Genomic DNA, 112,777 nt, shown 5'->3' on the forward strand with positions numbered 1-112,777 from the left:
CCGCACCGGCCACGTCGGCGGTCCTCGCGCAGGGCACGACCGCGACGTCGTCGAGCACCCGCTCGGCCGGCTCGGTCGACGTCGTCGACACGTCGTCGCTCGGCGCGGCCTCGTCCGCGACGGCGGCTGCGAGCTCTCGGGCGACGACCGACAGCACGGCGGGCACGTCCACCAGCACGGGGACCACCTCGACCACCGACACCGGCACCGCCGCGACCGTCTCGGACTACGCGGCCGCGTCCAAGTCGCAGGCGGCGGCGAGCGCGAAGGTCTCGTCGCAGCTGTCCAGCCCGCAGGCGACCGCCGTGGCCGACACGCGCGCCCGCAGCGGCAACACGGCCAACACCGTCATCCCGCCGACGGCCGCCACGAGCCTCCTCGCGGGCGGCACCGGCGCCTCGTCATCGACCGACACCTCCACCCCCGCGTCGCAGGATCCGAGTGCCGACTCGACCGCCATGCCGGTCGGCGACGTGACGACGAACGGCCGCACCTGGGTGCAGAGCTACGCGCAGGACTTCAACACCCCCGCCGCCCTCGGCTCGTTCTCGAAGGTCTACCCGTCGATGGCGACGTACTCGGGCTTCAAGGACACCTCGGGCCAGGGCCTCTACGCCCCCGACAAGGTGCTCAGCGTCTCGAACGGCAACCTCGACTTCTACCTGCACTCCGAGAACGGCCAGCCCCTCGTCGCCACCGTGATGCCCGACGACTACGCGCCGCACGTGACCGGGCGCGTCTCGATCCGGTTCAAGGCCGACGAGACCGCCGGCTACAAGTTCGTGGGCATGTTCTGGCCGAGCGACGACGACTGGAACGAGGGCGAGATCGACTGGCCCGAGTCGGACCTCGGCCAGATCCCGCGCCCAGCGTCGGCCATGCCCGGCACCTACTCGAACGGCAACATGAAGTTCATGCCGGCCACCGAGATGTTCGCCGACAGCAACACCACCGGGTACCACACGGCGACGACCGAGTGGGACAAGAACGCGGTCCGCTTCTACTGGGACGGCCAGTTGGTCTCCACCGTGACGAATGCGGTGCCGACCACGGCGATGCGCGTCACCCTCCAGGCCGAGACCTGGATCGGCGAGGGTGCGGTTCCGGCGAACGCCTCCGGTCACCTCGACATCGACTGGATCAGCATCTGGAACTGAGCCGACTCCTCGCCCGCTGACGACCACGCGCCCGCCCCGATCCTCCGGGGCGGGCGCGCGGTCGTTCAGGCGACGAGGTCGCGCCGGGTTCGCAGGAGCGCCCGGGGTCGACGGCTGACGAGCCACGATCCCGCGGCGATCAGCAGCGGCATCCCGACCGCCGTCAGCCCGAGCTGGAGCCAGGGCGGCGTGAACGGCAGGTAGCCGTGGGTGATCCCCGGCCCCCGCAGGCCCAGAGCGAATGCCGGCACGAGCCCGAGGACCACGCCGATCACCGATCCCACGCCGACGACTACGACGCCCTGCCAGAAGCCGAAGGAGCGCTGGACGCGGGGCGCCGCTCCGACGACGGCGAGCACGTGGCTGTCGCGACGTCCGTCGGCTCGGGCCAGCGCCAGGGCGACGGCAGCGGCGCCCAGGGCGATGACGGTCGTGAGGCCGAGCAGGGCCCACGACCAGGTCGCGGCGTACAGCGAGGGCCCGGTCTCGAAGGCGACGTAGCCGTTGCCGATCGCGACCGTCAGGTCGGCCGCCACGGCGTCCTGCTCGGCGGTCGTGGGCGAGTGCGCCATCGTGGTGAACACCTGCGACGGCACGACGTGCATGCCGAGGCGATCCGCGGTGGCGCGTGTCACGAAGACGCCGTACTGCTCGGGATGGGCGGGCTCCTGGACGACGGCAGGCACGGTGTGAGAGGCCACCCGGGGCCCGGCTTCACCCGGGTTCGCGCCGGGCTTCACGGCGTCGAACGTCACGGTGCCGCCGGAGACGTACTGCGGGTAGAGCGAGACCGCTCCCCCGGCCTCGAGCGTGGCGAGGGACTCCGACGACACCTTCGCGCCCAGGATCGCGGCGAGGTCGTCGGGCGTGCCGACCGTGATGTGGTCCGACACCCCGATGCTGCCGAAGTACGAGGGGGCCGACGCCCCGAGTTTCGGCACCCGCACCGTCGTGTAGGTCGGCAGCGCCTTCCCGAGCACGCCGAGATCCGGGCTCGAGCTCAGGATGCGTGCGTGCGAGCCCGGCAGGTCGTGGTCGAGCACGCGGACGACCGACTGCCCGCCGACGAGGGTCGTCGTGCCGTCCGACTGACTCTCGTACAGGCTGACCACGCCGGTGTTCATCGGCGACTGCCAGTCGTGGTTCCGGACCCCGAGCTCCTGCCCTCCGGCGAGGAGGCACATGGCGAACGCCGACACGAACACGCAGCTCATGATCGCGGCGAGCGCCGGCACGCTGCGGCCCGGGTTGCGTGCCGCGTCGCGCGCGGCCAGCCGGGCGCCGGTCCCCCACCGGCTCAGGATCGACGACGCGCCGCGGAGAAGGAGCGGCGCGATGAGCACCATGCCGATCTGCATGACCACGGGACCCGTCGCCAGGAGCACGATGCCGCCGACGACCACCTGGCGCGGCGGATCGATCGTCTGGTTCGCGCCGATCGTGACGAGACCGCCCAGGAGGGCCACGATCGAGCCGCCCGCCACGACGAAGACTCCGACCATGGGGCGCCGGATCGACACCCTCGGTGGCCGGCGGGCCCCACGGAGCGCCGCCACGGTGTCGACCTTCGACGCGGCGCGCGCCGGGGCCGACGCGGCGGCCAGGCCGGCCACGATCGCTCCGGCGATGATCGCGGCCACGACGGGCACGTCGACCCGGAACTCGGGGTACTGGACCTGCGAGCCGCCGGCGATCCGCGGTTCGGCGACGAAGGCCGCCGCGATGCCGCCGAGCGCTCCGGCGACTCCGCCCACGAGCCCCAGGATCGCGCCCTCGACGGCCATGACGCCGAAAAGCAGCCGACGCGTCGCCCCGACACTGGCCAGGATCGCGAACGACCGCTGACGGTGGCGCGCTCCGACCGCGAAGGCGGCGCCGGCCAGGAGGCAGACCTCGAACATCGCGAAGACGCCGAGGAGCGCCACGAGCAGGACGTCGAGCCAGGGGCTCGAGACCGCCCCCGACGTCAGGTGCGGGCTCGTCGGCGGATGCAGGAGCACGTCGCGCGACAGGACGGTCATGCCCTGACGGTTCAGCGCACGGACCTCCGACCACGGGACGACGCGGTCGGGGACGTAGTAGATGCGGGCCTGCACGGCGTCGAGCCGGTCGGCGTTCGAGGCATCCTGCGACCCGGCGCCCGGGAACGCGCCGAGCGCGCCGTAGACGACGTCGTCGGTGGATCGATCGGTCACGCCGCGGAGGGTCCCGACGACGCGGTACGTCGCGCGGGTCGGCTGCACCCGGACGACCGTGCCGCCGAGCCTGACGCCGAGTCGGGTCAGGGCGTGGGGGCTGACCAGGATCTCGTCAGCGGAGCGCGGGGCGCGACCGGACTGGAGGTCGTACGAGCCACGGAAGGACGGGCCCCACACGGCGCCCTCGACCGCGGCGATCGAGCCGACGCCGGTCGCGGTGCTGAGGATCGCGGTCGTCTGCTCCGTGGGGATGATCCGCGTGCCCTGCGGGAGCACCGCCTGGGGCGACAGGTAGTCATCGGCCTGCATGGTGCTCGAGTTGTCGGTGCCGCTCGAGTAGGTGAACGGGTCGTTCGGGGCCTGCTCGAGATGCGGATCGGGCGGGCTCACCACGCGGATCGCGGCCTGGTTCTGCCCGAGCTGGAATCGCGCGGTGTCGGCCGGCGTCGTGAGGTGGCTGGCCTCGACCGTGTCGATGCCCGTGACACCGACGATCGGCAGCGCTATCAGCCCCGCGATCAGGAGGCTGCGGCCGATCGACTGCAGAGCCATGCGGCGGGCGAGCCGGACGGCGAGCGACACGGCGCCCCGCGATGTTCCCCCGACGGCACTCACCGCTGGGCCCCCTCCCAGAGCGACGACAGGGGCGCGGAGGCCGCCTGGTCGACGACCCGTCCGTCGCGGAGGAACACGATGCGGTCGGCCCACGCCGCGTGGCGGGCGTCGTGCGTGACCAGGATCCCGCCGGCTCCGGCGTCGATCCGGTTGCGGAGCATGCGCAGCACGATCTCGCCCGTGGCGGAGTCGAGGGCCCCGGTCGGCTCGTCGGCCAGGATCAGCGATCGCCCGCCGACCACGGCCCTGGCGATGGCCACGCGCTGCTGCTGGCCGCCGGACAGGTCGGCCGGGTAGCGGTCGGCGCGGTCGGACAGCTCGACCGCAGCGAGCGCATCGAGTGCCGGACGGCGAGCTCTCCTGGACGCGAGCCCGTCGAGCTCCAGCGGGAGCGAGACGTTCTCGAGCGCCGTGAGCGACGGGATCAGGTTGAAGTCCTGGAAGACGAAGCCGAGGCTCTTGCGCCGGAGCGACGCCAGGTCGCGGGCGGAGAGCTGGCTCAGCCAGCGCCCCTCGACGACGACCTCACCGCTGGTCGGGGCAGCGAGGCCGCCGGCGACGGTGAGGAGGGTCGACTTGCCCGATCCTGACGCCCCCATGACGGCGACCAGCTCGCCTCGCGAGACGGTGAGATCGACGCCGGAGAGCGCGGTCACCGCGGTCTCGCCGCGGCCGTACTGCATCGACACCCCGTCGAGCACCAGGAGCTCCGAGCCGGTCACGAGCGTGCCTCCGGCCCTGCGCCGCGCGCCGCCCGGGCGCGACGAACGGGTGCCTCGCCGAGCGGCAGGGCTGCGCCGAGGCCGCGCTCGGCCGCGCGGACGAGCGTGGTCTCGGAGTGGTCGAGCCAGCGGATCTCGGCCTCGGCCTGGAACAGGAGCGAGTCGACGACCAGCTGCCAGGCGAGGTCGTCCGCCGAGGTCGCGGGGCCGGTCGCGTTCTTGGAGCGCGTCAGCTCCTGAAGAACCTTGAACGTCGCGGCGCGCTGAGTCTGGATCAGCGCGACGATGTCGACGCCGGGCAGCGTCACCGCGATCGCCAGCTTCATCGCCAGCTCGTCGCGGGGCGCGGCCGTGGTGCGCGGAACCGGGCTGCCGAGCCACGCGGCGACCTCGTCGTGGCCCTTCGCGGTGATGCGGTAGTAGATGTGCTCGCCCTCGCCCGAGGAGGCATCGTCGCGCTCCACCAGGCCGTCGCGCTCGAGGCGGTCGAGCGTCGTGTAGATCTGGCCGATGTTGAGGGGCCAGGTCGCGCCCGTGCGGCCCTCGAACTCGGCCCGCAGCTGGTACCCGTAGCACGGGCCCTGATCGAGGATGGCGAGAAAACTCTGACGGATGGACACCGGGACCCCCTTTGTCGGCGACGATGCCTACTCAGTATTGCATACTCGGTACTGCCCCATTGAGCCGAAATTTTTTCATGCGAACGCATGGGTGAACAGAGGGTTCTGCCAGGCAAATAGGCGGACTTCTCCAGGATCGGTCTGCATACTCGCCACTTCGCCTTCCCGGCCCCGGGCTCCGCCCGCCGAGAAGTGCGGGAGGCCTCCCATGCCTCCGCAGTTCCGCCACCGACCCGGTGCTCGCCTTCCGCGCGACCGACTCGAGCCCTGCTCGAACCGCGCTGAGGCACGGCCTGGCGCGTCGCTCCACCGCAGGGAGCCCCGCGCGAGGCTCGGCGTTGCCCTGACCTCGCCGAAGCCCCGGAAGTCGGTCGACCAAAGGACAGGTTTGCCGTTCCGCGCGTTCTCCCGTAACAGCCCCACGACCACCAGCACCACCGCCGAGCCCCTCACCACGGCCACCGGCACCCAGACGGTCACCACCGCCACCGGCACCCGCCGCGCGATCAGCGCACAGCGAGCCGCCGAGACCCGCCGCCGTCGCACCCGCCGCCTCCGCATCGCCGGCATCGCAGGAGCCGGCGTCGTCGCCGCGGCCTGCGGCACCGGCTTCGCGTTCGTCGGTACGTCCGGGGCCTCGAACGCCTTCGGGCTCCCGTCCGCGACCCCCTCCGCCGCCCCCACGCAGATGAGCGTCACCCACTCCGGCGACGGCACCGTCTCGGTGCACGCCGGCAGCGCCGTCACGCGCCAGGTGGCCGACTCCGCCGCGCAGACGGCGCTCGCCACCGGTCACCTCGTCGCCGAGAACGCCGAGGGCAAGACGAACGCCGCCGAGCTCACGCAGTCGATGGCGCAGCTCGCCGACTACCGCACCCTCGCCCCCGACACCGTGATCCAGCGTGTCAACGCGACCCAGAGCGCGGCGCAGGCCGTCGGCGCCCGCACCACGGTCGCGACCGCCCGCATCGAGGCGATCAAGACCGCCAACGAGAAGAAGGCGCAGATCGAGGCCCAGAAGGACGCCGACGCCGCAAGGCAGGCGGCGGCGAACACGCCCGCCGCGGCGCAGGCCACCGCGCAGAAGCTCATGGCGTCGCAGTACGGCTGGGGCAGCGACCAGTTCTCGTGCCTCGTGAACCTCTGGAACAAGGAGTCGGGCTGGAACTACAAGGCCTACAACGCCTCCGGCGCCACCGGGATCCCGCAGGCCCTCCCCGGCTCCAAGATGTCCAGCGTCGCGAGCGACTGGGCGACCAACGCCACCACGCAGATCATCTGGGGCCTCGGCTACATCCAGGGCTCGTACGGCACGCCGTGCGCCGCGTGGGCGCACTCCGAGGCGAACAACTGGTACTGAGCGCCTGACCGGCCGCCGCGAGGAGTGGCGATTCACGCGAGGAGTGGCTCCTAGTCGCCACTCCTCACGTGATCGGCCACTCCTCCGTCGGGGCTACGCGAAGACGGCGAGCGCCCCGGGCACGACCTCGATCTCGAGGGGAAGCGGCCCGAGGCGCTCGCCGTCGCCGTAGGCGATGACGCCGGGCGCCGAGACGCGCACCCGGCGGGCGCGGGAGAGCCGCACGCGCGGGTCGTCGCCGTGCGTGCCCTTCGCGACCCGCGGGAAGAGCCGGAGGAACGTCCGCCTCGACAACCGGTCGACCACGAGCACGTCGAGCTCGCCGTCGTCGACAATCGCGTCCGGCAGCAGGGCGATGCCGCCGCCCACCGAGCGCGCGTTGCCGACGGAGACGAGCGTGCCGGCCACGGTCTGCCCGACCCCGTCGATCTCGATCTCGTAGTCGACCTGACGCAGCCGCACGAGCTCGAGCACCAGGGCGACGTCGTACCGGAGGCGGCCGCGAGGTCGGCGCAGCGCGTTCGCCCGCTCGTTGACGAACGCGTCGAACCCCGCCGACACCGTCCCGGCCACCCAGGTCGTGCGCCCGTCGACTTGGGTCACGCGCAGGGCGTCGACGGCGCGAGCAGGAGCAGCGATCCGCTCCACGAGCATCCGTATCGCCGCGGCCGGATCGTCATGCGGGATCCCCAGCGCTCGCGCCATGTCGTTGCCGGTGCCGGAGGGCACGATGCCCAGCGGGACGCCGGTCCCGGCGACGAGGGCCGTGCCCAGGCTCACCATGCCGTCGCCGCCGACCACGATGAGGGCGTCGGCGTGCTCCTGCGCCCCGATGGCGAGCGAGTCGGAAGCGGCGGCGAGGAGGTCGGCGTGCGACGAGCGCACGAGCGGGATCACCTCGTGGCCCGCGGTCTCGAGGGCGGAGACGACGGCGGGCCCGACGGGGCGACCGCGGCCGAACGACGCGGTGGGGTTGATCGCCACCACGAGGCGGAGCGGCTTCGTCGTCGTCATGCAGCGATCATGGCAGACGGCGGGCGAGCGATCGCGACGGCGACGCCGACCGCGTCAGCCGCCGTGGAACTGCGGGATGATCAGCCAGATGCCGAAGAGGGCGCCGGCTGCGCTCACGGCGAAGCAGACCACGGCGCACACCCGCGCCCAGGTGGGGCTTCCCTCGACGGCGAGGAGCCGGAGTCCGCCGGCGAACAGGACGACGACGACCGCTGCCGCGATGACCGAGACCAGGGCGACGATGACGAACGCGAGCCAGTCGATCACCGGGCGCTCCCGTCTCCGCTCGCGCCAACGGGTGCGTCGTCGGCCAGACCGAACAGCGAGGACTCGTCGCTCAGCCGGCGGCGGGCCGCGAGGAGCTCGTCGCTGCGCTTCTTCGCGAGAGCGCGGCGCTCTTTGCGGGTGAGCACCGAGTTCATGGCGACGTCGACCTCCAGGGCGTTGGACTGCTCGGCGGGCTTGCGGCGCGAGAGCACGAAGATGCCGACGATCACCGCGGCTCCGAGCACGGCGTCCACGATGAGCCCGGCGAGCCCCCGCCGGCCGATGAGCTCGCAGACGGCGCCGACGAGGCCCGAGGCGGGCAGGGTGATGAACCAGGCGATGACGATCTTGCCTGCGGTGCCCCACTGGATCCTGCCGCCGCGCCGACCGAGACCCGCGCCGATGATCGACCCCGACGACACCTGCGTCGTCGACAGGGCGAAGCCGAGATGGCTGGAGGCGAGCACGGTGGCCGCGGTCGACGCCTCGGCCGAGAAGCCCTGCGTCACCTTGACGTCCGTGAGGCCGCCGCCGAGGGTCTGGATGATCCGCCAGCCGCCGGTGTACGTGCCGAGAGCGATCGCGAGGGCGCAGACGAGAATCACCCAGATGGGCGGCTCGGCGCCCTGGCCGAGGAAGCCGCCGGCGATGAGCGTCAGCGTGATGACGCCCATGGTCTTCTGAGCGTCGTTCGTGCCGTGGGCGAGCGCGACCATCGACGAGGTGAACATCTGGCCGACGCGGAAACCGCCCCGCTGGTTGCGACCCACGGGGCGCCTCGTGATCCAGTAGGCGAGACGGGTCGCCGTGAACGCCGCGAGGCCGGCCACGAGCGGAGCCAGGACGGCGGGCAGCACGACCTTCGACAGCACGACGCCGAAGTCGACGGAGTCGAGCCCCGCGCCGACGAGCGCCGCCCCGATGAGGCCGCCGAACAGCGCGTGCGACGAGGAAGAGGGCAGACCGCGGAGCCAGGTGACCATGTTCCAGATGACGGCGCCGACGAGGCCGGCGAAGATCATCGACGGCGTGATGTCGACGCCGCCCGGCCCCTCGCGGATGATGCCGCCGGAGATCGTCTTGGCGACCTCGGTGGAGAGGAACGCGCCGATCAGGTTGAGGATCGCCGCGACGGTCACAGCTACGCGCGGCCGCAGGGCACCCGTCGCGATCGGCGTCGCCATGGCGTTCGCGGTGTCGTGGAAGCCGTTCGTGAAGTCGAAGAAGACGGCCAGCACGATGACCAGGATGACGATGACTGTGATATCCACCGGCGGCCACTCTTCCAGCCCGGGTGAACGCGAGTCAACCCACGGGTGACGGTCGGGTGAACGCCTCCGGGTGAGGGCTGCTCAGAGATGGGGCACGAACGCCTGCCAGACACGGCGCCGCTCGCCCCGGGGGTCGAACTCGACGCGGTCGACGGTGTCGATGATGAGGGTGCGGCGGCGGTGCGGATCGTAGGAGGGCCAGTCGTTCACGGCCCCGGTGCGCACGAACTCGAGCCAGCGCCGCCGCATCCTGCGACCGGCCCGGAGGAAGGCGCGACGACCGCCCAGGAGGCTCATGGTGCGGCCGAAAGCTGAATCCATGCGGTCGAAGAGCGCGTAGAGGTCGAGGCCGTGGAAGGCGTCGACGCCGGCGACCCGGAGGATCCGCGGCGCGACGTCGAACCGGTAGAAGTAGACCTTCGCGAAGCGGCAGTGCCGCTCGGCGACCTTGATCGACGGGTACCAGAACGAGAAGTCGCCGCCGAAGTCGAGGGCCGCGGGGCGGTGCGGCAGCCCGGGGTACTGCGCCTGGATCGCCTTGCGCGCTTTCTTCTTCGTGTTGGCGAAGATCGACCGGATGCGCAGGGGCGTCGTCGCCAGGATGTCGCGGCGCCCCGTGAACACCGACCCCTCGCGGTCGTTCGTGCCGATGATGAGCGGCACCGGAGCCGCACGGCCGGCCTTGAAGGCGTCGAGCGGACGCTCGGGCAGGAGGTCGCCGTCGATGACCGGCGACAGGAAGATCGAGCCGGGCTGGTCGTCGGGCGCCCGGTGGAAGAGTCGCTCGGTGGCCGTCACGATCGCACGGGTGGGCGCCGCGTGCAGGAGTGCTGCGCCGTCTTCGAGCGACGTCGACTCGAGGTCGTCGTCGCGGACGACGCGGCTGAGGATCTCGAGGAAGTCGGCGGCCCACCGCTCGGTGACGTCGGGCGGGTAGATCGCGTTCGCCGGCGACGACTGAGCGATGGCGCCGGAGAACAGGCCTCGTGCGCGCGGCACCGTCATGAGCGTGGTGACCGCGTTGGCTCCTGAGCTCTCGCCGCAGATCGTGACGCGCTCGGGGTCGCCGCCGAATGCCGAGATGTTGTCGTGGACCCACTCGAGGGCTGCGACCTGGTCGCGGAGGCCCAGGTTCGACTCGATCGGGTGCTCGGGCGTCGACCAGGCCGAGAAGTCGACGTAGCCGAAGGCGCCGAGGCGGTAGTTGAAGCTCACGTAGACGATGCCGCCCTCGCGCACGAGCGACTCGCCCTGGTGCGGGAACTCGCGCGCGCTGCCCACGGCGTAGGCGCCGCCGTGGATGTAGACCATCACCGGGAGGGCTTCGCCTGCTCCTGCGCCCTGCGGTGCGATGACGTTGATCGTGAGGCAGTCCTCGCTCTGCGGCGTGGCCTGGTCGATGCCCACGAAACGCGAGCGGTCCTGCGGGGCCGCAGCGCCGAAGTGGGCGGCGCTGCGGACGCCCTGCCAGGGCTCGGGGGGCGCAGGAGCACGGAATCGCCGCTCGCCGACGGGTGCGAGCGCGAACGGCATGCCGCGCCACGAGAGCACCCCGCGCTCGAGCACCCCCTCGACGTCGCCCGAGGTGGTCCGTCTGATCAGTCCCGCCATGTCGTCTGCATGCTAGAGCGCGCGTGTGAACGCGACCCTCAGGATCGGCGGCGGGCTAGCGTCGTGTCATGAGCCGGAGGGGTGGTTGGGTGCTGCCGAACCCCGCGCTCGCCCGTGCCGTCGGGCGATACCGCCGGTGGACGTGCATCGGCGCCTGCTCCTTCGTTCTGATTCTCGGCGCGACAGAGATCGCGCGACGCGCGGACGCACGGTTCGGGCGGAGCGGCATACCCGACGCCGTGACGTTGATCGTGTGCGTGGCGTACTCGTACGCGGTGCCGCTGTGGCTGTACTTGGGGCACAGGATCCGGGCCTCGATCGCGAACGAGGCGTCCCGCGCGAATCGGAAGGCCAGGTCGGTGCCCCTCTGGAGCACTCGACGGCTCCGGCGCTGGCTGGGCGAGGAGTGACGCGTCACTCCTCGCCCTCGCCCAGCCCGACTCCGGGCGACTTCGCGCATCCCAGGCGAACGCGTCGACCCGGGATGCCGGAAATAGCCCGGAGACCGGTTCGACCAGGCACCCAGGAGCCTCCTGGGCGTCTGCTGGCAGAATGGGAGCCCACGACCCGCACCCGGACGGACTCCGCCCATGGAACTGCTCGAACTCCTCCTCCTGCTGGCCGGTTCGCTCGCCGTCACGGCGTTCGCCCGCTGGCGAGGCCTCCCTGCGCCCCTGCTCGTCGTCGCGGTCGCCCTCGGGGTCTCGTTCATCCCGGGCGTGCCGCCGATCGAGATCGACTCCGAGGTGATCCTCACGGTGATCCTGCCGCCGCTGCTGTACTCGGCGTCGCTCGACGTGTCGTTCCAGAACTTCCGGCAGAGCCTGGTCCAGATCCGCCGCCTCGGCATCTTCCTCGTGATCGTCACGGCGCTCGTCGTCGGCTGGGTGGCGTACAACCTGATCCCCGACATGACCCTGCCCGCCGCGATCCTCGTGGGCGCGGTCGTCGCGCCGCCCGACGCCGTGTCGGCCGCCGCGATCGGCCGGAAGCTCGGCCTGCCGCGCAAGGTCATGGCGGTGATCTCGGGCGAGAGCCTCATCAACGACGCCGCGTCGCTGACGCTGGTGAAGGTGTTCCTGCTGATCATCGGCGGCGCCACGCTCTCGATCGGCCAGGACCTGTCGATCTTCGCGCTCGCGATCGGCGTCGGCGTGGGCGTCGGGCTGGTGCTCGGCGTCGTGGCGCACTTCCTGCGCATGCGAGTGAAGGACCCCGTCGTCGAGACGGTGATCGGCCTGATCCTGCCGTTCCTCGCCTACATCACCGCCGAGCAGCTCGAGGGCTCGGGCGTGCTCGCCGTCGTGGCCGCCGGCCTCTACGTCGGCTACAACTCCCCCAAGGCCGGCTACGCCGCCCGCCTGCAGGAGCGACCGATCTGGGCGGCCGCCGACGTCACCCTCGAGGGTTTCGTCTTCGCGCTCATCGGCCTGCAGCTGAAGACGGTCGTCGGCGACGTCGCCGACTCGACGCGCGACCTCTGGCAGAGCGTCGGCGTGGCGTTCGTCGTGCTCGCCGTGGTGATCCTCGTGCGGCCGATCTTCGTCTTCGTGACCTACTACTGGTCCAGGTTCTGGAAGCGCTTCGTCTTCACCAGGCTGCGCCGGTTCCGCAAGGCACGAGTCCGACGCATGATCTGGGGCCGCGGCGACCCGAAGCTGAGCTGGCAGCAGCTGACCGTCGTGTCGTGGACCGGTATGCGCGGCGTGGTCACGCTCGCCGCCGCGGTGTCGATCCCCGAGGCCGTCGACGGGCACGATGTTCCTGCGCGCGACACCATGTTCCTCATCGCGTTCGTGGTGACCGTCGGCACGCTCCTGCTCCAGGGCCTCACCCTGCCGTCGGTGATCCGCGGCCTGAAGGTGCAGGATCTGAAACAGGCCGAGCGCGACGTCCAGGCGGAGCTCCGACTCGTCTCCGACAGCACGCAGGAGGCCGTCAGCTACCTCGACAAGCGCCGCGACGCGTGGGCCGACGAGTGGGGCGCCGAGCCCATCGACCGCGGCATCACGCTCTTGAAGGACCGCCTGCAGAGACAGGATCAGGCGTTCCGCCAGGGCCTCCGCGAGGACACCGACCAGGCCGCCGAGATCGAGGCCGAGCAGGCGGGCGTCGACGCCGAGTCGGTGGAGATGCCGACGCTCGACCGGGGCTCCGAGCTGCGCTCGGTGCCGCACGTCGCCGAGCCCGAGCCGGTGCCGGATCCGACGCTGGTGCGCCCGGGCCGCAACAACGCCCGCGCCCTGGCGAGCATCCGCCGCGAGCTCCTGCAGAAGCGTCGCGAGGTGGTCCTCCGCGAGCGCGACGCCGGCAACCTCGACGAGGAGGTCATGCGGCGCGTCCTGCTCGGCCTCGACGCCGAGGAGCTGGCGATGGACACGTCGGCGGTGGCGCGCACGAGGTCGTGACCTCGGCGGCCGCCGGGGCCGCCCCCGCTGCCGGAGCACCCCGCGCTCCGGCGTAGAATCCTGGCGTGTCCCGCCTCGCCCTGCATCGCCTGTTCATCGTCGTCTGCGCACTGTTCGTGATCGCCGCCGTGGTCCTCTACGTCCTGTCGATCGCGCTGGCCTCGCACGGCGGCGACACGGCCCGCCACTTCGACGAGTACGCGATCTTCGCCTTCATGGGCGCCGTGCTCTTCGGCATCATCGACTTCTTCGTGCGCCCCGTGATGCGGGCCACCCCTGACGGCTCTCGCGACGTCGAGAACCCGCTCAACGGCTGACCGGAGGTCGCCCGCCGGGCGCGACCACGGGCTCCTGCGCCGAAGCCCTACCCGCGCAGAAACGCCGAACCGCCTCGATCAGGGTCATCGAGGCGGTTCGGCGTGTGGTCTGAGTGCTACTCGCCCCAGCGGGCGGTGCCGCGGACGGCGAGGGCGTCGCGCTCGGCGCGCGAGCCGGGAGCGTTGTCGATGATCGAGTTCGCGGCGCGGACGTTGCGCGCGAGGAGCTTCATGCCCTGGCGGACGAGCATGGCGGCGACGCCGGCGATGCCGATCCAGAGGAGGATGCGGCCTTCGGCGCCGAGGAGCGAGCCGGCGACGACGGCGGTCCAGACGGCCGGCCAGACGAGGGCGGCGACCCAGCCGACGTGGTTGGCCGAGGCGGTCGGGGTACGGTAGGCGTCCACCGAAGTGCGGACCTGGGCCGCGAGACGGCTGTCGATCGTGGTCATCATGCTCCCTAAGCATTTCACCGTTGTCACCCGACGGGTGACGATACGACGAATGTACCGATCGGTGCACATCTTCTGCGCCCCCCTCTCGTGGTGCCACCCGTTGGGGGGTGATCCCCGAGCTGGCGCGGATCGGGCATCAGAGGGCAAGCTCCTGCTTCACGGTCGCGAGATCGTCGGCGAACGTGAACTCGCGCGAGACGTGTCCCCCGATCAGAACACCGGGGAGCCACCTGCGGGCGTCGTCCCACATCTCGCCGTACGGCACGGCGTCGAGATCGAACCAGACCGGGTCGAGCTCGTCGCTGGGGGACGGCTCGCCCGACCATCCCGTGACGACGAAGACCGTCGAGCGCTGGCTCCACGAGGGCCGGTCGGGGAACAGGTAGCAGAGGTCGCCGCGGTGCTCGAGCGCCGTCTCGGCGACCGACACCCCGGCCTCCTCCGCGATCTCCCGGACCGCCGCCTGCGGGCCCGTCTCGCCCGGCTCGAGCTTGCCGCCGAGGCCGACGAAGCGCCCCTCGCCGAGACCGCGCTTCTTGCGCCCGAGCAGCACCTGCACGACGCCGTCGTGCTCGCGCAGCAGGTACGACACGCAGACGCGCCGAAGCGGCTCGTGCCCCGAGAGGGCTTCGGAGTCGTGCGGCCAGGGCACGTCGGAGACCATTCCCCCATCGTGCCAGGCGTAGCATCGCGTCGATGGAGAACAGCCCCCGACGCGAGTTCCGCGGCGCCGGCCGCAGCCTCGAGGTGCTGCGCGCCGAGGCCTCCGACGAGTTGCGCACGCTCATCGAGCTGCGCTGCCGCGCGGGCGAGGATCCGTGGGACGTCATCCCCGAGCTCCCCACCGTCGACGAGCAGGTGGTCGTCACCCTGCGGGCCGATCACTACGGGCACGCGGGATCCGGTGCGTCGACGGGTCTCGGTCTCGACGACGAACTCGAGTTCCTCCGCGGCATCGCCCTCTGGCACCCCGAGCTCTCTCGGGCCGTGTGGTCGCTGATGGGCCGCCTCGAGGACGTCGGCGGTCGCGCCTAGCCTTTCGGCATGGACCTCTGGCAGACCCTCATCACCACCGCCGTCGGGGCGTTCCTCGGGTCGGGCGCGGCCTTCGGCGCGAACCTGCTCGCCGGCCGCATAGGCGAGCGCCGACGCGAGGCGGCGGCCCTCGACGAGCTCGTCCACGAGATCCACTTCCGGCGGGTGTTGCGGCGCATCGAGCCCCGCCTCAGCCCGAACGCCTCGGCGATCGACCCCGACTACGACAAGGCGAGGCACTCGGCGTCGACCCTGCGGGGCGACATCAGGCGCGCGAGGCGCTCTCTCGTGTCGGGCTCTGCCGCTGCTCCTGTGCTCGACACGATGACCCTCGCGTGCAACACCTTCCTCGACGAGAGCGAGGCCGTGCCCGAGCGGTACCAGCTGCAGCTGATGCAGCTGCAGTGGCGGCTCGCCCAGGCCGTGCACGCGGTCGCGTCGACGTCGTCGCGCGTGAGCGACCTCGAACCGGGCGATGCCGGGCTGGTGCCGACGACTGCGGGGCGCGCGATGCCCACCGAGATCGGCGACGCCGCGCTGTAGACGCGCTCACTGTCGGCGGCCTGGGGCGCAGGAGCAGGCGACACCCTCCCGGGGCCGTGTCAGCGCCCTTCACTAGGCTTGCGCCATGGCACTCCCCGACGTCCCGCACGCTCCGATCGCCCCGAAGAAGCCCGTCGTCCGCTCGCATCACGGCCGCGACTTCGTCGACGACTACGAGTGGCTGCGCGAGAAGGAGAGCCCCGAGGTCGTCGCCCACCTCGAGGCCGAGAACGCGTACACCGAGCTCACCGTGCGGCACCTCGAGCCGCTGCGGGAGCGCGTCTTCGAGGAGATCAAGGGGCGGGTCCAGGAGACCGACCTCGGCGTGCCGACCCGCGAGGGCGGCTACTGGTACTACTCGCGCACGGCCGAGGGCAGGCAGTACGGCATCCAGTGCCGCCTCCCGATCCAGGGCCCCGACGACTGGACCCCGCCGACCATCGAGGCGGGCGTGGCCGCGGCCGGCGAAGAGGTGATCTTCGACGGCAACGTCGAGGCGGACGGCCACGACTTCTTCTCGCTGGGCTCGTTCGACGTCTCCGCCGACGGTTCGCTGCTCGCCTACGCCGTCGACGTGGAGGGCGACGAGCGGTACACGCTGAAGGTGCGCGACCTCTCCACGGGCGACGACCTCCCCGACGAGATCGCCGAGACGGCTCCGGGTGCGACGTTCGACGCCTCCGGCCGGTACCTCTTCTATCCCACGGTCGACGAGTCGTGGCGCCCCGACACCATCTGGCGGCACGAGGTGGGCCAGGCTCCTGCGGCCGGTGGCGGGCGAGCGGACGTCAAGGTCTTCGAGGAGCCCGACGACCGCTACTGGATCGGCGTGGGCCTCACCCGCAGCCGCCAGTACCTCGTCATCGAGGCCGGCTCGAAGATCACGAGCGAGGCGTGGCTGCTCGACTCGGCCGACGCCACCGGCGACTTCCGCGTCGTCTGGCCGCGCGAGGAGGGCGTCGAGTACGACATCGACCACGCCATCGTCGACGGCAGCGACCGGCTGCTCATCACACACAACCGCGGGGCGGTGAACTTCGAGCTCGTCGACGTGCCGGCCGACGACCCGGTGTCGACGACCGACCGGCGCGTCGTCATCGCGCACAGCGACCAGCGACGGCTCGAGTCGGTCGAGGCGTTCGCCGGCCACCTGCTCGTCGACTTCCGCGAGGCCGGGCTGTCGCGCATCGGCGTGATCGCTCTGCCCGGCGGCGGCCACGGGTTCGGGCCGCTCAGGACGCTGGAGTTCGACGAGGAGCTCTTCACGGCCGGCTGGTCGTCCAACCCCGAGTTCACGCAGGCCACGGCGCGCTTCGGCTACACCTCGTTCGTCACCCCGTCGACCGTCTTCGACCTCGACGTCGCGACCGGCGAGCGAACCGTCCTCAAGCAGCAGGTCGTGCTCGGCGACTACGACCCCGCCGCCTACGCCGAGAGCCGCGAGTGGGCCGAGGCCTCGGACGGCACACGGGTGCCGGTGTCGCTGGTCTGGCGTCGCGACGCCGTCGAGCCCGGGCGCCCTGCCCCCCTGCACCTCTACGGCTACGGCTCGTACGAGCACAGCATCGACCCGTCGTTCAGCGTCGCTCGCCTCAGCCTCCTCGACCGCGGCGTCGTCTTCGCCGTGGCGCACGTGCGCGGCGGCGGCGAGATGGGCCGCACCTGGTACGAGAACGGCAAGACGCTCATGAAGCGCAACACGTTCACCGACTTCGTGGCCGTCGCCGACCACCTGATCCGCGAGGGCCGGACCACGCCGCAGCGTCTCGTCGCCGAGGGCGGCAGCGCCGGCGGCCTGCTCATGGGCGCGATCGCGAACCTCGCCCCCGACCGCTTCGCCGGCGTCCTGGCCGCCGTGCCGTTCGTCGACGCGCTCACGAGCATCCTCGACCCCGACCTGCCGCTCACCGTGATCGAGTGGGACGAGTGGGGCGACCCCCTGCACGACCCCGAGGTCTACGACTACATGGCCTCGTACTCTCCCTACGAGAACGTCCCCGACGACGCCTCCGCCTACCCGCGGATCCTCGCCGTCACCAGCTTCAACGACACCCGCGTGCTCTACGTCGAGCCGGCGAAGTGGGTCGCGAGGCTGCGCGAGGCGGGGGCGCCGGTCAGCCTCAAGATCGAGATGCAGGCGGGGCACGGCGGCGTCTCGGGCCGCTACGAGTCGTGGCGCGAGCGGGCGTTCGAGATCGCCTGGATCCTCGACGTGCTCGGGCTCGCGGGCTCGGGAAGCGACCCCGTCTCCGGTATTGACACCGCGGCGGCGGTCGAGCCGGGCGCAGGAGCCGAGGCGTAGTCATGGCCGATTACGTGGCGCTCCTCCGCGGCATCAACGTCGGGCAGGCGAAACGGGTGCCCATGGCCGTGCTGCGGGAGACCTACGGGAAGCTCGGGCTGCGCGACGTCGCGACCCTCCTCAACAGCGGGAACGCCGTCTTCGCCGCCGACGCAGAACCGGATCCCGCGGCCCTGCGCGCGGCGGTGCTCGAGGCGACCGGCGTCGACTCCGAGACGATCGTCGTGTCGGCGGAGCGCTTCCGCGAGATCGCCGCGGCGAACCCTCTGGGTGCCGACGACCGCACGCCGACCCGGGTGATCGTGGCGTTCGCGGCCACTCCGCTCTCACCCGAAGAGGTGGAAGTCCCCGCGGTACTCGACGACGAGCCCGAAGAGATGGTCGTCACGCCCGGCGCGATCTACCAGTGGATCCCCGACGGCGTCCTGTCGACGAAGGTGCCGCTGTCGTTCTGGCGCACGCTCGGCACGACCGTCACGGCGCGGAACCAGCAGACCGTCGCGAAGATCGTGGCAGTGCTCGACAAGCGCGCCGGCTGACGGCGGCGGCCCGTCGCAGCCCGGTCACAGTCCCTCCGCGCCCGTCACAGCCCCTTCGCGGCCCGGCGAAGGCCGGCCAAAGCCGACCGGCGATCCGCGTCGGCGAGGGTGACGATCACACCGTAGGCGAAGGTGTCCTCGCCGGCACGGCGGGCCGCGTCGGCCGACTGCTCCACCCAGGTCGCGAGCGCGTCGGCGTCGAGGGCGTCGCCGAGGAGGTCCTGGAGACCGTGCGTGGTGCGCCGGGCGGCCTTCGTGCCCTTCACCCCGGCGGACTTCGCGGCTTCGAGGGCGTACCGGAGGCGGCGGGCGGCCTTGCGGGCCGAGTGGACGGTCTCGCGGCGGACTCCCCCGGCTCCTGACACCGCGGTCGTCGCCGCCCGAACGCGCCGGTGCGCCCGCTTCGCCTCGAGCGCGAGCGAGTCGGCGATGAACTCGTCGCTGTCGTCGAGGGCGCGGTCGCCCTCCGGCTCGGTCACGGGCAGGGCCTCGAGGCGGTCGAGGAGCTCGAAGTAGGCGGGGTCGTCGAGGGCGCGCTCGAGGTCGATCGCGGCCTCGCGCGAGGTCTCGCGGAGGGCCGCGCGCATGCGGGCCAGCGACTCGTGCGGCAATCGGCCGTCGGGCGCGGCGTCGGCGTAGTGCTCCAGGAGCTCCGCGCGCACCTCGAGATCGCGGGCGACACTCGCCGCGCGGCCGGCCGTGCGGAGGGCGTCGGCGAGCCAGGCGGCCTCGTCGTCGGGCAGGACGCCGCGGTACACGGTGAGGATGCTCCGGATCCTGCGCACGGTGGTGCGGAATCGGTGGACGGCATCCGCCTCGCCCGAGCGCACCAGCGGATCGACCGTCACGAGGTCGCCGACGAGCGGGGCGATCGCGTCGTACACGAACTCGGCGGCGCTGCCGAGCTCGAGCTCGACGGGTTCGAGGGCGACCGGCGCGGGCACGTCGACGCCGGCGAAGACGGCCGAGAGCCCGCGGGCGAGCTTCGACTTCGACGACGACACCCGTGCACCCGCCGCGACGAGGGTCTCGCCGACGGTGTCGAGCAGAGCCTCCCCGTCGGCGCGGTCGACGCCGGGCGCCAGCTCGACCTCCCACTCGCGCCAGGTCGAGGCGGGCGCAGGATCCGACACGGCCGGGTCGGACGCCGTCACCTCGTCGTCCGCGACCTCGCCGAGCACGGCCCCGTCGGCGTCGACCAGCCGGGTCACGGTGCGGGTGGTGGCCAGCGTGAGCACCGGGTGCACGGGACGCCCGCGCAGCACCGACTCGACGACCCGCCGGAGCTCGGCCGGCAGCGCCTCGTCGGGGTCGGCGCCGAGCGGCGAGTGGACCTCGCGGCGGGCTCCGGCCGACGCGGGCAGCTTCACGTGCCAGCCCTCGTCTGCGCCGCCCTCGCGGCGACGCAGGGTGATGCGGTTGCCCAGCAAGACGTGGTCGGCCGTGTCGAGGTACGTCGCGCGGAGCTCCACCGGCTCCTGCGTCTCGGCCCGCTGGATCGGACCCGTGCCCGCCAGGTCGGGCACCCTCACCGCCTCGTCGACGTCGTACTTGCGCTCGATCTCGAGGGAGGTGGTGGGGCTCATCGGTCCATTGTGTCGGTCGCGCGGACCGAGCGCGCACGCGGGCCGCCGCGCACAGGACAACCGGGGGCAACCATCAGGCGACGGGGTACGCGACGGGCGTAGTCTGCGACGCATGAGCACTGTCGCCCCCTCTCTCGCCGGCTGGATGGCGCGTCAGCGCTGGTATGCGAGCAAGGGGCGAACGCCGAGGATCTCGGTGATCGGCAGCATGGAGAGCTCGTTCGACGACGGCATCGTCATGACCCTCCTCGTACTCGACGAGGGCCCGACCGTGCCGGTTCTCTACCAGGTGCCGCTCGTGGCGCGCATGTCGCCTCTCCCGGGCGGCGACGCGGCGTTCATCGGCTCCAGCGACGGCCTCTACCTCTATGACGGGCCCCACGACCCGGTGTACGCCGCGGGCCTGCTCAACACTCTCGCCTCAGAGCGGCACGTCGACGGCTCCGACGTCACGGCCGACGGTCACCGCGTCGGCGACGCCGGCCGCTATGTGCGCTCGAAGGTGCTCGAGGGCGAGCAGTCGAACACGTCGATCGTCTACCAGGTGCAGGCCGCCGACGACACGCCCGCGCAGGTCGTCGCCAAGGTGTTCCGCGTGCTCCACCACGGCGACAACCCCGACGTCACCTCGCAGGCCGCCCTCACGGCCGGCGGCTCCACGCGCGTGCCCGAGGCGTTCGGCTACCTCACCGCGTCGTGGCCAGACCCGGGCCGCGAGGAGGGGCGCGCACACGGCCACCTCGCCTTCGCGCAGGAGTTCCTGGCCGGGTCGACCGACGCCTGGCGCGTCGCCCTCAACGCGGCCCGGCACGGAACCGACTTCACCGAGGCCGCCCGCGACCTCGGCCTCGCCGTCGCCGCCGTGCACGCCACCCTGGCGTCGCAGCTCGGCACCGTGGCGGCCACCCCCGACGCGATCGAGGGCGCGCTGGCCAGCATGCGACGCCGTATCGCCACGGCCGCCCGCGAGGTGCCCGAGGTCGAGCCGTTCGCCGAGGGCGCCCTCGCCGTCTACGAGGCGGCAGCTCAGGCCGACTGGCCCGCCCTGCAGCGGATCCACGGCGATCTCCACCTCGGCCAGGCGCTCCAGACGCCGGCGCGCGGGTGGATCCTCCTCGACTTCGAGGGCGAGCCCCTTCGCCCCATGCCCGAGCGGTCGCGCCCCGACGTCACCCTGCGCGACGTCGCCGGCATGCTCCGCTCGTTCGACTACGTCGCCGGCTCGCTCGCGCAGGAGCGCCCACGCATCGACGCCGCCGCCTGGGCGCACGCCGCGCGGCGAGCCTTCGTCGACGGCTACATCGAGGGCTCGGGCGTCGACGTCCGCGCGCAGCGCGCGCTGCTCGACGCGTTCGAGATCGACAAGGCCGTCTACGAGGCGATCTACGAGTCGCGGAACCGGCCCGGCTGGGTCGGGATCCCGGTGGCGGCGGTCGAGCGGCTGGTGTCGCGTGGGGCAGGAGCCCGGACCGCCTGACCGACCACCTGCTCCTGCGCCCCGCTACGGCCGGGGGACGTTGCGGAGGTTCGACCGCGCCATCGCGACCGCCTCGCCCGCGCCGCCGTTCATGACCACCTTCGACATCGCGAGCGCGAAGCCCTTCACCTGCGTCGCCGTGATCGTCGGCGGCAGCGACAGCGCACGCGGGTCGGTCGCGATGTCGAGCAACGCCGGTCCGTCGTGCTCGAGCACCGCCTCCATCGCCGATTCCAGATCGGCGGGGTCGTCGACGTGCACCGCGTGGATCCCGAGCGCCCGGGCGACGGCGGCGTAGTCGGTCGCTGGCACGTCGACGCCGAAGTCGGGGAACCCCGCCACCAGCATCTCGACCTTCACCAGCCCGAGGGTCGAGTTGTTGAAGACGACGATCTTCACCGGGATCCGGTACGCCGCCACGGTCACGAGCTCGCCGAGTAGCATCGACAGCCCGCCGTCACCCGACATCGACACGATCTGCCGCCCCGGGTACGCGTACGCCGCGCCCATCGCCTGTGGCAGGGCGTTCGCCATCGACCCGTGCAGGAACGACCCGATGATCCGCCTGCGCCCGTTCGGCGTGATGTATCGCGCGCTCCACACGTTCGACATGCCGGTGTCGGCGGTGAACACGGCGTCGTCGGCGGCGAGACGGTCGAGCAGCGATGCCGCGTACTCCGGGTGGATCGGCACGATCTTCGCGGCGTCCTTCGTGTACGACCCGACGACTCCGGTCATGAGCTTCTCGTGCTTCTTCAGCAGGCCGTCGAGGAAGCGAGAGCTCTTCTTCGGGGTGATCAGCGGCAGGAGCCGGTCGAGCGTCGCCCCCACATCGCCGTGCACCCCGATCTGCACGTCCGCCCGCCGCCCGATGTTCGCCGCATTCGAGTCGATCTGGGCGATGACGACCTTCGGCGAGTCCGGAAGGAACTGCTCGTACGGGAAGTCCGTGCCGATCATGAGCATGAGGTCGGCGTCGTGGATGCCGGCGTGAGCGGCGCCGTAGCCGAGGAGGCCCGTCATGCCCACGTCGAACGGGTTGTCGTACTGGATGACGTCCTTGCCGCGCATGGAGTGGCCGATCGGGGCTTTCAGGGCGTCGGCCAGGGCGATCACGCGGTCGTGGTGTCCCGCTGCTCCTGCGCCCACGAACAGCGCCACGGTCTTGGCCTTGTCGAGCGCCGCGGCGAGGGTGCGCACGGCCTCGTCGTCGGGCTCGAGCCTGCCCGGTTTCACGTCGACGAACGCCGGCACGTGGCCGGACGCCTCGAACTCGGCGATGTCGCCGGGCAGCGTGATGACGCTCACGCCGCCGCCCGCGAGGGAGTGGCGGATCGCGCTCGCGACGACCCGCGGTGCCTGCTCGGCGGTCGAGATCATCTCGCAGTAGCCGGAGCACTCGGTGAACAGGCGGTCGGGGTGGGTCTCCTGGAAGTACGACAGGCCGATCTGCGAGGCCGGGATGTGGCTGGCGATCGCGAGGACCGGCGCACCCGACCGGTGCGCGTCGAAGAGGCCGTTGATGAGGTGGAGGTTGCCGGGGCCGCAGGATCCCGCGCACACCGCCAGCTCGCCGGTGAGCTGCGCGTCGGCGGAGGCCATGAACGCGGCGGCCTCCTCGTGCCGCACGTGGATCCAGTCGATGCCGCCCTTGGCAGAACCGCCCGTGCGACGGACGGCGTCGACCACGGGGTTCAGGCTGTCGCCGACGATGCCGTAGATGCGTTTCACCCCGGCGGCGAGGAGCTGGGCGATGAGCTGGTCGGCGATGGTCTGGGCCACTGCGGTGCCTTTCTTACGGGTCGCTTCGTGCGGGTGCTCTCTAGCCAACTCCCCGCGTCGTCGGCGTACCCTTGGTGACATGACCACGACTGCTTCCGCGACTTCGTACATTCCCGAGGCCGGGACCATCACGATGTTCTCGACCGGCTGGTGCGGCTACTGCGCCCGCCTCAAGCAGCAGCTCACGAAAGACGGCATCGACTTCACCGAGGTCAACATCGAAGAGGTCCCCGGCACCGCCGAGATCGTCGAGAGCGTCAACGGCGGCAACCAGACCGTGCCGACCGTCATCTACCCCGACGGCTCGACCGCGACGAACCCGTCGCTCGCCGACGTGAAGGCCGCGCTCGCGCGCTAGCCTTTCGCGAGCCGGGCGCGCGAGCCTTTCGCGGGCCCAGCGCGCTAGCGGTAGTCGTCCGGGTGGTCGGTGCCCAGCGTCTTCACCGGCACGCGCTTCTTGCGCCCGTCCGCCTCGAGGTGCTCGGGCACGTCGGGCGCGGTCTCGATGGCGGCCGAGGTGCGACCGAGCATGGCCAGCAGGCCGAAGAACTGCACGAAGGCGTTGACGGCGCTCAGCATCAGCACGAGCGGCACGAAGTTCGGCAGCAGCGCGATGATCGCGGCGACGTACGACAGCGGGAACGCCAGCCAGGCGATCTGGGGCAGCAGGATCCGAGGCATCGCCGCCTGCAGGCTCTCCGCCCGCCGAGCGGCGGCGAGGCGCTCGGGGATTGACACCTCGGGCTCGCGGCCGGCACGCCACGCCTCGGTGATCCGCTTCTCGGCTCCGTCGCCCAGCAGGACGCCGCCCCGCCGGAACGGCGGCGGGCCGGTCTTCGCCGCCGAGTCGCCCTTCGGCGGCCGCCACCGGTAGCCGAACACCATCGGGAGAATCGCCGCGGCCGCCCAGCCCAGCGCGAAGGCCATCGCCACGGCGCCCGGATCGCTCTCGCCCCCGAGGCGCAGAAGGACGTGGGCGACCGCGGAGCCGACCACGCCGATCGCCGACGCACCGCCGAGCAGCAGGGCGCGACGGCGGGGCGTGTAGACCTCGTCGAGGCCGGGGCGGGCGAGCCGCCAGCCCCCACTCACATCCTGAGCCCAAGTCATGTCTTCGACGGTACGCCCGCCTCTCCCCCACATTCGTGCGCGTGCGCATGTCGTCCACAGGAAGCCTCATCGGCCCGGCGCCCTACGGCCGCGCCTCGTGCAGGGTCGCAGGATGCGAGAGCCGTCCGTCGAGCCCCACCCGTCCCTCCTGGTCCGCTCGTCCCTCGACGACACGCTCGTGCGTCGGGCGTGCCTTCGCGGCGACCTGATCCGTCTCGTCGCGGGCCGATACGTTCGCCGCGAGCACTGGGAGGCGTTCGACGCGGCCGCGCGCCACGTCATGTTCGTGCTCGCAGCGGTCTCGTGCCTGCGCGTGCCCGTCGTCGTGTCGCACGCCTCGGCCGCGGCGTTCTGGGGCCTGCCGCGTCTCGGGGCCTGGCCCGCGCGGGCGCACGTGATCGATCCGTCCGTGCAGACGGGATCGACGGGGCGCTTCGTCAGCCGACACGCCGGCCGGCTCGACGAGACCGAGGTGGCCGAGCGCTTCGGCGTGATGGTCACGGGCCCGGCTCGCACCGCGGCCGATGTGGCCCTGAGCGAACCTCGCCGGCAGGCCGTGGTGGCTCTGGATCACTCGTTGCGCGACGGTGTCACGACACGCGACGAGATCGCCGCGTGCCTCGAACGCCGATCGAACGGGCACGGTGTGAAGAAGGGGCTCACCGCCCTCGACTTCGCCGACCCTCTCGCGAATCGCCCCGGCGAGTCGCTGAGCCGTGTCGTCATGGCCGAGTCGCACCTGGCTCGGCCGACGCTTCAGCGCACCTTCGTGAACCCGCACGGTCGAGACGCCGACGTGGACTTCTTCTGGGAGAGCCGGGGCATCGTGGGCGAGTTCGACGGTGAGACCAAGTACCGCGACTCCGAGCGCTGGTCGGGGCTGCCTGCCGAGGAAGTCGTCATCCGCGAGAAACAGCGTGAGGACTGGCTGCGCAGCCTGCCAGAGGTGCGAGGCTTCGTGCGGTGGACCTGGCGCGACGCATACGCGCGCGGACGCCTCGCGAGAATCCTCCTCGACGTCGGCGTACCGCTCGAGTCCGGGCGACTTCACGCATCCCGGGCGAACTAGTCGCGCCGGGGTGCGTAAAGACGCCCGGAGTCGGGCAGGGCGGGGGGCGGGGGGCTAGCGGCGGCGCTGCGGAGCGGCCCGCCGCGCGGCGGGCGACGCCTCGAGCGCGTCGGTGAGCAGCGCGATGAGCGCCCCGAGCTGCACGTCGGCCGACGACGACACCTCTTCGTCGGACCCGTCGAGGGCGCGGGCGGCGAGCCCGGCCTTCGAGTCGATGAGCTCGGCGATCTTCGTGTCGATGGTCTGCGCGGCGATGACGCGCCACGCCGTGACGGGCTCCTCCTGGCCGATGCGGTGCACGCGGTCGATCGCCTGCGTCTGCTCGGCGTCGGTCCACGACAACTCGGCGAGCACGACGTTCGACGCAACCTGGAGGTTCAGGCCGACGCCGGCCGCGGTCAGCGAGCAGACGATGACCTCGACCGAGGGGTCGTTCACGAACGCGTCGATGTTCTTCTGGCGCGAGGTGGGCGTCTGGTCGCCGCGGATCGACGAGTACGAGATGCCTCGCTTCTCGAAGACCTCCTGCGCCGTGTCCATGACGTCGATGTGCTTCGCGAAGAAGACGACCTTGCCGACGTTGCGGGCGAGCTGAGCGGTGTAGTCCGCCGCGAGGCCGGCCTTCGCCTGGCCGATGCGGCGCACCATCGAGAAGACGTTCTCGCCGGTCGACGAGGTGTCGCCGTCCTCGAGCTCCCACTTCGCGACCTGACGCACGAGGTCGTGGTCGATGCCCTCGACCCGGACGCCCGAGGTGCGGGTGGCCAGCGCCTGCTGGTAGCGCGCCACCAGCTTGCGAGACAGGTCGCGCTCGGCCTCGCGGATGGAGCGGCCGACCTCGTCGTCCAGCTCGACCGGGAGGTCGGCGATGCGGCGGGCGGGGATGTCGGCCGCGACGTCGACCTTGCGGCGACGGACGATGCCGAGGTCGATGACGGAGGCTCGGGCCGACGCGAAGAAGCCGGGCTCGGCGGGCGTGAGGCCGGTCTCCTCCAGCGACTCCATGAGCTCGGGGCCCGGCTTCTTGTCGTCGATCCACCCGAGGAACTGCCAGATCGCCCGGAAGTCCTCGATGTCGTTGATGAGCGGGGTTCCGGTGAGCGCCATGAGCAGCGGGTGCGCGGTGCGGGAGCGGATCCTGGCCGACAGCTGCAGCACGTTGCGGGAGCGCTGCGACTCCTTGTTCTTGATGAAGTGGGCCTCGTCGACGACCATGCCGCGGAAGCCGAGGTCGCCGAGCCAGCCGACGTGGCGGTCGAGCACCTCGTAGTTCACGATGACGATGTCGGCGAAGCCGTCGATGTTGTCGCCGTCGCCGTGGATCACGGTGGCGGTGCGCGACGGGGTCCAGAGGCCGACCTCGCGCGCCCAGTTCGTCTTGACGACGTTGGGCACGACGACGAGCAGGGGGTACGCGTTCGCGGCCTGCGCGGCGAGCAGCGACTGCGCCGTCTTGCCGAGGCCGGGCTCGTCGGCGAGGAGGAACGTGCGGTGGCCCTGGCGCGCCGACTCGACGACCTGCGCCTGGTGGCGCATGAGCTCGACGCCGCCGGGGGCGATCAGCGTCGTCGGCTCGGGGAGGTCCATGCAGGCCGAGGCGCCGCCGGCGCCGTACTCGAACGACTTGAAGAGCGGCCCGAAGAGCTCCCAGTTGGCGAGGCGCCTTGGGTGCACCTCGTGCTTCTCGGCGAGCGAGAAGTCGGGGGCGAGGAACGGGTTGGCGAGCTGCCGCGAGATGACCGACTGCGGCACCACCTGGCGCTCGGTGGCCGCCGGGGCGACCGGGGCCTCGGTGGTGATGATGAGGTCGTCGGGCGCGAGGGCCGCGCCGCTGGCGATGAGCATGTCGCGCTTGAGCGACTTCGCGGCGTCCGACACCACGGCCTCCTCGGCGAGGAGGGCGATGAGCGACGTGTCGCGCGCGGCGGCCTTGGCGAGGATCGTCGCGACGCCGTCGAGGCGCTTGAGCTGCTCGGCCCGGTCGGCGTCGCTGACGGCCTTGTCGGCCTTCACGCGGGCGCGCTCCTCGCGCATGAGCAGCGCGACCACCTGGAACTTGGTGCGCACCGACGGCTTCACGGCTCCGCGCTGCGCGGCGGCCTCGACCTCGCGCACCGCCTTCGCGAGCACCGGGATGATGCCGTCGTTGTCGAGATCGCGGACGCGGCGGTGACCGCCGGAACGGGTGGCGGTTCGAGTACCGCCGGACTGGCGCTGGCCTGGTCGAGCCAAGGCTCCTCCTCAACATGGCCCCACCGCCGGGGAAGGGCGGTGCGGGCGGAGAGTCTTCACCCGGGCGTGGGCTGGGCCACGAGCCGGGCAGGGTGATTCCGATCTGGGGGACGTCGCCTGCGGCGCCCCCGATGCGACGGAACGGGGTGTTCGAGAAGACCCCGCCGGCCCGTGCGTCAGATTCACAGGGCCGCTTGTCGCCGGCGCCGACCCGAGTCGGGTGGTGGCGCCGCCGTCAGTTTACGCCTGTCCAGCGGTGCGCCGCCACCACACGCCGTTCGGCGTGCCTCAGGGGCGCAGGATCCGAAGGCCGCGCGTCGACGGCCCCTCGACCACGCGACCCTGCGCGTCGAATCGCGAGCCGTGCAGCGGGCAGTCCCACGTGCGCTCCTGGTCGTTCCACGTGACCACGCCGCCGAGGTGCGGGCAGACGCCGCTCACCGTGCAGGTCTCGCCGTCGACGGTCGAGCGAGCGACCGGGCGGAGCCCCTCGAGACCGACGGATCCTGCACCCTCGTCGGGCACCTCGCCCGGCAGCAGCGGGTTCGCGAACGCCTTCGCCCAGCCCTTCGCGAACCACCAGACGGTCGCCGCGTTCGCGCCGACGCCGGCCGCGATGGCCGGCGGGAGGGTGACGCGGTGGTGGATCACGCTCATCCAGTCGGCGGCGTCGCCGGTGACGTCGGCGACGAGCATCCGGGCGGCGTACACGGCGTCGGGCAGGCCGCCTCCGTCGAAGCCGGTGGCGAGGTAGACGCGACCGTGGCCGCGCGGCAGGGCGCCGACGAACGGCACCCCGTGCGGCGTGGAGTGGCTCTGCCCGCTCCAGGCCCGGCGAGGCGTCGCGCCGGTCCAGTGCGCTCCGGCCCAGCGCGCGAGCTCGTCGACCAGGGCCGCCTCGGACGGCGCACGGCCGGTCGGGTGCGACGATCCGGCCACCAGGAGCTCGCCCCGACTCGCCCTCACCCCTCGCCCGCGCGCCTCCACCGGCTCGTACAGCGCGTCCGGGAGCTCCGACGCGTCCACGCCCGTGAGCGTCAGCACGGAGGAGCGCCGTGCGGAGACCTTGCCGAAGTACAGCCCGCGGTCGAGGATCGGCGATCCTGTGCACACGTGCACGCGCTCGGAGCGGACGTCGCCGAGCGCCGTCGACGTGATCACGGGGGCGCTCGCGTGCACACCGGTCACGGCGGCGTTCTCGACGACGACTCCGCCGAGCGCTCGGAGGTCGGCGGTGAGCGCCTGCACGAGGTCCATCGGGTCGACGAGGCCCTGGTCGCGCAGTCGCACCGCGCCGATCGTCGCGAAGGGGAGGTCGACGTCGGCGGTCTTGACGAGGTCGAGGCCGGCGCGCCGGCCGACGAGGTACTCGCCGTCGACGCGGGCGAGACCTGCGCGCGTCGTCGCGTACGACACGGCGTCGCGCCGCTCGACGTCGACGCCGGCGCCCTCGGCGTAGTCGAACAGCCACTCGACGCCCTCGCGGACGCCCTCGGCGTAGGCGTCGACGACACGTTGGTAGGTGCGCGCGCGGATAGTCTGCAGCTGGGCTCCGTGCAGGCGGCTGATCGCCACGCGCGGCGACCCGACGGCCGTTCCGCCGACGCGGCCCGCCTCCAGGACGGCGACCGTGTGGCCGCGCCGGGCGAAGAGCAGGGCGGTGACGAGGCCGGTGACGCCGCCGCCGACGATGACGTCGTCGTAGGTCGCGAGGGGTTCGAACTCGTCGGTCGGGATCTCTCGGGAGGCCGAGGTGGAGGCGCTGCGCCAGGGGCTCATGCCGTCAGACGGTAGGCGCGGCTCCTGAGCCCGGGCCGGGTGACTGGCGCACGCGCGGCCAGAGCGTGCCCTCGGTGGCCTCGACGAGCTGGATCGCCTTGGCGCGGCCGATCTCGGTGCCGAGGGTCGCCTGCCCGCCGGCGTGGGCGAGCAGCTGGGAGGCGATCGTCGGCGGCAGGCGGTCGGCGATGGCCGGGAAGCGGTCCATCCACGCCCCCACCACGTCGTCGGCGATGCGCTCGCACGCGCGGGCGGCCGCGTTCTCGCCGTTGCCGCGGTGCCACTGCGCCGTGACGACGAGGTGCGCCACGAGGGCCCCGGCGTCGCGGGCGGGGTGCCCCCAGCCGGCGGTGTCGATGTCGAGGAGGCCCGTGATCCGCGTCGGGTCCTCGGGGTCGACGAAGAGCTGCTCGAGGTGCAGGTCTCCGTGCACCACCTGGCGCTCGTCGCTCCCCCACGTCGCACGCCTGGCCTCGATCTCGTCGTAGAGGCGGTTCACGCGGTCGGCCAGGTCGGGCAGGGAGGAGGCGAGGCTCCTGCGATGCCAGCCGGCGTTGTCGAGAGCGTCGGCCTGCGCCGGCTGGTCGAGGTGCACCCGCGCGACGGCCTCGCCGAGACGCGCGAGGCACGGCACGAAGCCGGGGCGGTCGGCGATGTCGATGACGCGCCCGCCGGCGGGGACCCCGTGGACGCGCTCGAGCACGAGCAGTCCGTCGGGCCGCACCGCGAGCACCGCGGGCACCGGCAGACCCTCGGCCGTGAACGCGGCGTGCTGCGCGGCGATCGGCTCGGCGCGCGTGGGCCGCACGACCTTGAGGAAGAGCGTGCGCTCGCGGGTGTCGACACGGATGACAGCACGCTTGCCGGGGCGGTAGGCGGCCACCGTGAGCTGCGGCTCGCTCACGTCGATGCCGACGTCGCGCAGCAGCGTCACGACGCGCTCAGGGTAGGTCACGGCGGCGAGCGCGGGGAGCGCAGGATCCGCGGGATACGCCCACACCCGCACCTGCGCCCCGCTGGCCGAGTCGGTGACGACGGTGGCGCCCGTGCCGCGGGAGGCCGCGACGGACGCCGGATCGGTGTCGATGTAGGTGAGCACCGTCGCGGCCAGCCCGGCGCGGTCGACCGTGTCGACCTCGTAGCCGTAGAGGTAGCCGCCGCCGGAGGGCTCCACCGAGTGCGGGCGGAACGCGACGACCGTCACCCCGCCGTCCGCGAAGGCGGCGGGCAGAACGTTCGCTGCGTCAGGCCACACACCAGCAGTCAATCGTGTCTCCGATGAATATTCATGATTTCGGACGGCGACGCGCCGAATCCGCCAGGCGGCGACGTGCGCTCTACCCTCGATTCGTGGCCGCCCCTCCTGTCCGATTGCTCACCTCCCTCGTCACACGACTCCGCCAGCCGACGCGACTGCCGTGGCTGCAGATCGGCAAGTCGGTGCTGGCCGTCGCGCTCGCCTGGGTGATCGCGGCGCTCCTGCTGGGCCAGCCCGAGCCGACCTTCGCCGCCATCGCCGCCCTGCTGGTCATGCAGCCGAGCATCAACCAGTCGTTCGGGCGCGGTCTCGAGCGGAGCGTCGGCGTGGTCATGGGCGTCGGGCTCGCCTACCTCGTCGTGGCCGTCCTCGGCCATCAGCACACCTGGGTCGTGCTGGTCGCGATCGTCGTGGCGATGCTGTTCGCGTGGCTGGTGAAGCTGACCCCGACCTCCGCCACGCAGGTGCCGATCTCGGCGATGCTCGTGCTGGTCACCGGCCTCGTCACACCGGGCTATGCTGTCGACAGGATCGTCGAGACGGTCATCGGCGCGATCGTCGCCCTCGCCGTCAACACCCTCGTGGCGCCGCCGGTGCTGCTGGGGCCGGCGCACCTGGCGCTCGGCCGCCTCGCCCGCGACCTGGCGACGGCGATGGACGACCTGGCCGGGGCGCTCGAGGAGCCCGTTCCGTCCGCCGAGCTCGACGCGATGCTGGTTCGGGCCCGCGAGCTGCGGTCGGTCCGGCAGCCGGCGGCCGAGGCCCGGGTGCGGGCAGGAGCCGAGAGCCTCACCCTCAACCCCCGCGCCACCCGCCAGCGCAGGGTGCTCGAGGCCGACCGCGCGCTGCTGGCGACGCTCACGAACCTGTCGCACCGGATGCTCGCGATGACGCGGTCGGTCCGCGACAACTACGAGCCCGAGCTCACCGAGGACGTCGTGGTCGACGGGATCGCCGAAGAGCTGCGCCGGGCCTCCCACGACGTGCGGCTGCTCGTCCGCGAGCGGGAGGAACGGGCGTCGACCGGGGTCGGCACGGGCACCACGAGCGGCGGCGTCTCGACGGCGACCGCGGATCTGCCGGCGCTGACGGCACCGCTGTCGGTGGTGCGGCCCGATCCTGCGCGCTGGGTGCTCATCGGGTCGCTGCTGGAAGACCTGCGCAGGATCCGCGAGGAGATCGTCGGCGACGACCCCGCCCCGCGCTGACCGCCCTCGGCCCTAGTCGCGCACCGCCGCGAGGATCATCGCCCGGCCGACCGGATGCCCGAGCGGCCGGAAGTGCCCGTCGAGCGGCACCCGCACGTTCGTCGCCCCCTCGAGCACGCTGCCGTCGGGCACGTGGCCGTCGAAGTCGGCGAAGACCGACGTGATGCGCGAGTTGACCTCGACCTCCGAGATGAGCCGGCTGAGGAACGGGTCGTCGGGCCGGAAGGCGCGGAAACCGGGCGTGGGCATGAACCGCGCCATCCGCGAGCCCGAGAAGGGGCTGTTCACGGCGACCATCCGGCGGATCCTGCCGCCGGTGTCCGTGTCGAGCATCATCGTCTTGCCGACGAGACCGCCCTTCGAGTGCGCGAGGATCACCACGTCGTGCAGGTCGTGTGCGTCGAGCACCGCCTGGGCCAGCTGAGCGGTCCACAGGAACGGCCGACGGTTGTGCGCCATGCCGGGCACGACGACGATCGGGTGCCCCTCGGCGTTCAGCGTGTCGCCGAACCAGCGGAGCGTGCGCCACGTCTCGTACACACCGGGCAGCAGCAGGATCGGCGACAGCTCGCCGTGCCGATACGCCTCGGGCACCGACCCGCCGAGCATGGTCCGCGCGTGCACCCGCAGCGCGTACGAGTAGTCGCCGGGCAGGAATCGGGCGTAGTGCAGGATCCCACCGCGTCGCATGCCCTCAGCCTAGGCCGGGCGGCTGTGCGCGCCGGCCGAGGGCCGGTGTGCGGTCAGGCTGCGATCGTCGAGAGGACGGCGTCGAGCCCCGACTCGAGGAGGCGCTCCCAGAACGCCTCCGCGTAGCCGGCGGCCCACTGCGGCGGCCGCTCGGCCGCGGCGTCGATCACCTGCATCGCCCAGGCCGCGTGGCCCTCGCGGGCCGCGAGACTCGCGGCGTCGGCGATGGCGACGAGGATGTCGTCGTACATCCGCACGCGGTGCTCGTAGCTGAGCCCCTCGACGTCGTCGCTCGCGTGGAACGCGGTCGTGAGCGCGCACTCGAGCCGCTTGATCGCACGGGGAAGGTCGCTCCCCCAGGTGGTCGCACGCGATTCGGCGCGTGCTGAAGTCTCGGTCGAGACCATTCGGGTCATGGTCCGCCCCCCTCAAGGCCAGTTGACAGGATCCTACACGGCAGGGGTACACCGCACGAGCCCCTTTCTACCGACACGGCGTACCGTCCACCGCATGGCAGACGACTACGACTACCTCATCGTCGGCGGCGGCATGGTCGCCGACGCCGCGGCCCGCGGAATCCGAGAGCGCGACGCGTCGGGGAGCATCCTGATCCTCAGCGACGACGTCGACGAGCCCTACACGAGACCCGCCCTCTCGAAGAAGCTCTGGACGGATCCCGACTTCGCATGGGCGGACAACGACCTGCACACGGCCGCCGAGACCGGAGCGGAGATCCGCTTGTCCACGCACGTCGACCGCATCGACCGGGCGGCGCGCACGATCACGACGGGAACCGGCGAGACGGTCGGCTACGGTCGGCTCCTGCTGGCCACCGGTGGCCGCCCGAAGACGCTGGATCTGCCCGACGACGATGGCGTGATCTACTTCCGCACCGCCTCCGACTACCGGCACCTGCGCGACCTCGCAGGATCCGGGCGGCACGTCGCCGTCGTCGGCGGCGGGTACATCGGCTCGGAGATCGCGGCGGCGCTGGCGCAGAACGACACCCGGGTCACCATCGTGTTCCCCGACGACGACCTCGGCGGCTCGACCTTCCCGGCGGACGTCGACGAGCGCTTCGAGTCGCGATTCCGCGACCACGGCGTGAGCTTCCTGGCCGGGCGACGCCTGGCTTCCGCCGCCGCCTCGGGCGACGGCTTCACGCTCACCCTCGACGACGGCTCGACGCTCGACGCCGACGGGGTCGTCATCGGGCTCGGCATCGAGCCCAACACCGATCTCGCCTCCGGTGCGGGGCTGCAGGTCGACGACGGCATCGTCGTCGACGCCCGGCTCGCGACCAGCGACCCGTTCGTCTACGCCGCAGGAGACGCGGCCAACTACCCCGACCCGATCCTCGGCCGCCGGCGGGTCGAGCACGTCGACAACGCGCAAGAGCAAGGAGCCGTGGTCGGGCGCATCATGGCCGGCTCCGACGAGAAGTACACGCACACGCCGATGTACTACTCGGACGTCTTCGACCTCGGCTACGAGGCCGTCGGGCGCCTGGACTCCTCGCTCGAGACCGTCGAGGACTGGAAGGACGACGACTCGGTCGTGGTCTACTACCTCGACGACGGCGTGCCTGTCGGCGTTCTGCTCTGGAACGTGTGGGACTCGACCGACAAGGCGCGGCAGGTGCTCGCCGAGGGCTCGGCGCTCACCGCGGACAACCTCGTGGGGATGATCTGACCGTGGTGGCCAAGGCGACGAAGGCCGAACGCGAGAATCCTTCGCTCAAGGACCCCGACCTCTACGCCGAGCTCCGCGCGGAGGGAAACTCCGAGTCGAAGTCGGCGCGGATCTCGAACGCGGCAGCCGCGCGCGGTCGCACGAGCGTCGGCGCCAAGGGCGGCGAATCGGGTTCCTATGAGGACTGGACCGTGCCCGAGCTGAAGAAGCGGGCGAAGGAGATCGGCCTGACCGGCTACTCGCGGAAGACGAAGGCCCAGCTCGTCGAGGCGCTGCGCGACAGCTAGCCGGCCTTCTTCTTGCGGGCGGCGGGCTTCTTGGGCGCGGACTTGCTCGCGGCGGGCTTCTTCGCCGCGGACTTCTTCGCGGCGGGTTTCTTCGCCGGTGTCTTCTTCGCCGCGGGCTTCGCGGCGGCGGGCATCCTGGCGGCGCGGTTCCGCTCGACCGAGGCGCGCAGGGCGTCCATGAGGTCGATGACCTCGCCGCCCTTCTCCTCGCCGTCGTCCTCCTCCGACTCGCCGAACGTCGCCGCCGTGTCGAGCGCCTCGCCCTCCTTGAGCTTCGCGTCGATGAGCTGCTGGAGCTCTTTCTGGTAGTCGTCGCTGAAGTCGGCCGGCTCGAAGTCGTCCGAGAGGCTGTCGACGAGGCTCGCCGACATGTCGAGCTCCTTGTCGGTCACGCGCGTCGACTTCGACAGCGCCGGGAAGTCGGCCTTCCGCACCTCGTCGTCCCAGAGCAGCGACTGAAGCATGAGCACCTTCCCCCGCACGCGCAGGGCGCCGAGACGGGTCTTCTGCCGCAGCGAGAAGTGCACGATCGCCGTCCGATCGGTCTCCTCGAGAGTGCGCCGTAGCAGCACGTACGCCTTCGGCGACGACCCGTCCGGCTCGAGGAAGTACGAGCGGTCGAGCATGATCGGGTCGATCTGCTCGCTCGGCACGAATTCGAGCACGTCGATCTCGCGGCTGCGCTCCTCGGGCAGCGACGACAGGTCGTCCTCGGTCAGCACGACGGTCTGCTCGCCGTCGTCGTACGCGCGGTCGATGTGCTCGTAGTCGACGACCTTGCCGCACACCTCGCAGCGGCGCTGGTAGCGGATCCGCCCGCCGTCCTTGTCGTGCACCTGGTGCAGCGCGATGTCGTGGTCCTCCGTCGCCGAGTACACCTTCACCGGCACATTGACCAGGCCGAAGGTGATGGCGCCCTTCCAGATGGATCGCATGGGGGCATTCTTCTCCCGCCCGGCTCGCCGGGGTACAACGCGGCGTGCCGGATCCTGCGCCCGGGGGTTGCCTTGGACCATGGCGACGAAGGGCAGGGGCGAGCGGGTGACCGTCGGCGGGCACACGCTGCAGCTGACGAACCTCGATAAGGTGCTGTACCCCGAGACCGGCACGACGAAGGGCGACGTGATCGGCTACTACGCCGCGGTCGCGGAGTGGATGCTGCCGCACGTCGAGGATCGGCCGGCCACCCGCAAGCGGTGGGTGAACGGAGTCGCGGGCGAGGCGTTCTTCGAGAAGAACCTGCCCGACTCGGCGCCGACGTGGGTGGCGCGGCGTGAGATCGAGCACTCCGACCACACCAACGTCTACCCGCTCGTGAACGACGAGGCGACGCTCGCCTGGCTCGGACAGGTGGCCGCGCTCGAGATCCACGTGCCACAGTGGCGCTTCGGCCCGCGCGGCGCGCAGCGCAACCCCGACCGGCTCGTGCTCGACCTCGACCCGGGCGAGGGGGTGGGCCTCGCCGAATGCGTCGAGGTGGCGCAGGAGCTGCGGAAGGTCGTCGAGGGCATGGGCCTTGCGCTCGTCCCGGTCACCTCGGGCAGCAAGGGCCTGCACCTCTACGCCGCGCTCGACGGCAAGCAGACCACCGACCAGGTGTCGGAGATCGCGCACGAGCTGGCGCGGGCCATGGAGGCCGACCACCCCGACCTCGTGCTGTCGAGCATGGGCAAGCACGACCGGCGCGGCAAGGTGTTCCTCGACTGGTCGCAGAACAACGGGTCGAAGACGACGGTCGCGCCGTACTCGTTGCGCGGGCGATCGCACCCGACGGTGGCGGCGCCCCGGACCTGGCGCGAGCTCGCGTCGAAATCCCTGCGGCAGCTGGAGTACACCGAGGTGCTCGCCCGGCTGAAGCGGCGCGGCGACCCGCTCGAGGGCCTCTCGTCGGGGACGCCCGTGCCGCCCGGCGAGCTGGACCGGGACCGCCTCGCGACCTACCGCTCGAAGCGCGACGCCTCGAAGACCTCCGAGCCCGTGCCCGCTTCGGCGCCGGCTTCGAGCGACGGTCGGTCGTTCGTGATCCAGGAGCACCACGCCCGCAGGCTCCACTGGGACTTCCGGCTCGAGCACGACGGCGTGCTCGTGTCGTGGGCGCTGCCCAAGGGCGAGCCGCAGGATCCCGCGCACAACCGGCTCGCCGTGCAGACGGAGGACCACCCGCTCGAGTACGGCACCTTCGAGGGCACGATCGCGAAGGGCGAGTACGGCGCCGGCACGGTGACGATCTGGGACTCGGGCGAGTACGACCTCGAGAAGTGGCGCGACGGCGAGGAGGTCATCGCCGTGCTCCACGGCGAGCAGCGAGGCACGCGGCGCGTCGCGCTGATCCACACCGGGCGGGGCGACGACACGAAGACGTGGCTGATCCACCGGATGAAGGACGACGCGGGCGACTCCGACGAGGAGTCGTCGTCGGCCGGCTCGACCTCCCGCGGCTCGACCTCCCACGGCTCGTCGCGGTCGCGGCCGACCCGCCCGCCCGAGCCGGTGCACCCCATGCTCGCCACGGCCGGCACCGAGGCCGACCTCGCCGCGCTCGACGCCGACGACTGGGCGTTCGAGCTGAAGTGGGACGGCGTCCGGGCGGTCGTCACCGTCGATCACGGCGAAGTGCGACTGACCAGCCGCAACGACCACGACATGACCGCGTCGTACCCCGAGCTCGGAGTGCTGGCCGATCGGCTGGCAGACGCCGGCGTCGGCAGCGCGGTGCTCGACGGCGAGATCGTGGCCGTCGATGCGAAGGGGCGGCCGGACTTCCAGATCCTGCAGTCGCGCATGAAGCTCACGAAGGCGCGTGATGTGGCGAGGGCGCAGGATCGCGCACCCGTGCGGCTCCTGCTCTTCGACCTGCTCGAGCTCGACGGCCGGTCGCTGCGCGCAGAGCCCTACGACGATCGACGGGCGGCGCTCGAGAAGGCCGTGTCCCTCGATGCGAAGGACCACACGATCGACGTGCCGCCGGCCTTCGAGGGCTCGTTCGACGAGGCCATGACCTTCTCGCGGAAGCTGGGGCTCGAGGGCGTCGTCGCGAAGCGCCGCGACAGCACGTACTCGGCGGGGCGCCGCAGCCGCGCCTGGGTGAAGGCGAAGCACCACGCGACCCAGGAGGTCGTGATCGGCGGCTGGCGACCCGGGGCTGGGCGTCGAGCTGGCGGGGTCGGCTCGCTGCTCATGGGCATCCCAGAGGGCGACGGGCTGCGCTACGTCGGGCGCGTCGGCACCGGCTTCAGCGACCGCGACCTCGACGACCTCCTGGCCGCCTTCGAGCGCGAGAGCCGGAAGACGTCGCCGTTCGTCGACGTGCCCGCGGCCGACTCGCGCGACGCGCACTGGATCACGCCGCGTCGCGTCGGCGAGGTGTCGTTCGCCGAGTGGACGACGACCGGGCGGCTCCGACAGCCGTCGTGGCGCGGGTGGCGGCCCGACAAAGACGCGGCGAGCGTGGTCGCGGAATCCTGAGACGGCGCCCGGCACTCGCAGCCGGGCGACCCGCTGCTGAGCGGCGAGAGCCGGAGTGGTCTCATCCCGGAGCACCCCGACCCCCGCCTCACCCCAGTCTGGAAAGCCCGGGCCTCCCCGTCCAGTCGATTCGGGGGCTATTTTGCGTTACCGAATTGTGATATTGACCTCCTTTTGGGGGACCGACAGACAGGTATGGTCAGGAGTCCGGGGAGCATTCATCCACCCGACCTCATGACGAACTCGACCCGAGAAGCTTGTAATGAGGGTCTCCCCGGTGTGACGAGGCCTGCAAAGCCTCGGATCAGGCTCCACCCTTGAGTAACCATGACCCGAAACATGTCTGCTCGCCTCGCACCGACAGGATCCTGCGGTGAACGCACCCCTGCGGCGGCGCCTCGCGCTGGCCGCGATCGCACTCGGCCTCGTCGCGGGCGGCTCGCTCGTCTCGGCGAGCGCCGCCCAGGCCGTGACATATCACACGAAGACCGTCGTCTGGTTCGTCCCGGCGGGCTTCGCCCACCGCTTCGATCAGCCGCAGATCCTCGTGCCGAGCGGCGACCCCGTCGGCTGCGGTGACTTCCAGGTCGACGTCTACCGGTACACGACCCCGGGCGAGATCGCGTTCGTGAACGCGCTCGTCGCGACCGGCGTGCTCCACGGCGCGTCGGAGGACAGCCCGGTGTACCTCAGCAACACCGACGTGGTGAGCACCGCGACGTGCGCGCCCACGCCGGTCGCGCATCCTGCGGTGACCCCGCAGCTGCCCTCGACGGCCTGCGTGCCGCCGTCCGCCGGCGCCGAGACCCGCACGGCGTCGTTCACGCTGAACAACACGGCCTCGACGGAGACGGTGACGTTCACGGTGAACGGCACCCCGTACAGCGTGGCCGCCGGCGTCACCCGCACCGTGGCGGGGCTCCCCGTCGCGGCCACGGGCACGACGTTCACGATCACGGCCGCAGGATCGACGTGGAGCTTCCCGGTGGCTCACGTGGTGACGTGCGCCGTGAGCACGCCCGTCAGCCCGCCGAAGGCCGTCACCCCACCCGCGACGGTCGTCACGACACACGCCACGACGCCCGCCGTGCGGACCGTCACACCGGCGACGTCGGCCGCCCCGCCGCGTGCCACCGTGGCACGAGTGGCTCCCGCGGCGACCACCGTCACGCCGGCCGCCGCGCCGGCAACCGCCGCGACAACCACTGCCACCACGGCCCTGGCCTACACCGGCTCCGCCCACACCGGCGGCGAGCTGGCGATCGCGGGTCTCGCGCTCGCGACCGGCCTCGGCCTCCTGCTGCTGGCGCGCCGACGGCGCGCGCCGGCCACCGGCTCCGGCGCCGTGCCCTCGGCGACCGGAGGAGTCGCCGCGAGAGGCATCGGGTCCGTCGCGGCGGCGAGCGGCGCGGCCGGCGCGGGCGTCGGGCTCGCGTCGGCCTCGTCCGGAATGGGCGGGGGGCGTCTACGGTTCGAGCAACGGGACGCTGTGCGACGTGTCGCGATCCTGCGCCCCCACTCGACAGACCGGAGCACCGCATGGACGACAGGGGAAGACGCATCGTCCTGGTGGTGGCGATCCTCGCGTCGTTCGTCGCGTTCCTCGACGGGTCGATCGTCACCGTAGCCCTGCCCGCCATCACGCGGGAGCTCGGCGGCGGGGTGACCCTGCAGCAGTGGGTGGTCGACGGCTACCTCCTGACGCTCGGAGCGCTCATGCTCGTCGCCGGATCGCTGTCGGACACCTTCGGCCGCGTGCTCATCCTGCGAGTCGGCCTCATCGGCTTCGCCGCGACCAGCCTGATCTGCGCCGTGGCCCCGAGCGCCGGCATCCTCATCGCCGGCCGCGCCCTACAGGGCGTGGCCGGCGCTCTTCTCGTCCCGTCGAGCCTCGCGATCATCACGGCGACGTTCACCGGCGCCGCGATGTCGAAGGCCATCGGCACCTGGACGGCGTGGACCGGCGTGGCCTTTCTCATCGGTCCGCTCGCGGGCGGCGGACTCGTCGACACGATCGGCTGGCGCTGGGTCTTCGGGATCGTGGTCGTGCCGGTCGTGGTCACGATCCTGCTCATGACCAGGCTTCCCCGGTCGGAAGCGCGAGCGGCGGGCGATGCCCACGTCGACGTCGTGGGCGCCGTCCTGGCCGCCCTGGGACTCGCGGGCCCGGTGTTCGGCCTCATCGAGGGACAGCGGATCGGGTTCGGCGACCCGTTCATCGTCGCCTCGATCGCGCTCGGCGTGGCCTGCCTGGTCGGGTTCGTCCTGTGGGAGCGGCGAGCGGCGCACCCGATGATGCCGCTGCGGCTCTTCTCGGTGCGCGCGTTCGCGGTCGGCAACCTCGCCACGGTGGGCATCTACGCGACGGTGAGCCTCGGCTCGCTGCTGCTGCCGCTCGTGGTCCAGGAGATCGCGCACCTGCCCGCCACCGTCTCCGCGCTCGTCACTCTGCCCACGACGATCATCTCGCTGCTGCTCTCCCGGACCGTCGGGGGGCTCGCCGGGCGCTTCGGTCCGCGCCCGTTCATGACGATCGGGCCGCTCGTCACGGCGTCGGGCTTCCTCTGGATGCTCACGACCCGCGACCCCCTCGACATCTGGTGGCAGATCCTGCCCGGCGTGGTGCTGTTCGGCCTCGGGATGACGATCACGGTCACGCCGCTCACCTCGACGGTGCTCGCGGAGATCGCGCCGTCCGAGGCGGGCATCGCCTCGGCCGTGAACAACGCGGTCTCGCGCGTCGCCGGGCTCGTCGCTGTCGCGTTCGTCGGCGTCATCACCGGCGGTGCGCTCACGGTCGCGGGCTTCCACCGCGTGCTCGTCGTGATCGGGGTCCTGCTCGTGGTGTCGGCGATCGTGTCGCTCGTCGGGCTGCGCGGCGTCGGCGGGACGCGCGCGGCTCCGGCGACGCAAATCAGCTCGCCAGAGTCCGCCCGTCGTCCGTGATGGTCCAGAACGGGTTGTGCGCGATCTCCCACGCGTGACCCTCGGTGTCGAGGAAGACGCCGTTGTAGCCGCCCCAGAACGTCGCGCCGCCCTGCCTCGTGACGGTGCCGCCCGCCGCCTCGGCGTCCCGGAGCAGGGCGTCCACGGCCTCGGGTGATCCGACGTTCTGCGCCAGGGTGATGCCGCCCCATCCGCCGGCGTCGTCGATCACGGTGTCGGCGGCGAGCTCGTCGCGACCCCAGAGGCCGAGCACCATTCCGCCGGCCTGGTAGAAGATCGTGCCCTCGACCTCGTCGCCCACGGGAGTCCAGCCCAGGGACTCGTAGAAGCGCTGCGCGCGGTGCAGGTCGCGGACGCCGAGAGTGACGAGACTGATGCGCTGATCCATGCGACGACGCTACCTCTCTGCGGCGTCGGGCGGCCGGGTGGCGGAGCCGTCGGGCGGCCGGGTGCCGGGACCGTCAGGCGGTCGGGTGGCGGGACCGACGGGCGGTCGGGTGGCGCGACCGTCGGCCGGTCGGGTGGCGCGACCGTCGGACGGCCGACGCGCCGCACCGCTATCCGGCGGGGCGTCGGGTGGCCGACGGACGGCGATGATCTCCGGCTCCAGGCGGTCCGCCACCGTGAGCAGCTCGACGAGGGCGGCGCGTGCGGGCGAGTCCGCGTCCGTGCGGCCGGGTGTGCCGCGCGGCGCCTCCCCGCCCGACTCGCGATCCCGCCCGCCGAGGGCTCGCCGCAGCTCTCCGACCCGGCGCATCGAGAGCCCCACGAGCTTCGCCGCCGCGGTGTCCAGTGCGCCCGCATCCGCCGCGTCGACGACGACCGAGATCGGCTCGCGCAGGTCGCCGATCAGGCCGATCAGGGTCGCAGGATGCGAGACGCCGTCGGCCGATCGCCGCACCCGGCGGTGAGCCCGGAGCGCGGGAGCCACCTGCTCGAGGCGAGCCACGGCTCCTGCGAAGTTGGCCTCGACCTGTGCGAGGGGTATCTCTGCGGCTCTCTCGTCGCGGCGACCCTCGGCTTCCGTGGCGGGCGCGGTCGCCTGGCCCACCGACGTCTCGCGCACGGACGTCTCGCGCACGGCTGCGAGCACGGCGGAGAGGGCCGCGAGCGCCTCTGCCGTTCGCATCCGGACGACGTCGACCGTCTTGACAGGCAGGAGGAAGCCTGCCGACAGCGACGCGATCAGCCCGCCCGCGACGATCGCGACGAGGCGGAGCAGGAGCACCTCGGCCTCTCCCCCGGCGCTCAGCGACTCACCACCGGACGTCCCCGCGAAGTCGTAGAGCAGCGCCAGTGCGGCAGTCACTCCTGCCGCCCACCAGGCATAGCCCAGCGGCCTCAGCCACAGCGCGAGCAGCACGACGGCGGCGATGGCGACGAGCAGGGCGGGATCGCCGCGATGCCCGACTCGCGCGACGACGGAGCCGACGACCGTGCCGCCGAGCGCGCCCGCGACCCGGAGGACGCCCTTGTAGAAGACGTCGGCCCGGCCGCGATTCCCGCTCGACACGATGAAGGCGGTGAGCACGAGCCAGGGCCAGTGGACCCCGAAGACGAGATGGCCGATGATGAAGGCGGCAGTGAGCGACGCCGCCATCTGAACGGCCATCCGCGTCGACGCAGGAAGCCGGCGCGGCGCCCCCGGTCGCCGATCGCGGGCCTGTGGACGCGGCGGCGGCGTCGGCGAAGGACGCAGCGGAGCGAGGAGCCCTGTCGCCTGACCGGCCCACGCGAGGACTCCCCCGACGATCACCACGAGAGCCGCTACGGCCGCAGCCGCCAGGGGAAAGGTGGGCGTCGGCCGAACCGGCAGCGGGGCGACGAGCACGGCGACGAACGGGAGCGCGACGAGGGTGCCCAGCCGCTGCGCCGTGGGCCCGTACCGCCGCACCCAGATCGACCCGCTGATCACCAGGACGTACAGGGAGTCGCCCACCGCCGGCAGCGCCAGCATGAGCGCGCCGATCAGCCCGGCCGCCAAGCCGACGAGCGGCAGCATCACGACGGCGCGGGCTCGTTCGCGCAGGGTCGCGCCCGCTCTCTCGCGAGTGAAGCTGATGGAGAGCAGGATCGCGAGCACGACGAGGTCGACCGCATCGGCGGCGGCTCGTCCTGACACGCGCACGAGTGCGAACGCGCCGACGATCGCCACGGCTGCGGTCGCAGCCGTGAGCCCGACCGAGCGGAGACGCTCGAGACCGGGGTCGGCGAAATACCTCATGCCGACAGTATGGCGGCTGCCGCCGACATCGACGGCCACCGCGAGACCGTGCGACGGCTAGTAGGGGTAACCGCCGCACGGCGTCTGCGGAGGGTCAGCCGATCAGTCGGTGCCCATCAGGCGCACGCGCTCTTCGAGCCAGCTGTCGGCGACGGTGAGCGAGAGACCGAAGTCGCTCGCCTCCTCGCTCTGCCGGTACAGCGGGAACGTTGTGGCTTGATCGCGAAGCGGGTCGACGTCCATGGCTTCACCTCCTGAGGCGAACCTAGGCGACCGCCTTGGACGTCACGAGTCCACCTTCGGGGCGCGCTCGTTCGGGGCGCGCCCGTTGTGGGGGCACCTGTTCGCGGGCTCCGGCGGCGTTCGCGGCAGCCTTCGGGCGCAGGATCGGCGACAGCCGCCGGTCAGAGCTCGAGACCGAGGCTGACCGTCTCTCGCCCGTAGAGCGGATGCGCGAACGGCTGGCCGATCGGCCGCCACCCCCGCGCCTCGTACAGCCGCATCGCGGCCGTGTTGTCGGTGATGACGTGCAACACGACCCGGCGGTGACCCGCGGCACGCGTGTCGTCGACGAGCCCGCCCAGGAGCAGAGAGCCGAGGCCGCCGCCCTGAAGGTCGGGGTCCACGGCGAGGAGGGAGAGGTACGCCGCGTCAGCGGGGTCGTCGGGTCGGCCGGTGCCCGGCGCGGTGACGAGTCCGAAGCCACGGACCACGTCGTCGGAAGCGCGAAGAACCCGCCACGACACGACCGGCTGCGCGAACTTGTCCCGGCACCGATCGGCGGTCTCCGGAGCGGGCGGGTGGCCGTCGCGCGTCTCGAGAGCGGCCAGCCACAGGCCGACGCAGGATTCGAGGTCGCCCGGCGGCCTTCCCCGGCCGAGCGCGGGCGTCTCGCCGATCGCAGCCTCGGTCGTCACGCGATGCCGGCGGGGACGCGATCCGTCTCGGCTTCGGACTCCGTGACCGTCGCGGCCTCACCGGACGTCTTCGGCGCCCGCACACCGACAGCGGGCAGGATCACGCCGTCGATGATCGAGAGCAGGAACTCGCGGTCGGCGACCTTCTTCTGCACGAGAGTGCGGTAGGCCACCATCGACGGGCTGATCATGGCGAGGCGGTCGACGTCGACGTCGTCCGGGATCTCGCCGCGTTCCATGGCCCGGTGAAGGAGCATCCGGTTGATGGCGGCACGGGGCTCGATGATCGTCGCGTCGACGGCGTCGGCCAGCTCGGGATTGCGCGAGATGAGCGACAGGAGGCCGCCCATCACCCGGATCTTCTTGTCGTTGTCCTGAATGGAGTGCGGACGGATCAGCGAGACAAGATCGCCTCGGAGGGTGCCCGTGTCGGGGATCGCCATCGCCGCGACGTCCGCGCGCTTCATGCACGCGACGGCCTCGATGACCAACTCCTCCTTCGAGGCCCATCGACGGTAGAGAGTCGCCTTGCCGGCCTTCGCCCGCGTGGCGACCATCTCGATGGTCATCCCCTCGTAGCCGACCTCGGCGAGCACGTCGACCGCGCAGGCCAGGATCTCGGGATCGCGGGAGTGGTCGCGCTTGCGGCCCAGCTTCGAGGCGACGACCGCCTCGGCCGGAGACTCCGGCACGGACTCGGCGTCGGCGACGAGCCTGTCGATGGCATCAGCCTGCGACATCGTCATCACACCCTTTCAGTAGAACGCCCCCATCCTAGTTCGGTGAATTCTGAAACTCAAGAGTTCCGAAACTCGAAAGAATCGGATATGGTCGTTCTCATGTCTCAGACCTCATCGATCTCGGGTGCATCGGACACCCAGGTGCCGGACCCCCGGCGCTGGCTGACGCTCGCCACTGTGGCGCTCGCGCAGCTCATGGTCGTTCTCGACGCGACCGTCGTGAACATCGCCCTCCCGGCGGCCCAGAAAGACCTCGACTTCACCAACGGCGAGAGGCAGTGGATCGTCACGGCTTACTCGCTGGCCTTCGGCAGCCTCCTGCTGCTCGGTGGCCGAATGTCCGATCTCATCGGCCGCAAGCGCGCCTTCATCATCGGCCTCATCGGCTTCGCCGCAGCCTCCGCCCTCGGCGGCGCCGCGCAGTCGTTCGGCATGCTCGTCGGAGCCCGCGCACTGCAGGGTGTCTTCGGCGCCCTCCTCGCTCCCACGGCCCTGTCGGTCCTCACGACGACGTTCACCATCCCGAAGGAGCGCGCTCGCGCCTTCGGCGTCTTCGGTGCGATCGCCGGCGCCGGCGGCGCCATCGGCCTCCTGCTCGGCGGGTTCCTCACACAGGACCTCTCGTGGCGTTGGAACCTCTACATCAACGTCGTCATCGCCATCATCGCGGTCATCGGCGCCACGATCTTCGTGCACACCCCCAAGCGCCAGGGCGCCCGGCCGAAGCTCGACGTCCCCGGCACGCTGCTGGTGTCCGCGGCGCTCTTCTCGCTCGTGTACGGCTTCTCGAACGCCGAGTCCGACGGCTGGAACTCGCCTCTCACCTGGGGCTTCCTGGGCGGGGCCGGCGTGCTCCTGATCGGCTTCGTGATCTGGCAGCGCGCCGCCAGCCACCCGCTGCTGCCGCTCCACATCGTGGTCAACCGCAACCGCGGCGCCTCGTACGCGTCCGTGACGATCGCCGGTGCGGGCATGTTCGGCATCTTCCTCTTCCTCACCTACTACATCGAGGAGATCCTCCGTTTCGACCCGATCAAGACGGGCGTCTCGTTCCTGCCCATGATCGGCATGCTCGTCCTGGCCGCGCAGCTGTCGACGAACGTCTTCCTGCCGCGGTTCGGGCCGAAGATCATGGTGCCGTTCGGCATGACTCTGGCAACGGTGGGCATGTTCCTTCTCACCCGCCTCTCCGTCGACAGCACCTACGCGGGCAACATCCTCCCCGCGCTCCTCGTGCTCGGCTTCGCGATGGGCTCGATCATGCCCGCGTCGATCCAGACCGCCACTCTCGGCGTCGACCGCGAGCACGCCGGTGTCGCCAGCGCCATGGTCAACACGTCGCAGCAGGTCGGCGGCTCCATCGGCACGGCGCTGCTGAACACGATCGCGGCCACCGCGCTGACGAGCTATCTCACCGCCCACGCGCCGACGTCGCACACCGCGGCGGCCATCGCCCAGGCGACCGCGAACGCGGCCGTGCACAGCTACACGACCGCCTACTGGTTCGGTGCGGCGTTCTTCGCCTTCGGCGCGATCCTGTCGGCGCTGCTGTTCCGTCGCCGCGGCCACGGAGGGTCGCACGTCGCGGCTCCCGGGCAGGAGACCCACCACGCACAGCACTCCGCTGCCGAGCCGGCCGAGCCTGCCGAGCCGGTGATCGCTCACTAGCGAGCAACGCCCCGCACCACACCCGAGCCCGGGCCGCGCAGTCGGCCCGGGCTCGGGTGCGCTCGCCGGTCGAGCTCTCGCGCCTCCGGTCGGCCGGCGACGGCGGACCTGGCGTCGGCGAACAGCGCCGCGCGCTCGCCATCGTCGACTCACAGCGCCCGGTCACAGGCGCGGGGAGCCGCGGGTTTCCGGCGTACACGCGCCGCCGCGGCGGGGCGCGCACGCCGGAAAGCCGCGGCCACCCGCTGAATTTCGCCCGCGGCCGCCGGTAGCTCCTGCCGCCCGCCGTCTAGACCGCAGCGCCCTCGTACAGGCTCGCGATGACCCGGTCGGCGAGCCCGAGCCCGGTCGTCATCCCGATGCCCGTGGTGACGGAGACGACGTGCACGCCGGCCACGACCTCGTCGACGAGGAACTCCTCCGGCGCACTGGCGTACACCCCCTGCCACCGCTCGAGAACGCGCACCTGCGACGCGCCTACGCCGAAGAACGACGCCGCGGCTTCGAGCATCGACGAGAACGCGTGCTCCTGCTGGAACGGCGTCACCGTGTCGTCACGGTAGTGCGTGTCGCCCACGATCACGGTGCCGTCCGGCAGCTGTGTGTACATCTGGTTGAGGTCGAGATCGGCGAGCGAGGGCCAGGTCGAATGCAGCCGGTCGCGCACTGCGCCCAGCGACGGCGACGCCGCGAACCCCGAGTACCGCAGCATCGACCAGCCGGTCAGCACCGGCCCGGCCAGCGGAGCCCGCAACCCGTCGACGGCGACGCGCGTCATGTCGAGGCCGCAGCGGCGCACCGAGTAGCGCTCGCCGAGCTCCGGGAAGACCTGGTCGACGTCGTAGTTCACGGCGACGACGACGCGCTCCGCCTCGACGGTGCCCCTCGTGGTCTCCAGACGGCGCGGCTCGATCCGCCGCACAGCGGTCGTGAAGTGGAACTCCACTCCCCGCGACTCCAGGTACCGGGTGATGTCGAACAGGGCCTCGCGCGGGTTCACCTGGAGATCCCGCAGAAGGTGCGCCCCTCCGACGACGCCCGCCGGGTCCGCGCCGGTCGCTGCCGCGGTCTCCGAGGGGCTCAGGAGCCGGGCGTCACCCGGTCGGCGCTCGACGAACTCCCCCACGGCCGCCAGCTCGTCCTCGTGCCGTGCGACGACGTACCCTCCGACGTCGCGCATCCACAGCCCGGCCTCGTCGCGGAGCCGCAGCCACAGCTCGCGTGCTCGGTCGGCGTACTCCTGCGCGACGCCCGACTGCACCGAGATGCAGGCGTGGCCGAAGTTGCGGATCGACGCGCCGTTCTGCCGGCTTCCCCGCTCGATCACGATCACGCGCAGGCCTCGGTCGACGGCGGCGAGGGCGTGGCCGAGGCCGACGATCCCGGCTCCGACGATGGCGATGTCGGCGGTGCGATCAGCAGGAGTGCTCATGCGGCGACCGTACGACCGCCTCGGGGCCGGGAGGCGAACACGAGGTGAATGGCCGCTTCCGTCGCGAATTCGCGACCGAAACCGGCTGCCCGTCACATGCGTGACCGCGGCCGCGCGGCGCGCACGGCGGCCCGGTCGCGAAATCGCGACAGGGGTCACGCCCGCCCCGACGCCGGGGCGCACCGCCGCACACGAAGCGCCGAGGCCCGGCCGCTAGGCTCGGCCCGTGCCCCTGACTCCCCCGTCGTCGTCGTCCACCCCGTCGAGGCTGCCGGAGGCGGTGCAGGCGTTCGATCGCCGTGTCGGGCGGCGGATCAACGGGCGGCCTTCGGATCCTGCGGCCGACCGCGCACTGCTGGCCGTCTCGACGGCGGCGAACAACGGTCTGCTGTGGTTCTCCGTCGCAGCAGCGCTCGCGCTCACCGGCCCACGGGGGCGCCGAGCCGCAGCACGGGGCCTGGCGTCGCTCGGCCTGTCGAGCGGGTTCGCGAACCTCGTGGCGAAGCCGTTGGTCGGTGGCCCGAGGCCATCGGCCGACGACGTTCCGCCCGAGCGTCAGCTGGCGAGGTTCCCGCAGTCGGCGTCGTTCCCGTCCGGGCACACCGCGAGCGCCATCGCGTTCGCCTCGGGCGTGGCGATCGAAAGCCCGGCGCTCGGCCTGGTCGTCGCACCGCTGGCCGTGACGGTCGCCTACTCGCGGCTGCACGTGGGCGCGCACTGGCTGTCGGACGTGCTGGGCGGGGCGGCGATCGGGGTGACTATGGCGAACGTGGCGCGGCTCCTGCCGCTCAGGTGGATCCGCTGACGCGAGGATAATCGACGCGTGCCCTTTCCCCACTACCTCGAAGACCTCGAAGCCGGCCAGCGTTTCACGAGCCCCGGCCGCACGATCACCGAAGCCGACGTGATGTCGTTCGCGTCGTGGACGAACGACAACAACCAGGTCCACACCGACGTCGAGTTCGCGAACCGCACCCGCTACGGGCAGCGCATCGTGCACGGAATGCTCGGCACGTCGCTGTGCCTCGGCCTCATCGCGCGCACCGGCGTGTTCGAGGGCTCGGCCGTCGCTCTGCTGGGCATCGACGGCTGGCGGTTCGCCGCGCCGATCTTCATCGGCGACACGGTCACGTGCACGGTCGAGATCCTGTCGACCCGACTCACGTCGAAGGGCACGACCGGCATCGTCGAGCGACAGGTCACGCTGACGAACCAGCGCGGCGAGACGGTGCAGGAGGGCCGCATGGACCTCATGGTGCTGACGAGGGCAGCGGCGCTGGCCTGAGCGGCGCGAACGTCGAGAGCGACCCGCGACCCTCGACGCCTCCTGCCCGTCGGGGCCCTACTGCCCCTCGAGGATGGCGTCGGCGTTGTCGGCGATCCAGTCCATCAGCGGCAGGAGACGCAGCGCGACCTCCTCGCCCCGGGGCGTGAGCGAGTAGTCGACGCGCGGCGGGATCGTCGGCTGCGCCACCCGCAGCACGAAGCCGTCCTTCTCGAAGGTCCGCAGCGTCGAGGCGAGCATCTTCTCGCTGATGCCGCCGATCTCGCGCTTGAGCTCGCCGTAGCGCCGAGACCCGGACTCGAGCGCCATGAGCACGAGCACGCCCCACCGGCTCGTGACGTGGTTGAGCACGACCCGCGTGGGGCAGTCGGCCGGGAATTCTCCGCCGGTGAATCCCGGTCGCTCCCGTGTCACCGCAAAACTGACGTCCATGAAGGTAGCTTACAAAAAAGTGCGTACCTTCGATCGGGAAGGTGGGCAGGAGCCGCGTGGTTGGCTACGAACGACACACCACAGTCCCTCGAAAGGAACCCCTCCATGTCGATCGTCGTCACCGCCACCTCCGGCCCCCTCGGCTCGCTCGTCGTCCAGAAGCTGCTCGACCGTGGCGCCGCCCCCGCCGACGTCGTCGCCACCGCACGCAGCACGGCGAAGATCGCCTCGCTCGCCGAGAAGGGCGTCACGACGGCCGAGCTCGACTACTCGAAGCCCGAGACGATCGCCGCGGCGATCTCGGCGGGCGACGTCGTCGTCCTCATCTCGGGCAGCGAGGTGGGCCAGCGGGTTCCGCAGCACCAGGCCGTCATCGACGCGGCGAAGACCGCAGGAGCCGCCCGGATCGTCTACACGAGCGCACCCGCGGCCGACGACACCACCCTCGTGGTCGCGCCCGAGCACAAGGTCACGGAGGAGCTGCTGCACGCCTCGGGAGTGCCTTTCACGATCCTCCGCAACGGCTGGTACACCGAGAACTACGTGCCGCAGGTGGCCCTCGGCCGCGAGCACGGCCAGCTCGCCGGCAGCGCGGGCGACGGCCGCGTCTCGAGCGCGAGCCGCGCCGACTACGCCGAGGCCGCGGCCGTCGTCGCGCTCGACGACTCGTACGCCGGGCAGACCCTCGAGCTCTCCGGCGACTACGCCTGGAGCTTCCCGGAGCTCGCCGAGGCGATCTCGGGCATCGTGGGCCGCGAGGTGACCTACGTCGACGTCACGCCCGAGCAGCAGCTCGAGATCCTCAAGGGCGCGGGGCTCGACGAGGGCACCGCGGGCTTCGTCGTGGCGCTCGACGGCAACATCCGCGACGGGCTCCTCGGCCACACGCCCGGAGACCTCGCTCGCGTCATCGGTCGGCCGACGACCCCGTTCGCCGAGGGCCTCGCCGCCGCGGTCGCCGCGCAGTAGCCCCTGGCACCAACCCCGCCGCGACAAAACGCGACACCTGCGACGCTCTGAAGCGTCGCAGGTGTCGCGTTTTGTCGCTGGGGGGGGGTGGCGGCCTACGCGCTGAGCGCGAGGTGCGCCGTGCGAATCGTCTCGAACAGGGCCTCGGCGCTCGCGGCGTCCAGGTGCCCTCCCTCGACGGCGCTCATGATGCGCAGGAGCTCGAGACGGCTCTCGGCACGCACGCGGAGCGTCGACACGGTGTCGTGGTCGATCGCGTCGGAGGCGGCCAGCCGAGCGACGACGGCGTTCCTGGTCCAACGGGTTGCGGTGGTGCTCATGTGGTCCCCTTCCTTGGTAGATCGTGACCTTTCCGCAACAGTAAGACCGGGAGGCGACCTCCCGCCCTCCCCAGAACGGGTCGCGGATGAACAGTGGGTGACACCGGCTCCGGAGCCGAGTAGGTTGCAGTCAACCGACCGGCAGGAGACGACGATGCCCCGCTACTTCATCGGGATGTACCAGCCCCAGGGCGTGGTGCCGAGCGACGAGATCCTCGGCCCGGTCATGCGCGACATGGGCGCGTACATGGGCGAGCTGCAGGCGGGCGGCAAGCTCGTCTTCTCGAACGGCTTCGACCAGAGCGCGCATCCGTCGGTCGTGACCTCCGACGGCACCAGCATCGACGTGACGCCGGGGTCGTACCTCGAGTCCGAGATCCAGCTCGGCGGCTTCACGATCGTCGACGTCGAAGACGAAGACGAGGCTCACGCGGTAGCCACTCGCCTGGCCGAGATCACGCACCTCCCCATCGAGGTGCGCCTGTTCGCCGACCGCCCCTAGGCACGCCGCCATGCCCGGCACCGCGCTCCTCGTCATCGACGCGCAGCGCAACATGCTCGAGGGCCCCGACGCTCTCCCCAACGCCGAGATCATGATCGCCCGCCTGCGCGGCGCCCTCGACCTGGCCCGCCGCAGTGGCCGCCTCGTCGTCTTCATCCAGAACGACGGCGCGTCGGGCGACGTCGACGAGCCGTTCTCGGTCGGCTGGGAGCTCTTCTTCGAGCCGCAGGACGACGAGTGGGTCGTCACCAAGACGACGCTCGACGTCTTCGAGTCCAATCCAGCGCTGGCCGCCGAGCTCGCCGCGACCGGCATCGAGACGCTCGTCGTGGTCGGGATGCAGTCCGAGTACTGCCTCCAGGAGTCGTGCCTCGGGGCCGTGGAGGCGGGGTTCGACGTGCAGGTTCCGTCGGCGCTGCACGCGACCTACGACACGGAGCGCCGCGCGGCCGACATCGCCGCCGACGTCGAGCTCGTGCTCACCGCGGCGGGGGTCACGATCACGTGAGTGTCTCGGCTCCTGCGATCTGAGCCTGCCGAGCCACGTCGCACGGGCCGAAAGAGACCGTGCGTCAGCGCCGGGCGGTGAGCCCGCTGCCGGCCGACGGCGCGAGACGCCACGCGGGGATCAGATCGACCAGCAGGATCGCCGCGAGCACCCCGAAGGCGATGTCGTAGCCGGCCGTCATGCCCGACCCCGGGGAGTCGCCCGCGCCGACGATCGACAGGCCGACCGAGATCGCGACGGCGCCGAGCGCGATGCCCGAGCCGATCGCGATCTGCTGCACGGTCGAGTCGAGGACGTTCGCGCCGGTCATCTGCGCCTGCTCGACGTCGGCGTACGTGATCGTGTTGTACGCGGTGAAGCCGGTCGACCGCGCCGCGCCCGAGACGATCAGCACGATCACCATGACGGCGAACGGCGTCGACGGGCGGAAGAACGCCATGCCGACGAGGCAGGCGACGCCGACGACGTGGGCGGCGACGATGAGGCGGCGGAAGCCGAAGGTGCGGAGCATCCACGTGGTCGCCGGCTTGATGCCGAGGTTGCCGGCGAAGAGGAAGAGCACGGCCGCACCGGCCTGGACGGGTGTCCAGCCGAAGGCCCGCTGCAGCAGGAGCGGCACCACGAACGGGACGGCGCTGATGACGAGCCGATAGATCGAGCCGCCGCCGACCGAGACCTTGTAGGTGTGGATGCGCAGGAGGCGCAGGTCGACGAACGGCCGGGGCGTCCGCAGCAGGTGCCGGATCGCCAGGCCCACGAGCACGAGGCCCACGACGGCGGAGACGATGGTCTGCACGACGTCTACGGGCGTGATCGTCAGGAGCGTCGTCGCCCAGACGAGCGCGGCGATGCCGACCGACGTCAGCGCGAGGCCGAGCCAGTCGGGCGGCGTCGGCTCGGGCACGACGCTGTCGGCCGTGCCGTCGGGGTGCGCGACGGTGCGGCCGGGCACGATGCGGAGCGCGGCGACCAGGCCGATCGCGCCGAGAGGCACGTTGACGAGGAAGATCCAGTGCCACGACGCGTAGGTCGTGAGCAGGCCGCCGACGAAGGGCGCCAGGATCGGGGCCACCAGAGCAGGCCACGTCAGCACCGCCACGGCCCTGATCAGATTCTCCTTCGAGGTGGCCCGCAGCACGGTCATCCGGCCCACCGGCACCATCATGGCCCCTCCGATGCCCTGCACGATGCGGGCGAGCACGAGCACCGAGAGGGTGGGGCTCGCGGCGCAGGCGACCGAGGCGAGCGTGAAGAGGGCGATCGCCGTAACGAGGATCGTCCGGCTGCCGAACCGGTCGGCGAGCCACCCGCTCACCGGGATCAGGATCGCGACGGTCATCACGTAGGCGGTGATCGCGACGCCGACGCTCGCCGCGTCGACGCCGAGGTCGCGCGCGATACTGGGCACCGCGGTGGTGACGATCGTGGAGTCGAGGTTCTCCATGAAGAAGCAGCCCGCCACGAGAAGGGCGAGCGCCTGCGACCGGAGACCGGCGCCGGCGCGCTGTCGGGTCGTCGGCGTCGTCATCCCCTCCAGTATGGCGCGCTCCGGCGGCTCACCGCAGGAGCTTGTCGTGACATGCCACGGCGCAGCGGTTCGGAGAGTGGACGAGAGTGCCGCGCGGCTACTCGGTCGCGCGACCCGTCGGGTCCTCCGCGAGCGCGTCGATGAGCTCGGCGCCGCCGATCGGGTCGGTGCGCCACGAGACGAGTCGCCACCGGCGCCCCGTCGACGACTCGTCGCCGTGGTCGCCGTGCGGCAGGCTCTCCAGCACCGCCAGTCCGGTGTTGAGCAGCTGGTGGGTCCCGGCGAATCCCCCGTCGACGTCCGCGCACCGCGCCGCCACCCAGGTCCGGATCGCCGCGCCGTGGCTCACGATCGCGATGGGCGCACGTCCGTCGCGCACCGCCGTGTCGACCGCGGCGTCGTAGCGGGCGAAGAACCCGTGGCCGGTCTCGCCGCCCGGCATCCGCACGTCGAGGTCGCCCTCGGCCCAGGCGAAGCACATCGCGTTGTACTCGTGCTGCGAGGTCTCGTCGTTCTTCATCTCGAGGTCGCCCGCCTGGATCTCCTTGAGCCCGTCGAGGATGGTCGGCGTGAGGTCGAGTGCGGCCGCGAGGGGCGCCGCGGTCTCCTGCGTGCGCTGGAGCGTCGAGACGTAGATCGAACCGATGTCGTCGAGGCCGAGTGAGCCCAGGCCGGACGGCACGGCGGCGGCCTGCCGGCGGCCGAGCGGGCTGAGCGGCAGCCCCGGCACCGCCGTGTCGAGCTGGCCCGCGATGTTGGCGGGGGTCTGGCCGTGGCGGATGAGGAGAAGTCGCATCAGTCGTTCAGTGCCTTCTTCTGGGCCAGGTTCGCCCAATCGTGCTGGAAGATCGTCTCGAAGTAGTCTGCCGCGTCGGCGGAGTCGAGGATGACGCCGGCGTCGCGGTTGGTCGACACGCCCGCCGACGACCAGTTCTGACTCGACACGAGCACGCGGGCTCCGTCGACCACGACGCCCTTGTTGTGGACGTTGTTCTGGATCTTCACCGAGTTCACGACGTCGAGCCCGGCCGCCTCGAGCTTCTCGAGGAAGCCGGCGACCTCGAACTCGCTCATGATGATCTTCACGTCGACACCGGCCTTCTGCCGGGCGACGATGGCGGCCACCAGCGACTCGAGGGGCGCCGACGCGGCCGAAGACGCCTTCGGGAGCTCGATGTACTGGAACTGCATGTGGAGGGTCGTCGTCGCCGAGTCGACCAGGTCTTTGACCGCCCCGACGTAGACGCCGGCGTCGGGCGTGAGCACGGGCGTGATCCGCGTCGTGTCCGTGACGACGCGCGAGGCGAAGAACTGAGCGAACGGCGGCGTCTGGACCGCGGGGAGGGCGACTCGCGGGTCGAGGTCGGTCGCCACGGCAGGCGTCAGGATCCTGCTGCCTGCCGCCCCGTCGCCACCCGAAGACGCGCCGTCGCCCGCCGGCACCGCCGGATCGTGCGCTGCCCCCGGCACGTCGTGGGCGGCCGCCACCTCGAGGTCGTGCAGCAGGAAGGCCTCGAACGTCGACGCGATGCCCTCGTGCTCGATGACGACGTGCCAGTCGCGGTCGCCCGACCGGGCGGCCGTGGCGTCGCCCGGCGTCGTGACGGGGTCGATGTCGGGCTGGTTCGAGTTGTTCCAGTTGCCGCTCGACACCCAGACGGTCTTGCCGTCCCTCACGGCGACCTTGATGTGGTACGCCGTCGGGAACACCCAGGACGACGCGAGCGGGTCCATCCGGTCGAGCGCCCAGGCCTGCTCGAGGTCGTCGCCGAGGTCGGCGACGAGGTCGGAGACGGTCGTCTCGTCGGTCTGGTCGGCCGTCGGATTCTTCGACGGGTGGTCGAGCACGATCCGCAGCTTCTTGCCCTTGAGCGTCGTCTCGACCGTCTGGAGCACGTGCGCCGAGGTGAAGTCGTACATGCCGACGGTCAGGGTGTCGGACGTCGCGCCGAGGAACGCCGACAGCGTCGGCCAGCCCGAGTCGGGGCTGGCACTGAGCGTGATCGAGACGCCCGAGACGTCGACCGGGGCGAGCGACGCGCCCGCAGGCGCCGTGTAGTCGAGCTCGGGCTTCGCGGCGAGAGGCTCGGCGAGCGAGTGCTCGGGCGCGCCCAGCGGCACGAAGCGAGCGTTCACGCCCCGGTCGATGCGCAGCTCGTCGGCGAATTCGGGGACGGCGCCGAGATCGGGGGCCGGGCCGGTCGCCCGGGCGAACTCCCCTGGATCCTGCACCTGCAGCGCCTTGCGGGGTGACGCGACCCGCACGTCCACCGGCACGCCCTCGAGCGAGGTCGGCAGCGAGGGCGCAGGATCCGACACGGTCACGACGATGGCCCGCTCGTCGGTGATCCAGCCGTCTCGGAAGAGGTACCCGGGCCGCACGCTGAGCACGCCGGGCACGGTGAGGGCGGCCTCGGAGGCCCGGATCACGCTGTCGATGTCGCTCGCCGCATCTGTCATGGCCCCACGCTAGGCCGAGCCCCCGACACCGGGTCGGGCGGCCAGGTGAACGTTCCGTTCACGTCGCGCGAGTAGACAGCAGAGCATGCAGAAGCCGCTCGCCGTCCTGTTCGACATCGATGAGACCCTCGTCCACACCGGCGGCGCCGGCGGTCGCAGCTGGACCGCGGCCTTCGACGAGCTCTACGGGGTGAAGGCCGACATCGGGGCGCACTCGTCGGCGGGCGAGACCGACCCGCAGGTCGGCCGCGCGACGTTCAGCGGCTACCTCGACCGCGAACCGACCGACGAGGAGATGGCCGAGCTCTACGCGCGCTACCTCTGGCACCTCGGCGACGAGATCGGCAAGCCCGGCTACCGGGTGTTCGACGGCGTCCACGAGACCCTGGCCGCTCTGCAGAAGGCACGGGTCGTCGTCGGCATCATCTCGGGAGCGATGGAGGGCGCCGCGCGCACCAAGCTCGAGCGCGGCGGGCTCGGCCGGTACTTCGTCTTCGGCGGCTACGGCTCCGACTCCCCCGACCGCGACGAGGCGACCCGGCTCGCCGTCCACAAGGCGTCGCTGCTCGTCGGGCACGCGCTCGCGCCGCACGAGGTCATGGTCGTCGGCGACACGCCCCACGACATCGCGTCCGCCCACGCGGCCGGCGCCACCGGGGTCGGCGTGGCCACGGGGCACTATTCGGTCGACGAGCTCCGGGGCGCAGGAGCCGACGCGGTGCTGTCCGATCTGACGCAGGCGTTCCCGGGGGTGTAGCGGTCGCGCCCGGCGGACCTGCCGATCCTTCGCCCTGCTCCTGCCCCACCTTGGTATGAGATTTCGTCAACCCTCCGACGGAGATCCCCGGGAGAGGCCCATTCACTCAGGTATCGTTCGGGTTCGCCACCGCTTTCGATGATTGGGTACCGGGATGTCCGAAACGACGAGCCGCTCCCGACTGCGCGTCCGACCCCGCCACGTGATCCGCTGGATCGCGATCGTCGTGGTGCTCCTGCTCGCCGCCACCGCGGCGTACGCCTGGTACAACTACCACCAGTTCACGTCGACCGTGACGCACATCGACGCGATCCCGACCTCGTCGACCACGACCTCGAGCTCGTCCAACGACGGCGAGAACATCCTGCTCGTCGGCGACGACCACCGGCCGGCCGACGCCTCGGCGCAGGAGCTCGCCCTCCTCGGCACGACCCAGGACGGCGGCGGCACGAACACCGACACGATGATGGTGCTGCACATCCCGTCGAACGGCGCCAAGGCGTCGCTCATCTCGTTCCCGCGCGACTCCTGGGTCGACATCCCCGGCTACGGCATGGGCAAGCTCAACGCCGCGTTCGCGTACGGCAGCGAGAAGGGCGGCGACGCCGGCGGCGCGCAGCTGCTCGTCAAGACGATCCAGAACCTCTCGGGCCTGCACATCGACCACTTCGTGCGGATCTCGCTGCTCGGCTTCTACGACGTCGCGAACGCGCTGCCCGACATCAAGGTCTGCCTCGTGAACGCCGTCGACGACTCGTACTCGACGTTCAAGGCGCCGGCCGGCGTCTCGACGCTCAACGCGCAGCAGGCGCTCGCTTTCGTCCGCCAGCGGCACGGGCTGCCCGAGGGCGACCTCGACCGCGAGATCCGGCAGCGGTACTTCCTCACGGCCGAGGCGAAGAACTTCCTCTCGCCCGGCGTGCTCCTCAACCCGTCGAAGCTCTCCGCAGCCCTCAAGGCGCTCGGCGGCGCGATCCAGACCGACCCGGGCCTCAACTTCCTCTCCCTCGCCTCGGAGCTGAAAGACCTCGCGGGCGGCAACCTCACCTCGACGACGATCCCGATCTCGGGCACGCCGACGATCTACTACGGCGGCAGCTACGTCTCGATCGTGAAGGTCGACACGGCGAAGATGCCGTCGTTCATCGCCTCGCTCGACGTGAAGTCGACCGCCTCGTCGACGCCGACCGCCACGACGCCTTCGGTGAGCGTCGGCGGCACCACGGTCACCGTCTTGAACGGCAGCGGTGTCTCCGGCGCCGCCGCGACGAACACGGCCACCCTTCAGAAGGCCGGGTTCGTCGTCACCACGCCCTCGACCGTGTCCACCCGCTCGGCGACGACGATCCAGTACCCGGCGTCGATGGCGGCCCAGGCGTCGCTCGTCGCGAATTACGTGCCCGGAGCGACCCTCGAGGCCGTGACGGCCGTGAGCAACGTCACCGTGGTGCTCGGCACCGACGGCGACACGGCCCGCTCGACGCCGTCGTCGGGTTCGTCGGGTTCGGCCGCAGGATCCAGCGGCTCCTCGTCCTCGGGTTTCTCGTCCGGCTCGTCGTCGTCGGGCTCCTCGGGTTCCTCGTCCGGCTCGTCGTCGGGCGCCGCCTCGGGATCGTCGTCGAGCGACTCGAGCATCCCCTGCATCAACTGAGCCGCCTCCTCGGGGTACAGTTCTGTCTATCCACAGGGGTCGCCAAGCACTCTGGGGTACAAATCTCATGACAGAGGGAGTGTGCCATGGAGTTCGATCCGCGCCGGGCGGCCATCATCCAGGCGCGCCTCGACATCACGCGCGACCTCGACAACGACGCGCGGCTCTCGTTCCTCGAACGCGCGCATCTCCGCCTCGACCTCATGACCGCGCTCGATGCGTTCGACAGCGGCAAAGCCGATGCGAACCAGACCGACGCGGCGCTCGACGACATCCGTCAGCGCATGAAGCAGTGCGCCGCCACGGCGTGACGCCAGCCCCGGCGGGTTAGCCGTCGGAGGGGCGTGGGGTGTGCGGGTGTCGCTGATCCTGCGCCCGTCGCCCGCCCCGCGCGAACCGGACCAGGGCGAAGACCGCGCCGCCGAGGAGTGCGCCGGAGGTGTTGGCCGCGAGGTCGCTGGCGGACGCGAACCTCTGCGGGAGGAACTCGGCCTGCGTGAACTCCACGGCGAGTGACAGGGTGAGGCCGAGCACGCCCGAGCTCCACCAGAGTCGCGGCATCGCCACCGAGGCGATGAGGGCGCCGAGCGGGGCGAACATGATGACGTTGGCCGAGGTCTCGACGAAGTCGTAGTCGATCCAGCGCGGGAAGCCGTCGGCGTGCAAGTGCACCAGGGTGTGGCGGAGCGCCGAGTCGTAGGGGCGGTCCACGGGAGTCGGCCAGAGCACGATCAGCAGGATCACGGCGAAGACGATCGCGAGCCCGAGCCACTCGGCCCGGCGCAGTCGTCTCTCCATCCCCCGACGGTAGTGCTTCGCGCTGTGTCGCCGCGTCGGCCCCGCGGAGGAGTCGTGTGTGCCGCTCGCGCCGCTTAGTGCTGCGGCCTGGTGCTCAGGAGGAGGCTGCGCGCGTCCGGGAGGAACCCGCGCCCGGATCGATGCCGGGGAGGAAATCGCGTACCGGGCCATCACTCGGGAGGATCGACGCCGCGCGCTTCCTCCCTGGCCGAAGCGCCAGGCCCACGTCGCCCCCTCGGGAGGAACTTTTCCCTCCCGAGTCTGCTAAGGCGAAGCGCGCCGAGTCGCTGCCCGGCTACCCTCGCGGCGCGGAGGAACGACTTCCTCCCGAACGTGCCAACCGACAGGCGCGTCGCGAGCGGACCGAGCCTCCCCGGCGGCGGCAGCGGCCAGCGACGGACTCAGTCCGCACGCGAGCGGAGCGAGCCACCCCGGCGGCAGCGGCGGCCGGCGACGGACTCTCTTCCGCGCGGCTCCGCCGCGCGCGAGCGGCAGCGAGCCAGACCAGGACGACGAAAAAGTGGCCGCCCCGTAAGGGACAGCCACTTCTTTCGTGGATCTGAGGGGACTCGAACCCCTGACCCCCTGCATGCCATGCAGGTGCGCTACCAGCTGCGCCACAGACCCAAACTGCTTCGCTGCGCCGACCCGAGGGAATCCCTCCCGGCCGAAGCAACCCCACAAGACTACTACATCTCGAGACGCCCAATGACCATCCGTGGCCAGCACCGCGTCAGAGGTACCGCAGATACGCGCCGGGGTCGCCGACGAACCGCTGCCAATGCCGCACGAGTTCGAGGTCGCCCCACTCGGAGGCGCGGACGCCGTGAGCCCCGAGCTCGAGGATGCGGGCCCCGGGGAGCGCGGTCAGCAGGGGTGAGTGGGTGGCGCAGACGATCTGGGATCCTGCGCCCTGAAGCCGCCGGAGCACGCGCAGCAGCGCCAGACACGCGGTGAACGAGAGTGCCGCTTCGGGTTCGTCGAGCACGTAGAGGCCCTTCTCGGCGAAGTACGTCTCGAACGCGGCGCGGAAGCTCTCGCCGTGGCTGGCCTCGGTGAAGCGGCTGCCGAGCGAGGCACCGCGACGCTCGAACTCGGCGGTCGCCGTCTCGGCGCGCAGGAAGTACCCCTTCTGCCGACGACCGACCATGCCCGTGGCGACGCGATCGATCTTCAACACCTCGCCGAGCGCCGACTTCGGCATCTCGGAGGCGTAGCGCCGCCCGCCCTCCCCAGAGCGCACGTCAAGCCCCCACGCCTCGGCGAGGGCTTCGACGATCGTCGACTTGCCGGTGCCGTTCTCGCCCACGAGGAACGTGACGGGCGCGTCGAACCTCAACCCGTCGCCCACGAGGGCCGCGACAGCGGGCACGGTGAACGGCCACTCGGCCGGGCGTGCGAGCGCCATGGGCACGTAGGCGCGGTCGATGATCACGGGCCCAGGATCGCAGACGCCGCCGACATCACGCCCTCGACCGGCACCGCCGCCCGGAGGCAGCCGAACGCTACTCGGAGACGCGCGCGGCGGTCTCCAGGTCGAGCGCGATCGCCGGGCAGTCGCTCCACAGGCGCTCGAGGGAGTAGAACTGGCGGTCCTCCTCGTGGAAGACGTGCACGACGAGGTCGCCGAAGTCGAGGAGCACCCAGCGGCCCTCGGAGCGGCCCTCGCGGCGCAGCGGCTTGAAGCCGGCCTCGATGAGCTTGTCTTCGACCTCGGAGGCGATGGCGACCACGTTGCGCTCGTTGCGGCCGGAGGCGAGAAGGAAGATGTCGGTGAGCGCGAGAGGCTCGGAGACGTCGAGAGCGACCAGGTCTTCGGCCTGTTTCGAGTCGGCCGCGCGGGCGGCGAGGTGGAGGAGCTCGAGTGCTTCGGGGGTGGCTGTCACGGATTCCTTGAGAGTGTGTGCGGTGGTGTCAGTGCGAGAAGAGCCCGGTGCTCCAGGCGACGACGATGCCGCCCACGATAACAACAACGAGCGCGATGCCACAGACCGTGGCGATGATCGGCAGGTGATTGGTCTTCGGCTTGCCGGCCGCGAGCACCACGGCCCGCGTCGACGTGTTGGCGCTCACGGCCCGGCTGGCGCGCACGGGAGTGGCGTCGTTCGAGGGCGCCTCGTGGTCGCCCTCCTCCATGAGGCGGTCGATGTCGGCCCCGTCGATGCGCTGCACGTTGTGGGCGCCGGTCGCGGCCAGGCTCCGCGGCAGGTCGATGGAGCCGGTGATGATGACCTCGCCGGTCGCGTTGAGGGCGCCGGTGACGTCGGGCAGGGCGTCGTCGTTCAGGATCAGCGCGTTCTGCTGACCGGTGCGGGTGCCGAAGTGCGACCCGACGGACTCGATCGTGTCGTCGTCGTCGAGGTCGGCCTGGGTCGACCAATGGCCGGTGGGCGGCACGTAGCCGGTCGGCTCGGGCACCGAGGCCGGGATCGCGGCGGCGGGGCGCTGCGGCTGGGCCGCGGCGGGCGACGGGGCGGCAGCGGGCTGCGCGACGGCAGGAGCTGCGGGAGCCGCGGCGGCAGGAGCTGCGGGAGCCGAAGCAGCGGGCGCGTTGGCCCCCGTGGCCGCCGCCGCGGCGGGAGCGGGTGCCGACGAGACGGAGGGTGCCGATGCGGCCGGAGCGGGCGCGGCCGCCGGTGCGGATGCGATGGGCGCGGCGGTCGCCGATGCGTCAGCGCCAGGCTGCACGGCTTCGGCCGCACCGGCCCCCTCGCCGGAGGCGGCTGCGCCCTCTGCGGGAGACGTCGCCGCCGCGGGGGCGGCGGACGAAGCCGGGGCGGGCGCGGCGGACGGAGTCGGGGCGGGCGCGCTGCTCGCTGCCGGCGCGATCGACGACGTGCCGGCCTCGGGTGCGCTGGCCGCGACGGCCGCCGCCCGCGAGGCGTCCGCGACTGTGCTGACCGAGCCGGTGTGCGGTGCCGCAGTCGGGGCTCCGGCGGAGACGGCGAACGGGAAGATCGTGGGCGTCGACGACGGCGGAGGCGTCGTCGCGCGGCCGGCGTCGGCCTGCGCGGGGTCGTAGGCGGTCGACCGACGACGGATGGGCGCCTCGTCGTCTGCCGCCGGTGACACGCTCGGCGCGTACGACGTCGGCGTGCTCTCGCGACGCACCGAGCGGGGCGCACCGCCGTCGGCGTGAGGCGGTGACGAGGGCGAAGCCGGCGAGCCCGCGGACGCAGGAGCCGCGGCAGGCCGCACGGCCGAACCCTCGGGCGCTCCCGACGCCTGCCGCTCCGGGGTACCGGACACGCTCGGCCCCGAGGTCGCTGCCGGGGCCGACTCCGCCCCCGAGGCAGGAGCGGACGGCGCGGCGGAACCCTGTGTGCCCCGCGCCTCGATGTCGGCGACCGAGCTCAGCGCGTCCGAGAGGTTCCGCTCGGCCTCGGGTCGCGGAGCCTTGAGGGGCACCGGGGCCGGGGTCGCAGGAGCAGCGGCCTCGCGCTGCGCACGGAGCTCGCGCCGCGTGGGACCGCTGCCGCCGTACGGCGCGGACGCGGGCGCCGGCGCGGCGATCGAACCGGGGGCTGCGACGTGGGATCCGGGACGGTGGGGGTGGCTGGCGGGTGACGGCGTCGTCACGGGCATGTTCGACGGAACGGGCGACCCCGAGGCGACCGAGATGCTGCCGGTGATCGCCTCACCCGCCTCCCGTGCCCGCTCGAGGTCGCGAACCTGCCGCCTGGTGAGGGGTGGCTGGCCGTTGGTCGAACTCATGCGTTCTCCGGAGTGGTGTGGTTCATGACCGGCTCGCTGGCTCGGTACAGGTGGTGCTTGGAGATGTACTGGACGACACCGTCAGGAACGAGGTACCAGACCGGACTGCCCCGGCCGACGCGGCTGCGACAGTCGGTCGACGAAATCGCCAGTGCGGGAACTTCGAGCAAGCTTACTTCGCTGGCCGGGAGACCGCTGACTGTGAGGTCGTGTCCCGGCCGGGAAACTGCCACGAAATGGGCGAGACTCCACAGCTCGTCCACATCTTTCCACTCGATGATCTGCGCCACGGCGTCGGCGCCGGTGATGAAGAAGAGGTCGGCGTCGGGCCGGAGCCTGCGGATGTCTCTGAGGGTGTCGATCGTGTAGGTCACGCCGCCGCGGTCGATGTCGACGCGGCTGACGGTGAACGACGGGTTGGACGCCGTCGCGATGACGGTCATGAGGTACCGGTGCTCCGCGGGCGTCACCGCCCGGTGGCCGGGCCCGGTCTTCATCCAGGGTTGGCCGGTGGGGACGAAGATCACCTCGTCGAGGTCGAACTCGGTCGCGACCTCGCTCGCGGCCACGAGGTGGCCGTGGTGGATCGGGTCGAACGTGCCGCCCATCACGCCGACGCGAGAGCGCCCGGAGCGTGTGGGCCCGACCGGTGCCATTGCGTCGAGGGTCGTCACGGGCGCGCTGGGCTAGACGGTCAGTGGTCTTCGGTGTGACCGTACTCGTCGATCGGCTTCTGCGCGACGACGGGGACCTTGCCCGGCTGCTGGCGGTTGGCGACGTTCTTGTAGCTGAAGGTGACGAACCCGAACATGGTGAAGACGATCGCGGCGATGAGCGCGATGACGGCCGGCGGGGCGAACGTGGGGGCCTTCTCCTCGACCGCGAGAAGCGTGGTGGTGAGGGTCGTGACCAACGTCAGCATGAGAGTCCTTCGTTCTGGGCGGCGCCGTTCGTGGCGGGCGACGTACGCGGTCGAGTCTAGTCGCCGTGCGGGGGCTAGCCGCGCACCTGACCCGAGCCGCGGACGATCCACTTGCTGCTCGTGAGCTCGGGCAGTCCCATCGGGCCGCGCGCGTGGAGCTTCTGCGTGGAGATGCCCACCTCGGCGCCGAAGCCGAACTCGCCGCCGTCGGTGAACCTCGTCGACGCGTTGACCATGACGACGGCGCTGTCGACCTCGGCCAGGAACCGCTCGGTGTTGCGCAGGTCGTTCGTGATGATCGACTCCGTGTGGTGCGTGGAGTAGCGGTCGATGTGCGCCATGGCCTCGTCGATCCCGCTGACGACCTTCACCGAGAGGTCGAGCGACATGTACTCGGTCGCCCAGTCGTCGTCGGTCGCCGGCACCGCGTCGGGGAAGATCGCGCGCGTGGCCTCGTCGGCGTGGAGCGTGACGCCCTGCGCGCGAAGCGCCGACAGGACGAGCGGCAGGAGCCGAGGCGCTGCGGCCTCGTGCACGAGGAGGGTCTCGAGTGCGTTGCAGACGCTCGGCCTCTGCACCTTCGCGTTCGACACGATGTCGATCGACCACTGCTCGTCGGCGGACTCGTCGAGGAAGACGTGGACGACGCCGGCACCGGTCTCGATCACGGGCACCTTCGACTCGCGGACGACGGCGTCGATGAGCTGCGAGCTGCCGCGCGGGATCAGCACGTCGACGTAGCCGCGCGCCCGCATGAGCTCGGTGGCGCCCTGTCGGCCGAACTCGTCGATGGTCTGCACGGTCTCGCGCGGGAGGCCGACGGAGGCCAGTGCCTCCTGCAGCACGTCGACGAGCACCCGGTTGGTGTTCTCGGCGGCCGACCCGCCGCGGAGCACGGCGACATTGCCGCTCTTCAGGGCGAGCGCGGCGATGTCGATGGTGACGTTCGGCCGCGCCTCGTAGATGGCGCCGACGACGCCGAAGGGCACGCGGACCTGGGTGAGCTGGAGGCCGTTCGGCAGGGTCCGGCCCCGAAGAGCCTCGCCCACGGGATCGGTGAGGGAGGCGATCAGCTCGGTGGCTTTCGCGAGGCCGTCGAGGCGTGCGGTGTCGAGACGCAGGCGATCCTGCAGCCCGTCGCTCAGCCCGTTCTCACGGCCTGCGGCGAGGTCGAGGTCGTTCGCGGCGACGATGCGCGGCGCCTCGGCCCGCACGGCGTCGGCGACGGCCTGGAGCGCGCGGTTCTTGAGGTCGGCGTTCGCGGTCGCGACGACGCGCGCGGCGGTCTTGGCGGCCTCGAGCTTGGCGACGAGGCCAGGGCTGATGTGCGCTGAGCTCAGCGCCAGGGCGTCGTCGGCTACGGACGGTGCGGCTTCGGTCGTCGACATGCACCGATTGTAGTTCTGCGGCGCCGGTCGCCCCAGAGTGTGACGGAGCCTGTGGAGAACTCGGCCGGTCTGCTCGCTGCGCGCGAGGAGACGCTCAGCCGCGCAGGGCGGCTCGGGCGGAGAACCAGGTGCCGATCTCGGCTCCTGCGAGCGCTTCGGCCACCTGCGGCGTCGACGTGACGAGCACGGGCGTGCCGGACTCGGTGGCCAGACGTGCGGCGGCGACCTTCGTGCCCGCTCCCCCGGTGCCGACGCCCGCGGCCCCCGCGTCGCCGAAGCGGATGCCCGAGAGCTCGTCGCCGTAGGCCACGTCGGCGATCTTCACGGCGCCCGGCTCGTGCGGCGGCCGCGTGTAGAGCGCGTCGACGTCCGAGAGGAGCACGAGCAGGTCGGCCTCGACGAGCTGGGCGACGAGGGCCGCGAGCCGGTCGTTGTCGCCGAAGCGGATCTCGTGCGTGGCGACGGTGTCGTTCTCGTTCACGATCGGCAGGATTCGCAGCTTCAGCAGGCGCTCCATCGCGCGCTGGGCGTTGACCCGGCTGGTGGGGTTGTCGATGTCGCCCGCCGTGAGGAGCACCTGCCCGGCGACGATCTCGTACCGCCGCAGGCTCTCCTGGTAGCGGTAGATCAGCACGTTCTGGCCGACCGCAGCGGCGGCCTGCTGCGTGGCGAGGTCGGTGGGCCGCGACTCGAGGTCGAGGAACGGCATGCCCGTGGCGATCGCACCCGACGACACGAGGATCACCTCGGCGCCTCGGGCGTAAGTCGTGGCGAGGGCGTCGACGAGAGGCCCGATCTGATCGGCGTTCGGGCCCGAGATCGACGACGAGCCGACCTTCACGACGACGCGACGCGCCCTCGGGATGTCTCGGCGGCTCAGGATCGGGCCCGCCGAGATCGTCACCGGCTGCGTGGCCGGATGCGCCACCTCGGCAGGGGCCGCGAAAGCGCCCTCGGTCATGGTCTCGGCGTCGCTCGTGCTCATCGTGTCGTCGTCGGCCCTCTACTCGTCGTCGTCGTCGAAGTCGTCGCCCGCGTCGGCGAGGTCGCCCTCGCGCATGGCGCTGCCGACCTCGAAGCCCTCGTCGTCGGTCCAGAGGCCGGCGGCGCGCTCGCGCATGAGCTCGGCGCGGGCCTCGGCCTTGGCGTCCATCCGCGCGAAGTACTCCTCGCGGCGCTCGTTGCGGGTCTGGCGGCTCGACTGGTGCAGACGCGGGTCGGTGCCGCGCGCCGCGGTCATGAGCTCGGCGGTCGAGGTGAGCGTCGGCTCCCAGTCGAAGACGATGCCGCCGGCGCCGCCGATGACCACGGTCGATCCGGCCACCGCTCCGGCCTTGAACAGCTGGTCCTCGACGCCGAGCTTGTTGAGGCGGTCGGCGAGGTAGCCGACGGCCTCCTCGTTGTTGAAGTCGGTCTGCAGCACCCAGCGTTCGGGCTTCTCGCCGCGGATCCGGTACACGTTGCCGTAGCTGCCGCCCTCGACGGTGACCGTGAAGCCCTGCTCGTCGACGGCCTTCGGGCGCAGGACGATGCGCGGCTTCGTGCTCTCGGCGGCGGCTCGGGCCGCACGGTCGGCCTCGACGACCTCGGCGAGGGCGAACGACAGCGGCCTCAGGCCCTCGTGGGAGACGGCCGAGATCTCGAAGACGCGGTAGCCGCGCTCCTCGAGGTCGGCCCGGACGAAGTCGGCGAGCTCGCGGGCCTCGGGCACGTCGATCTTGTTCAGCGCGATCAGCTGGGGGCGCTCCAGCAGCGGCAGCTGGCCCGCGGGGACGGGGTAGGCCGCGAGCTCCTGCTGGATCACGTCGAGGTCGGTGAGCGGGTCGCGGCCCGGGTCGAGGGTGCCGCAGTCGAGCACGTGCAGGAGCGCCGAGCAGCGCTCGACGTGGCGGAGGAACTCGAGGCCGAGGCCCTTGCCCTCGCTGGCGCCCTCGATGAGGCCGGGGACGTCGGCGACGGTGAACCGCGTCGAGCCCGACTCGACGACTCCGAGGTTGGGGTGGAGCGTGGTGAACGGGTAGTCGGCGATCTTCGGCTTGGCGGCCGAGATCGCGGCGACCAGGCTCGACTTGCCCGCCGACGGGTAGCCGACCAGCGCGACGTCGGCGACGACCTTGAGCTCGAGCTGCACGTCGCCCTGCCACCCGGGCGTGCCGAGGAGCGCGAAGCCGGGAGCCTTGCGCTTGGTGGTCGCGAGGGCTGCGTTGCCGAGGCCGCCGATGCCGCCGGCCGCGACGACGAAGCGCATGCCGGGCTCGGTGAAGTCGAGCAGCACGGTGCCGTCGTCGTCGGTGGCGACGGTGCCGACGGGAATCTCGAGCTCGAGCGTCTCGCCGTTCGTGCCGGCGCGGTGGTCGCCCATGCCGGGGCCGCCGTTGGGGCTCACGCGGTGAGGATTGCGGTGGAACCCGAGAAGGGTCGTCACGTCGTTCGAGCTGACCAGAACTATGTCGCCGCCGTGACCGCCGTTGCCGCCGTCGGGGCCGGCGAGCGGCTTGAACTTCTCGCGCTTGACCGACACGCAGCCGTTGCCGCCGTTGCCCGCCTTGAGGTGGAGCGACACGTGGTCGACGAATGTGGCCATGGGGATAGTTTCTCAGTCTTGTTGGTGAAACACAGCGGCAGGGCGAGCCGAAGCCCACCCTGCCGTGATGATGGGTCGCTTACGCGTCGACGACGATGTTGACGACCTTGCGGCCGCCCTTCGCGCCGAACTCGACCGCGCCTGCGGCGAGGGCGAACAGGGTGTCGTCGCCGCCGCGGCCGACGTTCACGCCGGGGTGGAAGTGGGTGCCGCGCTGACGGACGAGGATCTCGCCCGCGGACACGACCTGGCCGCCGAAGCGCTTCACGCCGAGGCGCTGCGCGTTCGAGTCGCGGCCGTTGCGGGTGGAGCTAGCTCCCTTTTTGTGTGCCATTGTCTAGCTCCCTACTTGGTCTTGATGGCGGTGATCTTGACGCGGGTGAGGTCGGCACGGAAGCCCATGCGACGCTTGTAGCCGGTCTTGTTGCGGTAGTTCTGGATCACGATCTTGGGGCCGCGGAGGTCGTTCAGGACCTCGCCCTCGACCGTGACCTTCGCCAGCTGGTCGCCGGAGAGGATCGTGTCGCCGTCGACGTGCAGGACGGGAACGAACGAGACGGTGTCGCCGTCGGACGCCTTGAGACGGTCGACGGTCACGATCGTGCCCACCTCGACCTTCTCCTGACGGCCACCGGCACGCACAATCGCGAAAGCCATGGGGAACTCCTTGAGTGAGACGCCGCTGCACGCTCACGCGGACGGAGCCGGCGGCGACGAAGTCGAGAGGGCGGCGCGGATGCGCGCACACCGAGGGTCAAGTCTACCGGCCGCTGCCTTGCACGTCAAAGCACCCGCGCTACGATTCGGCGGTGAGCATTCTGATCGACGAGCCCATCTGGCCCGCGCACGACACCGTGTGGGCGCACCTGGTGAGCGACGCGTCGTACGACGAGCTCCACGAGTTCGCCTCGCGGGCCGGGATCCCCCGTCGCGCTTTCGATCACGACCACTACGACGTTCCTGCCGCGCGCCACGCCGAGCTCGTGGCGCTCGGCGCCACGGCCGTCGGCGGCAAGGAGCTCGCGCTCCGCCTCGAGGCCAGCGGCCTCCGCGTCTCGCAGCGTCGGAAGCGCGGTCTGGCCTAGCGCTGCGGCGCTGCGCGCCGGGGTGCGCCCCGCCCCGCGCGTGTTTCCGGACGCCGCTTCCCCCGCACGTCCTCCCCCGCACCACTCCTGCCGCCGTCAGCAGCCGCTCGAGCCGACACGCGGGATCGAGGTCCGACCACAGCCATCGTGCGAATCCGCGCACCTCGGGCAGTGCCCGGAGACGGTCCTCACGCTTCTTCTCGTCGACGACGACCTCCTCGGGCGTGCGACCGCGGCGGTACTCGGCGCGTCGGTACTTCGCAAGACCGTCGAACTCGCCGATCACACCGAACTCCGGCCACCAGAAGTCGACCTCGCCGATGGCTCCACGCGCGTCAGAGAACGACTGCTGCAGGATCGGCGGAGGCCAGCCCCGCTCGAACAGGATCACGCGGCTGAGCGATTCGCCGGCGGAAGCCGCGCGACCATCCACGAAGTCACGTACTCGGCGCACGTGATTGTGGCCCCGGACCGGGAGCCTCCGCGCCAGCGCCGCGTCGAACTGGTCCAGGGTCAGCGGCGTCGGCGGCACGGAAGGCGGCGGCCGACCGAGGCTCTCGGCGCGCCGGCGCTCGACCTCGGCATGAAGCGCGCTGTCCACGACCACGACAGCTTGCCGGAACGCCGACGACGCGACGATGTCGACGGCGGTGCGTCCGGCGCCGGTGACCGGCAGACCCGAAACGACGTCGAGATCGAGTCCGGACAGCGCGGCCGCGTGGAGGCGGGAGACGGCGCCGGTGCGCGTCCGCTCGATTCGTGGGTCGACGACCTCGACAACGTCTGGCGGCGCTCCGAGACGCTGCCAGCCGTGCACCAGCGCCGCCGTACCGTGCGAGAAGGCGCTGTCCGGGCCTAGGCCAGGCGCCAGTGCTCGGGCCCGCAGCAGGTGCCGCTCCTCCGGTGAGGCCGCTGCCCAGGTCTCGGCGGCGACGAAGACGCCGCGCACGACCGCGACGAGTTGACCGGCCTCGACGCCTCGCCGAAGGGCGCGATCGTTCCGACCGGCGCGCAGCAGGTCGCTGCGGCGCAGGAGCCCATCGGGACCGGTCGCGAAAGCGTCCATGCTGCCATGGTGCCGAGACGGCCCGTGCGGCGAAGGCGGTTTCGCCAATCTGTGGACAACCCGCCGCGAGATTTTCGTGTCACAACAGGTTTCGGCCATGGTGCCAGCGGAAGTTCGCTGGCTTCATGGCCGAAAGGTGTTGCGTCGGCGTTGGGGTCAGGCGTCGGAGGGCGGGCGGAAACGCGACCAGTCGGGGGCGGCGGGGGCGGCGGGCGCCGGGGGCTCGGCCGGGCGAGCGTCGCCGGCGGGGGCGGGCGCCGAGGGCTCCGCCGGGCGCGCGTCGCCGACGGGGGCGGGCGCCGGGGGCGTCGCCGGGGGCGCGTCGCCGACGGGGGCGGGCGCCGCGGGCTCGGCCGGAGGCGCCGGGGCCTCCGCAGGGGCAGGAGGCGCTGCCACCTCCGCCGGGGAAATATCGCCGGCAGGAGCAGGCGCCACGACCTCGGCCGGAGGCGCTGCGGCCTCCGCCTGCTCCTGCGCCCCGGCCCAGAGCCACGCGACCGTCACCCCGACCAGCAGGAGGGCGGTCAGCAGCACGCCGGTCGAGAGCGGGATGAAGAAGACGTCGAGGGCCAGCTCGACTCCCCCGCCGCCACCGATCGCCGGAGCGATGCCGGTGCCGAGGCCGACGAGCGCCAGCACGATCGTGCCGACCGCCCCCGCCGCGACGCCACGGCCGAGCGCGAGAGCGAGCGAGGCCGACGAAGACGAAGACGATGACAACGAAGACGTCGACGACACCGCCGACACCGACGAGGCCCCGGTCACCGACGCCGAGCCAGTCACCGAACCGGACCCGACCCCGGCCCGACGCACCGGGAACACCGCGAGGAGCGCGAGGAAAGCGCTCGCATAGAACGGGAACGGGTACAGCACGAGCGACCCGAGGAACAGCCCGATCGGCGACTGCAGGAACCCGCTGGCGTACGCGGCCGGGTCGAAGTCGACGGCGTTGCCGATCAGCTGCACGAGAGCGACGGCGAACTTCACCACGATGACCACGCCGACCGCGATGGCCGCGGTCAGCAGCGACTCGCGCCGGATGCCGACGTCCACGAGAGTCGTCATCCACGAGCTGTCGTCGCCGGGCCGAGCGGCACGCGGGGCAGGGTCGGTCACCGCCGCGCCTCCCGTCACGATGCCTGTCGAGGTGAGAGGCGCAGGATCCGAGTGCCTCTCGGCCGATCCTCCCACGCGCGCCCCGCCCGCGTCACGCCCCCACGCGAACGGGGCGGCCGCCTTCCGAAGAAGACGGCCGCCCCGGTCACGCGGAGTCGGATCAGCTCTCGTCGCTCGTGCCGCCGAGCCCGACGATCAGGCCGGACGACTCGCCCGACGTGCCCTCGGCGGGCGCCGCGACGGTGCCGCCGGTCGACGCGCGGCGCGAGCGGTTGCGCCCCTGACCCGGCTGCTTCGGCTCGGGCAGCGCGCCGAGCACGCCCTCGAGGATCTGCTCGGCGTCACGGGCGCTGACGCGTCTCGGCTGACGCTCGATCTTCGCGACCGGGATGTCGAGGATCGCGACCGTCGCATCGGGTGCGGTGACCGTCGCCTGCGAGCGCCGCGAGGTCTTCTCCGGGCGCTCGGCGGACTCGGGTGCCGGGGTCGACTCCGCTGCGACCGCGGGCGCTTCGGCGGTCTCCGCCGAGGGCGCAGGAGCCGCGGACGCGCTCTCGGCCGAGACCGATGCCGCTGCAGCAGCCGCTGCCGGCACCTGGATCACCGCAGCCTCGCCGGCCGACTCGACGCCGGCCGCACCCTGCGCCGCCGACGAGGCACGACGCCCGCGGCCGCGGCGCGAGCGCCCCGTGGGAGCGTCGCCGGACGACGCCGGGGCGCCGGTGGTCGACGCCGCACCCGTGGCGGCGCCGTCGGTCACTCCGGGCCACTCGTCAGACACCGACGCGCCGGCCGGAGGAGCCGGCTCGGTGCCGCCCATGCCCGCGGCCACGGCGTCGATCGCCGCCTCGACGGCCGCGGCCGTCTCGGCCGGCGTCGCGTCGCCGTGCGGCACGGTCGAGGCCGCGATCTTGGCGAGGGCGTTCTTCACGTCATCGGTGATCGCGTGGATCGTTCCGGTGGCCGGATGGGCGTCCGAGCCTCGCGACGAGCCGTTGCCCCGCCCGTTGCCGTTCGAACCGTTCGAGCCGTTGCCGTTCTGCTGCTTGGCGCGACGGCGCTCCTGCTGCTTCTGGCGGTTGGTGGCCGCCTGCTCCTGCGCCTGCTGGCGGTCGACGCCGATCTCCTGGAACGACTCGGCCAGGCCGAGGCCCAGCTTCTTGCGGGTCATCTGCACGAGGCCGAGCGAGGTGACCTCGGCGACCTGGTGCTTCGTGCGGTCGCGGCTGAGGCACTCGACGAGGCGGCGCAGAACGAGGTCGCGGTTCGACTCGAGCACCATGTCGATGAAGTCGACGACGATGATGCCGCCGATGTCGCGCAGGCGTAGCTGGCGCACCAGCTCTTCGGCCGCCTCGAGGTTGTTCTTGGTGACGGTCTCTTCGAGGTTTCCGCCGGAGCCGACGAACTTGCCGGTGTTGACGTCGACGACCGTCATCGCCTCGGTGCGGTCGATGATCAGGGACCCGCCCGACGGCAGCCAGACCTTGCGGTCGAGCGCCTTGTCGATCTGCTCGTTGAGGCGGTAGTGGTCGAACGAGTCGCCGCCGTCCTCGTACGCCTTGACCCGGTCGAGCAGGTCGGGTGCGACCGCGGTGAGGTACGACTCGATGGTCGACTTCGCGTCGGCGCCGTCGATGACGAGCTCGTGGAAGTCCTCGTTGAAGACGTCGCGCACGATCTTGATGAGGAGGTCGGGCTCGGAGTGGAGCAGGGCCGGGGCGTTGCCGGCCTCGACCTTCTTCTCGATGTCGGCCCACTGGTTGAGCAGGCGCTTCACGTCGAGGGTGAGCTGCTCCTCCGTCGCGCCCTCGGCCGCGGTGCGGACGATGACGCCGGTATTCTCGGGCAGGGCCTCTTTGAGGATCTTCTTGAGGCGGGCACGCTCGGTGTCGGGCAGCTTGCGGCTGATCCCGTTCATCGAGCCGTTCGGCACGTACACGAGGAAGCGGCCGGGCAGGCTGATCTGCGAGGTGAGGCGGGCGCCCTTGTGGCCGACCGGGTCTTTGGTGACCTGGACCAGCACGCGGTCGCCGGGCTTGAGCGCCAGCTCGATGCGGCGCGGCTGGCCGGGCGTGTGGTCGACGGAGTCCCAGTCGACCTCGCCCGAGTAGAGGACGGCGTTGCGGCCGCGGCCGATGTCGACGAACGCGGCCTCCATCGACGGGAGCACGTTCTGCACGCGGCCGAGGTAGACGTTGCCGATGAGCGAGACGTTCTGCGACTTGGCGACGTAGTGCTCGGCGAGGATGCCGTCTTCGAGCACGCCGATCTGGATGCTGTCACCCTGCGAGCGGACGATCATCTTGCGGTCGACGCTCTCGCGGCGGGCGAGGAACTCGGCCTCGGTCACCACCGGGCGGCGGCGGCCGGCGTCGCGACCGTCGCGGCGGCGCTGCTTCTTCGCCTCGAGGCGCGTCGAGCCCTTCACCCGCTGCGGCTCGGTGATGTACTCCACCTCGCGAGGCTCGCGAGGCTCACGGTTGGCCCGCGATCGGGTGCGGGTGGGCTGGTCGTCGCCGTCACCCGAGCCCGAGCCGCCCGACCGCGACCGCGACCGGCGGCGGCTCGTCGAGGGACGCTCGTCGTCATCGTCGTCGTCGGGCAGGGCCGGCAGCGGCACGACGTCGGGCGCGTGGAAGATCAGGCTCGTCGTGGTGAGCGGCGCGTCGAACGGCGACACCGGCTCGGGCTTCTCGACGGTCGGCAGCACCGGAGTGCTGTCCGCCTCGTCGCGGGCGATCGCCTCGTGGTCGACGAGGGCCTCGTCGACGGCGTCCGCAGGAGCGGGCGTGGTCGGGTCGCTGGTGGTCTGGTCGATGCTCACGTGGCTGGCCTCCTGAGGGGCGGCAGTGCCGGCGGCCGGGCCGCGGACGGCCTCCTCGGCTCGTTCGGCGACGGACGAAGAAGCGGGCGCGCTCGGCGGCGCCGTGGTCTCGGCGACGGGCGGCGCGGGGGTCTCGGTCGGAGACTGCGCGGCCTGTCGAGACCGGAATCCTGCGAACAGGCGGCTTCTTCTCTTCGGACTGTTTTCGTTTTTCTCCACCATCGGTGGTGCAACTCCTCGTCCCGGGGCATCGGGCGTACACGCCCAGCCCCCGGGAAAACTCGTGCGCGGGGACCTCCGCTGGCCTGCCGCCACCGTTCGTGGTGGGGTGCCGCTCGGGGATCGAAAGTGCTGCCGCGCGAAATCTGTGCTGCCGCGGCGACGGCCGAACGAAGGCTTTCACCCCCGTGCCGAACGGCCCGCGGAAAATCTGTCTGTCTACCGTCGCCTCTCGGCTGGCGGAAAGCTTGCCCGGCTCTCACCCTGGGACTACGTCGATTATCGCACGTCGTCCCGGAGAGCGGCGAAGCGGCCCGTGTCATAATCCGTGGGTGTCGTCACGAACCGCTTCCGCGCAGGCCGCAACCGAGACCACCGACCGTCGTACCGGGGCCCCGCGAGTCGTCGCGATCCTGCTCATGATCGCAGGATGCGTGGGTTTCTACGGCTCCTTCAAGCTCGTCGTCGAGAAGTACGACCTCCTGGAGCACCCCAACCAGGCGCTCGGCTGCGACATCAACCCGTTCGTCTCCTGCTCGACGGTGATCGACTCGTGGCAGTCGCACATCTTCGGGTTCCCGAACCCGATCCTCGGCGTCGCGGGCTTCGCCGCGCCGATCGGGGTCGCGATCGGCGTGCTCGCGGGCATGAAGGTGGCCCGCTGGTACTGGGTCGCCTTCAACATCGGCCTCGGCCTCGCCTGGGTCTTCGTGACGTTCCTGTTCACGCAGACGGTGTTCTTCATCGGCGCCCTGTGCCCCTGGTGCATGCTCGTCTGGTCGGTGACCATCCCGATGTTCTGGGTGTTCACCGTGTGGAACATCGCGCACGGCAACATCACCCGGAACGAGGGCGCCAGGCGGGCGATGAAGTCGTTCCTGCCGTTCTCCTGGACGATCCCCGTGGCGAACGCCCTGGTCATCGTGGTGATCATCCTCACCCACTTCCCGCTGCTCCTGCGCACGCTGTTCTGAGCGGCCCCGGCGTGTCGGAGGCGCACTGGGCCTTCTGAACGACTGCTGTCGCCTGACCGGGCGTGTTCCCAGCAAATGCATGACACGTCACCGTAAGGTCCTGGGCGGGCGAGCCTAGGGCTACGCTCGTAGACCGACACAGCGTTGAAGACCGCGTACCGGAGATCCGAGGACACATGACACCGCCCCCCGACAACGGCCAGAGCAAGCGCAATCGGCGCGACGAAGCCCGCGAGAAGGCCCGCCTGGCTCGCGAGGCGGCCGCCCGGAAGAAGCGTCGCAACCGCGTCTTCGCCATCGGCGGGAGCATCGTGGCCGCCGTGGTCGTGGTCGGGCTCGTCATCTGGGGAATCTCCGCCAACATCCAGCCGGCCGGGCCGGGCCCGAAGAACATGGCCAGCGACGGGCTGCTGCTCCAGGGCAACGCGAAGACCGGGGCCATCACGGCGACGAAGACCGATCCCATCAAGGCCGGCGGCAAGCCCACCGCCACCGACGACTCGAAGCTGACGAAGACCGTCAACATCACCGTCTACCTCGACTACCAGTGCCCCTACTGCGACGAGTTCGAGACGACGAACGCCTCGCAGATCAAGACCTGGCTGAAATCGGGCGCGGTCACCTACGAGATCCACCCGATCGCGATCCTCGACGCCTCGAGCCTCGGCAATAAGTACTCCACCCGGGCGGCGAACGCCGCGGCGTGCGTGGCGAACTACGAGCCGAACGAGTTCCTCGCGGTCAACACGGCGTTCTTCGCCAACCAGCCTCAAGAGCAGACCAACGGTCGAACCGACGCGCAGATCATAAAAACGGTGCAGAAGGCCGGCGCGACCAGCTCGAAGATACCGAGTTGCATCACGAGTCAGAAGTTCAAATCGTGGGTCGGAGACGCGACGAACCGCGCTCTCGACGACAAGCTCCCGAACTCGTCCGTCTCCAAGGTCACCGGCACTCCGACCGTGATCGTCAACGGCAAGCAGTACTCGGGCTCGCTGACCAGCGCGGCCGACTTCAAGTCGTTCGTGACGTCGCAGGCGTCGAGCTAGGCTCACCCGCCGACACGAAACGGCCCCGCACCTGGTCAGGTGCGGGGCCGTTTCGTCCGTGAGGCGAGTGTGCCTACGCGAACCAGAGCGCGAGCTCGCGCGCGGCCGACTCGGGCGAGTCGGAGCCGTGCACGAGGTTCTGCTGCACCTTGAGGCCCCAGTCGCGGCCGAGGTCGCCGCGGATGGTGCCGGGCGCGGCGGAGGTGGGGTCGGTTGCTCCTGCGAGCGACCGGAAGCCGGCGATGACCCCGTTGCCCTCGACGCGGATGGCGACGATGGGGCCGGACTCCATGAACTCCACGAGCGGCTCGTAGAACGGCTTGCCGACGTGCTCCTCGTAATGCGCTGCGAGCAGCGCGCGGTCGGCCTCGACGAGCTTGATGTCGACGAGTCCGTAGCCCTTCTGCTCGATGCGACGCAGGATCTCGCCGGTCAGGTTGCGGGCGACGCCGTCGGGCTTGACGAGCACGAGGGTTTCTTCGAGGTCGGCCATGGTGGACTCCTTCGTGAGGGGTGGATGGGTCGATGTCGGGCTGAGGGTGTCGGGTCTGTGGGTAGCGCTTGGGAGCGCGCGCTACTGGTAGTCGCGCGGGTCGAGGCCGGGGTTGGCCTCCATCCAGGCGCGGATGGCGGCGTTGCGCCGGTCGATCTGGGTGCCCTTGACGAGGCAGAAGATCCAGATGCCGAGGAAGATCGCCGCGACGACGTACATGAGCACGACGAGCAGGCCGGTGAGCACGAGAAGCACCTGGATGGCGCAGCCGAGCACGACTCCCCAGCGCCAGCGCATGCCCCACGCGGCGATCGCCATGAGGGCGAAGAACGCGGCACCGCCGAGGATTGCGACCGGCCAGGAGACGATCGCTGCTCCTGCGACGTTCAGGACGATGAAGAACAGCACGCAGGCCTCGAGCGCCAGCATGATCAGGAGGAGGCTCTCGACCAGGGTACGGTCGCGACGCGGACGCCGGGTGCGCCCGGGAGCGACACTCGGGCCGGTCTCGGTCATTTCCATCCGTCTTCTTCGGTGAGGGCGATCACGTCGCCGACGAGGGTGATCGAACCGGTGACGACCACGCCTCCGCTCTCGGCCTCGTCGGCCAGGTCGCGCGCGATCCCGAGCGCCGAGACGATGTTCGGCTCGACGGTCACCCGATCGGGCCCCACGATACCGACTGCGACTGCGGCGAGGCTGTCGGCGTCGATCGCCCGCTCGGAGTCGGACTGCGTCACGACGAAGTGCTCGACGGCCGGCGCGAGGTTGCGGATGATGCCCGCGGCGTCCTTGTCGTCGAGCACCGCGAGCACGGCCACGACGCGGTCGAACGAGAAGTACTCCCCCAGGGCGTCCGCCAGCGACCGCGCGCCGTGCGGATTGTGGGCCGCATCGACCAGGATCGTGGGGTCGTTCGCCAGAATCTGCAGTCGGCCGGGCGATGTCGCCGCACTCAGGCCGGCCGAGAGTATCTCGGGGTCGAGCGGCTGCGACCCGTTGCCGAGGAACGACTCGACGGCGGCGATCGCGACGGCGGCGTTCTCGGCCTGGTGACGGCCGAACAGGGGCAGGGCGAGGTCGTCGTAGCGCCCGGCGATGCCGCGCACGGAGATGACCTGGCCGCCCACGGCGACGTCCGACTTCAGGACCTCGAAGGCGCCGCGCTCGTCGCGCGGCCCCTCGAGCGCGAACGTCGACTCGGTGAGCTCGGCGGCGCGAACCAGCTCGGCGAGCGCCTCGGGCGTCTGCTTCGCCGACACGACGGCGGCAGCGGGCTTGATGATGCCCGACTTCGTCTTCGCGATCGCGGCCACGGTCGAGCCGAGGCGCTTCGTGTGGTCAAGAGCGATCGGCGTGAAGACGGCGACCTGGCCGTCGGCGACGTTCGTGGAGTCCCACTCGCCGCCCATGCCGACCTCCAGCACGACCACGTCGACCGGGGCGTCGGCGAACGACGCGAAGGCGAGCACGGTCAGCGCCTCGAAGTAGGTGAGCGGCTGCTCGGCGGCGGCCGTGAGCTCGGTGTCGACCATGAGGAGGTAGGGCTGGATGTCGGCCCAGTTCGCGGCCAGCGCGGCGTCGGAGATCGGCCTGCCGTCGATGACGATCCGCTCGTTGACCTTCACCAGGTGCGGGCTGGTCATGAGGCCGGTGCGGAGGCCATAGGCGCGCAGGATGCTCTCGATCATGCGACTCGTCGACGTCTTGCCGTTCGTGCCGGTGATGTGGATCACGGGGTACGAGCGCTGCGGGTCGCCGAGCAGCTCGACGGCGCGGCGCGTGGCACCGAGCCGAGGCTGCGGGGCCTGCTCGCCGACGCGGGCGAGGAGCTCCTCCCACACCCGCTGGGCGGCCGCGGCGTCTTCGGGCGACGACTCGTCGAGCGGCTTGTCGTCGTCGCGGTCGTCGCGGTCGCGCTCGTCGTCGTCGCCGAGGGTCGGGAAGTCCGAGAGGTCGTCGCCGGCCGCGCCGAAGACGGCGGGCAGCGCGCCCGGGTCGACCGTCTCGTCCGACTCGTCGGCGTCGTCGAACGCGTCGTAGTCGTCGCCGTCGTAGTCGCCGGGGCGTCGGGGCGTGTCAGTCATGCTTGGCCACCTTCACAGTGATCGTGCCGCCGTCGCCCACGGGCACGGCGCCGTCGGGGGCCGACAGGTAGAGGTCGGTCTCGAGCGAGAGCGTGAGGGTCTCGCCCGTGATGAGGTCGCGGTGCGCCTCGACGGCGGCCTCGGAGACCGCGTCGACGCCGAGCGCCAGCCGGATCCGGTCGCTCACGTCGAGTCCGGCGTCGCGGCGGGCCTGCTGCACGGCGCGGATGACGTCGCGGGCGAGCCCCTCGGCTTCGAGCTCGGGTGTCGTCGCGGTGTCGAGCAGCACGAAACCGCCGTCGCCCACGAACGAGAGCGCGCCGGCCTCGTCGGCCACGGTGAGCTCGAGCGTGAACTCGCCGGGCAGCAGCTCGACTCCACCGACGACCACGTTCTCGCCGCTGGGCTGCCAGTCGCCCTTCTTGGCGGCCGGGATCACCTGCTGCACCTGCTTGCCGATCCTGGGCCCCGCGGCGCGCGCGTTGACGGTCAGCTTGCGGGCCACGCCGTACTCGCCGAGGCTCTCCTCGGTCAGGGTCGCGAGAGTGACCTTCTTGACGTTGAGCTCGTCGCGGAGGATCGCGGCGAACGGCTCGAGGGCCGCAGGATCCGCGGAGACCACCGTGAGCTCCGGCAGAGGCAGCCGCACTCGCCTGTTCGTCGCCTTCCGCAGCGCCAGCCCGGCCGACGCGACCTCGCGCACGGCGTCCATGGCGTCGACAAGCGCGTCGTCGGCGGGGAACGCCGAGGCGTCCGGCCAGTCCTCCAGGTGCACGCTGCGGCCGCCGGTGAGGCCCTTCCAGACCTCCTCGGCGACCAGCGGCGCGAGCGGGGCCGCGACGCGCGTCACGGTCTCGAGCACGGTGTAGAGCGTGTCGAAGGCGCGCGTGTCGGTGCCGGCCCAGAAGCGGTCGCGCGAGCGCCTCACGTACCAGTTGGTGAGGACGTCGGCGAAGTCGCGGAGCTTCGCGGTCGCGAGCGGCGAGTCGAGCGCCTCCAGGTCGGCGGCGACGTCGTCGATGAGGCGGCGCGTCTTGGCGAGGAGGTAGCGGTCGAGCACGTCGTCGGAGTCGGTGCGCCAGGTGGCTCGGTACCCCGAGGTGTCGCCTGCTCCTGCGGCCGCGTTCGAGTACAGCGTGAAGAAGTAGTACGTCGACCAGAGCGGAAGCAGGAACTGCCTCGTCGCTTCGCGGATGCCCTCCTCGGTGACGATGAGGTTGCCGCCGCGGATCACGGAGCTCGACATGAGGAACCAGCGCATCGCGTCGGCGCCGTCTCGGTCGAAGACCTCGTTGACGTTCGGGTAGTTGCGGAGGGACTTCGACATCTTCTGTCCGTCGGAGCCGAGCACGATGCCGTGGCTGATGACGTTCGAGAACGCCGGGCGGTCGAAGAGCGGCGTGGCGAGCGCGTGCATGACGTAGAACCAGCCGCGGGTCTGCCCGATGTACTCGACGATGAAGTCGGCGGGGTTGTGGCTGTCGAACCATTCGCGGTTCTCGAACGGGTAGTGCACCTGGGCGAACGGCATCGAGCCCGAGTCGAACCAGACGTCGAAGACATCCTCGATGCGGCGCATCGTCGACTTCCCCGTCGGGTCGTCGGGGTTCGGGCGGGTCAGGTCGTCGATGTACGGGCGGTGCAGGTCGGGCTGGCCGTCGGCGTTCAGCGGCAGCCGGCCGAAGTCGCGCTCGAGGTCGGCCAGCGAGCCGTAGACGTCGACCCTGGGATACGACGGGTCGTCGCTCTTCCACACCGGGATCGGCGAGCCCCAGTAGCGGTTCCGCGACACCGACCAGTCGCGGGCGCCGGAGACCCACTTGCCGAACTGGCCGTCCTTGACGTTCTCGGGAACCCAGGTGATCTCCTGGTTCAGCTGCTCCATGCGGTCGCGGTAGTCGGTGACGCGCACGAACCAGCTCGAGACCGCCTTGTAGATCAGCGGGTTCCGGCACCGCCAGCAGTGCGGGTAGCTGTGCTCATAGCTGGCCTGGCGCAGGAGCCGGCCCTCGCTCCTCAGCTTCTGAGTCAGGGGCCGGTTCGCCTCGAACACCTGGAGCCCGGCGACCTCGCCGAACATCGGCAGGAACTTCGCGCCCTCGTCGACCGAGATGACCGTGGGGATGCCCGCCGCGGAGCAGACCGCCTGGTCGTCCTCGCCGTAGGCCGGCGCCTGGTGGACGATGCCGGTGCCCTCGCCGGTGGCGACGTAGTCGGCGACGAGGATCTGCCAGGCGTTCTCGGTGCCCCACTTCTCGGTGTCGGCGTAGAAGTCCCAGAGGCGGTCGTAGTCGACGCCGCGGAGGTCGGCGCCCGTGACCGAGCGCGACACGGCCGCGAGCGCCTCGTCGGCCGAGACGTAGCCGAGGTCCTTCGCGTAGGCGGCGATGGTGTCGGTCGCCAGGAGGTAGTCGGAGACGCCCTCCTCGGAGCCGTCGCCGGCGCCCTGCGGCCCGCTCGGCACGACGGAGTACTCGATGTCGGGGCCGACGGCGAGCGCGAGGTTGGTCGGCAGGGTCCAGGGCGTCGTGGTCCAGGCGAGGGCCTTCACGCCGGTGAGCCCCAGGGCCTCGGCTTTCTCGCCGACGAGGGGGAAGGTGACGGTGACCGTCTGATCCTGCCGCATCTTGTAGACGTCGTCGTCCATGCGCAGCTCGTGGTTCGACAGCGGCGTCTCGTCGTGCCAGCAGTACGGCAGCACGCGGAAGCCCTCGTAGGCGAGCCCCTTGTCGTGGAGCGTCTTGAACGCCCACAGCACGCTCTCCATGAACGTGATGTCGAGGGTCTTGTAGTCGTTCTCGAAGTCGACCCAGCGGGCCTGGCGGGTGACGTACTCCTGCCACTCCCCCGTGTACTCGAGGACGCTCTTGCGGGCGACCGCGTTGAACTCGGCGATGCCCATGTCGTCGATCTCGTGCTTCTCGGTGATGCCGAGCTGGCGCATCGCCTCGAGCTCGGCGGGCAGGCCGTGGGTGTCCCAGCCGAAGCGGCGGTGCACCTGCTTGCCGCGCATCGTCTGGAAGCGCGGGAACACGTCCTTCGCGTAGCCGGTGAGGAGGTGGCCGTAGTGCGGCAGGCCGTTGGCGAACGGCGGGCCGTCGTAGAAGACCCACTCGTCGCAGCCCTCGCGCTGCCGGACCGACTCGCGGAAGGTGTCGTCGCCCTTCCAGAAGGCGAGGATGCCCTTCTCGACGTCGGGGAAGCTCGGCGAGGCGGCGATGTCGCGGTACTGCGGTGCCATGTCAACTCCAGTGCAGATGCTCGTGCACGAGGACGCCGGGCGAATGTCTTCGCTCGTCGCGGTACCACCCCGCTTGCCGGGTGCGCCGTGGCGCCGCCGACCTCTCGCTCTGCGGCTATGACGGGCCTGCCCCGCTCGGTTCTAGTGACCGGCCGTCGCCTCGGCCGGGGCCGGGACGCGCGGACGGCGTTCTTCCGAGTGCTCCCCGGTGATGGCCGGATCGACGCACCACCATGTTACCCGGACGTGAACGGACTCGCCGCCGCCCATCACGATCGCCCGGCGGGGGCCACACTGGACGGATGACGTCTGACGCCCCCTCCGCTCCTCCGGCGGAGAGCACTCTCACCGTCCTCATCGCGCTCGGGGCGAACCTGCTCGTCGCCATCGCGAAGACGATCGCGTCGCTGCTCACCGGCTCGGCGTCGATGATCGCCGAGTCCGCCCACTCGTGGGCCGACACGGGCAACGAGATCTTCCTCTGGATCGCCGAGCGCCGCGGGTCGCGCACGCGCGACGACGCCCACCCCCTCGGCTACGGCAAAGAGACCTACGTGTGGTCGATGTTCGCGGCGTTCGGCCTCTTCACGGTCGGCGCCGTCGTGTCGATCTTCAACGGCGTGAGCGAGCTGACGTCGACGAAGCCCGACACCGACTACGTCGTCAACTACGTGGTGCTCGGGGTCTCCGCGATCCTCGAGGGCACGTCGTTCCTGCAGGCGCTGCGGCAGGCGCGGGGTGCCGCGACGAAGCGCAGGATCCCGGTGCTGCGCCACGTGCTCGACTCGTCGAACCCGACCCTCCGCGCCGTGTTCTTCGAGGACTCGGGCGCTCTGATCGGGCTTCTGTTGGCGTTCCTCGGGATCCTGCTGCACCAGCTCACCGGCTCGGCGATCTTCGACGCGCTCGGCTCGATCGCGGTCGGCGTGCTGCTCGGGTGCGTGGCGGTCGTGCTCATCGACCGCAACCGCCGCTTCCTCGTCGGGGAGAGCCCGACGCCCGAGGTCGAGTCGGCGGTGCTGCGCAGGATCCTGGAGCACCCGAAGGTCTCGCGGGTCACCTACCTGCACACCGAGTTCCTCGGCCCCGGGCGCCTCTACCTCGTGGCGGCGATCGACCTCGTCGGCAACGAGGACGAAGAGCACGTCGCCGTCGCCCTGCGCCGGGTCGAGGCCGACATCGAACTGAACGCGAACGTCGAGGAGGCCGTGCTCACGCTGGCGACGCCCGACGAGGCGAGCCTTCAGCCCACCACGCCGGACGCCCCGCGCGAGGCTCTGGGCTAGTCCTCCGCCGGCGTCGCGACAGCGGCCGCCGCACGACGACGACGCGAGAAGAGCATCATCGCGCCTCCCGCGACGATGGCCGCGAGGCCGCCGAGACCGATCGCGGTCGAGTGCTGCGAGCCGGTGAAGGCGAGCTCGGGGCCCGTGGCCGCGGGCGCGACGGCCGGGTCACCGGTGAGGTGGACGAGGATGTCGGGGCCGGCGACCGAGTAGTGAGCCGACTGGTCGACGGCGAAGGCCGTGACGATGTACTCGCCGGGCTTCCGCGACAGGGTGGTCGACCACGTGCCGTCGGCCTTGACCACGATCGAGCCGTCGTCGGCGGGCAGCGACGCGGTGGCCGCCGGGTCGCCCGACGAGCCGCCCGTGGTCTTCACGGCCGGGACCGCCGGGGTGTTCGACACGGGCGGGAGCGGAGTCTGCCCGTTCTGGAAGCCCTCGAAGAACGACGGGTAGAGGTCGCCGAAGTAGCTGAGGGCGATGTCGCCGTCCTCGCCGTAGAGCACGATGTCGTCGCCGGGGGTGCCGGTGCCCGAGACCGTGAAGTCGACGAGGCCGGGCTTCGCGGCGTCGGCACGGCCGACCACCGGGATGCCGATCTGGGCGATGGTCGGATCGATCGACTCGTCACCGTCGTCACCCGAGGCGACTCCCAGACCGCCCACGCCGGAGGCCGCGGCCGCCTTCAGACGCGAGCCCTTCGTGGCGAGGTCGGTGTGGCGCACCTTCGCGGCAGCGGTCTTGGCCGACTGAGTGCGTGCGGGGTGCGTGATCTCCTGCTGGATGGACGCGCGGGTCGTGTCGAAGGCGCTGAGGAACGACCCGTCGCCGTACGAGGGCTGGCTGATGAGCGGCGGGGCGACCGTCCCGGCCTTCTCGTCGAAGGTCGTCTGGACGGTGTTCGACGGGTCCGACTCGACCGAGGTCTCGTCGCCCTGCTCGTTGAGAGTCGTCTGCACGGCCGACATCGTCCACGTGCCGAAGTCGGGCACGTCGGCCTCGACCGTCCACGTGCCGTCGACCGCGACCGTCGAGCCGTCGAACGAGAAGCTCGACGACGTGTCGCCCTGGTCGTCCGTCTGGTCGAACTCGATGCCGATGCTGTCGCCCGGCTGGCCCGTGCCCGACACCTCGACGACGTCCATCGGAGCGTCGAAGAACGGTGCGTAGGTCGTCTCGTACACGACGGTGCCCGTGGGGCTCGTGATCGTCGGCGTGGGGCTCTGGGGCGCGTCGAAGACGACCTCGAAGTCGTCCTCCGTGAGGTCCTTCTTGCCGGAGGTGCCGTACACGCTGATGAACTGGTCGTACCCGTCGTCGGCGGTGAACGTGACCGGGATCGAGAACGTCGTCGCGGTCGTCGTCGTGTGGGCGACGACGTCGCCGTCGGAGTCGGTGACCTCGAGCTTCGAGCCGACCGGAGCGGTGCCCTCGATCGTGAAGGTTCGCGGGCCGTGGATCGTCACGACGCCCGTGTCGTCGTCGGGCACGGGAGACGTGACGGTGAGGTCGGTCGGGGCCGCGGCGGCCACGCGAGACACGGGCGCGGGCGGCGTGGCCTGAGTGGGGGCAGGAGCCGAGGGTGCGGCCGGCGACGCCGGCGCGGTAGCCGGGTCGGTCGCCCCCTGGCCGTCCGAGACGGCGCCGTCGGTCGGCGTCGACGCGGTGGCCGCCGGGTCGGCCGGAGCCGTCGCGGTCGTCGACGAGTCCGCCGGTGCGGAGTCGGCGAGCGCCGGCGACGCCGCGAGCGCGGTGCCGCCGAGGCCGATGAGGAGGGTCGCGGGGACGGCGACGGCCGTCCGGAAGGCAGAGGCCTTCCGCTTCGAGAATGCGTTCACAGGTCGTGCTTTCGGGCGTGGATCGGATCTGCGAACGTTCGCCCTGACCCACCCCCCAGGCGACGTGCACCCGGCGGTGATCGCGTCGGGTGGGGAGACCCTAACATCCTGCGCCCAGGTTTCTTGTACCCCGACCGGGGCTCTTTTCGACAGGTGTCAGAGGTCGGTGCCGGTCACTCCCCGAGCGCGGCGGCGAGACCTCGGGCGACGGGCGCCACGGCCGGCTCCACGGAGGCGACCAGCGGGCCGCGGCCGATGCCCGCTCGGGCCCAGGAGACCACGGCCGCGCCCGCGGCGGCGAGGAGCGTCGAGGAGACGACCTGCGGCCAGACGTCGTCGGGGCGTTCCCCGCGCCGCTGTGCGACGTAGGCGGCGACGAGCTGGTGCTGGGCCACGAAGCGGGCCGCGCCGGAGGCGACGAGGTCGTCTCCGAGGCGCATCGCCTCGGCCTGCGTGAGCGCCCACGGGACGCGCTCGTCGTCGTGCGCGCGCGCCACGTCGACGAGGGCGGCTTGGACCGACGCGACGACGGGCAGCTCGCGGACGGCCGGCGATCGAAGCGCCTCGGGGAGCCGGGCGAGGCTCGCGTCGAGGTCGAGCCAGAGGAGGTCGGCCTTGCCGGCGAAGTAGTTGAAGAACGTGGCACGGCTGACACCGGCGCGCTGGGCGATCTGGTCGACGGTCGTGCCCGCGTAGCCGTTCTCGAGGAAGAGCTCGCTGGCGGCGTCGGCGAGGATCTCGGCCGACGACCGTCGGGGCCGCCCGCTGCGTCCGGCTGGAGTGGAGGTCACGACATCATTGTGCCCGTAGACTCGAGGGGCACTTCCTGCACTCGGTACAGATATCTCCGGAGTTCCATGCGCACCCGCCTCCTGCCCCTCGTCGCTCTCGCGGCGGCCTCCGCCCTCGTCCTCGCGGGCTGCACCTCGGGCGGTGGCACGGCGACCGACGACGCGTCGGCGACGCCCGTCCGTGGCGGCACTCTCACCTATGCCACCGGCGACGCCGAGCCCACCTGCCTCGACCCGCACGTCGGCGGCAACTACCCGCAGGCCCTCGTCGCCTCGCAGTACCTCGAAGAGCTCGTCTCGAAGGACAGTCACGGCGACATCATCCCGTGGCTCGCGACGTCCTGGAAGCAGTCCGACGACGGCCTGAGCTGGACCTTCACGCTCAAGAAGGGCGTGAAGTTCACCGACGGCACGCCCTTCGACGCCGCGGCCGTGGTCGCGAACATGAACGCGGTGCAGGATCCCAAGACCCTCTCGTCGACGGGCTACCTCGCGCTCGGCAAGGTGAAGAAGACCGTCGCCGTCGATACCGACACCGTGCGCTTCGAGCTGAGCCAGCCCGACAGCGACCTGCTCGACTCGCTCACCCAGCCCTGGCTCGCGATCGAGTCGCCGACCGCCCTGAAGCGGCCGATGGCCACGAACTGCGTCTCGCCCGTGGGCACCGGCCCGTTCGAGGTGACGAAGTGGGTGAAGCAGTCGGCGATCACGATGGTGCGGAACCCGCACTACACCTCCCCCGTCCAGGACGCCGCGCACACCGGCGAGGCCTACCTGTCGAAGATCGTCTGGCGCTTCATCCCCGACTCGGCGTCGCGGTACGCGGCCCTGCAGTCGGGCGACGTGCAGGTCACCGACAACGCGCAGCCCGACGAGCTCGTCGCCGCGGCCAAGGGCCAGACGATCAAGGCGATCGACGCTCCGCGCCCCGGCGCCTCCGACCGCATCGAGCTGAACTCGTCACAGGCCCCGTTCGACGACGAGCGGGTGAGGCAGGCCTTCATCACCGGCGTCGACGTCAACGCCGGCATCAAGACCCTGTTCTTCGGCACGGCGAAGCGCTCGTACTCGCTGCTGTCGAGCGTCGAGCAGGACTCCTACAGCGACAAGGCCCTGTTCACGGTGAACACCGCCAAGGCCGAGAAGCTGCTCGACGCCGCCGGTTGGTCGCAGAAGAACTCGCAGGGCTACCGCGTGAAGGACGGAAAGCAGCTCACCGTCCGCTTCCCGGTCTCGACGAATCAGTCGATCCCCGCCGAGCGCGCCCTGTTCGAGCAGATCCAGGAGCAGGCGAAGAAGCTCGGCTTCGACGTCGAGATCAGCCAGCTCGACCTCTCGAGCTGGTACACGGCCCTCGCGAAGCACCAGTATGAGCTGGTCGACGCGCCCTACACGAAGGTCGGCCCGGGCGTGCTCGACATCCTGTACGACTCGTCCGGCATCACCCCTGCGCCCAGCGGCTACTTCGCCAACAACGCCCAGGTCGACATCCCGTCGCTCGACGCCACCCTGCGGAAGGCCGGTCAGGAGTCCGACCCGTCGACCCGCCAAGACCTCTACGACCAGGCGCAGAAGACGATCCTCGAGGGCTACTACGTGCTGCCGCTCTACGACCAGCAGAACCACTTCCTCTACCGCACGACGGTCCACGGCCTGCGCGCCTTCCCGTCGGTGTCGACGCCGTCGCTCTACGACGTGTGGCTGTCGAAGTGACGCTCCCCCGCCGACCGTGAGGGCAGCGGCGCGCTTCGTCGGCGTGCGCCTCGCGGGCGCCGTCGTCGTGCTCTGGGCTGTCGCGACGCTGATCTTCTTCGCGATCCGGCTCGTGCCCGGCGACCCCGCCCAGGCGATCCTCGGCGGCCCCGGGTCCGATGCGTCGAAGGCGTCGCTCGACCTGGTGCGCCGCGAGTACGGCCTCGACAAGCCCCTCGTCGTCCAGTACGCGGTGCAGCTCGGCCGTCTGGCCACGGGCGACCTCGGCACGTCGTACTCGCTGAAGCAGAGCGTCGCGAGCGTCCTGGCGGCGCAGGTGCCGCCGACCCTCGAGCTCGCCGCGCTCTCGCTGATCGTCGCCTGGCTCCTCGCCGCCGGCCTCGCCTGGTGGTCGTCGCGCAGCGGCCGGGTCGCAGGAGCAGTCGGAAACGCCCTCGAGGTGATCGCCTCGGCCGTGCCGCACTTCCTGCTCGCGAGCATCCTCATCGTCGTCTTCTCGACGCAGCTGAACCTCCTGCCGCCGGTCTCGACGGGCACCGCCGCCGGCTTGGTGCTGCCCGTGGTCACCCTGGCAATTCCGGTGGCGGGGTTCCTCGGCCAGGTGACCCGCGACTCCCTGCTCGACGCCTCCGCCGCCCCGTTCGCGCTCTCGGCCCGCGCCCGCGGGGAGAGCGCGAACGGCGTCTTCGCCCGGCATCTCCTGCGCCATGCCGCCCTGCCCGGTCTCGCCCTCTCGGGCTGGGCATTCGGCTCGCTGCTCTCGGGCGCCGTCGTCGTCGAGTCGGTGTTCGCGAGGCCGGGCCTCGGCCGCACCCTCCTCGCCGCCGTCACGGTGCGCGACGTGCCGCTCGTGACCGGTGTCGCGCTCGTCTCGGCGCTCGCCTACGTGGTGGTCGTCGTCCTCGGCGACGTCGCCGAGCGGGCGCTCGACCCGAGGGGGCGGGCGGCATGACCTTCATTCCGGAGACCGCCCTCGAGCGGCACGGCGAGGCCGCCTCGGCTCCTGCTGGCCCCAGGAGGGGCGGGTCACGTCGTCGCTGGCCCCTCACGGTCGCCGAGACGGTCGCCGCCGTGCTCCTGCTGCTCGTCGTCGTGGCGGCGGTCTTCCCGGGGCTGCTGGCGCCGCGCGACCCGCTCGCCATCGCGCCCGCCGACGCCTTCCAGCCCCCGTCGCCCGCGCACCCGTTCGGCACCGACGACTCGGGGCGCGACCTCTACACCCGCGTGGTGCACGGCGCCGGAGCCTCGCTGCTCATCGGTCTCGCAGCGACGGCGATCGGCACGGCCCTGGGCCTCGTGCTCGGGATCGCCGCCGGGGCGGGGTCTCGCGTGACGGACGTCGCCGTGGGGAGGCTGCTGGAGGTGCTGTTCGCTCTCCCCGGGCTCCTGCTCGCGCTCGTCATCATCGCGTTCACGGGGCCGGGCCCGCTGCCCGCGACCGTCGCCGTGGGGCTCGCGACGGCACCCGGGTACGCGCGGATCTTCCGCACGCAGATCCGCCGCGTGCGGTCGTCCGAGATGGTCGAGGCGGCGCGGGTGCTGGGGCGGTCGCCCGTTCGGCTTCTGACCCGGCACGTGCTGCCGAATGCCCTCGCACCCGTGGTCGTGCTCGCGACGCTCGGCGTCGGACAGGCCGTGGTCTGGGCGTCGTCGCTGAGCTACCTGGGCCTCGGCTCGCCGCCGCCGGCGCCGGAGTGGGGCGCCATGCTCGAGGCGGGGCGCACCTACCTGCAGGTCGCCTGGTGGATGACAGTGTTCCCGGGGCTGGCCATCGTGATCACGGCCGCGTCGACGACGGTGCTCGGGCGCGGGCTGACGAGACGGGGTCGACGGTGAACGGCTCGACGCTCGACGGCGGCCCGACGAAGGGCGTCGTCGTCGACGGACTCTCCGTGTCGTTCGGCGGCGCCGCCGTGGTGCAGGGCGTGTCGTTCACGCTGGCCCCCGGCGAGTGCGTGGCCCTCGTCGGCGAGTCCGGCTCAGGCAAGAGCGTCACCGCCCGCGCCCTGCTCGGCCTGACCGGCGGTCAGGTGTCCGCGTCGGCCCTCTCGCTCGACGGGCGGTCGCTGCTCGGGCTGCGCGAGCGCGCTTGGCGCCGGATTCGAGGCCCGCGCGTCGGGCTGGTGCTGCAGGACGCCCTCGTCTCGCTCGATCCTCTGCGCCCGATCGGACGGGAGATCGACGACGCCCTCCGGCTGCACACGCGCCTCTCCCCCGCCGAGCGCCGCGCCCGCGTGATCGAGGTGCTCGAGGAGGTCGGCATGCCGTCGCCTGCCGAACGCCGCGGGCAGCGGTCGGGCGAGCTCTCCGGCGGCCTCCGCCAGCGCGCCCTCATCGCGGCGGCCCTCGCGCTCCGACCCGACGTGATCATCGCCGACGAGCCGACGACCGCGCTCGACGCCGCCGTGCAGCGCCAGGTCACCGACCGCCTCGGCGTTCTCCGCGACGAGGGGGCCGCCGTGCTCGCCATCAGCCACGACCTCGGCGCCGTGCGCCGCCTCGCCGACCGCGTCGTGGTGATGCGCGCGGGGCGCGTCGTCGAGACGGGGCCGACCGAGGTGGTGCTCGACTCGCCGCGCGAGGAGTACACACGCGCCCTCGTCGCCGCGCTGCCGGCGGGGAAGGCGCGCGGCACGCGCCTGTCGGTCGCCGGGACCGTCCACGGATCGGGTCGACACGGCGAGTCGCCGCCCGAATCGAACGGATTCGCCGCCCCCGACCCCCACCGTGAACCGATCCTGACGGCACAGTCTCTGACGAGACGGTTCGGCGAGAGGGTGGCCGTCGACGACGTGTCGCTCGACCTCCGCCGCGGCGAGACGCTCGGGCTGGTGGGCGCGTCGGGCTCGGGCAAGACGACGACGGCGCGGCTCCTGCTCGGGCTGGAGACCCCGGACGCAGGATCGGTGACTCTCGACGGCGCCCCGTGGAACCCCCTCCGGGAGCGCGACCGCCGACCCCGCCGCAGTCGCCTCGGCGCCGTCTACCAGGACGCCCTGAGCTCGTTCGACCCGCGCCTGACGGTCGGCCGGACCCTCGTCGACGCGCTCACGGCGGGCGCGACCCTGCGGATGGGCACGCATCGCGACGAGGTGACGCGGCTTCTGGACGAGGTGGGGCTGCCGCCCGAGGTAGCGGACCGCTCCCCGGCGACGCTCTCGGGCGGGCAGCGGCAGCGCGTGGCGATCGCCCGCGCACTCGCACCGTCGCCGGCCGTGCTGATCTGCGACGAGCCGGTGTCGTCGCTCGACGTGACCGTCCAGGCGCAGGTGCTCGACCTGCTCGACGAGCTGCAGGAGCGCCTCGGCCTCGCCTACCTGTTTATCTCGCACGACCTCGACGTGATCCGGCACCAGAGCGACCGCGTCGCGGTGATGCACGAGGGCAGGATCGTGGAGGAGGGTGCGACCGAGCGGGTGTTCACTGCTCCTGCGCACCCCTACACGAAGGGGCTGCTCGCCGCGGCGAGCAGCCCCCGGGGCTGAGCGTCTAGCGGGCGGCGGGGCCGGAGACCTCGACCACGCCGTCGGGCATCGGCGGGCTCGACGGCCGCACGATGTCGATCGGGCCGGACTGCGCGAACTCGACCGCCCAGTCCTCGTGGGCGAGCTCGCTCGACTCGTCGGCGTAGGCCGCGACGATCTCGCGCGCCTCCTCCTCGCTGGCCACCGCGGGCAGCGAGCCGAGCAGCGGGGCGTTCGCCGTTTCTTTCGTGAACCACACCGACACGAGGCCGATGACGGCCGCGATCATCAGGTAGAACGCCGGGATGTCGTTCGCCCATGCGAATCCGGAGTCGTGCGCCCAGGCGACCAGCGACTCCGTGACCAGCGGCGTCGTTCCGCCGAACAGCGACACCGACACGTTGAACGCGATCGCGAGCGCGCCGTAGCGGATGATCGTCGGGAACAGCGCCGGCAGCGTCGAGGGCATCGTCGAGGTGAACGTGACGAGCACGAGGCCCAGGAGCAGCAGCCCCACGAACACGAGCACCGTCGAGTCCGTCTGCACCAGCTTCAGGGCCGGCCACGAGAGGAACAGGAATCCGAGGCAGCCCGCGAACAGCACCGGGCGGCGGCCGAAGCGGTCGGACAGGCGGCCGCCCAGCGAGATGACGGCCATCATCAGCACCATGACGACGATGATCAGCACGAGGCCGTTCGTGGCGTCGCGCCCGAGCGTCGTGGTGAGGTAGGTCGGCATGTACGACAGCAGCATGTAATCGGTCACGTTGAAGACGAGCACGAGGCCGATGCAGATGAGGAGTGCGCGCCAGTTTTCGGCGAAGAGACGCAGCACGGGGGTCTTGACGGCCTCGCGCGACGCCGCCTCCTCCTGCTGCTTCTGGAACGCCGGGGTCTCCTCGAGCTTGAGGCGCAGGTAGAGCCCGACGATGCCGAGCGGGCCCGCGATGAGGAACGGGATGCGCCAGCCCCACGACAGCAGCGTGTCTTCCGGCATGGCGAACTGCAGCACGGTCACCAGCGAGGCGCCGAGGACGTAGCCGCCGAGGGTGCCGAACTCGAGCCAGGAGCCCATAAACCCGCGGCGGCGGTCGGGCGAGTACTCGGCGATGAAGGTGGCGGCACCGCCGTACTCGCCGCCGGTCGAGAACCCCTGCACGAGGCGCGCAATCAGCAGCAGCATCGGCGACCACACGCCGATCGTGTGGAAGTCGGGAAGGAACCCGATGGCGAAGGTGCCGGCCGCCATCATGATCATCGTGACGGCGAGGACCTTCTGGCGGCCGATGCGGTCGCCGAGCGGGCCGAACACGGCCCCGCCGATCGGGCGCACGATGAACGCGGCCGTGAAGGTCGCGAAGGTGAGGATCACGCTGAGAGTCGGGTTGAGCGAGGGATAGAAGACCTTCGCGAGCGTGGTCGTGAGGTAGGCGAAGACGCCGAAGTCGAACCACTCCATGCCGTTTCCGAGGGCGGCCGCGGCGACGGCCCTCTTGAGCAGGGATTCTTCGACCACGGTCACGTCGGAGGTGGTCAGTCGTCGGCGTCCTTGCCGGGTGCGGGTCTTTCGAGCGGGTACTGCCTGTGCGGGTACTGCGGGACGGGACGACGGATCACTCATACGCATTCACTCCTGGTTTCGTAACAAAAAAACGGCCCCAAGCTTACCACATGGCAAATATCGGCCCCGGGCCGCTCCTCCTCCGCGACCCGCTCGCGTAGACTGTGTGCACCCAACAAGGCACCTCACCATCGACACGGTGCCGCCCATATCGAACAGGAGATCCCATGACTCGACCCATGCCCGACCGCCCCGCCCTCGAGGGCCTCGAGGCCGTCTGGGGCCCGCAGTGGGAGACCGACGGCACCTACCTGTTCGATCGCACCGCGTCGACCCGCGAGAACACCTTCTCGATCGACACCCCGCCGCCCACCGCCTCCGGCTCCCTCCACATCGGCCACGTGTTCAGCTACACGCACACCGATGTGAAGGCGCGATTCGAGCGCATGCGCGGCAAGAGCGTCTTCTACCCGATGGGCTGGGACGACAACGGCCTCCCCACCGAGCGTCGCGTGCAGAACTTCTACGGCGTCCGCTGCGACCCGTCCCTCCCCTACGACCCCGACTTCACGCCGCCGTTCGAGGGCGGCGACAACAAGTCGTCCAAGGCCGCCGACCAGGTGCCGATCTCACGGCGCAACTTCGTCGAGCTCTGCGAGCGCCTGACGGTGGAAGACGAGAAGCAGTTCGAAGACGTGTGGCGGAAGCTCGGCCTCTCGGTCGACTGGACCCAGACCTACCGCACCATTGGCGACGACTCGCAGGCCATCGCGCAGAAGGCCTTCCTCCGCAACCTCGCCCGCGGCGAGGCGTACCAGGCCGACGCCCCGACGCTGTGGGACATCACGTTCCGCACCGCCGTGGCCCAGGCCGAACTCGAAGACAAGGACATGCCGGGCGCTTACCACACGCTCGCGTTCCACCGTCCGGGCGAGGGCGCAGGAGCAGGGGAAGACATCCTCATCAAGACGACGCGCCCCGAGCTCCTGCCTGCCTGCGTGGCCCTCGTCGCCCACCCCGACGACGAGCGCTACCAGCCCCTCTTCGGCACCACCGTGACCACCCCGGTCTTCGGCGTCGAGGTGCCCGTGCTGGCGCACCACCTCGCCCAGAAGGACAAGGGCTCTGGGATCGCCATGATCTGCACGTTCGGCGACACGACCGACGTGGTGTGGTGGCGCGAGCTCGACCTGCCGAACCGCTCGGTGATCGGCTTCGACGGCCGCTTCGTGAGCGAGGCGCCGTCGGCGATCGACTCCGAGGCGGGCATCGCCGCGTACGCCGAGCTCGCCGGCAAGACCGTGTTCAGCGCGAAGGCCGCGATGGTCGACCTGCTGCGCGAGTCGGGCGAGCTGATCGGCGACATCGAGAAGATCACCCACCCGGTGAAGTTCTTCGAGAAGGGCGACAAGCCGCTCGAGATCGTGTCGACGCGCCAGTGGTACATCGTGAACGGCGCCCGCGACGAGGAGCTCCGCTCGACGCTGCTCAAGCGCGGCGAAGAGGTGGCGTTCCACCCCGACTTCATGCGCGTGCGCTACGAGAACTGGGTCAAGGGCCTCTCGGGCGACTGGCTCATCTCTCGCCAGCGCTTCTTCGGCGTGCCGATCCCGGTCTGGTACCCGCTCGACTCCGACGGCAACCCGGTGTTCGACCAGCCGATCGTGCCGTCCGAGGCGTCCCTGCCCGTCGACCCGTCGAGCGACACCGCACCCGGCTACGACGAGTCCCAGCGCGGCGTGCCCGGCGGCTTCCAGGGCGAGGTCGACGTGATGGACACCTGGGCCACCTCGTCGCTCACCCCGCAGCTGGCCGGGAAGTGGGAGCAGGACCCCGAGCTCTTCGACCTCGTGTTCCCCTACTCGCTGCGTCCCCAGGGCCAGGACATCATCCGCACCTGGCTCTTCTCGACGATGCTGCGCGCGCAGCTCGAGGGCGACACCGTGCCGTGGCGGAACGCCTCGATCTCGGGCTTCATCGTCGACCCCGACCGCAAGAAGATGTCGAAGTCGAAGGGCAACGTCGTGACTCCCGCGGCCATGCTCGACGACCACGGCTCCGACGCGGTGCGCTACTGGGCGGCCTCGTCGCGCCTCGGCACCGACGCGGCGTTCGACCCGCAGAACCCGAAGCAGATCAAGGTGGGTCGCCGCCTCGCGATCAAGGTGCTCAACGCCGCGAAGTTCGTCTACTCGTTCCCGCAGCCCGCGGGCGCGGCGACGGCGACCGAGCCGCTCGACCGCGACCTGCTGGCGAACCTCGCTGTGGTGATCGAGACGGCGACCGACGCCCTCGAGAACTACGACCACGCGAAGGCGCTCGAGACGACCGAGAAGTTCTTCTGGACCTTCTGCGACGACTACCTCGAGCTCGTCAAAGAGCGGGCCTATGGCGCAGGAGCAGAGGGCAGCACCTCGACCGACGCCCAGGCCTCCGCGGTCTCCACGCTGCGCACGACGATCGACGCACTGCTGCGGCTCCTGGCGCCCTACCTGCCCTTCGCCACCGAAGAGGTGTGGTCGTGGACCCACGACACGTCGGTGCACCGCGCGGCGTGGCCGACGACCGGCGAGCTCTGGGCGCTCGAGGCTCCGTCGGGTCTCCTGCAGCTCGTGGGCGAGGCGCTCATCTCGGTGCGGCGCGCGAAGACCGACGCGAAGGCCTCGCAGAAGACGCCGGTGACCTCGGCCGTGGTCGTGGCTCCCGCCGCGTCGCTGTCGCTGCTGGAGTCGGCCGCCGCCGACCTCGCCGCGGTGGGACGCATCCAGGCGCTCACGTTCGCCTCGGGCGACGAGCTCGCCGTGACCGACATCGTGCTGGCCGAGCAGCCGGCCGAGGCGTAGGCCGTGCAGCTCGGGACGCGATGGCCGGTCGGGGGCTCGACGCCCGACCGGCTGCCGGCCCCGGTGGTGTCGGCGATCCTGCGGGTCGAGGGCGAGCTCGCCGAGCAGGGCGTCGACGCGTCCGCCTGGCGCTGGACGCTCACCTGGCTCGAGCGGAAGCCCGTGGTCGAGCTCGACGACGGCACCGTGATCCGGTACGACGCCGCGACGGACACGGCGCACGTCCACGAGCCGTCCGAGTCGGAACCCGACGACGACGACTTCTAGCCCGCTTCCCGCGACACAACGCGACACCCGCGACGTTCATTCGCGTCGCAGGTGTCGCGTTTTGTCGCTGACGACGCTTCAGGCGGTCGCGAGGATCTCGGCGTGCAACATCGAGAGCCAGCCGTCGGGCGCATCGCGCCAGGCGATCCAGCCCGCGGCGACCTCCTGCAGGTCGGCGGCGGTCGCGATGCCGTGCTCGATGACGTCGCCGTAGAACTGCGACTCGAGGGTGCGTGCGGCCCAGCTGTCGCCCCACCAGGTGCGCTCGGCGTCGCTCGCGAAGCACCACGCCGTCGCGGTCGCGGTCACGTCGGTGAAGCCCGCCTGCAGCACCCACGAGCGCAGGTGGCGGCCCGCGTCGGGCTCGCCGCCGTTGGCACGCGCGTTGCGCTCGTAGACGTCGAGCCATTTCTCGAGGCCCGGGTTCGCAGGAGCCCAGAGGGTCCCGCGGTAGTCCACGTCGCGCACCGCGACGAGGCCGCCCTTCTTCGTCACGCGACGCATCTCGCGCAGCGCCGCCACCGGGTCGCCGAGGTGCTGCAGCACCTGGTGCGCGTGCACGATGTCGAAGGTGTCGTCGTCGAAGGGGAGGGCGTACACGTCGGCTTCGAGGAATTCGACGTTCGTCTGCTCCTGCGCCTCGGCCAGCGCGGTGGCCTGGGCGACGATCTCGGCGGAGCGGTCGATGCCGACGACCCGGCCGTCGCCCAGTCGCGCGGCGAAGTCGACCGTGATCGTGCCGGGGCCGGAGCCCACGTCGAGCAGCGAGAGGCCGGGCGCGAGGTGCGGGGCGAGGTACGCCGCCGAGTTCTCGACGGTGCGCCAGGTGTGGCTCCGCAGGACGCTCTCGTGGTGGCCGTGGCTGTAGCGCTCGTCGTGGGTCGTCATGCTCCGACGCTAGCGCCCGGCGCACGGTGTCTGCCGCACGCCGGGCACCTCGATCAGTGGAAGCGGGTCGCGGACAGCGAGTCGACGCTGCCGCCGTGGGCACGCGACACGCGGTCGGCGTCGATGGAGCGGACGGAGCGCTCGGGGCGCTGCGACCAGTCGACGAGGGCGCGGCCGGTGCGGAGGGCGAGACGGTCGAAGACGGATTCGGTGCGGGTCATGATTCTGCCTGTTCTGAGTCGGTGGGGTCGGGGGTCGGGGTGACGTTCGAGGCCGCGGCCGCGTCGCGCGCGAGGAGCGCCTGGTCGGCCGCGTCGCGATCGAGGAGCGGGAACGCGTTGAAGTGGACCTGGACACGGCGCGCGCCGACGACGTCGTCGCGGTTGCGCAGGGGGTCGACGTGTGTGGCGAGGAACTCGAGCCATGCCCGGCCGAGCTCGTGCAGCTCGTCGACGGTCGCGGTGACGTTCGACGTCGAGATGCTGGACGCCTCGTACCAGTCGCGCCCGACGAGGTCGGGATTGGAGTGGAAGTCGTCCAGGAGCGCAGCGCGGGCGCGCTCCCACTCGCGGCCGACCATGCGGGCGGCCGTGCGGCCGGCGGCGTCGTCGTAGTCGAAGTACGACACGCCGATCGAGCCGGGAGTGCGCTCCCACCAGCGCTCGCGATTCGTGCCGCGCTCCTCGACCTCGCGGACGAGGCCGTGCCGTTCGAGCTGGCGCAGGTGGTAGCTGGTGGAGCCGCTCGACTCCCCCAGCCGCTCGGCGAGCTGGCTCGCCGTGGCACAGCCGCGCACCGACAGCTCTTCGAAGAGCTCGACGCGCAGCGGGTGGGCCAGTGCACGGAGGGCGCCGGCATCGAGCTGGCGTGCGTGCGGGGGCATGCTCTCGGTCATGACTCCGAGAATACGCGTGCAGAGTTTTCTTTGCAACACTCTCTTTGCAAACAGATCTTTGCTCACGGCGAACGGGCCTAGGCTCGGAGGATGCCGAATCCGTTCCTCGAGCCCAGCGCCCTCCCCTACGACCTGCCGCCGTTCGCCGACATCGAGCCGGAGCACTACCGGGAGGCGATCGACCTGGGGTTCGCCCATCAGCTGGCCGAGATCGAGGCGATCACGTCGGATCCTGCGCCCGCGTCCTTCGACAACACGATCGTCCCGCTCGAGCTGAGCGGCCAGACGCTCTCGCGGGTCGAGCACGTGTTCTGGAACAAGCAGTCGAGCGACTCCGACGAGTCGTCGAACGCCCTCGAGCTGGAGTACGCGCCGCTCTTCGCCGCGCACTCCGATGCGATCCGGCTGAACCCGGCCCTGGCCGCACGCATCGAGGCCGTCTACGAGTCGCTCGGCACCGAGGCCGCCTCAGAGCTCTCCCCCGAGGCCGTCTACCTCGTCGAGCGCTACCACGACGAGTTCACCCGGGCCGGAGCCGGCCTCGCCGACGCCGACAAGGAGCGCCTCCGCACCCTCAACGCCGACCTGGCCGCCCTCTCGACGCGCTTCGAGAAGAACCTCCTCGCCGACACGAACGACCTCGCCCTCGTGGTCGACGACGCCAGCGAGCTCGACGGGCTCGGTGAGGACGAGATCGCGGGACTCGCCGCTGCGGCCGCCGAGCGAGGGCTCGAGGGCAAGTACCTCATCACGCTCATGCTGTTCACCGGCCACCCCCTGCTGTCGAGGCTCACGAACCGCGACCTCCGCCGCCGCATCATGGAGGCGTCGCGGGCACGGGGCAGCCGAGGCGGCGAGCACGACAACCGGCAGGTGGTCCTCGACATCGTGCGGCTCCGGGCAGAGCGCGCCGCGCTCCTCGGCTTCGCCACGCACGCGGCCTACGTGACCGCGGGTGAGACCGCAGGATCGCCCGACGCCGTCGACGCCCTCCTCTCCCGTCTCGCACCGCCCGCCGCCCGCAACGCCGCCGCCGAGCAGCACGACCTCCAGGAGCTCGCCTGCCACCCCGTCGAGGCGCACGACTGGGCGTTCTACAGCGAGAGGGTGCGCGCGGCGACCTACGACTTCGACTCCGACGACATGCGCCCGTACTTCGAGGCGTCGCGGGTGCTCGTCGACGGCGTGTTCTTCGCGGCGTCGCAGCTCTACGGGCTCGAGTTCACCGAGCGGCACGACCTCGTCGGCTACCACCCCGAGGCCCGCGTCTTCGAGGTGACCAGCGAGGGCGAGCCCGTCGGCCTCTACCTGCTCGACCTCTACACGCGCGACTCCAAGCGCGGCGGCGCGTGGATGAATCCGCTCGTGTCGCAGTCTCGGCTCCTGCATCCCTACCCGGTCGTCGTGAACAACCTCAACGTGTCGAAGCCGCCCGCAGGCTCGCCGATCCTGCTCACGCTTGACGAGGTGACGACGCTGTTCCACGAGTTCGGTCACGCGCTGCACGGCCTCCTCGCCCGAGTGACGTACCCGCACTTCTCGGGCACGAACGTGTTCCGTGACTTCGTCGAGTTCCCGAGCCAGGTCAACGAGATGTGGATGCTGCGGCCCGAGGTGCTGTCGAACTACGCGCGCCACTACAAGACCGGTGAGCCGATGCCGCGCGACCTCGTCGACAAGCTCGAGGCGGCCGAGGGCTAGGGTCAGGGCTTCGCGACGTCCGAGTACCTCGCCGCAGCGCTCCTCGACCAGAAATGGCACGCGCTCACGCTGGCCGAGGCGCAGGAGCTCGCGGACCCCGCCGACGTGGCCACCTTCGAGGCCGCTGCCCTCGCCGCCTCAGGGCTCGACAACGCCGCCGTTCCGACCCGTTACTCGTCGGCGTACTTCGCGCACACGTTCTCGGGCGGCTACGACGCCGGCTACTACTCGTACATCTGGAGCGAGGTGCTCGACGCCGACACGGTGGAGTGGTTCGACGACAACGGCGGCCTGTCGCGGGAGGCCGGGGAGCGCTTCTCGCGGCTCCTGCTCGGGGTGGGCGGGTCGAAGGACCCGCTTCAGGCGTACCGCGACTTCCGCGGTCGCGATGCCGCCGTCGAGCCGCTGCTGGCCCGCCGTCGCCTGCAGTAGCCCGCTGAGCCAGGACGCACGAACGCCCCGCCGCGTTGTGCGGCGGGGCGTTCGACGAGAGCCTGAGGCTACGCGCTCTTCTCGGCGCGCTCGGGAGCGCGCGGCACGATCGTCGGCGCGGCGTTCTCGATGACCGACGCCTTCGTCACGACGACGCGGCCGACGGTGTCGTCGGAGGGGACGTCGAACATGATCGGGCCGAGTACTTCCTCCATGATCGCGCGGAGGCCGCGGGCGCCGGTCTGGCGCAGGACCGCGAGGTCGGCGATCGCCTCGAGGGCAGACTGCTCGAACTCGAGCTCGACGCCGTCGAGCTCGAACATGCGCTGGTACTGGCGCACGAGCGCGTTCTTCGGCTTCGTGAGGATTTCCATCAGAGCCTCGCGGTCGAGCTGCGACACCGTCGTGACGACGGGGAGGCGACCGATGAACTCGGGGATGAGGCCGAATTTGTGGAGGTCTTCGGGCAGGACCTCGCTGAAGAGGTTGACGTCGTTGCCCTTGTTGTAGAGCGGGGCGCCGAAGCCGATGCCGCGCTTGCCGGCGCGGGACGAGATGATCTCCTCGAGCCCCGCGAAGGCGCCGGCGACGATGAACAGGACGTTCGTCGTGTCGATCTGGATGAATTCCTGATGCGGATGCTTCCGGCCGCCCTGCGGCGGGACCGAGGCGACGGTGCCCTCGAGGATCTTGAGGAGCGCCTGCTGCACGCCCTCGCCCGACACGTCGCGGGTGATCGAGGGGTTCTCGGCCTTGCGGGCGATCTTGTCGACCTCGTCGATGTAGATGATGCCGGTCTCGGCCCGTTTGACGTCGTAGTCGGCGGCCTGGATCAGCTTGAGCAGGATGTTCTCGACGTCCTCACCCACGTAGCCGGCCTCGGTGAGGGCGGTCGCGTCGGCCACGGCGAACGGCACGTTGAGGCGTTTGGCCAGGGTCTGGGCGAGATACGTCTTGCCGCAGCCCGTGGGGCCGATGAGAAGGATGTTGGACTTGGCGATCTCGATGTCGTCGCCCAGCGAGTCGGCGGAGGCCAGGGTCTGCATCGACCGGATCCGCTTGTAGTGGTTGTAGACGGCCACCGACAGAGCGCGCTTCGCCGGCGCCTGGCCGATCACGTACTCTTCGAGGAAGTCGTAGATCTCTCGGGGCTTCGGCAGGTCGAACTCGCTCGAAGGCTCTTCGCCGGCCTCGGCCAGGCGCTCTTCGATGATCTCGTTGCACAGCTCGACGCACTCGTCGCAGATGTACACGCCAGGGCCGGCGATCAGCTGCTGGACCTGCTTCTGGCTCTTTCCGCAGAACGAGCACTTGAGCAGATCGGCGCTCTCACCGATGCGAGCCATGCCTGCCTCCCTTAGGCGTTGAGTGGTGGTCGTTGAACGAGCCTAACCCGAACCGCAGACACTGCGAGCATCGTGACCCGGCGAATCGCCGGGAGCGAACCCGGCAACAGGTGTTCGGAGCGGACGAGGCTTGCGAAAGGCCCCGGATCCTGCGGCAGGATCCGGGGCCTTGCACACGCGACGGATGTTACTTGGCGAGCGCCAGGTTCTTGCGGCTCGTCAGGACCTGGTCGATGAGGCCGTACTGCAGGGCCTCCTGCGCGCCGAGGATGTTGTCGCGCTCGATGTCGCGGTTGACCTCTTCGGGCGACTTGTTGGAGTGCTTCGACAGGGTCTCCTCCAGCCAGGTGCGCATGCGGAGCACCTCGGCCGCCTGGATCTCGATGTCGGAGGCCTGACCGCCGCCCTGACCGCCGGTCGCGGGCTGGTGGATGAGCACGCGGGCGTTCGGGAGCGCGAGGCGCTTGCCCGGGGTGCCGGCGGCGAGCAGGACTGCCGCGGCCGACGCGGCCTGCCCGAGGCAGACCGTCTGGATGTCGGGGCGGATGTACTGCATCGTGTCGTAGATCGCCGTCATGGCCGTGAACGAGCCGCCGGGCGAGTTGATGTACAGCGTGATGTCGCGGTCGGGGTCCATCGACTCGAGAACGAGCAGCTGGGCCATGACGTCGTCGGCCGACGCGTCGTCGACCTGCACGCCCATGAAGACGATGCGGTCTTCGAAGAGCTTGGCGTAGGGATCCTGGCGCTTGTAGCCGTAGGCCGTGCGCTCTTCGAACGAGGGGAGCACGTAACGCGACGAGGGCATCGCGATCTGAGGGGTTCCACCCATCTTCGGCAGTTCCATGGTGTCTTCTTTCGTGAAAGTCGTCGTCGGGTGGTTACTTGTCGCTGTTGTCGGCGCCGGTGCCGGCACCGCCGGTCACGTCGGTCGCAGAGGCGCGGATGTGGTCGACGAAGCCGTACTCGAGGGCCTCCTGCGCCGTGAACCAGCGGTCGCGGTCGCCGTCGGCGTTGATCTGCTCGACGGTCTTGCCGGTCTGCGCCGCGGTGATCTCGGCGAGACGCTGCTTCATCGACAGGATCAGCTGCGCCTGCGTCTGGATGTCGCTCGACGTGCCGCCGAAACCGCCGTGCGGCTGGTGCAGCAGCACGCGCGCGTTCGGTGTGATGTAACGCTTGCCCTTGGTGCCGGCGGTGAGGAGGAGCTGACCCATCGACGCGGCCATGCCGATGCCCACGGTCACGATGTCGTTCGGCACGAACTCCATCGCGTCGTAGATAGCCATGCCGGCCGTGATCGAGCCGCCGGGCGAGTTGATGTAGAGGTAGATGTCCTTCTCGCTGTCCTCAGCGGCGAGGAGGAGAAGCTTCGCTGCGATCTCGTTCGCGTTGTCGTCGCGCACCTCGGAGCCCAGCCAGATGATGCGGTCTTTGAGAAGTCGGTCAAAAACACTGTTGGGCAGTGTTGCGGCGTCGGCCATGTGGTGCTCCCATTCGGTTGTCGCTTGCATACGAACTTAGAGGGTGCAACGCGCGGTTTCCGGGCTGTTCGCCCACGGCTGTACGGAAGCAGAACGTGTTCGCCGCCAGGGGACAGAAGAAGGGCGCAGGATCCGCGGATCCTGCGCCCTTCGTCAGCTCTGAGCCGCTCGAGCGTTACTCGTGGTCGTGACCCTCGTGCGACTCGTCGTCTGCGCCGACACCCGCCGTGGCGGTGAACGCCGACAGGTCGACGTCGGCGCCCTTGTCGTCTTTCACCTTCGCCTTGGAGAGGACGACGGCGAGAGCCTTCGAGCGGGCGACCTCGCCGACCATGGCGGGGATCTGGCCGTTCTGGTCGAGGACCTTGATGAACTCGCCGGGCTCCATGCCGTACTGCGCGGCGCCCTGGATGAGGTACTGGGTCAGTTCGTCCTGCTCGACCTTGACCTCCTCCTTCTCGGCGATGGCGTCGAGGAGGATCTGGTTGCGGAAGGCGACCTCGCTGGACTCCTTCACCTCGGCGCGGTGCGTGTCGTCCTCGAGACGGTTCTCCTGCTCGAGGTGACGGTGCACCTCGTCCTCGACGAGCTTCTCGGGGACCGGGATCTCGACGAGCTCGAGGAGCTTCTCGAGGAGGAGGTCGCGGGCCTGCGAGCCCTGGCCGAAGCCCTTGGAGCGGCCGAGCTGCTCCTTGAGGTCCGCCTTCAGCTCGTCCAGCGTGTCGAACTGGCTGGCGATCTGCGCGAAGTCGTCGTCGGCCTCGGGGAGCTCGCGCTCCTTGACCGCGGTCAGCGTGACCGAGATGAGAGCGGTCTCGCCCTCGTGGTCGCCGCCGAGGAGCTTCGACTCGAACGTGGTGGTCTCGCCGGCCGTGAGCGAGTCGAGGGCCTCGTCGATGCCCTCGATGAGGTCGCCCGAGCCGAGCTCGTACGAGATGCCCTTGGCGTTGTCGACCTCGTCGTCGCCGATGGTGGCGGTGAGGTCGATCTGGGCGAAGTCGCCCGTGGCGGCCGGGCGGTCGACGGTGATGAGCGTGCCGAAGCGGGTGCGGAGGTTCGTGAGCTCCTCCTCCACCTCCTCGTCGGAGACGTCGACCGAGTCGACCGTCAGCTCGAGGCCGTCGTAGTCGGGCAGCGTGAACTCGGGACGCACATCGACCTCGATGGCGAGCAGGAGGTCACCCGAGAAGTCCTTGATGTTCGGCCACTCGACGACGTCGGCCTCGGGGCGGCCCAGCGGGCGCAGCTCGACCTCTTCGACGGCGGCACGGTAGAAGGAGTCCATGCTCTCGTTGACGGCGTGGTTGAGGACCTCTTCGCGGCCGACGCGCTGGTCGATGATGGGCGGCGGAACCTTGCCCTTGCGGAAGCCGGGGATCTGCACCTGCTCGGCGATGTGGCCGTAGGCGTGCGTGATGCCGGGCTTGAGGTCGTCGGGGCTCACCGCGATGTTGAGCTTGACGCGGGTGGGGCTGAGCTGCTCAACCGTGGTCTTGACCAATTGGAACGTCTCCTGGTGTTGATGAGTAGAACGACTTGCGTGGAGTTGTCATGAGACAACGACTTGCGTCGGGGCGACAGGACTCGAACCTGCGATCTTCCGCCCCCAAAACGGACGCGCTAGCCACTACGCTACGCCCCGGTATTTCAGTGCACTTCCGCGGTGTCTCGCTGAGTCCCGTTGAGGTCGGGGCGAAACGGCCCCGTGAAGTCTAGCCCGTCCGTGGCGGTCGAGTCTGAGCGGTTCGACACATGCCCTATGCTGGACTCCGCACACCGGCCGTGAGGCTGTCTGCGGGGCGGTAGCTCAATGGTAGAGCCTCAGTCTTCCAAACTGATTACGCGGGTTCGATTCCCGTCCGCCCCTCCCCTTTTCCTGTCTCCCTGCGGTCGACCTCGTGAGGGGCTCGGTGTTTATTCCGCGCCGCCGCCCCTGCGGCGCGTCGGCACGGGGTGGCGTCGCTCGGCTCGCCGAACGGGTTTCGCGCGACGCGGGTGGTGGGGCTTCGCTCGCCGCGGACCGCGTGGCTAGCGGTCGGGACGCGCGCGGTGGCGGCGAGGAACGAACGAGGCGACGAAGACGAGCCCGCCGGCGGCGAAGCAGGGGACGGCGACGGCGCCGATGGGGACGGTCGTCCAGACGAGCAGGAGGAAGACGCCCTCGACGATTCCCGCGAGGCCCAGCAGGCGCACGTAGCCGCGGGGCCACGTCGGCGCGACGATCGTGAGCCACGCCTCACGCGCGACGAGATGTGCGAGCGGCATCGGCCCGTGCGGCGTGTCGTGATCCTGCGCCCTCATGCTCGTGACCCTACGCCTGCCCTCTGCGACACAAAGCGATACCTGCGACGTCCTGACACGTCGCACGTGTCGCGTTGTGTCGCGATTAGAGGGAGGAACGGCGACCGCGACCCGACACGACGGTGACGACCGCGACGACCATGAGCGCCGCCACCACCTGCGGCGCGTGCGGGACGAAGGAGGCGAGCGCGACGAGCACCGCGAGCGCCGGCACCGCCGCGTTCACGATCCGCGACGACTGTCGCCGCACCACCAGGAACCACACCATCGCCAGGTAGACGGCGCACGGGACCGCCAGTGTCGCCGCCGCGGCCACGGACGACAGATGCACCGAGGACGAGTCGAGCTGGATCTCGATGCCCGCCGACAGGGCCGCGGCCGACGCGAACACGACGTAGTGCCCGTAGCCCCAGCCGAGCGCGGTCCGGATCGACGTCAGCAGCCCGTGCTGCGGGAAGGCGAAGTAGATCCACCAGAAGCAGACGATGATCACGAGCGAGGTCGCCGCGAGCAGCACGAGCTCGGCCAGGTGCTCGGTCGAGTGCGACACCTCGACGACGGCGTTGGTCGACGCGAGGATCGACTCGCCGAGCACGATCAGCGTGAAGAGCCCGTAGCGCTCGGTGATGTGGCGCGAGTGCCACGGCGTCGACCCCGCACCCTCCGCGAACACGGGCACCCCGAGCTCGAGAACGATGCCGACGAAGAAGGTCGGGTACTTCATGTCGTCCGGGACGACGAGCAGCAGCACCCAGTAGCACTGGACCACGAGGATCCCGACGGCGTACCGCAGCGTCGCACGCCTCGTCGACGGCTCCGACCAGCTCGCCCGGAACCACTGGAACGACATCGGCAGCCGCATGATGATGTAGCCGGTCACCCCGAGTGTGAAGTCGGGGTGCTCGAGGTTCATGAGCGCGGGCAGGCCCGCCGCGTAAGTGAGCGCGCCGCCCATCTGCACGACGGTCGCGATCCGGTACAGCCAGTCGTCGGTGTCGAACGACGTCGCGAACCAGGTGAAGTTCATCCACGCCCACCACAGGCCGAAGAACGCCGTCGTGTAGGCGAGCACGCCGCGCGCGACCTCCCCTTCCCCGAGGTCGTGGTGGAGGCCCACCGAGGCGAACGACACCCCGACCACGAAGACGAGGTCGAAGAGCAGCTCGAGCGAGCTCGCGGCGCGATGCGGCTCGTCGGGGTCGCGCATGGTCATGCGGCGCAGGGCGGAGCGGTGCACGGCACTCGTCATGCTCTTACGCTAGCGAGCGATAATGGCGCCGTGACCTCGCGACTCCGACCCGCCATCCTCCTGGCCGCCGCCGCCCTCACCGTGACCCTTCTGGCCGGCTGCAGCACGACGACCTCGGCCGAGCCCCAGGCGGCAGGAGCCGGCGTACACACCGCCGATCCTGCGCCCGCCTCGCCCGACACCTCGTCCGTCCAGGACCAGTCGACCAAGGGCACGCCCGAGAACCCTGTGCGGGTCGCGATCGTCGGCGACTCGCTCACGGCGGGCGGCTCGCGGACCATCCCTCAGGACGGCCTCGACAAGGACACCTGGATGACCTACGCGCAGGGCGACGGCGTGAAGTGGGTCGGCGGATGGGCGATGGGAGGCACGACGACGCAGATCGAGGCCTACCACGTGACCCCGGTGAAGGACGTCGACGTGCTCGTGCTCATGTCGGGCACCAACAACGTACGGCTCGGCATCTCGCTGGCGAAGGCGAAGAAGTACTACGACTACATCGTCAAGGTGATCCACCCGAAGCACGTGATCATCGGCGCGATCCCGCCGTACAACCGCGACCCCGACGGAGGCGCGACCTACGAGAAGCAGCTGAAGGCGTGGGTGCTCACCAAGAAGAAGTCGTGGACCTTCTACGACCCGTGGGGTCCGCTGCGCGACGGCAAGTACTACGTCGCGTCGCTGACGGCCGACGGCATCCATCCGACCGCGGCGGGCTACCGGATCGTGGGGCACAACTTCCGTGACGCGATCCTGCAGGAGGTGTCGGACACGCGGCAGAACGGGTGACGGTAAGGCCGTCGGGCGCCGTTGCTAAGGGTAGGAGGCCCTTCGTTAGACGAGCCTCAGCTTGCTTGCGGAATTTTCCCAGACGTCTAGCGTTGGGTGCACCAAGGCCGCAGAATCAACGAAAAGAGGGCATCGTGTCCGATTCCATCACCGTCACCCAGAGCTCCGTCGACCCCGACGTCGCAGCCGCCACCGCCCAGTTCCTCACCCCGATCGTGACCAACCTCACGGCCCTCGCCGTCAACGGCAAGCAGGCCCACTGGCACGTCCGCGGCATCAGCTTCATCGCCGTCCACGAGCTCCTCGACGACATCGTCGACCACGCGCAGGAGTACGCCGACACCGCCGCCGAGCGCATCGTCGCCCTGGGCCTCCCGGTCGACGGCCGCCTCGAGACCGTCGCGGCGACCACCACCGTGCCGTCGCTCAAGGCCGGCTTCCAGCAGGTCGACGCCACCGTCGCCGGCATCGTCGCGCAGATCGATGCGGCCCGCGCCTCCGTTCAGACCGCTATCGACGAGCTCGGCGAGATCGACGCCTCGTCGCAGGACGTCGCCATCGAGATCGCCCGCGGTCTCGACAAGGACCGCTGGTTCCTCGCCGCGCACGTCTCGAAGTAGTCGCTGCCGAAGCAGCTTCCGAAGCCGCCGTCTCCCTCGCCGGAGACGGCGGCTTCCTGGTTAACCCACAACGAAGTGCAAGACTGGGGTACGTGAATTCTTCCGGCACCGTCGCTCCGTCGTGGGGTCAGCGCATCCTGGGGCTCGAGGGTCTGCGTGCCGTCGCCGCGACAGCGGTGCTCGTCTACCACGTCGGCCACGTCTACACCCCGAAGGTCGAGGTGGAGTACGGCGAGCTGTTCCGGCTGCTCGATCAGGGGCTGACGCTGTTCTTCGTGCTGTCCGGGTTCCTCCTCTTCTGGCCCTTCGCCTCTCGGCTGATCGAGGGGCGCGAGCATCCGTCGATCCGCAGCTACGCCTTCAACCGCGCGCTCAGGATCTGGCCGGCCTACCTCGTGATCCTGGCGATCGCCGCCTTCGTCCTCCGCGTCGCCCTCCGCCCCGACGGCACTCTCGGCACACTGTCCTGGCGCGGATTCCTGCTGAACGCGACCCTGCTGCAGAACTACTCGATCGAGTGGCAGCGCTCGGGCCTCGAGGTGGCGTGGACGCTGACGGTCGAGCTGACGTTCTACGCGCTCCTGCCCATCATGGTCGTCGCCGTCGAGAAGCTGTTCCCGCGCCTGCGTCGCGCCTACGCCGCCTTCCTGCCCGTCGCGTTCATGCTGCTGCTCGGCGGTGTCGGGCGCGCCGTGGTGATCATCCTCAACCGCCGCGTCTTCCTCGACGCCAGCGAATGGGGCAAGACGGGCTTCTCGCTGACCGCCCGCAGCCTCTTCGCGCAGGCGGACATGTTCGGCGTGGGAATGGCCGCGGCACTGGTGTTCATCGCGTTCCGCAAGGGTGTGTTCTCGCCTCGGCAGGCACCGCTCGTGCGCGGTGGGCTCGTGGTCGGAGGCATCCTCGCGATCGTGTTCTTCCAGTACGGCGTGCAGGCCGACTTCCTCACCATCGCCTCGGCGGTCGGCTTCGGCTGCATCCTGCTGCTCGTCGTGCTGCCGGGGGCGGACGGCGGCCACTCGCTCTGGGCCCGTGTGCTCGACTGGCGGCCGATCCGCTGGGTCGGCGTCGTGTCGTTCAGCCTCTATCTCTGGCACCTGGTCCTGATCCGCTTCTTCATCCAGCACGGCATCACGTTCGGCGGCGGGCGCCTCGGGTTCTTCGTGTCGACGGTGGTCGTCCTCGCCCTGGCGCTCGCGCTCTCCGCGGCCACGTACTACGGAGTCGAGAAGCAGGCCCTCCGACTCAAGCGTCGCAACCGACCGCTGCCGGCCGACGTGCCGGCACTCGCCGGTCGTCGCGAGAGCTGGCGGCCGACCGCGGCCGCCGCGGCCGCCCCTGCCGCCGCGCGTTCCGACGGCGCGTCCTCGCGCGACTAGCGCCGGCCGCTGCCGCCCTCCCGAGCTCGAGCGACACAACGCGACATCTGCGACGTGACGGCGCGTCGCAGATGTCGCGTTTTGTCGCGGGGGTTGCGGAAAGGGGGAATGGCGGCGGCTGGCGAGCGCGGCGCTAGAAGGCGCGGTGCGTGAAGCGACCGCCGAGCAGCGTCGCTGCAACCGGCATCGCCCGCAGAGCGTCGACCGGCGCGGACAGCGGATCGGCGTCGAGCACGACGAGGTCGGCGCGGCTCCCGAGCGTCACCGCATCGCGGCCGTCGGTCGACGCGGCCAGGGCGACGGCTGCGGGAACCCTCTGCTCGGGATGCCACGGCGCACGCCCGCCGCGAGACCGCGACACGGCGGCGCCGATCGCCACCCACGGGTCGAGGGGCGCGACGGGGGCGTCCGACCCGAGGGCGAGTCGCACGCCCGCGGCCGCGAGGGTCTCGAGCGCGAAGGCGCGATCGGTGCGGCCCACCCACTGCTCGTCGGCGACGTCACGGTCGTCCATCGCGTGCTCGGGCTGCACGCTCGCCACGACGCCGAGCCGGGCGAAGCGCTCCACGTCGACCCACCGCAGCAGCTGGGCGTGTTCGACGCTCCCCGGGCAGCCGACGCGCTCGAACGCGTCGAGCGCCTGCGTGTTCGCGGCATCGCCGATCGCGTGAACGGCGGGCACGAGCCCCGAGCCGGCTGCGCGCGACATCAGCTCGACCAGCTCGTCGAGAGAGCACGTCGGCAGCCCTGCTCCCCCGCCGCCCGGGTACGGCTCGTGGCACCAGGCGGTGCGCGTGTTGAGCGACCCGTCGGTGATGATCTTCGCCGGGCCCATCTCGACCAGGCCGCAGGAGCCCGGGAGCACGTCGCCCGTCCGCAGCCCCCGGCCCCTCACCGCGTCGAGGTCGCCCGGGTACACGCCGCAGCGCACCCGCAACGAGTCGTTGCCGCCCTGGACTCTCGCCACCCACCGATCGATCGAGAGGGTCATCTCGAGATCGACGATCCCGACCACCCCGCGGCTCGCGGCATCGCGCGAGGCCTCGGCGACCCAGTCGTCGAGGTGCTCGGCCCCGCGTGCGCTGAGCACGGCGTTCGCGTCGAAGGCGGCCTGCTCGCGCACGAGGCCGGTCGGGAAGCGCTCCGGGTCGAGTCCGACGAGGCGGAGCGCCGCCGCGTTCAGCCAGAGGGCGTGGAGGTCGTGGCTGACGAGGGCCACGGGCGAGCTCGAGGACCCTGCCCGCGCGGCGTCGTCGAGCAGGGCCAGGGCGGGGGCGTCGTGCCAGAGGGCGTCACGGAAGCCGTAGCCGACGAGGAGGTCTCGGTCGGCGGCGCGCCCCTCGGCCATCCGGGCGCGGACGAGGTCGGCGGCCTCTCGGGCGGACGACGCCCGCGACACGTCGAGGCGTCGGCGGACGAGGGCCCACTGCTCCATGTGCACGTGGTTGTCCCAGAGACCAGGCGCGACGAAGCGGCCGTCGAGGTCGACCACCTCGGCGTCGCCCGGGGCGATTCCGTCGGCGATCGCCGTGACCGCCCCGTCTTCGAGCAGGACATCCGTGGGGGCGTCGGCCCGGCCGACGAGACGGGCGCGGCGGAGGAGGGTGGAGGTCACTCCGCGGGCTCCTGCGCCGCCTGCCCTGCGGTGTCGCCGTGGACCCTGCGCATCTCGTCGGCGAGCGCCGGATGGCCGTACACGGGATCGATGTCGAGCGCGTCGATGATGTGGCGCACGACCTCGGGCGCTTTGTTCTGGCTGAGCTTCAGGCGCGCGTCGAAGTGCGTGACGTGCAGGCGGATGCCGACGGTGCCCTTCGCGATGCCCCGGGCCGCCTGCTCGTCGATCTCGAGCGACACCGGCGTCGGCATGAGGCTCTCGAAGTGGTCGACGAGCTCGGAGAGGACGCGGAAGTTCTCGGCCTCGGAGAGGATCTCGGGCGTGCCGTAGAGGTGCGCGGTGACGTGGTTCCATGTGGGCACGAACTGCTCCGGCGGGTACCAGTTGGGCGAGATGTAGCCGTGCGGTCCCTGGATGATGACCAGCACCTCGTGGCGCCCGAGCTCGTGCAGCTCGTCGTCGGGCCGGCCGACGTGGCTGACGATCGAGATCTCGTCGTCGGCGGTGTCTTCCAGGATCACCGGATAGTGCGACGCCACCGTGCCGCCGTCGGTGTGCGAGACGATCGTCGCCCACGGGTTCTCGCGGATCAGCCGCTTCACGGTCGGGACGTCCTCGGTGATGAAGTGGGGCGTGTGGCGCATGCTCTCAAGCCTGGCAGACGGGGCACCAGTAGAGCTTCCGCCCCGCGGCCTCCTCCATGAGGATGTTCGTGCCGCATGTGCGGCAGGGCAGCCCCTCCCGGTGGTAGACCCAGTGGCGGTCGTCGCGGCTCTTCATCGCGGCGGCGTAGGACTTCTTCGACAGGTGGCTCATCGTCATCATCTGGCCCAGCTCGACGCCGCTCTTGAGGAGTTTGGTCCAGTCCTTCCAGAGAGCGCGCACCGTCTCTTCGGGCACCTCGTTGCCGGGCGTGTGCGGGTTGAGGCGCGCGCGGTAGAGCAGCTCGGCGCGATAGACGTTGCCGACCCCGGCGACGACTGATTGGTCCATCAGCAACAGGCCGATCATCGTCTTCGTCTTGTGGACGCGCTCGTAGAAGCGGTCGGCCCCCTTCTTCGGCGAGTCGACGAGCGGGTCGGGCCCGAGCTTCGCGATCGTGGCGTCGACCTCCTCGGGCGTGGCCACGTCGCACTTCGTCGGCCCGCGGAGGTCGGCGACGACGGTCTCGGCGAGGATCCGCACCCGCACGGCGCCGATCGGCTCGGGTGGGAACACGTCGATGTCGTCTTCGCGCTTCTCGCTCTCGGACATCCGCATGCGGGCACGGCGCGGCGCGCCGATGGACTTCCAGGAGTCCTCACCCGCGGAGTCGACGAGCTCGGTACCGCGCATGTTCGTCTGCCCCATGCGGCCCTTGGCGCTGCGCGTCGTCGGGTCGAGCGAGAAGTCGCCCGCGAAGTCCCACGAGCCGTAGAGGCCGAGGTGCACGGTGAGGAAGAGCCCGTTGTCGAACTCGAGGAACATCTGCTTGCCGACGGCCTTCGCGTCGACGATCGTCGCGCCGTCGAGCTTCGCGGCGCCCGCGGCGAAGCGGCCCTGCGGGCTTGTGACCTCGACGGGCTTGCCGACGAAGCTCGCGCGGAACTGGTTGGCGATGCGGTGGACGGAATGACCTTCAGGCACGCCTCGACGCTACCCGAGACCACCGACACCGATCAGGTGAAGGGGTGCCCCTTGATCTCGCCGGTCGCCTCGTACTCGGCGAGCTGCGCGATGCGGCGCTCGTGGCGCTCCTCGAACGAGAAGGGCGTCTTGATGAACTCGTCGATCAGCGCGATCGCCTCGTCTTCCGTGTGCTGGCGGGCGCCGATCGCGACCACGTTGGCGTCGTTGTGCTGGCGCGCGAGCTGTGCGGTCGACGTGTTCCACGCGAGCGCGGCGCGGACGCCCTCGACCTTGTTCGCGGCGATCTGCTCGCCGTTGCCGGATCCGCCGAAGACGACGCCGAGCGCCTCGAGACCGGCCTTCTGGTCGGCGACGACCGCGCGGGCGGCCGAGATGCAGAACGACGGGTAGTCGTCGAGCGGCTCGTAGGTCTGCGGCCCGTGGTGGGTCACGTCGTGCCCCTGCGACTCGAGGTGCTTGATGAGGGTCTGGGCGAATTCGAGACCGGCGTGGTCGGTCGCAACGTGGATGCGCATGCTCAAATCCTATTGCGGGGTGCGCGAGGGCTAGTCGAACTGAGGGCCGACCGTGCGGGAGCGCTTGAGCTCGAAGAAGCCCGGGTACGAGGCAGCCGCGACGACGCCGTCCCAAAGGGTCAGCGCGATCTCGCCCTTCGGCGCGGGGCTGATGACCGGGCCGAAGAACGCGGTGCCGTTCACGGCGATGACGGGCG

General features: G+C 71.1%; 104 protein-coding genes, 3 tRNA genes and 1 pseudogene (2 of these 108 running past the window's edge). 43 read left to right on the forward strand and 65 right to left on the reverse strand.

What is annotated here, in order from left to right:
* On the forward strand, positions 1-1,157 hold the 3' portion of the coding sequence (locus C8E83_RS08155; protein ID WP_121369278.1) for a glycoside hydrolase family 16 protein. It extends 70 nt beyond the left edge of the window; only the last 1,157 of its 1,227 coding nucleotides appear in the window; its start codon lies off the left edge, out of view; the stop codon is at positions 1,155-1,157.
* Between the two features lie 65 nt (positions 1,158-1,222).
* Here the strand turns inward: C8E83_RS08155 and C8E83_RS08160 are convergent, their stop codons facing one another.
* Genes C8E83_RS08160 through C8E83_RS08170 form a run of 3 tightly spaced genes read right to left on the reverse strand, consistent with a single transcriptional unit; the run spans position 1,223 to position 5,312 of the window.
* Positions 1,223-3,970: an FtsX-like permease family protein gene (locus C8E83_RS08160; RefSeq protein ID WP_147430111.1), complete on the reverse strand. Its 2,748-nt coding sequence runs from the start codon at positions 3,968-3,970 to the stop codon at positions 1,223-1,225.
* Entirely contained in the window at positions 3,967-4,653 is a 687-nt protein-coding gene (locus C8E83_RS08165) for an ABC transporter ATP-binding protein (protein ID WP_121371811.1), read from the reverse strand. Before C8E83_RS08165 ends, C8E83_RS08160 begins: the two co-directional genes overlap by 4 nt.
* 35 nt (positions 4,654-4,688) lie before the next feature.
* Positions 4,689-5,312, reverse strand: coding sequence for a PadR family transcriptional regulator (locus C8E83_RS08170; RefSeq protein WP_121369281.1), 624 nt, complete (start codon positions 5,310-5,312; stop codon positions 4,689-4,691).
* A 388-nt stretch (positions 5,313-5,700) separates the two neighbouring features.
* On the opposite strand from C8E83_RS08170, the gene C8E83_RS19740 reads away from it, so the two are divergent.
* Complete coding sequence (locus C8E83_RS19740; RefSeq protein ID WP_211331678.1) at positions 5,701-6,672, forward strand: aggregation-promoting factor C-terminal-like domain-containing protein; 972 nt, start codon at positions 5,701-5,703, stop codon at positions 6,670-6,672.
* 93 nt (positions 6,673-6,765) lie between these two features.
* Here the strand turns inward: C8E83_RS19740 and C8E83_RS08185 are convergent, their stop codons facing one another.
* The 4 genes from C8E83_RS08185 to C8E83_RS08200 all read right to left on the reverse strand — a co-directional run bounded on the left by C8E83_RS08185 (position 6,766) and on the right by C8E83_RS08200 (position 10,835).
* On the reverse strand, positions 6,766-7,686 hold the full coding sequence (locus C8E83_RS08185) for a diacylglycerol/lipid kinase family protein (RefSeq protein WP_121369282.1): 921 nt from the start codon (positions 7,684-7,686) through the stop codon (positions 6,766-6,768).
* A gap of 54 nt (positions 7,687-7,740) precedes the next feature.
* A complete protein-coding gene (locus C8E83_RS08190) occupies positions 7,741-7,953 on the reverse strand; it encodes a hypothetical protein (RefSeq protein WP_121369284.1) in 213 nt (70 codons plus the stop codon).
* A complete protein-coding gene (locus C8E83_RS08195) occupies positions 7,950-9,224 on the reverse strand; it encodes an inorganic phosphate transporter (RefSeq protein WP_121369286.1) in 1,275 nt (424 codons plus the stop codon). Before C8E83_RS08195 ends, C8E83_RS08190 begins: the two co-directional genes overlap by 4 nt.
* A gap of 81 nt (positions 9,225-9,305) precedes the next feature.
* Complete coding sequence (locus tag C8E83_RS08200; RefSeq protein WP_121369288.1) at positions 9,306-10,835, reverse strand: carboxylesterase/lipase family protein; 1,530 nt, start codon at positions 10,833-10,835, stop codon at positions 9,306-9,308.
* 68 nt (positions 10,836-10,903) lie between these two features.
* Here C8E83_RS08200 and C8E83_RS08205 point away from each other — a divergent pair, with 68 nt between their 5' ends.
* From C8E83_RS08205 to C8E83_RS08215, 3 genes are all read left to right on the forward strand, one after another.
* The gene (locus C8E83_RS08205; protein ID WP_121369289.1) at positions 10,904-11,245 is read left to right on the forward strand and encodes a hypothetical protein; all 342 of its coding nucleotides are present in this window, start codon (positions 10,904-10,906) and stop codon (positions 11,243-11,245) included.
* Positions 11,246-11,425: 180 nt separating this feature from the next.
* Positions 11,426-13,243, forward strand: a complete 1,818-nt coding sequence (locus C8E83_RS08210) for a cation:proton antiporter (protein ID WP_121369290.1) — start codon at positions 11,426-11,428, stop codon at positions 13,241-13,243.
* A 65-nt stretch (positions 13,244-13,308) separates the two neighbouring features.
* Positions 13,309-13,560, forward strand: a complete 252-nt coding sequence (locus C8E83_RS08215; protein WP_121369292.1) for a hypothetical protein — start codon at positions 13,309-13,311, stop codon at positions 13,558-13,560.
* Positions 13,561-13,676: 116 nt separating this feature from the next.
* On the opposite strand, the gene C8E83_RS08220 is transcribed toward C8E83_RS08215, so the two are convergent.
* Both C8E83_RS08220 and C8E83_RS08225 read right to left on the reverse strand, forming a co-directional pair.
* Positions 13,677-14,012, reverse strand: a complete 336-nt coding sequence (locus C8E83_RS08220) for a hypothetical protein (RefSeq protein ID WP_147430112.1) — start codon at positions 14,010-14,012, stop codon at positions 13,677-13,679.
* Positions 14,013-14,151: 139 nt separating this feature from the next.
* Entirely contained in the window at positions 14,152-14,679 is a 528-nt protein-coding gene (locus tag C8E83_RS08225) for an 8-oxo-dGTP diphosphatase (protein ID WP_121369295.1), read from the reverse strand.
* A 32-nt stretch (positions 14,680-14,711) separates the two neighbouring features.
* On the opposite strand from C8E83_RS08225, the gene C8E83_RS08230 reads away from it, so the two are divergent.
* The 4 genes from C8E83_RS08230 to C8E83_RS08245 all read left to right on the forward strand — a co-directional run bounded on the left by C8E83_RS08230 (position 14,712) and on the right by C8E83_RS08245 (position 18,434).
* Positions 14,712-15,050, forward strand: a complete 339-nt coding sequence (locus tag C8E83_RS08230) for a hypothetical protein (RefSeq protein WP_121369297.1) — start codon at positions 14,712-14,714, stop codon at positions 15,048-15,050.
* 9 nt (positions 15,051-15,059) lie between these two features.
* Positions 15,060-15,593, forward strand: a complete 534-nt coding sequence (locus C8E83_RS08235; protein WP_121369299.1) for a hypothetical protein — start codon at positions 15,060-15,062, stop codon at positions 15,591-15,593.
* 85 nt (positions 15,594-15,678) lie between these two features.
* Positions 15,679-17,895 (forward strand): S9 family peptidase, encoded by a 2,217-nt coding sequence (locus C8E83_RS08240; protein WP_121369301.1) that lies wholly within the window; start codon positions 15,679-15,681, stop codon positions 17,893-17,895.
* A gap of 2 nt (positions 17,896-17,897) precedes the next feature.
* Positions 17,898-18,434 (forward strand): DUF1697 domain-containing protein, encoded by a 537-nt coding sequence (locus tag C8E83_RS08245; RefSeq protein WP_121369303.1) that lies wholly within the window; start codon positions 17,898-17,900, stop codon positions 18,432-18,434.
* A 44-nt stretch (positions 18,435-18,478) separates the two neighbouring features.
* On the opposite strand, the gene C8E83_RS08250 is transcribed toward C8E83_RS08245, so the two are convergent.
* The gene (locus tag C8E83_RS08250; protein ID WP_170159879.1) at positions 18,479-20,020 is read right to left on the reverse strand and encodes a CYTH and CHAD domain-containing protein; all 1,542 of its coding nucleotides are present in this window, start codon (positions 20,018-20,020) and stop codon (positions 18,479-18,481) included.
* A 112-nt stretch (positions 20,021-20,132) separates the two neighbouring features.
* Between C8E83_RS08250 and C8E83_RS08255 the strand changes: the two genes are divergently transcribed.
* Positions 20,133-21,497: a maltokinase N-terminal cap-like domain-containing protein gene (locus C8E83_RS08255; RefSeq protein ID WP_121369307.1), complete on the forward strand. Its 1,365-nt coding sequence runs from the start codon at positions 20,133-20,135 to the stop codon at positions 21,495-21,497.
* Between the two features lie 24 nt (positions 21,498-21,521).
* Here the strand turns inward: C8E83_RS08255 and C8E83_RS08260 are convergent, their stop codons facing one another.
* On the reverse strand, positions 21,522-23,279 hold the full coding sequence (locus C8E83_RS08260) for a pyruvate dehydrogenase (RefSeq protein ID WP_121369309.1): 1,758 nt from the start codon (positions 23,277-23,279) through the stop codon (positions 21,522-21,524).
* 79 nt (positions 23,280-23,358) lie between these two features.
* Here C8E83_RS08260 and C8E83_RS08265 point away from each other — a divergent pair, with 79 nt between their 5' ends.
* Positions 23,359-23,637 (forward strand): mycoredoxin, encoded by a 279-nt coding sequence (locus C8E83_RS08265; protein ID WP_121369310.1) that lies wholly within the window; start codon positions 23,359-23,361, stop codon positions 23,635-23,637.
* Between the two features lie 44 nt (positions 23,638-23,681).
* On the opposite strand, the gene C8E83_RS08270 is transcribed toward C8E83_RS08265, so the two are convergent.
* Positions 23,682-24,389, reverse strand: a complete 708-nt coding sequence (locus C8E83_RS08270; protein ID WP_147430114.1) for a hypothetical protein — start codon at positions 24,387-24,389, stop codon at positions 23,682-23,684.
* 112 nt (positions 24,390-24,501) lie between these two features.
* Here C8E83_RS08270 and C8E83_RS08275 point away from each other — a divergent pair, with 112 nt between their 5' ends.
* Entirely contained in the window at positions 24,502-25,458 is a 957-nt protein-coding gene (locus C8E83_RS08275) for a hypothetical protein (protein ID WP_147430115.1), read from the forward strand.
* Between the two features lie 54 nt (positions 25,459-25,512).
* On the opposite strand, the gene C8E83_RS08280 is transcribed toward C8E83_RS08275, so the two are convergent.
* From C8E83_RS08280 to C8E83_RS08290, 3 genes are all read right to left on the reverse strand, one after another.
* Entirely contained in the window at positions 25,513-27,690 is a 2,178-nt protein-coding gene (locus C8E83_RS08280) for a DEAD/DEAH box helicase (RefSeq protein WP_121369315.1), read from the reverse strand.
* Between the two features lie 288 nt (positions 27,691-27,978).
* Positions 27,979-29,469 (reverse strand): FAD-dependent oxidoreductase, encoded by a 1,491-nt coding sequence (locus C8E83_RS08285; RefSeq protein ID WP_121369317.1) that lies wholly within the window; start codon positions 29,467-29,469, stop codon positions 27,979-27,981.
* Positions 29,470-29,473: 4 nt separating this feature from the next.
* Positions 29,474-30,724: a phosphotransferase enzyme family protein gene (locus C8E83_RS08290; protein WP_147430116.1), complete on the reverse strand. Its 1,251-nt coding sequence runs from the start codon at positions 30,722-30,724 to the stop codon at positions 29,474-29,476.
* A gap of 95 nt (positions 30,725-30,819) precedes the next feature.
* Here C8E83_RS08290 and C8E83_RS08295 point away from each other — a divergent pair, with 95 nt between their 5' ends.
* The gene (locus C8E83_RS08295) at positions 30,820-31,935 is read left to right on the forward strand and encodes an FUSC family protein (RefSeq protein ID WP_245981511.1); all 1,116 of its coding nucleotides are present in this window, start codon (positions 30,820-30,822) and stop codon (positions 31,933-31,935) included.
* A gap of 12 nt (positions 31,936-31,947) precedes the next feature.
* On the opposite strand, the gene C8E83_RS08300 is transcribed toward C8E83_RS08295, so the two are convergent.
* Both C8E83_RS08300 and C8E83_RS08305 read right to left on the reverse strand, forming a co-directional pair.
* Positions 31,948-32,625 (reverse strand): esterase/lipase family protein, encoded by a 678-nt coding sequence (locus C8E83_RS08300; RefSeq protein ID WP_121369321.1) that lies wholly within the window; start codon positions 32,623-32,625, stop codon positions 31,948-31,950.
* A 53-nt stretch (positions 32,626-32,678) separates the two neighbouring features.
* The gene (locus C8E83_RS08305; protein WP_147430117.1) at positions 32,679-33,041 is read right to left on the reverse strand and encodes a hypothetical protein; all 363 of its coding nucleotides are present in this window, start codon (positions 33,039-33,041) and stop codon (positions 32,679-32,681) included.
* Positions 33,042-33,135: 94 nt separating this feature from the next.
* Here C8E83_RS08305 and C8E83_RS08310 point away from each other — a divergent pair, with 94 nt between their 5' ends.
* The gene (locus C8E83_RS08310; protein WP_121369325.1) at positions 33,136-34,317 is read left to right on the forward strand and encodes an NAD(P)/FAD-dependent oxidoreductase; all 1,182 of its coding nucleotides are present in this window, start codon (positions 33,136-33,138) and stop codon (positions 34,315-34,317) included.
* Between the two features lie 2 nt (positions 34,318-34,319).
* Positions 34,320-34,604, forward strand: coding sequence for a DUF7218 family protein (locus C8E83_RS08315; RefSeq protein ID WP_425454759.1), 285 nt, complete (start codon positions 34,320-34,322; stop codon positions 34,602-34,604).
* On the opposite strand, the gene ku is transcribed toward C8E83_RS08315, so the two are convergent.
* Positions 34,601-35,539 (reverse strand): non-homologous end joining protein Ku, encoded by a 939-nt coding sequence (gene ku, locus C8E83_RS08320; protein ID WP_121369327.1) that lies wholly within the window; start codon positions 35,537-35,539, stop codon positions 34,601-34,603. The genes C8E83_RS08315 and ku overlap by 4 nt on opposite strands.
* 79 nt (positions 35,540-35,618) lie before the next feature.
* On the opposite strand from ku, the gene C8E83_RS08325 reads away from it, so the two are divergent.
* The 3 genes from C8E83_RS08325 (at position 35,619) to C8E83_RS08335 (ending at position 41,015) form a co-directional block, all read left to right on the forward strand.
* The gene (locus C8E83_RS08325; protein WP_121369328.1) at positions 35,619-38,069 is read left to right on the forward strand and encodes an ATP-dependent DNA ligase; all 2,451 of its coding nucleotides are present in this window, start codon (positions 35,619-35,621) and stop codon (positions 38,067-38,069) included.
* A gap of 373 nt (positions 38,070-38,442) precedes the next feature.
* A complete protein-coding gene (locus C8E83_RS08330) occupies positions 38,443-39,696 on the forward strand; it encodes a hypothetical protein (RefSeq protein ID WP_121369330.1) in 1,254 nt (417 codons plus the stop codon).
* Complete coding sequence (locus C8E83_RS08335; RefSeq protein WP_121369332.1) at positions 39,609-41,015, forward strand: MFS transporter; 1,407 nt, start codon at positions 39,609-39,611, stop codon at positions 41,013-41,015. Before C8E83_RS08330 ends, C8E83_RS08335 begins: the two co-directional genes overlap by 88 nt.
* Here the strand turns inward: C8E83_RS08335 and C8E83_RS08340 are convergent.
* The 5 genes from C8E83_RS08340 to C8E83_RS08355 all read right to left on the reverse strand — a co-directional run bounded on the left by C8E83_RS08340 (position 40,984) and on the right by C8E83_RS08355 (position 44,896).
* Complete coding sequence (locus C8E83_RS08340; protein WP_121369334.1) at positions 40,984-41,403, reverse strand: VOC family protein; 420 nt, start codon at positions 41,401-41,403, stop codon at positions 40,984-40,986. The two genes, C8E83_RS08335 and C8E83_RS08340, sit on opposite strands and share 32 nt — an antisense overlap.
* A gap of 9 nt (positions 41,404-41,412) precedes the next feature.
* Positions 41,413-43,239, reverse strand: coding sequence for an FUSC family protein (locus tag C8E83_RS08345; RefSeq protein ID WP_121369335.1), 1,827 nt, complete (start codon positions 43,237-43,239; stop codon positions 41,413-41,415).
* A gap of 102 nt (positions 43,240-43,341) precedes the next feature.
* Positions 43,342-43,482 (reverse strand): hypothetical protein, encoded by a 141-nt coding sequence (locus tag C8E83_RS19435; RefSeq protein WP_170159880.1) that lies wholly within the window; start codon positions 43,480-43,482, stop codon positions 43,342-43,344.
* Between the two features lie 161 nt (positions 43,483-43,643).
* A complete protein-coding gene (locus C8E83_RS08350; RefSeq protein ID WP_121369337.1) occupies positions 43,644-44,156 on the reverse strand; it encodes a GNAT family N-acetyltransferase in 513 nt (170 codons plus the stop codon).
* Positions 44,153-44,896 carry a TetR/AcrR family transcriptional regulator gene (locus C8E83_RS08355; protein ID WP_121371813.1) on the reverse strand — a complete coding sequence of 248 codons (744 nt, stop codon included), beginning with the start codon at positions 44,894-44,896 and terminating at the stop codon, positions 44,153-44,155. The genes C8E83_RS08350 and C8E83_RS08355 overlap by 4 nt, the downstream gene beginning before the upstream one ends.
* A 99-nt stretch (positions 44,897-44,995) precedes the next feature.
* Here C8E83_RS08355 and C8E83_RS08360 point away from each other — a divergent pair, with 99 nt between their 5' ends.
* Positions 44,996-46,564, forward strand: a complete 1,569-nt coding sequence (locus C8E83_RS08360) for an MFS transporter (RefSeq protein WP_245981513.1) — start codon at positions 44,996-44,998, stop codon at positions 46,562-46,564.
* Between the two features lie 289 nt (positions 46,565-46,853).
* On the opposite strand, the gene C8E83_RS08365 is transcribed toward C8E83_RS08360, so the two are convergent.
* Complete coding sequence (locus C8E83_RS08365; protein ID WP_121369341.1) at positions 46,854-47,996, reverse strand: TIGR03364 family FAD-dependent oxidoreductase; 1,143 nt, start codon at positions 47,994-47,996, stop codon at positions 46,854-46,856.
* Positions 47,997-48,222: 226 nt separating this feature from the next.
* Here C8E83_RS08365 and C8E83_RS08370 point away from each other — a divergent pair, with 226 nt between their 5' ends.
* Together C8E83_RS08370 and C8E83_RS08375 are read left to right on the forward strand one after the other, a co-directional pair.
* Positions 48,223-48,801 carry a phosphatase PAP2 family protein gene (locus C8E83_RS08370; RefSeq protein ID WP_245981515.1) on the forward strand — a complete coding sequence of 193 codons (579 nt, stop codon included), beginning with the start codon at positions 48,223-48,225 and terminating at the stop codon, positions 48,799-48,801.
* Between the two features lie 18 nt (positions 48,802-48,819).
* On the forward strand, positions 48,820-49,281 hold the full coding sequence (locus C8E83_RS08375; RefSeq protein WP_121369343.1) for a MaoC/PaaZ C-terminal domain-containing protein: 462 nt from the start codon (positions 48,820-48,822) through the stop codon (positions 49,279-49,281).
* Between the two features lie 57 nt (positions 49,282-49,338).
* Here C8E83_RS08375 and C8E83_RS08380 read toward each other — a convergent pair whose 3' ends face one another.
* Positions 49,339-49,713 carry a winged helix-turn-helix transcriptional regulator gene (locus C8E83_RS08380; protein ID WP_121369345.1) on the reverse strand — a complete coding sequence of 125 codons (375 nt, stop codon included), beginning with the start codon at positions 49,711-49,713 and terminating at the stop codon, positions 49,339-49,341.
* 105 nt (positions 49,714-49,818) lie between these two features.
* Between C8E83_RS08380 and C8E83_RS08385 the strand changes: the two genes are divergently transcribed.
* Positions 49,819-50,682: an SDR family oxidoreductase gene (locus C8E83_RS08385; RefSeq protein WP_121369346.1), complete on the forward strand. Its 864-nt coding sequence runs from the start codon at positions 49,819-49,821 to the stop codon at positions 50,680-50,682.
* A 95-nt stretch (positions 50,683-50,777) separates the two neighbouring features.
* Here C8E83_RS08385 and C8E83_RS19440 read toward each other — a convergent pair whose 3' ends face one another.
* Entirely contained in the window at positions 50,778-51,002 is a 225-nt protein-coding gene (locus C8E83_RS19440; protein ID WP_170159881.1) for a hypothetical protein, read from the reverse strand.
* A gap of 154 nt (positions 51,003-51,156) precedes the next feature.
* Here C8E83_RS19440 and C8E83_RS19445 point away from each other — a divergent pair, with 154 nt between their 5' ends.
* Positions 51,157-51,504 carry a YciI family protein gene (locus tag C8E83_RS19445; protein WP_170159882.1) on the forward strand — a complete coding sequence of 116 codons (348 nt, stop codon included), beginning with the start codon at positions 51,157-51,159 and terminating at the stop codon, positions 51,502-51,504.
* 10 nt (positions 51,505-51,514) lie between these two features.
* A complete protein-coding gene (locus C8E83_RS08395; protein WP_121369349.1) occupies positions 51,515-52,012 on the forward strand; it encodes an isochorismatase family protein in 498 nt (165 codons plus the stop codon).
* A 64-nt stretch (positions 52,013-52,076) separates the two neighbouring features.
* Here the strand turns inward: C8E83_RS08395 and C8E83_RS08400 are convergent, their stop codons facing one another.
* The 3 genes from C8E83_RS08400 to C8E83_RS08410 all read right to left on the reverse strand — a co-directional run bounded on the left by C8E83_RS08400 (position 52,077) and on the right by C8E83_RS08410 (position 56,000).
* A complete protein-coding gene (locus C8E83_RS08400) occupies positions 52,077-53,540 on the reverse strand; it encodes an MFS transporter (protein WP_121369351.1) in 1,464 nt (487 codons plus the stop codon).
* 97 nt (positions 53,541-53,637) lie between these two features.
* The gene (locus C8E83_RS08405; RefSeq protein WP_121369352.1) at positions 53,638-54,336 is read right to left on the reverse strand and encodes a histidine phosphatase family protein; all 699 of its coding nucleotides are present in this window, start codon (positions 54,334-54,336) and stop codon (positions 53,638-53,640) included.
* Positions 54,336-56,000, reverse strand: a complete 1,665-nt coding sequence (locus C8E83_RS08410; protein WP_121369354.1) for a phospholipase D-like domain-containing protein — start codon at positions 55,998-56,000, stop codon at positions 54,336-54,338. Before C8E83_RS08410 ends, C8E83_RS08405 begins: the two co-directional genes overlap by 1 nt.
* An 85-nt stretch (positions 56,001-56,085) precedes the next feature.
* Here C8E83_RS08410 and C8E83_RS08415 point away from each other — a divergent pair, with 85 nt between their 5' ends.
* The 3 genes from C8E83_RS08415 to C8E83_RS08425 all read left to right on the forward strand — a co-directional run bounded on the left by C8E83_RS08415 (position 56,086) and on the right by C8E83_RS08425 (position 58,719).
* Complete coding sequence (locus C8E83_RS08415) at positions 56,086-56,757, forward strand: HAD family hydrolase (RefSeq protein WP_121369356.1); 672 nt, start codon at positions 56,086-56,088, stop codon at positions 56,755-56,757.
* A gap of 154 nt (positions 56,758-56,911) precedes the next feature.
* On the forward strand, positions 56,912-58,408 hold the full coding sequence (locus tag C8E83_RS08420) for an LCP family protein (RefSeq protein WP_147430118.1): 1,497 nt from the start codon (positions 56,912-56,914) through the stop codon (positions 58,406-58,408).
* A gap of 86 nt (positions 58,409-58,494) precedes the next feature.
* Positions 58,495-58,719 (forward strand): hypothetical protein, encoded by a 225-nt coding sequence (locus C8E83_RS08425; protein WP_121369360.1) that lies wholly within the window; start codon positions 58,495-58,497, stop codon positions 58,717-58,719.
* 16 nt (positions 58,720-58,735) lie between these two features.
* On the opposite strand, the gene C8E83_RS08430 is transcribed toward C8E83_RS08425, so the two are convergent.
* The 12 genes from C8E83_RS08430 to rplU all read right to left on the reverse strand — a co-directional run bounded on the left by C8E83_RS08430 (position 58,736) and on the right by rplU (position 68,471).
* Positions 58,736-59,206 carry a VanZ family protein gene (locus C8E83_RS08430; RefSeq protein WP_170159883.1) on the reverse strand — a complete coding sequence of 157 codons (471 nt, stop codon included), beginning with the start codon at positions 59,204-59,206 and terminating at the stop codon, positions 58,736-58,738.
* Between the two features lie 554 nt (positions 59,207-59,760).
* A tRNA-Ala gene (locus C8E83_RS08435) sits at positions 59,761-59,833 on the reverse strand.
* A 106-nt stretch (positions 59,834-59,939) separates the two neighbouring features.
* The gene (locus C8E83_RS08440; RefSeq protein ID WP_121369363.1) at positions 59,940-60,641 is read right to left on the reverse strand and encodes an AAA family ATPase; all 702 of its coding nucleotides are present in this window, start codon (positions 60,639-60,641) and stop codon (positions 59,940-59,942) included.
* A 70-nt stretch (positions 60,642-60,711) separates the two neighbouring features.
* A complete protein-coding gene (rsfS, locus tag C8E83_RS08445) occupies positions 60,712-61,092 on the reverse strand; it encodes a ribosome silencing factor (RefSeq protein WP_121369365.1) in 381 nt (126 codons plus the stop codon).
* A gap of 28 nt (positions 61,093-61,120) precedes the next feature.
* On the reverse strand, positions 61,121-62,920 hold the full coding sequence (locus C8E83_RS08450) for a hypothetical protein (RefSeq protein WP_121369367.1): 1,800 nt from the start codon (positions 62,918-62,920) through the stop codon (positions 61,121-61,123).
* Positions 62,917-63,576: a nicotinate-nucleotide adenylyltransferase gene (gene nadD, locus C8E83_RS08455; protein ID WP_121369369.1), complete on the reverse strand. Its 660-nt coding sequence runs from the start codon at positions 63,574-63,576 to the stop codon at positions 62,917-62,919. Before nadD ends, C8E83_RS08450 begins: the two co-directional genes overlap by 4 nt.
* A gap of 38 nt (positions 63,577-63,614) precedes the next feature.
* Positions 63,615-63,842, reverse strand: a complete 228-nt coding sequence (locus C8E83_RS08460; RefSeq protein ID WP_121369371.1) for a hypothetical protein — start codon at positions 63,840-63,842, stop codon at positions 63,615-63,617.
* Between the two features lie 74 nt (positions 63,843-63,916).
* Positions 63,917-65,230: a glutamate-5-semialdehyde dehydrogenase gene (locus tag C8E83_RS08465; RefSeq protein ID WP_121369373.1), complete on the reverse strand. Its 1,314-nt coding sequence runs from the start codon at positions 65,228-65,230 to the stop codon at positions 63,917-63,919.
* Positions 65,231-65,324: 94 nt separating this feature from the next.
* The gene (gene proB, locus C8E83_RS08470; RefSeq protein ID WP_425454760.1) at positions 65,325-66,215 is read right to left on the reverse strand and encodes a glutamate 5-kinase; all 891 of its coding nucleotides are present in this window, start codon (positions 66,213-66,215) and stop codon (positions 65,325-65,327) included.
* A gap of 18 nt (positions 66,216-66,233) precedes the next feature.
* Entirely contained in the window at positions 66,234-67,814 is a 1,581-nt protein-coding gene (obgE, locus tag C8E83_RS08475; RefSeq protein ID WP_121369375.1) for a GTPase ObgE, read from the reverse strand.
* A gap of 79 nt (positions 67,815-67,893) precedes the next feature.
* Positions 67,894-68,148 carry a 50S ribosomal protein L27 gene (gene rpmA, locus C8E83_RS08480; RefSeq protein WP_121369377.1) on the reverse strand — a complete coding sequence of 85 codons (255 nt, stop codon included), beginning with the start codon at positions 68,146-68,148 and terminating at the stop codon, positions 67,894-67,896.
* Between the two features lie 11 nt (positions 68,149-68,159).
* Positions 68,160-68,471, reverse strand: coding sequence for a 50S ribosomal protein L21 (gene rplU, locus C8E83_RS08485; protein WP_121368671.1), 312 nt, complete (start codon positions 68,469-68,471; stop codon positions 68,160-68,162).
* 152 nt (positions 68,472-68,623) lie between these two features.
* Here rplU and C8E83_RS08490 point away from each other — a divergent pair, with 152 nt between their 5' ends.
* Positions 68,624-68,899 (forward strand): DUF4031 domain-containing protein, encoded by a 276-nt coding sequence (locus C8E83_RS08490; protein WP_121369379.1) that lies wholly within the window; start codon positions 68,624-68,626, stop codon positions 68,897-68,899.
* 40 nt (positions 68,900-68,939) lie between these two features.
* Complete coding sequence (locus C8E83_RS19170; protein WP_147430119.1) at positions 68,940-69,758, forward strand: hypothetical protein; 819 nt, start codon at positions 68,940-68,942, stop codon at positions 69,756-69,758.
* A gap of 363 nt (positions 69,759-70,121) precedes the next feature.
* Here the strand turns inward: C8E83_RS19170 and C8E83_RS19745 are convergent, their stop codons facing one another.
* Together C8E83_RS19745 and C8E83_RS08505 are read right to left on the reverse strand one after the other, a co-directional pair.
* On the reverse strand, positions 70,122-71,081 hold the full coding sequence (locus C8E83_RS19745; protein ID WP_147430120.1) for a hypothetical protein: 960 nt from the start codon (positions 71,079-71,081) through the stop codon (positions 70,122-70,124).
* Positions 71,082-71,241: 160 nt separating this feature from the next.
* Positions 71,242-74,130 carry an Rne/Rng family ribonuclease gene (locus C8E83_RS08505; protein WP_121369385.1) on the reverse strand — a complete coding sequence of 963 codons (2,889 nt, stop codon included), beginning with the start codon at positions 74,128-74,130 and terminating at the stop codon, positions 71,242-71,244.
* A gap of 329 nt (positions 74,131-74,459) precedes the next feature.
* Between C8E83_RS08505 and C8E83_RS08510 the strand changes: the two genes are divergently transcribed.
* Complete coding sequence (locus tag C8E83_RS08510; RefSeq protein WP_245981518.1) at positions 74,460-75,101, forward strand: vitamin K epoxide reductase family protein; 642 nt, start codon at positions 74,460-74,462, stop codon at positions 75,099-75,101.
* A gap of 176 nt (positions 75,102-75,277) precedes the next feature.
* Positions 75,278-76,150 carry a DsbA family protein gene (locus C8E83_RS08515; protein WP_121369387.1) on the forward strand — a complete coding sequence of 291 codons (873 nt, stop codon included), beginning with the start codon at positions 75,278-75,280 and terminating at the stop codon, positions 76,148-76,150.
* Between the two features lie 73 nt (positions 76,151-76,223).
* Here C8E83_RS08515 and ndk read toward each other — a convergent pair whose 3' ends face one another.
* The 4 genes from ndk to ileS form a co-directional block, all read right to left on the reverse strand.
* Complete coding sequence (ndk, locus tag C8E83_RS08520) at positions 76,224-76,643, reverse strand: nucleoside-diphosphate kinase (RefSeq protein WP_121369389.1); 420 nt, start codon at positions 76,641-76,643, stop codon at positions 76,224-76,226.
* Positions 76,644-76,724: 81 nt separating this feature from the next.
* On the reverse strand, positions 76,725-77,159 hold the full coding sequence (locus C8E83_RS08525; protein ID WP_170159884.1) for a DUF4233 domain-containing protein: 435 nt from the start codon (positions 77,157-77,159) through the stop codon (positions 76,725-76,727).
* Positions 77,156-78,730 carry a bifunctional folylpolyglutamate synthase/dihydrofolate synthase gene (locus C8E83_RS08530; protein ID WP_121369393.1) on the reverse strand — a complete coding sequence of 525 codons (1,575 nt, stop codon included), beginning with the start codon at positions 78,728-78,730 and terminating at the stop codon, positions 77,156-77,158. The genes C8E83_RS08525 and C8E83_RS08530 overlap by 4 nt, the downstream gene beginning before the upstream one ends.
* Entirely contained in the window at positions 78,723-81,971 is a 3,249-nt protein-coding gene (ileS, locus tag C8E83_RS08535) for an isoleucine--tRNA ligase (RefSeq protein ID WP_121369394.1), read from the reverse strand. The genes C8E83_RS08530 and ileS overlap by 8 nt, the downstream gene beginning before the upstream one ends.
* Positions 81,972-82,273: 302 nt before the next feature.
* Between ileS and C8E83_RS08540 the strand changes: the two genes are divergently transcribed.
* Positions 82,274-83,257, forward strand: coding sequence for a cation diffusion facilitator family transporter (locus tag C8E83_RS08540; protein WP_121369396.1), 984 nt, complete (start codon positions 82,274-82,276; stop codon positions 83,255-83,257).
* Here the strand turns inward: C8E83_RS08540 and C8E83_RS08545 are convergent.
* Positions 83,254-85,095, reverse strand: coding sequence for an LPXTG cell wall anchor domain-containing protein (locus C8E83_RS08545; protein ID WP_121369398.1), 1,842 nt, complete (start codon positions 85,093-85,095; stop codon positions 83,254-83,256). The two genes, C8E83_RS08540 and C8E83_RS08545, sit on opposite strands and share 4 nt — an antisense overlap.
* Positions 85,096-85,268: 173 nt before the next feature.
* Positions 85,269-85,886, reverse strand: coding sequence for a TetR/AcrR family transcriptional regulator (locus C8E83_RS08550; RefSeq protein ID WP_121369399.1), 618 nt, complete (start codon positions 85,884-85,886; stop codon positions 85,269-85,271).
* A gap of 66 nt (positions 85,887-85,952) precedes the next feature.
* Here C8E83_RS08550 and C8E83_RS08555 point away from each other — a divergent pair, with 66 nt between their 5' ends.
* The 4 genes from C8E83_RS08555 to C8E83_RS08570 are packed head-to-tail and all read left to right on the forward strand — an operon-like array spanning position 85,953 to position 91,084.
* Positions 85,953-87,599, forward strand: a complete 1,647-nt coding sequence (locus C8E83_RS08555) for an ABC transporter substrate-binding protein (RefSeq protein WP_121369401.1) — start codon at positions 85,953-85,955, stop codon at positions 87,597-87,599.
* A gap of 16 nt (positions 87,600-87,615) precedes the next feature.
* Positions 87,616-88,551 (forward strand): ABC transporter permease, encoded by a 936-nt coding sequence (locus C8E83_RS08560; RefSeq protein ID WP_121369403.1) that lies wholly within the window; start codon positions 87,616-87,618, stop codon positions 88,549-88,551.
* Positions 88,548-89,435, forward strand: a complete 888-nt coding sequence (locus C8E83_RS08565; RefSeq protein WP_121369404.1) for an ABC transporter permease — start codon at positions 88,548-88,550, stop codon at positions 89,433-89,435. Before C8E83_RS08560 ends, C8E83_RS08565 begins: the two co-directional genes overlap by 4 nt.
* Positions 89,432-91,084, forward strand: coding sequence for a dipeptide ABC transporter ATP-binding protein (locus C8E83_RS08570; RefSeq protein ID WP_121369406.1), 1,653 nt, complete (start codon positions 89,432-89,434; stop codon positions 91,082-91,084). The genes C8E83_RS08565 and C8E83_RS08570 overlap by 4 nt, the downstream gene beginning before the upstream one ends.
* Before the next feature lie 4 nt (positions 91,085-91,088).
* Here the strand turns inward: C8E83_RS08570 and proP are convergent, their stop codons facing one another.
* Entirely contained in the window at positions 91,089-92,600 is a 1,512-nt protein-coding gene (gene proP, locus C8E83_RS08575; protein ID WP_281270837.1) for a glycine betaine/L-proline transporter ProP, read from the reverse strand.
* Between the two features lie 251 nt (positions 92,601-92,851).
* Between proP and valS the strand changes: the two genes are divergently transcribed.
* Positions 92,852-95,467, forward strand: coding sequence for a valine--tRNA ligase (gene valS, locus C8E83_RS08580; RefSeq protein ID WP_245981522.1), 2,616 nt, complete (start codon positions 92,852-92,854; stop codon positions 95,465-95,467).
* A 3-nt stretch (positions 95,468-95,470) separates the two neighbouring features.
* Entirely contained in the window at positions 95,471-95,734 is a 264-nt protein-coding gene (locus tag C8E83_RS08585; protein ID WP_121369412.1) for a hypothetical protein, read from the forward strand.
* 78 nt (positions 95,735-95,812) lie between these two features.
* On the opposite strand, the gene C8E83_RS08590 is transcribed toward C8E83_RS08585, so the two are convergent.
* Genes C8E83_RS08590 through C8E83_RS08595 form a run of 3 tightly spaced genes read right to left on the reverse strand, consistent with a single transcriptional unit; the run spans position 95,813 to position 97,517 of the window.
* On the reverse strand, positions 95,813-96,622 hold the full coding sequence (locus C8E83_RS08590) for a methyltransferase domain-containing protein (protein WP_121369414.1): 810 nt from the start codon (positions 96,620-96,622) through the stop codon (positions 95,813-95,815).
* Positions 96,623-96,675: 53 nt separating this feature from the next.
* Positions 96,676-96,843, reverse strand: a complete 168-nt coding sequence (locus C8E83_RS19455) for a hypothetical protein (RefSeq protein WP_170159885.1) — start codon at positions 96,841-96,843, stop codon at positions 96,676-96,678.
* A complete protein-coding gene (locus tag C8E83_RS08595) occupies positions 96,840-97,517 on the reverse strand; it encodes an ArsR/SmtB family transcription factor (RefSeq protein WP_121369416.1) in 678 nt (225 codons plus the stop codon). Before C8E83_RS08595 ends, C8E83_RS19455 begins: the two co-directional genes overlap by 4 nt.
* 90 nt (positions 97,518-97,607) lie before the next feature.
* Between C8E83_RS08595 and C8E83_RS08600 the strand changes: the two are divergent.
* A pseudogene (locus tag C8E83_RS08600) lies at positions 97,608-99,650 on the forward strand (M3 family metallopeptidase).
* A 68-nt stretch (positions 99,651-99,718) separates the two neighbouring features.
* Here C8E83_RS08600 and clpX read toward each other — a convergent pair.
* The 5 genes from clpX to C8E83_RS08625 all read right to left on the reverse strand — a co-directional run bounded on the left by clpX (position 99,719) and on the right by C8E83_RS08625 (position 104,122).
* The gene (clpX, locus tag C8E83_RS08605) at positions 99,719-100,996 is read right to left on the reverse strand and encodes an ATP-dependent Clp protease ATP-binding subunit ClpX (RefSeq protein ID WP_121369418.1); all 1,278 of its coding nucleotides are present in this window, start codon (positions 100,994-100,996) and stop codon (positions 99,719-99,721) included.
* A 187-nt stretch (positions 100,997-101,183) separates the two neighbouring features.
* Positions 101,184-101,843 (reverse strand): ATP-dependent Clp protease proteolytic subunit, encoded by a 660-nt coding sequence (locus C8E83_RS08610; RefSeq protein ID WP_121369420.1) that lies wholly within the window; start codon positions 101,841-101,843, stop codon positions 101,184-101,186.
* Positions 101,844-101,877: 34 nt separating this feature from the next.
* Positions 101,878-102,480 carry an ATP-dependent Clp protease proteolytic subunit gene (locus C8E83_RS08615; protein WP_121369421.1) on the reverse strand — a complete coding sequence of 201 codons (603 nt, stop codon included), beginning with the start codon at positions 102,478-102,480 and terminating at the stop codon, positions 101,878-101,880.
* A gap of 175 nt (positions 102,481-102,655) precedes the next feature.
* Entirely contained in the window at positions 102,656-103,981 is a 1,326-nt protein-coding gene (gene tig / locus C8E83_RS08620) for a trigger factor (protein WP_121369423.1), read from the reverse strand.
* A gap of 68 nt (positions 103,982-104,049) precedes the next feature.
* A tRNA-Pro gene (locus C8E83_RS08625) sits at positions 104,050-104,122 on the reverse strand.
* 154 nt (positions 104,123-104,276) lie between these two features.
* Between C8E83_RS08625 and C8E83_RS08630 the strand changes: the two genes are divergently transcribed.
* Positions 104,277-104,347, forward strand: a tRNA-Gly gene (locus tag C8E83_RS08630).
* Between the two features lie 161 nt (positions 104,348-104,508).
* On the opposite strand, the gene C8E83_RS08635 is transcribed toward C8E83_RS08630, so the two are convergent.
* Positions 104,509-104,781: a hypothetical protein gene (locus C8E83_RS08635; protein WP_147430121.1), complete on the reverse strand. Its 273-nt coding sequence runs from the start codon at positions 104,779-104,781 to the stop codon at positions 104,509-104,511.
* Between the two features lie 85 nt (positions 104,782-104,866).
* A complete protein-coding gene (locus C8E83_RS08640; RefSeq protein WP_121369428.1) occupies positions 104,867-106,030 on the reverse strand; it encodes a low temperature requirement protein A in 1,164 nt (387 codons plus the stop codon).
* Positions 106,031-106,060: 30 nt separating this feature from the next.
* On the opposite strand from C8E83_RS08640, the gene C8E83_RS08645 reads away from it, so the two are divergent.
* The 3 genes from C8E83_RS08645 (at position 106,061) to C8E83_RS08655 (ending at position 108,818) form a co-directional block, all read left to right on the forward strand.
* Positions 106,061-106,819 carry an SGNH/GDSL hydrolase family protein gene (locus tag C8E83_RS08645; protein ID WP_170159886.1) on the forward strand — a complete coding sequence of 253 codons (759 nt, stop codon included), beginning with the start codon at positions 106,061-106,063 and terminating at the stop codon, positions 106,817-106,819.
* 134 nt (positions 106,820-106,953) lie between these two features.
* The gene (locus tag C8E83_RS08650) at positions 106,954-107,439 is read left to right on the forward strand and encodes a Dps family protein (RefSeq protein ID WP_121369432.1); all 486 of its coding nucleotides are present in this window, start codon (positions 106,954-106,956) and stop codon (positions 107,437-107,439) included.
* 92 nt (positions 107,440-107,531) lie between these two features.
* Positions 107,532-108,818 (forward strand): acyltransferase family protein, encoded by a 1,287-nt coding sequence (locus C8E83_RS08655; RefSeq protein ID WP_170159887.1) that lies wholly within the window; start codon positions 107,532-107,534, stop codon positions 108,816-108,818.
* 133 nt (positions 108,819-108,951) lie between these two features.
* On the opposite strand, the gene C8E83_RS08660 is transcribed toward C8E83_RS08655, so the two are convergent.
* The 5 genes in view from C8E83_RS08660 to C8E83_RS08675 are tightly spaced (at most 32 nt apart) and all read right to left on the reverse strand, a layout consistent with a single transcriptional unit that may run on beyond the window.
* Positions 108,952-110,433, reverse strand: coding sequence for an amidohydrolase (locus tag C8E83_RS08660; RefSeq protein ID WP_245981524.1), 1,482 nt, complete (start codon positions 110,431-110,433; stop codon positions 108,952-108,954).
* Positions 110,430-111,080, reverse strand: coding sequence for an FMN-binding negative transcriptional regulator (locus C8E83_RS19870; RefSeq protein ID WP_245981525.1), 651 nt, complete (start codon positions 111,078-111,080; stop codon positions 110,430-110,432). Before C8E83_RS19870 ends, C8E83_RS08660 begins: the two co-directional genes overlap by 4 nt.
* 4 nt (positions 111,081-111,084) lie before the next feature.
* The gene (locus C8E83_RS08665; RefSeq protein ID WP_121369435.1) at positions 111,085-112,062 is read right to left on the reverse strand and encodes an Fpg/Nei family DNA glycosylase; all 978 of its coding nucleotides are present in this window, start codon (positions 112,060-112,062) and stop codon (positions 111,085-111,087) included.
* A 32-nt stretch (positions 112,063-112,094) separates the two neighbouring features.
* Positions 112,095-112,580 carry a ribose-5-phosphate isomerase gene (locus C8E83_RS08670; protein WP_121369437.1) on the reverse strand — a complete coding sequence of 162 codons (486 nt, stop codon included), beginning with the start codon at positions 112,578-112,580 and terminating at the stop codon, positions 112,095-112,097.
* 30 nt (positions 112,581-112,610) lie between these two features.
* Positions 112,611-112,777 carry the end of a mycothiol-dependent nitroreductase Rv2466c family protein gene (locus C8E83_RS08675; protein WP_121369439.1) on the reverse strand. 478 nt of this gene lie beyond the right edge of the window, so 167 of the gene's 645 nt are visible here — the last part of the coding sequence; its start codon lies off the right edge, out of view; it ends in the stop codon at positions 112,611-112,613.

Origin of the sequence: Frondihabitans australicus (assembly GCF_003634555.1) — a bacterium.
Lineage (GTDB): Bacteria > Actinomycetota > Actinomycetes > Actinomycetales > Microbacteriaceae > Frondihabitans > Frondihabitans australicus.

Excerpts from the sequence above, each read along its gene's own strand:
- C8E83_RS08450 (WP_121369367.1), bottom strand. The coding sequence starts at position 62,920 with ATGAGTTCGACCAACGGCCAGCCACCCCTCACCAGGCGGCAGGTTCGC.
- C8E83_RS08590 (WP_121369414.1), bottom strand. The coding sequence starts at position 96,622 with ATGACGACCCACGACGAGCGCTACAGCCACGGCCACCACGAGAGCGTC.
- C8E83_RS08615 (WP_121369421.1), bottom strand. The coding sequence starts at position 102,480 with ATGGCCGACGCCGCAACACTGCCCAACAGTGTTTTTGACCGACTTCTC.
- nadD (WP_121369369.1), bottom strand. The coding sequence starts at position 63,576 with ATGGCACCGGTCGGGCCCACACGCTCCGGGCGCTCTCGCGTCGGCGTG.
- ku (WP_121369327.1), bottom strand. The coding sequence starts at position 35,539 with ATGCGATCCATCTGGAAGGGCGCCATCACCTTCGGCCTGGTCAATGTG.
- C8E83_RS08300 (WP_121369321.1), bottom strand. The coding sequence starts at position 32,625 with ATGCGACGCGGTGGGATCCTGCACTACGCCCGATTCCTGCCCGGCGAC.
- C8E83_RS08210 (WP_121369290.1), top strand. The coding sequence starts at position 11,426 with ATGGAACTGCTCGAACTCCTCCTCCTGCTGGCCGGTTCGCTCGCCGTC.
- C8E83_RS08540 (WP_121369396.1), top strand. The coding sequence starts at position 82,274 with ATGACGTCTGACGCCCCCTCCGCTCCTCCGGCGGAGAGCACTCTCACC.
- C8E83_RS08335 (WP_121369332.1), top strand. The coding sequence starts at position 39,609 with ATGGACGACAGGGGAAGACGCATCGTCCTGGTGGTGGCGATCCTCGCG.
- valS (WP_245981522.1), top strand. The coding sequence starts at position 92,852 with ATGACTCGACCCATGCCCGACCGCCCCGCCCTCGAGGGCCTCGAGGCC.
- C8E83_RS08420 (WP_147430118.1), top strand. The coding sequence starts at position 56,912 with ATGTCCGAAACGACGAGCCGCTCCCGACTGCGCGTCCGACCCCGCCAC.
- rpmA (WP_121369377.1), bottom strand. The coding sequence starts at position 68,148 with ATGGCACACAAAAAGGGAGCTAGCTCCACCCGCAACGGCCGCGACTCG.
- C8E83_RS08220 (WP_147430112.1), bottom strand. The coding sequence starts at position 14,012 with ATGACCACGATCGACAGCCGTCTCGCGGCCCAGGTCCGCACTTCGGTG.
- C8E83_RS08595 (WP_121369416.1), bottom strand. The coding sequence starts at position 97,517 with ATGACCGAGAGCATGCCCCCGCACGCACGCCAGCTCGATGCCGGCGCC.
- C8E83_RS08355 (WP_121371813.1), bottom strand. The coding sequence starts at position 44,896 with ATGTCGCAGGCTGATGCCATCGACAGGCTCGTCGCCGACGCCGAGTCC.
- C8E83_RS08515 (WP_121369387.1), top strand. The coding sequence starts at position 75,278 with ATGACACCGCCCCCCGACAACGGCCAGAGCAAGCGCAATCGGCGCGAC.
- C8E83_RS08465 (WP_121369373.1), bottom strand. The coding sequence starts at position 65,230 with ATGTCGACGACCGAAGCCGCACCGTCCGTAGCCGACGACGCCCTGGCG.
- C8E83_RS08670 (WP_121369437.1), bottom strand. The coding sequence starts at position 112,580 with ATGCGCATCCACGTTGCGACCGACCACGCCGGTCTCGAATTCGCCCAG.
- C8E83_RS08360 (WP_245981513.1), top strand. The coding sequence starts at position 44,996 with ATGTCTCAGACCTCATCGATCTCGGGTGCATCGGACACCCAGGTGCCG.
- C8E83_RS08505 (WP_121369385.1), bottom strand. The coding sequence starts at position 74,130 with ATGGTGGAGAAAAACGAAAACAGTCCGAAGAGAAGAAGCCGCCTGTTC.
- C8E83_RS08410 (WP_121369354.1), bottom strand. The coding sequence starts at position 56,000 with ATGACAGATGCGGCGAGCGACATCGACAGCGTGATCCGGGCCTCCGAG.
- C8E83_RS08305 (WP_147430117.1), bottom strand. The coding sequence starts at position 33,041 with ATGACCCGAATGGTCTCGACCGAGACTTCAGCACGCGCCGAATCGCGT.
- C8E83_RS08405 (WP_121369352.1), bottom strand. The coding sequence starts at position 54,336 with ATGCGACTTCTCCTCATCCGCCACGGCCAGACCCCCGCCAACATCGCG.
- C8E83_RS08565 (WP_121369404.1), top strand. The coding sequence starts at position 88,548 with ATGACCTTCATTCCGGAGACCGCCCTCGAGCGGCACGGCGAGGCCGCC.
- clpX (WP_121369418.1), bottom strand. The coding sequence starts at position 100,996 with ATGGCTCGCATCGGTGAGAGCGCCGATCTGCTCAAGTGCTCGTTCTGC.
- C8E83_RS08265 (WP_121369310.1), top strand. The coding sequence starts at position 23,359 with ATGACCACGACTGCTTCCGCGACTTCGTACATTCCCGAGGCCGGGACC.
- C8E83_RS08325 (WP_121369328.1), top strand. The coding sequence starts at position 35,619 with ATGGCGACGAAGGGCAGGGGCGAGCGGGTGACCGTCGGCGGGCACACG.
- rplU (WP_121368671.1), bottom strand. The coding sequence starts at position 68,471 with ATGGCTTTCGCGATTGTGCGTGCCGGTGGCCGTCAGGAGAAGGTCGAG.
- ileS (WP_121369394.1), bottom strand. The coding sequence starts at position 81,971 with ATGGCACCGCAGTACCGCGACATCGCCGCCTCGCCGAGCTTCCCCGAC.
- C8E83_RS08200 (WP_121369288.1), bottom strand. The coding sequence starts at position 10,835 with ATGGCGGGACTGATCAGACGGACCACCTCGGGCGACGTCGAGGGGGTG.
- C8E83_RS08555 (WP_121369401.1), top strand. The coding sequence starts at position 85,953 with ATGCGCACCCGCCTCCTGCCCCTCGTCGCTCTCGCGGCGGCCTCCGCC.
- C8E83_RS08240 (WP_121369301.1), top strand. The coding sequence starts at position 15,679 with ATGGCACTCCCCGACGTCCCGCACGCTCCGATCGCCCCGAAGAAGCCC.
- C8E83_RS19435 (WP_170159880.1), bottom strand. The coding sequence starts at position 43,482 with ATGGACGTCGACCCGCTTCGCGATCAAGCCACAACGTTCCCGCTGTAC.
- C8E83_RS08425 (WP_121369360.1), top strand. The coding sequence starts at position 58,495 with ATGGAGTTCGATCCGCGCCGGGCGGCCATCATCCAGGCGCGCCTCGAC.
- C8E83_RS08285 (WP_121369317.1), bottom strand. The coding sequence starts at position 29,469 with ATGAGCCCCTGGCGCAGCGCCTCCACCTCGGCCTCCCGAGAGATCCCG.
- C8E83_RS08340 (WP_121369334.1), bottom strand. The coding sequence starts at position 41,403 with ATGGATCAGCGCATCAGTCTCGTCACTCTCGGCGTCCGCGACCTGCAC.
- ndk (WP_121369389.1), bottom strand. The coding sequence starts at position 76,643 with ATGGCCGACCTCGAAGAAACCCTCGTGCTCGTCAAGCCCGACGGCGTC.
- C8E83_RS08345 (WP_121369335.1), bottom strand. The coding sequence starts at position 43,239 with ATGAGGTATTTCGCCGACCCCGGTCTCGAGCGTCTCCGCTCGGTCGGG.
- C8E83_RS19870 (WP_245981525.1), bottom strand. The coding sequence starts at position 111,080 with ATGCGCCACACGCCCCACTTCATCACCGAGGACGTCCCGACCGTGAAG.
- C8E83_RS08365 (WP_121369341.1), bottom strand. The coding sequence starts at position 47,996 with ATGAGCACTCCTGCTGATCGCACCGCCGACATCGCCATCGTCGGAGCC.
- C8E83_RS08525 (WP_170159884.1), bottom strand. The coding sequence starts at position 77,159 with ATGACCGAGACCGGCCCGAGTGTCGCTCCCGGGCGCACCCGGCGTCCG.
- C8E83_RS08205 (WP_121369289.1), top strand. The coding sequence starts at position 10,904 with ATGAGCCGGAGGGGTGGTTGGGTGCTGCCGAACCCCGCGCTCGCCCGT.
- C8E83_RS08635 (WP_147430121.1), bottom strand. The coding sequence starts at position 104,781 with ATGAGGGCGCAGGATCACGACACGCCGCACGGGCCGATGCCGCTCGCA.
- C8E83_RS08245 (WP_121369303.1), top strand. The coding sequence starts at position 17,898 with ATGGCCGATTACGTGGCGCTCCTCCGCGGCATCAACGTCGGGCAGGCG.
- C8E83_RS08270 (WP_147430114.1), bottom strand. The coding sequence starts at position 24,389 with ATGACTTGGGCTCAGGATGTGAGTGGGGGCTGGCGGCTCGCCCGCCCC.
- C8E83_RS08400 (WP_121369351.1), bottom strand. The coding sequence starts at position 53,540 with ATGACGACGCCGACGACCCGACAGCGCGCCGGCGCCGGTCTCCGGTCG.
- C8E83_RS08165 (WP_121371811.1), bottom strand. The coding sequence starts at position 4,653 with ATGCAGTACGGCCGCGGCGAGACCGCGGTGACCGCGCTCTCCGGCGTC.
- C8E83_RS08430 (WP_170159883.1), bottom strand. The coding sequence starts at position 59,206 with ATGGAGAGACGACTGCGCCGGGCCGAGTGGCTCGGGCTCGCGATCGTC.
- C8E83_RS19445 (WP_170159882.1), top strand. The coding sequence starts at position 51,157 with ATGCCCCGCTACTTCATCGGGATGTACCAGCCCCAGGGCGTGGTGCCG.
- C8E83_RS08230 (WP_121369297.1), top strand. The coding sequence starts at position 14,712 with ATGGAGAACAGCCCCCGACGCGAGTTCCGCGGCGCCGGCCGCAGCCTC.
- C8E83_RS08250 (WP_170159879.1), bottom strand. The coding sequence starts at position 20,020 with ATGAGCCCCACCACCTCCCTCGAGATCGAGCGCAAGTACGACGTCGAC.
- proB (WP_425454760.1), bottom strand. The coding sequence starts at position 66,215 with ATGAGCACGAGCGACGCCGAGACCATGACCGAGGGCGCTTTCGCGGCC.
- C8E83_RS08460 (WP_121369371.1), bottom strand. The coding sequence starts at position 63,842 with ATGCTGACGTTGGTCACGACCCTCACCACCACGCTTCTCGCGGTCGAG.
- C8E83_RS08530 (WP_121369393.1), bottom strand. The coding sequence starts at position 78,730 with ATGACTGACACGCCCCGACGCCCCGGCGACTACGACGGCGACGACTAC.
- C8E83_RS19440 (WP_170159881.1), bottom strand. The coding sequence starts at position 51,002 with ATGAGCACCACCGCAACCCGTTGGACCAGGAACGCCGTCGTCGCTCGG.
- C8E83_RS08235 (WP_121369299.1), top strand. The coding sequence starts at position 15,060 with ATGGACCTCTGGCAGACCCTCATCACCACCGCCGTCGGGGCGTTCCTC.
- C8E83_RS08385 (WP_121369346.1), top strand. The coding sequence starts at position 49,819 with ATGTCGATCGTCGTCACCGCCACCTCCGGCCCCCTCGGCTCGCTCGTC.
- C8E83_RS08380 (WP_121369345.1), bottom strand. The coding sequence starts at position 49,713 with ATGGACGTCAGTTTTGCGGTGACACGGGAGCGACCGGGATTCACCGGC.
- C8E83_RS08275 (WP_147430115.1), top strand. The coding sequence starts at position 24,502 with ATGCGAGAGCCGTCCGTCGAGCCCCACCCGTCCCTCCTGGTCCGCTCG.
- C8E83_RS08310 (WP_121369325.1), top strand. The coding sequence starts at position 33,136 with ATGGCAGACGACTACGACTACCTCATCGTCGGCGGCGGCATGGTCGCC.
- C8E83_RS08610 (WP_121369420.1), bottom strand. The coding sequence starts at position 101,843 with ATGGAACTGCCGAAGATGGGTGGAACCCCTCAGATCGCGATGCCCTCG.
- C8E83_RS19455 (WP_170159885.1), bottom strand. The coding sequence starts at position 96,843 with ATGACCCGCACCGAATCCGTCTTCGACCGTCTCGCCCTCCGCACCGGC.
- C8E83_RS08255 (WP_121369307.1), top strand. The coding sequence starts at position 20,133 with ATGAGCACTGTCGCCCCCTCTCTCGCCGGCTGGATGGCGCGTCAGCGC.
- C8E83_RS08415 (WP_121369356.1), top strand. The coding sequence starts at position 56,086 with ATGCAGAAGCCGCTCGCCGTCCTGTTCGACATCGATGAGACCCTCGTC.
- C8E83_RS08640 (WP_121369428.1), bottom strand. The coding sequence starts at position 106,030 with ATGACGAGTGCCGTGCACCGCTCCGCCCTGCGCCGCATGACCATGCGC.
- obgE (WP_121369375.1), bottom strand. The coding sequence starts at position 67,814 with ATGGCCACATTCGTCGACCACGTGTCGCTCCACCTCAAGGCGGGCAAC.
- C8E83_RS08185 (WP_121369282.1), bottom strand. The coding sequence starts at position 7,686 with ATGACGACGACGAAGCCGCTCCGCCTCGTGGTGGCGATCAACCCCACC.
- C8E83_RS08225 (WP_121369295.1), bottom strand. The coding sequence starts at position 14,679 with ATGGTCTCCGACGTGCCCTGGCCGCACGACTCCGAAGCCCTCTCGGGG.
- C8E83_RS08395 (WP_121369349.1), top strand. The coding sequence starts at position 51,515 with ATGCCCGGCACCGCGCTCCTCGTCATCGACGCGCAGCGCAACATGCTC.